At 70.0% G+C, this 112,967-nt stretch carries 98 protein-coding genes (2 of these 98 running past the window's edge); 39 read left to right on the forward strand and 59 right to left on the reverse strand.

All coding sequences use genetic code 11. The features are described 5' to 3' along the window. Positions 1-732 carry the 5' portion of a tripartite tricarboxylate transporter substrate binding protein gene (locus ACWTPI_RS29465; RefSeq protein WP_029043672.1) on the reverse strand. Its footprint begins 249 nt before the window's first position, so only the first 732 of its 981 coding nucleotides appear in the window; its start codon is at positions 730-732; its stop codon lies beyond the left edge, outside the window. A gap of 117 nt (positions 733-849) precedes the next feature. On the opposite strand from ACWTPI_RS29465, the gene ACWTPI_RS29470 reads away from it, so the two are divergent. Together ACWTPI_RS29470 and ACWTPI_RS29475 are read left to right on the forward strand one after the other, a co-directional pair. Beyond that, positions 850-1,770, forward strand: coding sequence for a LysR family transcriptional regulator (locus ACWTPI_RS29470; protein ID WP_454733512.1), 921 nt, complete (start codon positions 850-852; stop codon positions 1,768-1,770). A 120-nt stretch (positions 1,771-1,890) separates the two neighbouring features. Beyond that, a complete protein-coding gene (locus ACWTPI_RS29475) occupies positions 1,891-3,147 on the forward strand; it encodes a cation:proton antiporter (RefSeq protein ID WP_059411421.1) in 1,257 nt (418 codons plus the stop codon). Between the two features lie 129 nt (positions 3,148-3,276). Here ACWTPI_RS29475 and ACWTPI_RS29480 read toward each other — a convergent pair whose 3' ends face one another. Both ACWTPI_RS29480 and ACWTPI_RS29485 read right to left on the reverse strand, forming a co-directional pair. Then, positions 3,277-4,284, reverse strand: a complete 1,008-nt coding sequence (locus ACWTPI_RS29480; RefSeq protein ID WP_020203250.1) for a sulfate ABC transporter substrate-binding protein — start codon at positions 4,282-4,284, stop codon at positions 3,277-3,279. 120 nt (positions 4,285-4,404) lie between these two features. Further along, positions 4,405-4,944 carry a carboxymuconolactone decarboxylase family protein gene (locus tag ACWTPI_RS29485; protein ID WP_454733513.1) on the reverse strand — a complete coding sequence of 180 codons (540 nt, stop codon included), beginning with the start codon at positions 4,942-4,944 and terminating at the stop codon, positions 4,405-4,407. Positions 4,945-5,089: 145 nt separating this feature from the next. On the opposite strand from ACWTPI_RS29485, the gene ACWTPI_RS29490 reads away from it, so the two are divergent. Further along, on the forward strand, positions 5,090-6,055 hold the full coding sequence (locus ACWTPI_RS29490; RefSeq protein ID WP_454733514.1) for a cupin domain-containing protein: 966 nt from the start codon (positions 5,090-5,092) through the stop codon (positions 6,053-6,055). Between the two features lie 7 nt (positions 6,056-6,062). On the opposite strand, the gene ACWTPI_RS29495 is transcribed toward ACWTPI_RS29490, so the two are convergent. From ACWTPI_RS29495 to ACWTPI_RS29520, 6 genes are all read right to left on the reverse strand, one after another. Beyond that, a complete protein-coding gene (locus ACWTPI_RS29495; RefSeq protein WP_454733515.1) occupies positions 6,063-7,019 on the reverse strand; it encodes a 2-dehydropantoate 2-reductase in 957 nt (318 codons plus the stop codon). 87 nt (positions 7,020-7,106) lie between these two features. After that, positions 7,107-7,640 carry a winged helix-turn-helix transcriptional regulator gene (locus ACWTPI_RS29500; protein WP_454733516.1) on the reverse strand — a complete coding sequence of 178 codons (534 nt, stop codon included), beginning with the start codon at positions 7,638-7,640 and terminating at the stop codon, positions 7,107-7,109. Between the two features lie 88 nt (positions 7,641-7,728). Next, a complete protein-coding gene (locus tag ACWTPI_RS29505; RefSeq protein ID WP_454733517.1) occupies positions 7,729-7,908 on the reverse strand; it encodes a hypothetical protein in 180 nt (59 codons plus the stop codon). Positions 7,909-7,942: 34 nt separating this feature from the next. Then, positions 7,943-9,487, reverse strand: coding sequence for a DHA2 family efflux MFS transporter permease subunit (locus ACWTPI_RS29510; RefSeq protein ID WP_454734035.1), 1,545 nt, complete (start codon positions 9,485-9,487; stop codon positions 7,943-7,945). Between the two features lie 110 nt (positions 9,488-9,597). After that, positions 9,598-10,707: an HlyD family secretion protein gene (locus tag ACWTPI_RS29515; protein ID WP_059411416.1), complete on the reverse strand. Its 1,110-nt coding sequence runs from the start codon at positions 10,705-10,707 to the stop codon at positions 9,598-9,600. Positions 10,708-10,730: 23 nt separating this feature from the next. After that, positions 10,731-11,279, reverse strand: a complete 549-nt coding sequence (locus ACWTPI_RS29520) for a winged helix-turn-helix transcriptional regulator (RefSeq protein ID WP_454733518.1) — start codon at positions 11,277-11,279, stop codon at positions 10,731-10,733. Positions 11,280-11,486: 207 nt separating this feature from the next. Here ACWTPI_RS29520 and ACWTPI_RS29525 point away from each other — a divergent pair, with 207 nt between their 5' ends. From ACWTPI_RS29525 to ACWTPI_RS29560, 8 genes are all read left to right on the forward strand, one after another. Then, entirely contained in the window at positions 11,487-12,923 is a 1,437-nt protein-coding gene (locus ACWTPI_RS29525; RefSeq protein WP_454734036.1) for an efflux transporter outer membrane subunit, read from the forward strand. Positions 12,924-13,105: 182 nt separating this feature from the next. Then, positions 13,106-13,861, forward strand: coding sequence for a GntR family transcriptional regulator (locus ACWTPI_RS29530; RefSeq protein ID WP_020203239.1), 756 nt, complete (start codon positions 13,106-13,108; stop codon positions 13,859-13,861). Between the two features lie 60 nt (positions 13,862-13,921). Next, positions 13,922-14,704, forward strand: a complete 783-nt coding sequence (locus ACWTPI_RS29535) for a transporter substrate-binding domain-containing protein (RefSeq protein ID WP_020203238.1) — start codon at positions 13,922-13,924, stop codon at positions 14,702-14,704. A gap of 113 nt (positions 14,705-14,817) precedes the next feature. Next, positions 14,818-15,483, forward strand: a complete 666-nt coding sequence (locus ACWTPI_RS29540) for an amino acid ABC transporter permease (protein WP_020203237.1) — start codon at positions 14,818-14,820, stop codon at positions 15,481-15,483. Further along, positions 15,480-16,136 (forward strand): amino acid ABC transporter permease, encoded by a 657-nt coding sequence (locus tag ACWTPI_RS29545; RefSeq protein ID WP_454733519.1) that lies wholly within the window; start codon positions 15,480-15,482, stop codon positions 16,134-16,136. The genes ACWTPI_RS29540 and ACWTPI_RS29545 overlap by 4 nt, the downstream gene beginning before the upstream one ends. Then, on the forward strand, positions 16,117-16,845 hold the full coding sequence (locus ACWTPI_RS29550) for an amino acid ABC transporter ATP-binding protein (RefSeq protein ID WP_020203235.1): 729 nt from the start codon (positions 16,117-16,119) through the stop codon (positions 16,843-16,845). Before ACWTPI_RS29545 ends, ACWTPI_RS29550 begins: the two co-directional genes overlap by 20 nt. Before the next feature lie 168 nt (positions 16,846-17,013). Next, complete coding sequence (locus ACWTPI_RS29555; protein ID WP_020203234.1) at positions 17,014-17,265, forward strand: DUF1488 family protein; 252 nt, start codon at positions 17,014-17,016, stop codon at positions 17,263-17,265. A gap of 49 nt (positions 17,266-17,314) precedes the next feature. Further along, entirely contained in the window at positions 17,315-18,607 is a 1,293-nt protein-coding gene (locus ACWTPI_RS29560) for an NRAMP family divalent metal transporter (protein ID WP_454734037.1), read from the forward strand. Positions 18,608-18,640: 33 nt separating this feature from the next. Here the strand turns inward: ACWTPI_RS29560 and ACWTPI_RS29565 are convergent, their stop codons facing one another. Further along, positions 18,641-19,564 (reverse strand): LysR family transcriptional regulator, encoded by a 924-nt coding sequence (locus ACWTPI_RS29565; RefSeq protein WP_020203232.1) that lies wholly within the window; start codon positions 19,562-19,564, stop codon positions 18,641-18,643. A 109-nt stretch (positions 19,565-19,673) separates the two neighbouring features. On the opposite strand from ACWTPI_RS29565, the gene ACWTPI_RS29570 reads away from it, so the two are divergent. Continuing rightward, the gene (locus ACWTPI_RS29570) at positions 19,674-20,417 is read left to right on the forward strand and encodes an SDR family oxidoreductase (RefSeq protein ID WP_020203231.1); all 744 of its coding nucleotides are present in this window, start codon (positions 19,674-19,676) and stop codon (positions 20,415-20,417) included. Between the two features lie 171 nt (positions 20,418-20,588). On the opposite strand, the gene ACWTPI_RS29575 is transcribed toward ACWTPI_RS29570, so the two are convergent. Then, on the reverse strand, positions 20,589-21,107 hold the full coding sequence (locus tag ACWTPI_RS29575) for a hypothetical protein (RefSeq protein WP_059411837.1): 519 nt from the start codon (positions 21,105-21,107) through the stop codon (positions 20,589-20,591). Between ACWTPI_RS29575 and ACWTPI_RS29580 the strand changes: the two genes are divergently transcribed. The 3 genes from ACWTPI_RS29580 to ACWTPI_RS29590 are packed head-to-tail and all read left to right on the forward strand — an operon-like array spanning position 21,106 to position 22,131. After that, positions 21,106-21,486, forward strand: coding sequence for a hypothetical protein (locus tag ACWTPI_RS29580; protein ID WP_454733520.1), 381 nt, complete (start codon positions 21,106-21,108; stop codon positions 21,484-21,486). The genes ACWTPI_RS29575 and ACWTPI_RS29580 overlap by 2 nt on opposite strands. A 5-nt stretch (positions 21,487-21,491) precedes the next feature. Further along, on the forward strand, positions 21,492-21,755 hold the full coding sequence (locus ACWTPI_RS29585) for an antitoxin of toxin-antitoxin stability system (RefSeq protein ID WP_454733521.1): 264 nt from the start codon (positions 21,492-21,494) through the stop codon (positions 21,753-21,755). Further along, a complete protein-coding gene (locus ACWTPI_RS29590; protein ID WP_029043667.1) occupies positions 21,748-22,131 on the forward strand; it encodes a type II toxin-antitoxin system PemK/MazF family toxin in 384 nt (127 codons plus the stop codon). The genes ACWTPI_RS29585 and ACWTPI_RS29590 overlap by 8 nt, the downstream gene beginning before the upstream one ends. 20 nt (positions 22,132-22,151) lie before the next feature. Here ACWTPI_RS29590 and ACWTPI_RS29595 read toward each other — a convergent pair whose 3' ends face one another. The 3 genes from ACWTPI_RS29595 to ACWTPI_RS29605 all read right to left on the reverse strand — a co-directional run bounded on the left by ACWTPI_RS29595 (position 22,152) and on the right by ACWTPI_RS29605 (position 25,199). After that, positions 22,152-22,958: a GntR family transcriptional regulator gene (locus ACWTPI_RS29595; RefSeq protein ID WP_454733522.1), complete on the reverse strand. Its 807-nt coding sequence runs from the start codon at positions 22,956-22,958 to the stop codon at positions 22,152-22,154. Positions 22,959-23,228: 270 nt separating this feature from the next. Next, positions 23,229-23,771 (reverse strand): flavin reductase family protein, encoded by a 543-nt coding sequence (locus ACWTPI_RS29600; protein ID WP_029043665.1) that lies wholly within the window; start codon positions 23,769-23,771, stop codon positions 23,229-23,231. Positions 23,772-23,882: 111 nt separating this feature from the next. Further along, on the reverse strand, positions 23,883-25,199 hold the full coding sequence (locus ACWTPI_RS29605; RefSeq protein ID WP_454733523.1) for a hypothetical protein: 1,317 nt from the start codon (positions 25,197-25,199) through the stop codon (positions 23,883-23,885). A 365-nt stretch (positions 25,200-25,564) separates the two neighbouring features. Here ACWTPI_RS29605 and ACWTPI_RS29610 point away from each other — a divergent pair, with 365 nt between their 5' ends. Then, the gene (locus ACWTPI_RS29610; protein ID WP_454733524.1) at positions 25,565-26,116 is read left to right on the forward strand and encodes a hemerythrin domain-containing protein; all 552 of its coding nucleotides are present in this window, start codon (positions 25,565-25,567) and stop codon (positions 26,114-26,116) included. Between the two features lie 227 nt (positions 26,117-26,343). After that, positions 26,344-27,024 (forward strand): Crp/Fnr family transcriptional regulator, encoded by a 681-nt coding sequence (locus ACWTPI_RS29615; protein WP_020203223.1) that lies wholly within the window; start codon positions 26,344-26,346, stop codon positions 27,022-27,024. A gap of 192 nt (positions 27,025-27,216) precedes the next feature. Here the strand turns inward: ACWTPI_RS29615 and ACWTPI_RS29620 are convergent, their stop codons facing one another. The 17 genes from ACWTPI_RS29620 to ytfE form a co-directional block, all read right to left on the reverse strand. Next, the gene (locus tag ACWTPI_RS29620; RefSeq protein ID WP_454733525.1) at positions 27,217-28,359 is read right to left on the reverse strand and encodes a hypothetical protein; all 1,143 of its coding nucleotides are present in this window, start codon (positions 28,357-28,359) and stop codon (positions 27,217-27,219) included. After that, a complete protein-coding gene (locus ACWTPI_RS29625; RefSeq protein ID WP_020203221.1) occupies positions 28,353-28,706 on the reverse strand; it encodes a metal-sulfur cluster assembly factor in 354 nt (117 codons plus the stop codon). Before ACWTPI_RS29625 ends, ACWTPI_RS29620 begins: the two co-directional genes overlap by 7 nt. Positions 28,707-28,818: 112 nt before the next feature. Continuing rightward, positions 28,819-29,526, reverse strand: a complete 708-nt coding sequence (locus ACWTPI_RS29630) for an anaerobic ribonucleoside-triphosphate reductase activating protein (RefSeq protein ID WP_454733526.1) — start codon at positions 29,524-29,526, stop codon at positions 28,819-28,821. Beyond that, positions 29,510-29,713, reverse strand: a complete 204-nt coding sequence (gene nrdD, locus ACWTPI_RS29635; protein ID WP_454733527.1) for an anaerobic ribonucleoside-triphosphate reductase — start codon at positions 29,711-29,713, stop codon at positions 29,510-29,512. Before nrdD ends, ACWTPI_RS29630 begins: the two co-directional genes overlap by 17 nt. Positions 29,714-29,819: 106 nt before the next feature. Further along, complete coding sequence (locus tag ACWTPI_RS29640) at positions 29,820-31,859, reverse strand: ribonucleoside triphosphate reductase (RefSeq protein ID WP_454733528.1); 2,040 nt, start codon at positions 31,857-31,859, stop codon at positions 29,820-29,822. Positions 31,860-31,914: 55 nt separating this feature from the next. Beyond that, a complete protein-coding gene (cobA, locus tag ACWTPI_RS29645; protein ID WP_454733529.1) occupies positions 31,915-32,682 on the reverse strand; it encodes a uroporphyrinogen-III C-methyltransferase in 768 nt (255 codons plus the stop codon). A gap of 10 nt (positions 32,683-32,692) precedes the next feature. After that, on the reverse strand, positions 32,693-34,177 hold the full coding sequence (locus tag ACWTPI_RS29650; RefSeq protein WP_454734038.1) for a cytochrome D1 domain-containing protein: 1,485 nt from the start codon (positions 34,175-34,177) through the stop codon (positions 32,693-32,695). Positions 34,178-34,254: 77 nt separating this feature from the next. After that, positions 34,255-35,418 carry a heme d1 biosynthesis radical SAM protein NirJ gene (gene nirJ, locus ACWTPI_RS29655; RefSeq protein ID WP_059411407.1) on the reverse strand — a complete coding sequence of 388 codons (1,164 nt, stop codon included), beginning with the start codon at positions 35,416-35,418 and terminating at the stop codon, positions 34,255-34,257. Between the two features lie 2 nt (positions 35,419-35,420). After that, complete coding sequence (ahbB, locus tag ACWTPI_RS29660; RefSeq protein WP_043366638.1) at positions 35,421-35,876, reverse strand: siroheme decarboxylase subunit beta; 456 nt, start codon at positions 35,874-35,876, stop codon at positions 35,421-35,423. 99 nt (positions 35,877-35,975) lie between these two features. Then, a complete protein-coding gene (locus tag ACWTPI_RS29665) occupies positions 35,976-36,464 on the reverse strand; it encodes an Lrp/AsnC family transcriptional regulator (protein ID WP_454733530.1) in 489 nt (162 codons plus the stop codon). Next, entirely contained in the window at positions 36,461-37,444 is a 984-nt protein-coding gene (gene ahbB, locus ACWTPI_RS29670) for a siroheme decarboxylase subunit beta (RefSeq protein ID WP_454733531.1), read from the reverse strand. The genes ACWTPI_RS29665 and ahbB (ACWTPI_RS29670) overlap by 4 nt, the downstream gene beginning before the upstream one ends. 13 nt (positions 37,445-37,457) lie before the next feature. Then, on the reverse strand, positions 37,458-38,708 hold the full coding sequence (locus tag ACWTPI_RS29675; RefSeq protein WP_454733532.1) for a cytochrome D1 domain-containing protein: 1,251 nt from the start codon (positions 38,706-38,708) through the stop codon (positions 37,458-37,460). Further along, positions 38,648-39,013, reverse strand: coding sequence for a c-type cytochrome (locus ACWTPI_RS29680; protein WP_454733533.1), 366 nt, complete (start codon positions 39,011-39,013; stop codon positions 38,648-38,650). The genes ACWTPI_RS29675 and ACWTPI_RS29680 overlap by 61 nt, the downstream gene beginning before the upstream one ends. Further along, complete coding sequence (locus ACWTPI_RS29685; protein ID WP_020203209.1) at positions 38,995-39,300, reverse strand: c-type cytochrome; 306 nt, start codon at positions 39,298-39,300, stop codon at positions 38,995-38,997. The genes ACWTPI_RS29680 and ACWTPI_RS29685 overlap by 19 nt, the downstream gene beginning before the upstream one ends. Positions 39,301-39,324: 24 nt before the next feature. Next, positions 39,325-40,977 (reverse strand): cytochrome D1 domain-containing protein, encoded by a 1,653-nt coding sequence (locus ACWTPI_RS29690; protein ID WP_454733534.1) that lies wholly within the window; start codon positions 40,975-40,977, stop codon positions 39,325-39,327. 263 nt (positions 40,978-41,240) lie between these two features. Beyond that, positions 41,241-43,526, reverse strand: a complete 2,286-nt coding sequence (locus tag ACWTPI_RS29695) for a nitric-oxide reductase large subunit (RefSeq protein WP_454733535.1) — start codon at positions 43,524-43,526, stop codon at positions 41,241-41,243. A 124-nt stretch (positions 43,527-43,650) separates the two neighbouring features. Further along, positions 43,651-44,331 carry an iron-sulfur cluster repair protein YtfE gene (ytfE, locus tag ACWTPI_RS29700; RefSeq protein ID WP_454733536.1) on the reverse strand — a complete coding sequence of 227 codons (681 nt, stop codon included), beginning with the start codon at positions 44,329-44,331 and terminating at the stop codon, positions 43,651-43,653. Between the two features lie 149 nt (positions 44,332-44,480). Here ytfE and norR point away from each other — a divergent pair, with 149 nt between their 5' ends. From norR to ACWTPI_RS29750, 10 genes are all read left to right on the forward strand, one after another. Beyond that, a complete protein-coding gene (norR, locus tag ACWTPI_RS29705; protein WP_059411402.1) occupies positions 44,481-46,040 on the forward strand; it encodes a nitric oxide reductase transcriptional regulator NorR in 1,560 nt (519 codons plus the stop codon). Positions 46,041-46,225: 185 nt separating this feature from the next. Beyond that, entirely contained in the window at positions 46,226-47,536 is a 1,311-nt protein-coding gene (locus ACWTPI_RS29710) for an MFS transporter (protein ID WP_156173764.1), read from the forward strand. Positions 47,537-47,603: 67 nt separating this feature from the next. Continuing rightward, positions 47,604-48,998 carry a NarK family nitrate/nitrite MFS transporter gene (locus tag ACWTPI_RS29715; RefSeq protein WP_454733537.1) on the forward strand — a complete coding sequence of 465 codons (1,395 nt, stop codon included), beginning with the start codon at positions 47,604-47,606 and terminating at the stop codon, positions 48,996-48,998. A gap of 182 nt (positions 48,999-49,180) precedes the next feature. Continuing rightward, positions 49,181-52,921 carry a nitrate reductase subunit alpha gene (locus ACWTPI_RS29720; protein ID WP_454733538.1) on the forward strand — a complete coding sequence of 1,247 codons (3,741 nt, stop codon included), beginning with the start codon at positions 49,181-49,183 and terminating at the stop codon, positions 52,919-52,921. Continuing rightward, positions 52,918-54,468 carry a nitrate reductase subunit beta gene (gene narH / locus ACWTPI_RS29725; protein WP_059411399.1) on the forward strand — a complete coding sequence of 517 codons (1,551 nt, stop codon included), beginning with the start codon at positions 52,918-52,920 and terminating at the stop codon, positions 54,466-54,468. The genes ACWTPI_RS29720 and narH (ACWTPI_RS29725) overlap by 4 nt, the downstream gene beginning before the upstream one ends. A gap of 83 nt (positions 54,469-54,551) precedes the next feature. Continuing rightward, entirely contained in the window at positions 54,552-55,220 is a 669-nt protein-coding gene (gene narJ, locus ACWTPI_RS29730) for a nitrate reductase molybdenum cofactor assembly chaperone (protein WP_020206255.1), read from the forward strand. 10 nt (positions 55,221-55,230) lie between these two features. After that, complete coding sequence (narI, locus tag ACWTPI_RS29735) at positions 55,231-55,914, forward strand: respiratory nitrate reductase subunit gamma (protein WP_454733539.1); 684 nt, start codon at positions 55,231-55,233, stop codon at positions 55,912-55,914. A gap of 48 nt (positions 55,915-55,962) precedes the next feature. After that, positions 55,963-56,706 carry a peptidylprolyl isomerase gene (locus ACWTPI_RS29740; RefSeq protein ID WP_454733540.1) on the forward strand — a complete coding sequence of 248 codons (744 nt, stop codon included), beginning with the start codon at positions 55,963-55,965 and terminating at the stop codon, positions 56,704-56,706. 181 nt (positions 56,707-56,887) lie between these two features. After that, the gene (gene mobB, locus ACWTPI_RS29745; protein WP_454733541.1) at positions 56,888-57,454 is read left to right on the forward strand and encodes a molybdopterin-guanine dinucleotide biosynthesis protein B; all 567 of its coding nucleotides are present in this window, start codon (positions 56,888-56,890) and stop codon (positions 57,452-57,454) included. 41 nt (positions 57,455-57,495) lie between these two features. Next, positions 57,496-57,927, forward strand: a complete 432-nt coding sequence (locus tag ACWTPI_RS29750) for a putative zinc-binding protein (RefSeq protein ID WP_059411396.1) — start codon at positions 57,496-57,498, stop codon at positions 57,925-57,927. 50 nt (positions 57,928-57,977) lie between these two features. Here the strand turns inward: ACWTPI_RS29750 and ubiT are convergent, their stop codons facing one another. From ubiT to ubiU, 3 genes are all read right to left on the reverse strand, one after another. Further along, positions 57,978-58,433, reverse strand: coding sequence for a ubiquinone anaerobic biosynthesis accessory factor UbiT (ubiT, locus tag ACWTPI_RS29755; protein ID WP_059411395.1), 456 nt, complete (start codon positions 58,431-58,433; stop codon positions 57,978-57,980). Continuing rightward, positions 58,430-59,350, reverse strand: a complete 921-nt coding sequence (locus tag ACWTPI_RS29760; RefSeq protein WP_155888359.1) for a U32 family peptidase — start codon at positions 59,348-59,350, stop codon at positions 58,430-58,432. The genes ubiT and ACWTPI_RS29760 overlap by 4 nt, the downstream gene beginning before the upstream one ends. Before the next feature lie 74 nt (positions 59,351-59,424). Beyond that, a complete protein-coding gene (ubiU, locus tag ACWTPI_RS29765) occupies positions 59,425-60,462 on the reverse strand; it encodes a ubiquinone anaerobic biosynthesis protein UbiU (RefSeq protein WP_020206262.1) in 1,038 nt (345 codons plus the stop codon). Between the two features lie 332 nt (positions 60,463-60,794). Here ubiU and ACWTPI_RS29770 point away from each other — a divergent pair, with 332 nt between their 5' ends. Next, positions 60,795-61,994: an NAD(P)H-dependent flavin oxidoreductase gene (locus tag ACWTPI_RS29770; RefSeq protein WP_454733542.1), complete on the forward strand. Its 1,200-nt coding sequence runs from the start codon at positions 60,795-60,797 to the stop codon at positions 61,992-61,994. Between the two features lie 67 nt (positions 61,995-62,061). Then, entirely contained in the window at positions 62,062-62,844 is a 783-nt protein-coding gene (gene fabI, locus ACWTPI_RS29775) for an enoyl-ACP reductase FabI (protein ID WP_020206264.1), read from the forward strand. 43 nt (positions 62,845-62,887) lie between these two features. On the opposite strand, the gene ACWTPI_RS29780 is transcribed toward fabI, so the two are convergent. Continuing rightward, complete coding sequence (locus ACWTPI_RS29780) at positions 62,888-63,622, reverse strand: Crp/Fnr family transcriptional regulator (RefSeq protein WP_020206265.1); 735 nt, start codon at positions 63,620-63,622, stop codon at positions 62,888-62,890. 293 nt (positions 63,623-63,915) lie between these two features. Between ACWTPI_RS29780 and ACWTPI_RS29785 the strand changes: the two genes are divergently transcribed. The 3 genes from ACWTPI_RS29785 to moaA are packed head-to-tail and all read left to right on the forward strand — an operon-like array spanning position 63,916 to position 67,731. Further along, on the forward strand, positions 63,916-65,931 hold the full coding sequence (locus ACWTPI_RS29785) for a type IV pili methyl-accepting chemotaxis transducer N-terminal domain-containing protein (protein ID WP_370552797.1): 2,016 nt from the start codon (positions 63,916-63,918) through the stop codon (positions 65,929-65,931). Positions 65,932-65,936: 5 nt separating this feature from the next. Then, positions 65,937-66,599 (forward strand): response regulator, encoded by a 663-nt coding sequence (locus ACWTPI_RS29790; protein ID WP_059411393.1) that lies wholly within the window; start codon positions 65,937-65,939, stop codon positions 66,597-66,599. Between the two features lie 7 nt (positions 66,600-66,606). Then, a complete protein-coding gene (gene moaA / locus ACWTPI_RS29795; RefSeq protein ID WP_454733543.1) occupies positions 66,607-67,731 on the forward strand; it encodes a GTP 3',8-cyclase MoaA in 1,125 nt (374 codons plus the stop codon). A 44-nt stretch (positions 67,732-67,775) separates the two neighbouring features. On the opposite strand, the gene ACWTPI_RS29800 is transcribed toward moaA, so the two are convergent. The 9 genes from ACWTPI_RS29800 to ACWTPI_RS29840 all read right to left on the reverse strand — a co-directional run bounded on the left by ACWTPI_RS29800 (position 67,776) and on the right by ACWTPI_RS29840 (position 80,972). After that, positions 67,776-68,591, reverse strand: coding sequence for a peptidylprolyl isomerase (locus ACWTPI_RS29800; RefSeq protein ID WP_454733544.1), 816 nt, complete (start codon positions 68,589-68,591; stop codon positions 67,776-67,778). Positions 68,592-68,601: 10 nt separating this feature from the next. Further along, positions 68,602-69,348 (reverse strand): respiratory nitrate reductase subunit gamma, encoded by a 747-nt coding sequence (gene narI / locus ACWTPI_RS29805; RefSeq protein ID WP_020206500.1) that lies wholly within the window; start codon positions 69,346-69,348, stop codon positions 68,602-68,604. After that, a complete protein-coding gene (gene narJ / locus ACWTPI_RS29810) occupies positions 69,345-70,025 on the reverse strand; it encodes a nitrate reductase molybdenum cofactor assembly chaperone (RefSeq protein ID WP_454733545.1) in 681 nt (226 codons plus the stop codon). The genes narI (ACWTPI_RS29805) and narJ (ACWTPI_RS29810) overlap by 4 nt, the downstream gene beginning before the upstream one ends. Positions 70,026-70,036: 11 nt before the next feature. Further along, positions 70,037-71,560 (reverse strand): nitrate reductase subunit beta, encoded by a 1,524-nt coding sequence (gene narH / locus ACWTPI_RS29815; RefSeq protein ID WP_454733546.1) that lies wholly within the window; start codon positions 71,558-71,560, stop codon positions 70,037-70,039. 17 nt (positions 71,561-71,577) lie between these two features. Beyond that, positions 71,578-75,393 (reverse strand): nitrate reductase subunit alpha, encoded by a 3,816-nt coding sequence (locus ACWTPI_RS29820; protein ID WP_454733547.1) that lies wholly within the window; start codon positions 75,391-75,393, stop codon positions 71,578-71,580. A gap of 40 nt (positions 75,394-75,433) precedes the next feature. Then, positions 75,434-76,885, reverse strand: a complete 1,452-nt coding sequence (locus tag ACWTPI_RS29825) for a NarK family nitrate/nitrite MFS transporter (protein WP_020206495.1) — start codon at positions 76,883-76,885, stop codon at positions 75,434-75,436. Between the two features lie 18 nt (positions 76,886-76,903). Next, positions 76,904-78,184, reverse strand: coding sequence for an MFS transporter (locus tag ACWTPI_RS29830; RefSeq protein WP_020206494.1), 1,281 nt, complete (start codon positions 78,182-78,184; stop codon positions 76,904-76,906). 157 nt (positions 78,185-78,341) lie between these two features. Beyond that, positions 78,342-79,043: a response regulator gene (locus tag ACWTPI_RS29835; protein WP_454733548.1), complete on the reverse strand. Its 702-nt coding sequence runs from the start codon at positions 79,041-79,043 to the stop codon at positions 78,342-78,344. A gap of 12 nt (positions 79,044-79,055) precedes the next feature. After that, positions 79,056-80,972, reverse strand: coding sequence for a type IV pili methyl-accepting chemotaxis transducer N-terminal domain-containing protein (locus ACWTPI_RS29840; RefSeq protein ID WP_059412594.1), 1,917 nt, complete (start codon positions 80,970-80,972; stop codon positions 79,056-79,058). Between the two features lie 589 nt (positions 80,973-81,561). Here ACWTPI_RS29840 and ACWTPI_RS29845 point away from each other — a divergent pair. Beyond that, positions 81,562-82,314 carry a substrate-binding periplasmic protein gene (locus ACWTPI_RS29845; RefSeq protein WP_196812954.1) on the forward strand — a complete coding sequence of 251 codons (753 nt, stop codon included), beginning with the start codon at positions 81,562-81,564 and terminating at the stop codon, positions 82,312-82,314. Between the two features lie 84 nt (positions 82,315-82,398). Next, entirely contained in the window at positions 82,399-83,730 is a 1,332-nt protein-coding gene (locus ACWTPI_RS29850; RefSeq protein ID WP_454733549.1) for a GGDEF domain-containing protein, read from the forward strand. A 206-nt stretch (positions 83,731-83,936) separates the two neighbouring features. Here ACWTPI_RS29850 and ACWTPI_RS29855 read toward each other — a convergent pair whose 3' ends face one another. From ACWTPI_RS29855 to ACWTPI_RS29915, 13 genes are all read right to left on the reverse strand, one after another. Further along, positions 83,937-85,142, reverse strand: a complete 1,206-nt coding sequence (locus ACWTPI_RS29855; RefSeq protein ID WP_454733550.1) for an iron-containing alcohol dehydrogenase — start codon at positions 85,140-85,142, stop codon at positions 83,937-83,939. After that, positions 85,139-86,773 carry a GMC family oxidoreductase gene (locus tag ACWTPI_RS29860; protein ID WP_454733551.1) on the reverse strand — a complete coding sequence of 545 codons (1,635 nt, stop codon included), beginning with the start codon at positions 86,771-86,773 and terminating at the stop codon, positions 85,139-85,141. The genes ACWTPI_RS29855 and ACWTPI_RS29860 overlap by 4 nt, the downstream gene beginning before the upstream one ends. Further along, a complete protein-coding gene (locus ACWTPI_RS29865) occupies positions 86,770-87,570 on the reverse strand; it encodes a shikimate dehydrogenase family protein (RefSeq protein WP_454733552.1) in 801 nt (266 codons plus the stop codon). The genes ACWTPI_RS29860 and ACWTPI_RS29865 overlap by 4 nt, the downstream gene beginning before the upstream one ends. Before the next feature lie 144 nt (positions 87,571-87,714). Continuing rightward, the gene (locus tag ACWTPI_RS29870; protein WP_020203742.1) at positions 87,715-88,497 is read right to left on the reverse strand and encodes an enoyl-CoA hydratase; all 783 of its coding nucleotides are present in this window, start codon (positions 88,495-88,497) and stop codon (positions 87,715-87,717) included. Positions 88,498-88,510: 13 nt separating this feature from the next. Beyond that, positions 88,511-89,707 (reverse strand): CaiB/BaiF CoA transferase family protein, encoded by a 1,197-nt coding sequence (locus ACWTPI_RS29875; RefSeq protein WP_029043762.1) that lies wholly within the window; start codon positions 89,705-89,707, stop codon positions 88,511-88,513. A 113-nt stretch (positions 89,708-89,820) separates the two neighbouring features. Then, positions 89,821-90,474, reverse strand: a complete 654-nt coding sequence (locus ACWTPI_RS29880; protein WP_020203740.1) for a GntR family transcriptional regulator — start codon at positions 90,472-90,474, stop codon at positions 89,821-89,823. A gap of 210 nt (positions 90,475-90,684) precedes the next feature. Next, positions 90,685-92,187: an aldehyde dehydrogenase family protein gene (locus ACWTPI_RS29885; RefSeq protein WP_231586506.1), complete on the reverse strand. Its 1,503-nt coding sequence runs from the start codon at positions 92,185-92,187 to the stop codon at positions 90,685-90,687. A 2-nt stretch (positions 92,188-92,189) separates the two neighbouring features. Continuing rightward, complete coding sequence (locus ACWTPI_RS29890) at positions 92,190-93,239, reverse strand: branched-chain amino acid ABC transporter permease (protein WP_454733553.1); 1,050 nt, start codon at positions 93,237-93,239, stop codon at positions 92,190-92,192. Beyond that, entirely contained in the window at positions 93,236-94,117 is an 882-nt protein-coding gene (locus tag ACWTPI_RS29895) for a branched-chain amino acid ABC transporter permease (RefSeq protein WP_020203737.1), read from the reverse strand. Before ACWTPI_RS29895 ends, ACWTPI_RS29890 begins: the two co-directional genes overlap by 4 nt. A gap of 33 nt (positions 94,118-94,150) precedes the next feature. Then, positions 94,151-94,861 (reverse strand): ABC transporter ATP-binding protein, encoded by a 711-nt coding sequence (locus ACWTPI_RS29900; protein WP_020203736.1) that lies wholly within the window; start codon positions 94,859-94,861, stop codon positions 94,151-94,153. Further along, positions 94,848-95,681 (reverse strand): ABC transporter ATP-binding protein, encoded by an 834-nt coding sequence (locus ACWTPI_RS29905; protein WP_082079592.1) that lies wholly within the window; start codon positions 95,679-95,681, stop codon positions 94,848-94,850. The genes ACWTPI_RS29900 and ACWTPI_RS29905 overlap by 14 nt, the downstream gene beginning before the upstream one ends. Next, entirely contained in the window at positions 95,678-96,625 is a 948-nt protein-coding gene (locus ACWTPI_RS29910; protein ID WP_020203734.1) for an NAD(P)-dependent oxidoreductase, read from the reverse strand. The genes ACWTPI_RS29905 and ACWTPI_RS29910 overlap by 4 nt, the downstream gene beginning before the upstream one ends. A gap of 51 nt (positions 96,626-96,676) precedes the next feature. Beyond that, positions 96,677-97,921: an ABC transporter substrate-binding protein gene (locus tag ACWTPI_RS29915; RefSeq protein ID WP_020203733.1), complete on the reverse strand. Its 1,245-nt coding sequence runs from the start codon at positions 97,919-97,921 to the stop codon at positions 96,677-96,679. Positions 97,922-98,209: 288 nt separating this feature from the next. On the opposite strand from ACWTPI_RS29915, the gene ACWTPI_RS29920 reads away from it, so the two are divergent. Then, positions 98,210-98,722, forward strand: a complete 513-nt coding sequence (locus tag ACWTPI_RS29920; RefSeq protein ID WP_454733554.1) for an acyl-CoA thioesterase — start codon at positions 98,210-98,212, stop codon at positions 98,720-98,722. Between the two features lie 365 nt (positions 98,723-99,087). Here ACWTPI_RS29920 and ACWTPI_RS29925 read toward each other — a convergent pair whose 3' ends face one another. Further along, entirely contained in the window at positions 99,088-100,005 is a 918-nt protein-coding gene (locus tag ACWTPI_RS29925; protein ID WP_454733555.1) for a LysR family transcriptional regulator, read from the reverse strand. 163 nt (positions 100,006-100,168) lie between these two features. On the opposite strand from ACWTPI_RS29925, the gene ACWTPI_RS29930 reads away from it, so the two are divergent. Continuing rightward, a complete protein-coding gene (locus ACWTPI_RS29930; protein WP_454733556.1) occupies positions 100,169-101,251 on the forward strand; it encodes an alkene reductase in 1,083 nt (360 codons plus the stop codon). Positions 101,252-101,439: 188 nt separating this feature from the next. On the opposite strand, the gene ACWTPI_RS29935 is transcribed toward ACWTPI_RS29930, so the two are convergent. Further along, a complete protein-coding gene (locus ACWTPI_RS29935) occupies positions 101,440-103,299 on the reverse strand; it encodes a sigma 54-interacting transcriptional regulator (protein WP_454733557.1) in 1,860 nt (619 codons plus the stop codon). A gap of 418 nt (positions 103,300-103,717) precedes the next feature. Between ACWTPI_RS29935 and ACWTPI_RS29940 the strand changes: the two genes are divergently transcribed. The 3 genes from ACWTPI_RS29940 to ACWTPI_RS29950 all read left to right on the forward strand — a co-directional run. Next, on the forward strand, positions 103,718-104,839 hold the full coding sequence (locus tag ACWTPI_RS29940) for an isocitrate/isopropylmalate dehydrogenase family protein (protein WP_454733558.1): 1,122 nt from the start codon (positions 103,718-103,720) through the stop codon (positions 104,837-104,839). Then, positions 104,836-106,227: a GntT/GntP/DsdX family permease gene (locus ACWTPI_RS29945; protein ID WP_059412584.1), complete on the forward strand. Its 1,392-nt coding sequence runs from the start codon at positions 104,836-104,838 to the stop codon at positions 106,225-106,227. The genes ACWTPI_RS29940 and ACWTPI_RS29945 overlap by 4 nt, the downstream gene beginning before the upstream one ends. A gap of 547 nt (positions 106,228-106,774) precedes the next feature. Then, a protein-coding gene (locus ACWTPI_RS29950) for an autotransporter-associated beta strand repeat-containing protein (protein WP_454740532.1) crosses the window boundary here: on the forward strand, positions 106,775-112,967 show its 5' portion. The gene runs 2,360 nt beyond the window's last position; 6,193 of the gene's 8,553 nt are visible here — the first part of the coding sequence; its start codon is at positions 106,775-106,777; the stop codon falls past the right edge of the window.

A 112,967-nucleotide genomic window follows, 5' to 3' on the forward strand; every position in this document is an offset into this window, starting at 1 on the left:
CTCTTCGCGCGAGGTCGGCACGTCCGGCAGCAGCGGCGTGCGCTGGTCGCTCGCCACCGCGATGGCGCGCAGCGTGCCGGCGCGGATATGCGTGATGACTTCGAGCGGGTTGATCGGCATGAAGGAGATGCGCTCGCCGAGCAGGTCGGTGATGGCCGGCGCGCCGCCCTTGTAGGGCACGTGCAGCACGTCGATGCGGGCCGCTTCCTTGAACAGCTCGCCGGCGAGATGGCCGGAGCTGCCGTTGCCGGCCGAGGCGTAGCTGAGCTTGCCGGGCTGGGACCTGGCCTGGGCCACCAGGCCCTTGAGCGAGGTGATGCCGGACTTGGCCGGCACCACCAGCACCAGCGAGGCCTGCCCGATGCGCGCCACCGGCGTGAAGTCGCGCGCCGGGTCGAACGGCAGCTTGGCGAACAGCGCGGCGTTGGTGGCCAGGCTGTTGGAGGCCATCATGATGGTGTAGCCGTCCGGCTGGGCCTTGGCCACCATGTCCAGACCGATGTTGGTGCTGGCGCCGGGGCGGTTGTCGACGATGACCGGCTGCTTGAGCAGCACGCTCATCTTCTGGCCGACCGAGCGCGCGACGATGTCCACCGCGCCGCCCGCCGCGTAGGGCACCACCAGCCGGATGGGCCTGGCGGGATAGGTTTCGGCGGCGGCGGCACTGGTGGCGACGGCGCCCAGCGACAGCGCGGTGGCCAGCAAGCCGGCGAGGTAGGATCGACGCAGCATTCTTGTCTCCTGTGGGTCGGTTGAAATCGTTTGCACGCATTCTGGGCACCCGTTGTGATAGTGTCCAATACGTTTTCAAGCCGCTTGTTATTCCGGGGCGATATAACCAACCCACCTATGGACTTCCGTCAACTCCGCTATTTCGTCGCCGTGGCCGAAGCGCTGAGCTTCAGCGAGGCCGCGCGCAAGCTGCACATCAGCCAGCCGCCGCTGAGCACCCAGATCAAGGCGCTGGAGGACGAGCTGGGCAGCCCCCTGCTCGACCGCTCGCGCCACCACGTGGCGCTCACGCCCGCCGGCACGCTGTTCCTGGACAAGGCGCGCGCGGCGCTGGGCAACCTGGAGCAGGCGCGCGAGGTGGTCAAGCAGGTGGCCGCCGGCGAGGCCGGCGAGATCCGCGTGGCCTTCACCGCTTCCGTGCCGATGCAGGACGCCTTCCCGCGCGCGGTGCAGCGCTTCCGCCTCGGCCATCCGCGCGCCACGCTGGAGCTGGTGCACATGTCCACCGGGCAGCAGTTGCAGGGGCTGGAGAAGGGCGAGATCGACATCGGCTTCCTGCGTCCGTCGCCGCAGTTCTACCCGCCGCCCAGCATCACCGTGCACGAGGTGCTGGCGGACCGGCTGGTCGCCGTGCTGCCCGCCGCGCACGCGGCGGCGCAGCCGCAGGCGGCGAACGAGGCGGCGGACGAGGCGGCCGGGCTGGACCTCGGCACGCTGTCCGCCCAGCCCTTCCTGCTGTTTCCGCGCGGGCTGGGCTGCGGGCTGTTCGACCACGTGACTACGCTGTGCAACCGCGCCGGCTTCGCGCCGCGCATCGCGCAGGAGGCGCGCGAGGCCACCACCATCATCGGCCTGGTGGCCAGCGGCGCCGGGGTCTCGGTGCTGCCGGAGATCTACGCGCGCACCGGCATCCCGGGCGTGGCGTACCGCGCGCTGGCCGGCCCGGACGCGGGCAGCCGGGTGCTGGTGGCGCACCGCGCGGGCGCGCTGTCGCCGATCATGCGCCGGTTCCTGGCATTCTTCGACGTGGGCGCCTGACCCCGGCGCGCGCCGGGCGCTGCCACGATCCTGTCAACGATGTGGCATAGAATACACATGGCGCGTCCGCGCGCGATCCCATCCATCTCGCAACGCCTGTAAGGCAGGAGACCCCCTCGCATGACTGTATTCCAAGGGACCGGCGCCCTTTTCACCCTCATCGCCATCTTCGGCGTCATCAACTACCGCTTCATCAAGCTGCCCGACACGCTGGGCATCACCGCCGTCGGGCTGGTGACTTGCCTGAGCGTCTCCGTGCTCGGCTTCAATCATCCCGAAATGGTCGCCCAGGCCCGCAAGCTGGTGGCCCAGATCGATTTCTCCGACGTGGTCTTCCACGGCCTGCTCAGCCTGCTGCTGTTCGCCGGCGCGCTCCACGTCGACCTCTCGCGCATGCGCCGCCAGCGCCGCGCGGTGCTGCTGCTGGCCACCGTGGGCGTGGTGATCTCCACCGCCGCCGTGGGCGCCGGCTTCTATTACGTGGCGCAGTGGCTCGGCCACCCCATCAGCCTGCTGTGGTGCCTGGTGTTCGGCGCCCTGATCTCCCCCACCGACCCGATCGCCGTGCTGAGCGTGCTCAAGAGCGCGGGCGCGCCGGAAAGCCTGGAAACCAAGATCGCCGGCGAGTCGCTGTTCAACGACGGCACCGCGGTGGTGGCCTTCCTCACGCTGGTGGGCCTGGCCACCGGCGCCACCGAATTCTCCGCCGCGCACGTGGCCACGGCGCTGGTGCGCGAAGTGCTGGGCGCGCTGGTGCTGGGCGCGGCGCTCGGCTACGGCGCCTCGCTGCTGCTGCGCGGCATCGAGAGCTATCCGGTGGAGATCCTCATCACGCTGGCGCTGGCCACCGGCGGCTACAGCCTGGCCGAGCTGGTGCACGTGTCCGCGCCGCTGGCGGTGGTCATCATGGGGCTGGTGATCGGCAACCACGGCGCCGCCACCTCGATGTCCGAGAAGACGCGCGAGCACCTGTTCAACTTCTGGGGCCTGTTCGACGAGCTGCTCAACCTGGTGCTGTTCGGCCTGATCGGGCTGGAGATCATCGCGTTGTCGCTGCACCTGCATATCGTCTGGCTGGGGCTGGCGGCGATTCCCGTGGTGCTGATCGCGCGCGCCATCAGCGTGGCGATTCCGCTGCTGGCGCTGCAGAACTTCCGCCGGCTCAACCCGCACTCGGCCACCATCATGACCTGGGGCGGGCTGCGCGGCGGCATCTCGATCGCGCTGGCGCTGTCGCTGCCGGAGTTCCACGGGCGCGAGATGCTGATCGGCGTGACCTACCTGGTGGTGGTGTTCAGCCTGCTGATCCAGGCCACCACGCTGGGCAAGCTGGTCAAGCACCTGAATGCGCGCAACGGGTTGAATGCGCCGCGGTAGCGGGGGAATGCGGGGTCGGGCGGGGCGCGGCGGCTTTGCTTCGTAGCGCCGCCGGCCCTCTCCCCCGTCCCGTCTCCCGCAAGCGGGAGAGGGGAGAAAACCCCGTTGATATTCGGGGCGTCGGGCGGCTTACTGCCGGCCCTGGTAGATCTTGTCGAACTCGCCGCCGTCGGCGAAGTGCCGGCTTTGCGCCTGCGCCCAGCTGCCGAACACGTCATTGACCGTAAACAACGTGATCGGGCGGAACTGCGCCGCGTGCGCCTTGAGCACCGCCGGCGCGCGCGGCCGGTAGAACTGGCTGGCGATCACCTCCTGGCCGGCGTCGGACCACAGGTACTGCAGGTAGGCCGTGGCCACCTTGCGCGTGCCGCGCTTGTCCACCACCTTGTCGACCACCGCCACCGGCGCCTCGGCGATGATCGACTGGCTCGGGTAGACCACCTCGAAGCTGTCGCCGAGTTCCTTGCGGATCTGGTGCACCTCGCTCTCGAAGGTGGCCAGCACGTCGCCGAGCTGGCGCTGCGTGAAGCTGGTGGTGGCGCCGCGCCCGCCGGTGTCGAGCACCGGCACGTTGCGGAACAGCCGCGTCACCGCCTCGCGCGCCTGCGCTTCGCCGCCGCCCTTGCGGATCGCCGCGCCCCACGCCGCGAGGTAGGTATAGCGGCCGTTGCCCGAGGTCTTGGGATTGGGCACGATCACCTGCACGCCGGCGCGGCCGAGGTCGTCCCAGTCGAGGATGCGCTTGGGATTGCCCTTGCGCACCAGGAACACGATGGTGGAGTAGTACGGCGCGGCGTTGTCGGGCAGGCGCTTCTTCCAGTCCGGCGCCACCACGCCGCGCTGCACCAGGATGTCGATGTCGGTCTCCTGGTTCATCGTCACCACGTCCGCGTCCAGCCCGTCCGCCACCGAGCGCGCCTGCTTGCTTGAGCCGCCGTGCGACTGGTTGACCACCACGGTCTCGCCGGTGGCCTGTTTCCAGCTGGCGATGAAGCCGGGGTTGATGTCGCGGTACAGCTCGCGGGTGACGTCGTAGCCGGCGTTGAGAATGGCCGTGTCGGCCTGCGCTGCAAGCGGGGAAAGCGCGGCGGCCGCCAGCAGGCTGGCGGCGAGAAGGCGAGGCAGGATCGTTGGCATGGCGGGCGGACGAGTGGAAGGATCCACCATTCTCCACAGCGGCGGGCCGCGGTGAAACGAAGCATTCCGCATGTCGATAGCCGCCCGGGACGGGAGGGCCGCCGACCCTCCCCGCCCCGCTCACGCCACCTTGGGGAAATCCACCACCGTGTCGTTGACGCGGTTGAACATGTTGGTGAACAGGATCGCGCTCACCGCCTGGATGCTCTCGACGATCTGGCGGTCGGTATAGCCGGCGGCGCGCACGGCGTCCACCGCGCCCGCGGGCAGCGTGCCGCTGGTCTTGACCAGGGTCAGCGCGAAGCGGACCAGCGCGTCGATCTTGCCGTCCTCGGCATAGGCGCCGGCGCGCAGCTCGCGGGTCTGCTCGGCGCTGTAGCCGGCCATCTTGCCGGTCAGGGTGTGCGCGGCCACGCAATAGTCACAGGCCGAGGCTTCGCTGACGGCGAGGTTGATGGCCTCCACTTCGCGCGCGCTCAGCGTGGAATTCTTCTGCAGCAGCGCGCCGGTCTGCAGCACGTTGGCCAGCACGGCCGGCGCGTTGCTGCCGATGGTCAGGTAGGCATTGGGAACCTTGCCGACGGCCTTCTTGATGGCGGCGAACAGTTCGGCGGTCTGGCCGGTGGCTTCGGCGGCGGCGATGGTGTGAAGACGGGACATGATGGACTCCTTTGCGGGTTGGTTGATGGACCGCGCGGCGTTCGTGCGCGCTGCATCCATGACCCGAAGTCTAGGCGCCGAAATCGTCCTTTACCGCATATAATCGTCGCATTATCTTGCCTTATCGTCTCAACCGTACCCGATCATGGACAGCCTGACGGAACTGGTCCGCATGCTCGCGCCTGCCGGCACCGTGGACCTGCACTGCCACTTCGCCGGCATCTGGCGCGTGGAGAACGCGGCCGCGCCGCCGGGGCACCTGCCGTACCACATCATCCTGGGCGGGCAGGCGCACGCGCAGGTGGGCGGCGAGGCGCTGCAGCTGGATGCCGGCGACGTGCTGCTGTTCCCGCACGGCAACGCGCACACGCTGCGCAGCCTGCGTGCCGGTGCCGGTGCCGATGCTGCCGCCACGGCCGCGCCGCAGGCCCGCTTCAACGGCCTGCTGACCGAGCTGTCGATCCCCGGCGACGATGCGGGGCTGGACATGCTGTGCGGCACCTTCGTGCTGGGCCTGCCGGGCACCATGCTGCTGCGCCACCTGCCGCCGGTGCTGCGCATCGCCACCGCGCAGCGCGCCGACTGCGCGTGGCTGGCGGCCCTGATCGGCATGATGCGCAACGAGGCGCGGGCGCCCGAGCCGGGCGCGGCGGCGGTGATCGGGCAGTTGTCGACGGCGCTGCTGACCTTGCTGCTGCGCGCGCTGATCGCGCAGGGCGGCGCGAGCCACAGCCTGCTGGCCCTGATGGCCGACGCGCGCCTGGCGCGCGCCGTGGACGCGGTGCTCGCGGCGCCGGCCGAGCCGTGGTCGGTGGCGTCGCTGGCGCAGGTGTGCAACGTGTCGCGCGCCACCTTCGCGCGGCGCTTCGCTCAGCTCAGCGGCGAGACGCCGCTGCAGTTCGTCACCACCTTGCGCATGGAAATGGCGGCGCGCCTGCTGACGCTGGACCGCGCGTCGGCGGCCAGCATCGGCGAGCAATGCGGCTATGCCTCGGAGGCGGCCTTCGGGCGCGCGTTCAAGGCATATTTCGGCGTGGGGCCGGGCGCGTTCCGGCTGGCCGCGCGCGCGCGGCGCGCGGCCGCCGCCGCGCAGGCCGCGGCGGCTGGCTAGGCGGCCTTCAGCCGGCGGCGCGGCGGGCCTGCTGGGCCTCGTAGACCTGCAGATGCGCGTAGGCGGTGCGCACCAGCGGCACCGCGTGCCCGAGGCGCACGGCGCGGTCGGCCATGTCGCCGACGATGTCGCGCGCCTCCAGGCGTGGCGCGCCCTGGGCGATGTCGCGCATCATCGAGGCGGCCCAGGCCGAGCCGGCGTCCAGCAGCCGCTCGTGCATCGCCTTGCCCACCGCCTCGGGCAGCGCGTGGCCCGACAGGCGCGCGACCGCGGCGCATTCGTCCATCGCCTGCCGCATCAGCGCGCGGCCGTCGTCGGTGCGCACGATCTCGCCCACGGTGCCGCGCATCAGGCAGGTCATCAGCGCGCCGGAGGCGATCATCACCCACTTGTTCCACAGCGCCTGGTCCACGTCCGCCGACAGCTCGCGCGTGCCGGGCGTGGCGGCCGCCAGTTCGTGGAACGCGCGCGCCAGCGGCTGCGCCGCCTCGGCGCGCGCGCCGACCACAAGGCGGTCGCCGGGGCCCTGGTGGATCACGGTGCCGGACGCATCCAGCGTGGTGGCGATGTAGGAGACGCCGCCCAGCACGCGCGCGCGGCCGTAGCGCGCGTCCAGCGTCTCGTAGGCGCGCAGGCCGTTGACCAGCGGCAGGATGGCCGCGGCCTTGCCGCCATCGCCGCCCCCGCCGTCCAGCGCCGGATCGAGCGCCTGCATGGCGCTGTCGAGGTCATAGGTCTTGCAGGCCAGCAGCACGAGGTCGTAGCCGGGCCGCACCCCGGCGGCCTGCACCGTCTTCACCGGGGTGCGGATGTCGCCCAGCTCGCTGCGCACCACGAGGCCGTCGCGGGCCAGGATTTCGGCGCGCCGCGGCCGCACCAGGAATGTGACATCCGCGCCCGCCTGCATCAGCCGGCCGCCGTAGTAGCCGCCCATCGCGCCCGCGCCCAGGACCAGAATCTTCATGACGTCTCCCGCCTCGATGAAATAAGTGAAACCAGCAAAATGCACGGCAGGCCGGGCGGGCGCCGCGCCTGTCCGCCGCGGAGCCTGCTAGGCCTGCCCTGCCACATCGTCCGGCGCCGGCCCGGCGCCCGACAAGAACCCTTGCGCGGCGGCAAGCCGCCTGCGCGTGCCCTCCGCCGCCGCCGGCCCGGGCGCCAGCGTGTACCGCGCGAAATCGAGGCGCTCGCCGGTGCCGGCATCCACCAGCACCGGCTCGGCCACCCTGCCGGTGGCCTTGTCGACCACTTCCACGCTCGCCCCTTCCGGCGCGAAATGCTTGTTGCCCCAGGTCAGCATGGCCAGCAGCACCGGCAGGAAATCGCGCCCCACCGGCGTCAGCACGTATTCGTAGCGCGGCGGCTTCTCCGAGTACTGGCACCGCGCCAGCAGCCCCTCCTCCACCAGCGCGGTGAGCCGGCGCGTGAGCATGTTGGGGGCGATGTCCAGGTTCTTCTGGAAGTCGTCGAAGCGGCGCGTGCCGTAGAACGCCTCGCGCATCAGCAGCATGCTCCACCACTCGCCGACCCGTTCCAGCCCGCGGGCGATGGGGCATTGCATGTTCCTGAAGGTCTTTCTCTGCATGGTCGGCGGCTCCGTTCGGCATCACGATACTTTCACCATGATAGCCAAACCGCCGGCCACGCCCGCCCATGCCGCCTTCCTGTCTCTTTCATGTCTCCTTCATGTCGCCTGCCGGCCGCGCGCCGGGCCGCGGCGGCACGCGGCAGTACATGTTGTCGGCGCGGGCGCAGGCCAGGCTGCTGCCGGGCGGCGCCTCGGTGGCGGCGCCGGCCGCCCCCGCGGCCAGCAGCGCCGCGCCGGCCAGCGCGGCCAGATGGCGAACGAGCATGGTTGTCCTCCACGGCGGCAAGGCCGGCCCGGGTTCAGTGCGCATCGGCCGAGGGCGCCTTCGGCGGCGCCACCTTGCGCATCAGCGGCACCATCGCGGTGGCGATGACGAAGCAGGCCATGATGGCGACGAAGACGTCGCCGAAGCTCTGCGTCTGCGCCTCGCGGTAGGCCAGCGTCCAGAGCTGCCTGACGGCGGCCGACTGCGCGCCGGCCGGGTCGAAGCCCCAGGCGGCCATGCTGCTGCCGGCCGACTGCAGCAGCGCGGCCATCGCCTCGTTGCCGGCGTTGAGATGCTCGGCCAGCCGCAGGAAATGCAGGTTGGTGCGGTCGTTGAGGATGGTGGCGCACACCGCGATGCCGATCGCGCCGCCCAGGTTGCGCATCAGGTTGAACAGCCCCGAGGCCAGCTTGAGCCGCTCCGGCGGCAGCGCGCCCAGCGTCAGCGTGACCACCGGCGCCACCGCGAACTGCTGCGCCATGCCGCGGAAGGCCTGCGGCAGCATCAGCTGCTCCGCGCCCCAGTCGCTGGTGATGGGCCCGAACTGCCACATCGAGAACGCGAAGCAGGCCAGCCCGACCATCAGCAGCCAGCGCAGGTCCACGCGGTTGGCGAAAAACGCGTAGAGCGGGATCGACATGACCTGGAAGACGCCGGTGGAAAACACCGCCAGCCCGATCTGCAAAGCGCTGAAGCCGCGCACGTGGCCGAGGAACAGCGGCGTGAGGTAGATGGTGGCGAAGATGCCCACGCCGGCGATGAACGAGAAGAAGCAGCCGAGCGCGAAGTTGCGGTCCTTGAGCGCGCGCAGGTCCACCACCGGGTTGGCGTAGGTCAGGCTGCGCCACACGAAACCGACGCTGGCCAGCGCGGCGATCCAGGCCGTGGCGCGGATGGTGTCGTCGCCGAACCAGTCCCAGCGCGGGCCTTCTTCCAGCGTGTATTCGAGGCAGCCGAGGAACAGCGCCATCAGCGTCATGCCGAGGTAGTCGGCGCCGCGCACCAGCGACCAGTTGGGCCGGTCCACGCGCACGTACATCGGCACCGCGACCATGACGAAGATGCCCGGCACCAGGTTGATGAAGAACAGCCAGTGCCACGAGAAGTGGTCCGTGATCCAGCCGCCCACGGTGGGCCCGAGCGTGGGCGCCAGCGAGGCCAGCCCGCCGATGGTGGCCGCGGCGATCACGCGCTGCTTGCCGCCGAAGAACATGAACGCGGTGGTGAACACCAGCGGGATCATCGAGCCGCCCAGGAAGCCCTGCATGGCGCGGAAGGCGATCATGCTCTGGATGTTCCAGGCGATGCCGCACAGCAGGCTGGTCAGCGTGAAGCCGGCCGCCGACGCCGCGAACAGCCAGCGCGTGGACATCACGCGCGCGAGCCAGCCCGACAGCGGAATGACGATGATCTCCGCGATCAGGTAGCTGGTCTGCACCCACACGGTCTCGTCGGTGCCGGCCGAGAGCCCGCCGCCGATGTCGCGCAGCGAGGCCGAGACGATCTGGATGTCGAGCAGCGCGATGAACATGCCCACGCACATGGTGGCGAAGGCGAACACCTTGGCGCCGGTGGTCATCGACGCTGGCGAGAAGTCCGGCAAACCCGCGGGCGGGCGGACCGGCGCGGGCTGCCCGGCAGCGGTGCCGGATTGTGCGCCGGATTGCGTGCCCGCCAGCGCGGCGCCGCTCATTGCCGCACCTGCGCGTCGGCGCGGGCGTCGATCTCGGCCACCACGGACAGGCCCGGGCGCAGCTGCGCGAGCCTGGCGTCGTTCTCGTCGAGCATGATGCGCACCGGCACGCGCTGCACGATCTTGGTGAAGTTGCCGGTGGCGTTCTCGGGCGGCAGCACGCTGAACTGCGCGCCGGTGGCCGGCGCCAGGCTGGTCACGCGGCCGCGGAAGACCTGGCCGGGCAGCACGTCGGCCTCCACCGTGGCGCGCATGCCGGGCCGCAGGCGCGCGAGCTGGCCTTCCTTGAAGTTGGCGTCGACCCACAGTCCGTGCGTGGGCACCAGCGACAGCAACTGCGTGCCGCTGGCGGCGTAGGCGCCCACGCGCGCGCGCCGGTTGCCGACGATGCCGTCGATGGGCGCGCGCAGCTCGGTGTAGCCGACATTCAGGCGCGCGATGTCGCGCTCGGCAATGGCCTGCGCCAGCGCGGCCTGGGCCTGCAGCTTCTGCGTGGCGATCACGTCGATCTGGCGCTGCGCGGCCAGCAGGCTGGCCTGCGCGCGCTGCGTGTTGGCCAGCGACTGCTTGTAGTCGGCATCGGCCTTCTGCGAGCTCTGCACCGACACCGCCGACTTGGCCGCCAGGCTCTGGTAGCGGGCCTGGTCGTCGCGGGCGCGCACGGTATCGGCATCCACCGCCGTCACCGCGGCGCGGGCCTGGCCGATCACGGCATCCTGCAGCGCGCGCGTGGCGTCCAGGTTGACCAGCAGCGCCTGCTGCGCGGCCACCGCGCCTTCGGCCTTGGCCAGCGCGGCGCGGTAGTCGCGGTCGTCGATGCGGGCCAGCAGGTCGCCGGCACGCACCTGCTGGTTGTCCGTCACCAGCACCTCGGCCAGGTAGCCGGCCACCTTGGGCGCGACCACCGTGACCTCGCCGCCGACATACGCATCGTCCGTGCTTTCCTGGAAGCGGCCGTGGGTCCACCAGTGCTGGCCGTAGAGCGCCAGGCCGACGCCGGCGGCGACCAGCGCGCCGGCCAGCACGAGGCGCTTGCGGCTGACGCGGGGTTTCGCTGCGGGGATGGGATCGGAGCCGGCCCGGTCGGCGGCGATTTCACTAGTCATGACGCTTCCTCTTCAATGCGGATTCAGGCGGCGCCCGCGGTCAGCGGGTCGCCAGGGATGGGGGCGCCGCTGGCGGCGTTGGCGCACGCGCCGTCCGACCTCGCCAGGCGGGCGCGCATGCGCTCGCTGGCGGCCGGCCCGGCCGCGACGAAATGGTCGGCTTCGGTGATCGGCCGCCCGGTGGCGGCATCGACCAGCACCGGCGTGACGGTGGCGCCGGTATGGCGGTCCACCAGCACCACGCGCTCGCCCTCGGGCGCGTAGTGCCGGTTGCCCCACGCCAGCAGCGCCAGCATCACGGGCCGGAAATCGCGGCCGCGCGGGGTCAGCAGGTATTCGGAGCGCGGCGGCTTGTCGCAATACTGGCGGCGCTCCAGCAGCCCTTCGCCGACCAGCATCTCGAGCCGGCGCGACAGCATGTTGGGCGCGATGCCGAGCTGCTTCTGGAAGTCGTCGAAGCGGCGCGTGCCGTAGAACGCCTCGCGCAGGATCAGGACGCTCCACGACTCTCCCACCCGCGCCAGGCTGCGGGCGATGGGGCACGGGGCTGTGTCGAGCGGCGTTTTCCGCATGTTCCCTACCTCCGAAAATCATGTTGCTATCAAGATGAAAGTTAGTATAGAGTTGTAAATATCATCATGCAAGTAACTTGTTGAACGATTTTCGCGAGGCGGCGACGGCGCCGCTTCCCGGACTTCCGCAAAAGGAGATGGACAATGGATCGGACCCCGCCCCGCATCGGGCGCAAGCCAGGCCGGAAACCGGTACGCACGGGCGCCATGCGCCATGCCGCGCGCGCGGCAGGCGCGCTCGCCGCCCTCGGGCTGGCGGCCTGCGCCGCGGTCGGGCCCGACTACCGGCAGCCCGCGCTGGAGACGGCCGCCGCCTACCCGCATGCCGAGGTGCTGGCCGCGCGCGCCGCAACGCTGCCCGCGCCGCCGCTGGACAACTGGTGGACCGGCTTCGACGATCCCGCGCTGACCCGCATCGTGCGGCGCGCGCTGGACCAGAACCTGGACCTGGCCGCGTCGCTGGCGCGCGTGCAGCAGGCCCGCGCGGCGGCCGCCGAAGCCGGCGCGCAGCTGCTGCCGCAGGGCAGCCTGTCGGCGCAGGCGGTCAAGGAGCGCCAGTCGCTGGGCAGCCCGATCGGCCGCATCGCCAGCCAGTTCCCCGGCTACAACCGCAATCCCGCGCTCTATGACGCGGGCGCCGGCGCGAGCTGGGAGATCGACCTGTTCGGCGGCCTGCGGCGCGGCGCCGAGGCGGCCGACGCCGAAGCCCAGGCCGCGCAGGCCGAGCAGCTCGGCGTGCGCGTGTCGGTGGCGGCCGAAGCCGCCGACGCCTATTTCCGCGTGCGCGGCGCGCAGCAGCGCATCGCCATCGCGCAGGAACAGGTGCAGACCAACGCCCGCCTGCTCGACCTCGTGAAGCTGCGCCTCGACGACGGCCTGTCGTCCAGCCGCGAAGTCGCGCAGGCCGAGGCGCTGGTGGCGCAGGCGCGCGTCACCATCCCGCCGCTGCGCATCGAGCTGCAGACCCAGTTGAACCGGCTCGACGTGCTGATGGGCGCGCAGCCCGGCACCTACGCCGCCGAACTGGCCCGGCCGGCGGCCAAGCCCAGCCTCGCCGTGCCCGCCATCTCCGTGGCCCAGGGCCCGGCCGACCTGCTGCGCCGCCGCCCCGACGTGATCGCCGCCGAGCGCCGGCTGGCCGCCAGCAACGCGCGCATCGGCGCGGCCACCGCCGAGTACTACCCCAAGCTGTCGCTGTCCGCGCTGCTCGGCTTCGAGAGCTTCAGCACCGGCAAATTGTTCTCGGCGGGCTCGTTCCAGCCGGTCGGCGTGGCCGGCCTGCGCTGGCGCCTGTTCGACTTTGGCCGGGTCGATGCCGAAGTCGCGCAGGCGCGCGGCGCCAATGCCGAGGCGCTGGCCAACTACCGCAAGGCCATGCTGCGCGCCACCGAGGACGTGGAGAACGCCGTCGTCACCCTCACCGAACTCGAAGCGCAGGGCAAGGAGCTGAACACCGAGATCGACGCCCACGAACGCGCGCGCGGCGCCTCCGAGGACGCCTACAAGGGCGGCGCCGTGAGCCTGTTCGAAGTGCTGGACGAAGAGCGCCAGCTGCTGGCCGCGCGCGACCAGCAGGCGCGCGTGCATGCCGACAACGCGCGCGCGGCGGTGGCGACGTTCCGGGCGCTGGGAGGCGGCTGGTAAGCCCGCCGGGCCGCCACACCAAGCTGGCGGCCCGCACCATCGGCGTGCACGCGGCCCGGCGCGCGGCGCCGCCGGCGCCCAACTGGTGCACGTCCGCATGACGCCGATGCCATTTTTGCGTACAAAACCTGTGCGCGCTGCTTGTATATCAGGCTGGCATACCTATTGCGTTACAGCGTGGCATGACTTTGCCCACGCCCGACCTTTCCGACAACGCCGCCCTGCCGCCGGCGCTCCAAGCCGGCGCTGACGACGGCCGCGCCGCGTCCTCGGCCGAGATCGCCGAGCGCATCACGCAATCGATCCTGGCCCAGCGCCTGGCCCCCGGCACGCGCCTGGGCGAGCAGGCGCTGGCCGGGCTGTTCGGCGTGAGCCGCACGCTGGTGCGCGAGGCGCTCACGCGGCTGGCCGCGCGCGGCATCGTCACGGTGTCGTCGCGGCGCGGCTGGTTCGTGATCGAGCCGTCGCGCCAGGAAGCCCGCCAGGCCTTTGCCGCGCGGCGCGCCATCGAACTCGGGCTGCTGCGCTACGCGCCGCCGCTCACCGCCCAGGCCATCGGCCGGCTGCAGGAACACGTGGCGCAGGAAGAGCGCGCGCTGGCGGCCGACGACGCCGCGCTGCGCAGCTACCTGCTGGGCGACTTCCACGTGTGCCTGGGCGAATGCGCGGGCAACGTGCTGCTGGCCGACACGCTGCGCGACCTGACCGCGCGCACCACGCTGATCGCCATGCGCTACCAGTCCAGCCACCAGGCCCACGCCTCGTGCGCCGACCATGCGCAGATCGTGGCGGCGCTGGCGCGCGGCGACACCGAGCAGGCCATCGCGCTGATGGACGCCCATCTCGGCGACGTCGAAGCCGGCCTGAGCGCGGCCACGCCCGACGACCGCCCCGACCCGCTGCGCCAGGCATTGCGCCCGCTCGGTCGCGGCAACTGAGCGCCCCGGACCCGTTTCCCCTTCACCCCAACCCAAACGGCAAGCTAGCAAGGACCCCCAATGAAGCTCTCCAGACTCCTCCTCGGCCTCGGCGCCACCGCGCTCGCCTTCACCATGCACGCCGCCAGCGCCGAAGCGCTCGACGACGTGGTCAAGGCCGGCGTGCTCAAGGTTGCGGTGCCGCAGGACTTCCCGCCGTTCGGCTCGGTCAGCGCCGACATGAAGCCGCAAGGCCTGGACATCGACGTGGCCGCGCTGATCGCCAAAAAGATGGGCGTCAAGCTGGAACTGGTGCCGGTGACGAGCACCAACCGCGTGCCCTACCTGCAGACAAAGAAGGTGGACCTGGTGATCTCCAGCATGGGCAAGAACCCCGAGCGCGAGAAGGCCATCGACTTCAGCGAGGCCTATGCGCCCTTCTACAACGGCGTGTTCGGCCCGGCCGACCAGAAAGTCGCCAGCGCGGCCGAGCTGGCCGGCAAGACCGTGGGCGTGACGCGCGGCGCGGTGGAGGACCTGGAACTGAGCAAGATCGCCCCGCCCACCGCCACCATCAAGCGCTACGAGGACAACAACGGCACCATCAGCGCCTTCCTCTCCGGCCAGGTGCAGCTGGTGGCCACGGGCAACGTGGTGGCCGCGGCCATCCTGGCCAGGAACCCGCCCAAGAAGCCGGAGCCGAAATTCCTCATCAAGAACTCGCCGTGCTTCATCGGCCTGAACAAGGGCGAGCCCAAGCTGCAGGCCAAGGTCAACGCCATCCTGGCCGAGGTCAAGAAGGACGGCGAGCTCAACGCGCTGACCGTGAAGTGGCTCGGCATGCCGCTGCCCTCCACGCTCTGATGCCTCGATGCCTCGATGCCTTGATGCTCTGAAGTCCTGAAGTCCCGCCGCCCCGGACGCACCGGGGCGGCCGGTCACGCCCGCGCTCGCCGGGCGCCCACCTACGGCACCGCATGTCCTATCAATTCGACTTTCTCTCGGCCTTCGACTATGCCGGCGTGTTCGCGCACGGCATCGCCGTCACCGCCGAACTCACCGCCGTGGGCGGCGTGCTCGGGGTGGCCCTGGGCATCGCCTGCGCCTGGGCGCGCACGCAGGGGCCGGCCTGGCTGGCCGCCGTCGCCGGCGGCTACGTGGAGCTGATCCGCAATACGCCGTTCCTGATCCAGCTGTTCTTCATCTTCTTCGGCCTGCCCAGCGCGGGCGTGCACCTGGGCGAGATGACCGCCGCCATCCTGGCGATGGTCATCAACCTCGGCGCCTACAGCGCGGAGATCGTGCGCGCCGGCATCGCCGCGGTGCCGCGCGGCCAGTTCGAAGCGGGCGCCAGCCTGGCGCTGGCGCCGTTCCAGGTGTTCCGCCACGTGGTGCTGCTGCCGGCGCTGCGCAAGATCTGGCCGGCGCTGTCCAGCCAGGTGGTGATCGTCATGCTGGGCTCGGCGGTGTGCTCGCAGATCGCCGCCGAAGACCTGACCTTCGCCGCCAATTTCGTGCAGGGCCGCAACTTCCGCGCGTTCGAGGTCTACCTGCTGACCACCGGCATCTACCTGCTGCTCGCCATCGGCCTGCGCCAGGCGCTGCGCGGCATCGGCGGCCTGCTGTTCCGGAGAGCCCGATGACCGATTTCTCGACGTGGGACATCCTGCGCAACCTGCTGCTGGCCGCGCGCTGGACCGTGGTGCTGTCGCTGGTGGCCTTCATCGGCGGCGCCGCCACCGGCCTCGTGGTGCTGTTCATGCGCATCAGCCGGCGCGCGGCGGCGCGGCGCGCGGCCTGGGCCTTCATCGAAATCTTCCAGGGCACGCCGCTGCTGATGCAGTTGTTCCTGGCCTTCTTCGGGCTGGCGCTGTTCGGCGTGGAGATTCCCGCGTGGCTGGCCGCCGGCCTGGCGCTGTCGCTGTGGTCGGGCGCCTACCTGGCCGAGATCTGGCGCGGCTGCGTGGAGGCCATCCCCAAGGGGCAGTGGGAAGCCGCGGGCTGCCTGTCGCTGGGCCATGTGCAGCAGATGCGCCACGTGATCCTGCCGCAGGCGCTGCGCATCGCCATCGCGCCCACCGTGGGCTTTGTCGTGCAGATCATCAAGGGCACCGCGCTGGCGTCGATCATCGGCTTCGTCGAGCTGTCCAAGGCCGGCACCGTGATCACCAACGCCACCTTCAGCCCCTTCACCGTCTACGCGCTGGTCGCGCTGATCTATTTCGCGCTGTGCTGGCCCCTGTCCCGCTACAGCCGCCACCTGGAAAGGAAGCTCAATGTCGCTCATCGCCATTGAAAACGTGAAGAAGCGCTTCGGCGCCAACGAAGTGCTCAAGGGCATCGACCTCAAGATCGAAGCCGGCGAGGTGGTCGCCATCATCGGCAAGAGCGGCTCGGGCAAGAGCACGCTGCTACGCTGCATCAACGGCCTGGAAAGCATCGACGAAGGCAACATCACGGTGGCCGGCGCCAAGCTCGGCAGCACCGAGCTGGAGCTGCGCGCGCTGCGCCGCAAGGTCGGCATGATCTTCCAGCAGTTCAACCTGTTCCCGCACCTGAGCGCCGGGCGCAACGTCATGCTCGCGCCCACCGTGGCCGCCGGCGTGAGCGAGGCCGAGGCCCGCACCCGCGCGCGCGAATGCCTGGCCAAGGTGGCGCTGGCGGAGAAATTCGACAGCTATCCCGACCAGCTCTCCGGCGGCCAGCAGCAGCGCGTGGCCATCGCGCGCGCGCTGGCGATGCAGCCCCGCGCGCTGCTGTGCGACGAGATCACCTCGGCGCTGGACCCGGAACTGGTGATGGAAGTGCTCAACGTGGTGCGCCAGCTGGCCAGCGAAGGCATGACGCTGCTGATGGTCACGCACGAGATGCGCTTCGCGCGCGAGGTGTGCAACCGCGTGGTGTTCATGCACCAGGGCCGCGTGCACGAGGTGGGCGCGCCGGAAGACCTGTTCACGAAGCCGGCCACGCCGGAGCTGCAGCAGTTCCTGGGGATGGCGGCCTGACACGGCATCGGCATCCGGCCAGCGTATGATTGGGGCGTGGCTCAATCCGGGCCCATACCGATCGACGAGACGCCCATCATCCGCTTTTGCGCACCGGCCCGCACGGAACGTCCGCGCGCCGCCGGCAAGCACCGGCCGGAACAGGTGTCCGGCCAACCGAGGCGCAACATGGCACTCAGCTTTCCCAACCCGAGCCGCAGCTACGACGCGGCCAAGCACTGCGTGTGGTTCTGGGGCTACGACAACGCGCGCGAAGTCACGTTTCTCGTCAACGATGCCGTGCTCGCCCATCTCGACCCGGCGATGGGCCCGGCCGAGCCCGAGGTGCTGGCCGCCTTCGACCGGCACCGCGAGCAGATCCTGGAGCTGGCCAGGACCCGCTACGCGGCCAGCCGCCAGAACATGTACCTGCTTTCCTGACACAGCAGCCATGCCGCCAGGCCACGAAGGGCAGACGATGGTGCCGGACATGGAAACCACCGCCACGCAGACGGAACCCGCCGGCAATACGGCCGGATACTGGCTCAGGAAGCTCGGCCCGGGACTGATCACGGGCGCCGCCGACGACGACCCGAGCGGCATCGCCACCTATTCGCAGGCGGGCGCGCAGTTCGGCTTCAACATGCTGTGGACCGTGCTCTTCACCTATCCGCTGATGGTCGGCATCCAGGTGGTCAGCGCGCGCATCGGGCGGGTGAGCGGCCACGGGCTGGCCACCAACATCCGGCGGCACTATCCGGCGTGGCTGCTGTACAGCGTGGTCGGGCTGGTGATGGTGGCCAACACCATCAACATCGGCGCGGACGTGTCGGCGATGGGCGAGGCGCTCCGGCTCATCGCCGGCGGCCCGGCGCAGCTCTACGCCGTGGTGTTCGGCGTGATCTCGCTGCTGCTGCAGGTCTTCATTCCCTACCGGCGCTACGTCCGCATCCTGAAATGGCTCACGCTCGCGCTGCTGGCATACGTGGCCACCGCCTTCGTGGTGCAGATCCCGTGGTCCCAGGTGCTGGCGAAGATGCTGGCGCCGCGCATGTCGTGGAAGCCCGAGTACGTCACCACCGTGGTGGCCGTCTTCGGCACCACCATCAGCCCCTACCTGTTCTTCTGGCAGGCCTCGCAGGAAGTGGAAGACCAGTTGGCCGACGAGCGCGCCAGGCCGCTGATCCACGCGCCCGCGCAGGCCGACGCCAACCTGCGGCGCATCAAGATCGACACCGGCATCGGCATGGGCTTCTCCAACCTGGTGGCCTTCTTCATCATCCTGACCACGGCCGTCACGCTCAACCTGCATGGCGTGACCGACATCCAGACCTCGGCGCAGGCCGCCACGGCGCTGCGCCCGATCGCCGGGGACTTCGCCTTCGTGCTGTTCAGCGCCGGCATCATCGGCACCGGCCTGCTGGCGATTCCGGTGCTGGGCGGCTCGTCCGCCTACGCCGCGGCGGGCGCCTTCCGCTGGCGCAACAGCCTGGAACGCGCGCCGATGCAGGCCAAGCGCTTCTACGGCATCATCGCCGTCTCCACCCTGGTCGGCATCGGGCTGGGCTTCACCGAGATCGACCCGATCAAGGCGCTCTACTGGAGCGCGGTGATCAACGGCGTGGTCTCCGTGCCCATCATGGCCCTGATGATGCTGATGGCCGCGCGCGCCGACATCATGGGCCAGTTCGTCATCAGCCGGCGGCTGAAGGTGCTGGGCTGGCTGGCCACGCTGATGATGGCGGCGGCCGTGGGCGCCATGTTCGTGACCATGCGCGCGTAGCGCTGTCGGGCGGGTGGGCTGGACCGCAAACCCTCAGCGGCCGTCGAAACGCGCGGCCAGCCGCTTCCTGCGGAACGCCTCGACCACGAACGCCACGAACGCCCGCGTCCTGGGCGGCAGCAGCTTCTTGTTCGGGTAGTACAGCGACACCGGCCCGTGCTCGGCGTACCAGCCCGGCAGCAGCCGCACCAGCGCCCCGCTCTCCAGCCAGCGCGCGGCATGCTGCATCGGCAGCACGGCCACGCCGAGCCCCAGCATGGCGGCGTGGGCCATCGCCTCGGGGTCGTCGAAGATCACGCGCGTGCGGCCCGCGGCCGGCGCTTCCTCGCCGACCTGGTTGCGCAGCGTCCAGGCGCGCACGCGGCCGGTGACGATGGAGCGGCGCTCGATCGCGTCGAGCCCGGCCAGCGCGGCCGGGTGCGCCGGCATGCCGCGCCCGGCCATGTAGGCGGGCGCCGCCACCACCACCATGTAGGTGGTCGCCAGCTCGCGCGCCACCAGGCCCTCGGTCAGTTCGATGCCGCCGCCGATGGCCGCATCGAAGCCGCCGCCGATCAGGTCCACCGGGCGGTTGTCGAAATGCCAGTCCGGCACGATGGCAGGATAGCGCGCCAGGAACTCCGCCAGCAGCGGCACCAGGTATTCGGTGCCGAACGCCACCGCCACGCTCACCTTGAGCACGCCGGCGGGCTTGCCGCCGTCCTGCGAGACGCTGGCGAAGGCGTCGCGCAGCGCGCCGTAGGGGTCTCCCACCCGGTGCAGGAACTGCTCGCCGCCGGCGGTCAGCGTCAGGCTGCGCGTGCTGCGCTGGAACAGGCGCAGGCCCAGGCTGGCCTCCAGCCGCGCCACGTTCTTGCTGACCGCGGCGGGCGTCACGCCGAGCCGGCGCGCGGCGGCGGAGAAGCTGCCGGTCTCGGCGCTCTGGATGAAGGATTCGAGCAGGTTGAGCGCTTCCATGCGGCCAGCTTATACCAATGGTTGAAGCAGATGATCCAGATTACGGTCTACCGGAGCCGATGTCCAGTGACCATACTTCGCTCACCTCCACTCACCCAGGAACCTCATCATGTCTGCATCCCTCTCCGGCAAGGTCGCCTTCGTCACCGGCGGCGCGCGCGGCATCGGCGCGGCGGTCGTGCGCCGGCTGGCGCGCGACGGCGCCACCGTCGCCTTCACCTATCACAGCTCCGCGGCCGGCGCCAACGAGCTGGCCGCCAGCATCGAAGCCGCGGGCGGCAGCGCCATCGCGGTCAAGGCCGACGTGGCCGACCCCGCCTCGCTCGACGGCGCCATCAACGCGGTGGCGCACCGCCTGGGCAAGATCGACATCCTCGTCAACAACGCCGGCGTGCTGCGCATGGGGCCGGTGGACAGCTTCTCGCTGGAAGACTTCGACGAGACGCTCAACGTGAACGTGCGCGCGGTGTTCGTCGCCGCCAAGGCCGTGCTGCCGCACATGGGCAACGGCGGGCGCATCATCAACATCGGCAGCTGCAACGCCGAGCGCATGCCGTTCGCCGGCGGCAGCGCCTACGCCATGAGCAAGTCCGCGCTGCAGGGCCTCGTGCAGGGCATGGCGCGCGACCTCGGTCCGCGCGGCATCACGGTCAACAACGTGCAGCCCGGCCCGACCAACACCGACATGAACCCGGAGACCGGCGACTTCGCCAACCTGATGCATGGCCTGATGGCGCTGCAGCGCCACGCCAGCACCGACGAGATCGCCGGCATGGTGGCCTACGTGGCCAGCCCCGAAGCCGGCTTCGTGACCGGCGCCAGCCTGACCATCGACGGCGGCTTCAACGCCTGAACGGTCGCGGCCGCGCGCCGCGCGCCGCGCGCGCGGCATGTCATTTCATGCCGTGCGTCGTCTCGCCCTCCCTTTGAACGGGGGGGGATCGGGCGCCCGAAGTCCTCGCTCCACGGCCCGCCCCCGGCCCCTCGCTCCGGTGCGGGCGCGGGGCGAGGCCGGCAGCCCGCGTCACTTGCTGCGGCCGCGGTCGCCGCCGAGCGCATCGATGATGATCATGGTGCGGTCGAGCACGCCGCGGTCATCGAAGTAGGCGCTGAAGTGGGCCGGCTGGTAGCCGCTCGCATAGAGCCGGTACGACCACGCCTCGCGCTTCATGAGCGGGTAGTACTGCACCGGCTCGCGCGGCAGGCCGAAACGCTGCGCCACGTCCTGCTTGGTCCAGACGCCGGGCCGGGCTTCGTAGATCTCCTTCTCGGTCAGCATCTGGCGAAAGCTCGCCAGGTTCCCGCCGGCGTCGAAATCCGCCGCGTAGACCTCATGCCCGAGCGGCTGCTTCGAGTAGATCCAGCGGCTGGTGCCGCCGTCGAGCCGATAGGTTTCCGTGGGCGCGCCGAACGCCTGGCGCACGGTGCTCTCCGGGCTGCCGATCAGCTTCTGCGCGGTCTGCGCGGGTTCGAGCGATGCGCAGGCGCACAGCGCGGCGGCCGCCGCGCCCATGCCCAGCCATCCAGGTAAGCGATATGCCATGACCATTCCCCCAGTGTCGGCGCGGATGCGTGCGCCGGGCCTGATCGGTAAACACGCCAGCCCGGCGGAATATTCCATGCGCGGCGCCGCCGTCGCGCCGAATTTTGAGAATTCGCCGCATTGCCTTGCGCCGGCGGCAAGCCACAATCGAACACACCGCCATCGCGCCGGGGTTTCCGGCGGCGGGCGGATACGAGGCCGATGCGGGGCGGATGAGCGGCGGATGGGCGGCGGATGGGCGACAAATGCGCGACGGATTCGCCGGAAGCCCTTCCCGTCCCCCAGTGACAACACATCCTGTTGTAATACCATCGGTAATACAAAATCGCACGTAAAAAAGGAATACAATGGCGTCTATTCGAGTAACCATGCCAAGTGACCGCGATGACCCTGGCCGCCTCCGCTCAGCCCGCCCAGACCACCCAGACCACCCTTTCCTTCCGCACGACGCAGGAGTTCGCCATGCAGACACGTGAATTTGCCCGCCGCGCCGGCATGTCCAGCTCGGACTACGTCCGCGAGGCCGTGCGCGAGAAAAACGAGCGCGCGATGGCCGAGCGCATGGCCTTCCTGTCGCGCCGGTTGTCGGCCCGCTCGCTGGCGGAAAACGAATCCATGGACGACAGCCTGGAGGACGGGCTTGCCTAGGCCACAACACCGGCGCGGGGAGGTCTGGGTGATCGACCTGTCCCCGCAAACCCACAAGGAGGAACCGGGCAAGGCAGGGCGCCCGGCCCTCGTCATCCAGACCGACATCCTGAACCAGGCCGGCCACCCGACCACCATCGTCCTGCCCGGCACCACCGACATCTACGAGGACGCCGGCGGCGACGGCTTTCCGCTGCGCGTGCGCGCGGGCAAGTTCGCCAAGCCGGGCGAGCCGCCCCGGGAAACCGACCTGCTGGTCGATCAGGTCCGCGCCGTGTCGAACCACCGCTTCGTCGGCAACGCGCCGATCGGGCGGGTCAGCGAGGCGCACCTCAAGCGCGTGGAAGAAGCGCTGCTGCTGCTCACCGGGCGCTAGCGCCGGCTGGGCGGCAACGGTCAGCTCCAGCCCAGCGTGAACGGCAGCAGCAAGGCGTTGACGATCAGCAGGCCATAGAAGATCGCCATGACCGCGGAGATGGCCCGGCGCCGTCCGTGGCCCGGTGCCGCGTCCCGGCCGCGCCGGCGCTGCCACGCATAGACCGCGCCCATGCCGAACGCGGCGACGCCGCCCAGCAAGGCCGGCGAAACCGGGACGCCCGAATCCGGCGGGGACGCGGCGGGCGCCACGGCGGTCCCGCCCGGCGAGGCATCCGAGGTGTCCGAAACATCCAGGACATCCGGCGTGCCGGCCTCCGCCGGCGCCAGCGCCGGTCCGGCCGGCCGCGCGCTGTCCCGCATCGCGGGCAACGGCGCCGGCGATGCCCTTTCCGCCACGGCGGGCACAGGCGCCGGCTTTGGCGGAACGCGCGCCGCGACGCTGGCGGCGGGCTGCGCCGAAGGCGGCACGGGAAACCCCGCGGAAGAGGATGCGGAAGGCGATACGGACGATCGCGCGGATGGCAGCCCGGATGGCGGCGCGGATGGCAGCCCGGAACGGAAGCGGCCCGCATCGCGCCAGCGCCACCATTCGTGATACAGGCTCTCGAGGCACGATGCGGATTCACAGGCATCGCGCCGGGCGCGCCACGCGTCGACATCCGCATCGCGGATCGCGCCGGCGCGCAGCAGCCGCTGCTGCTCGGCGTGGATGCGTTCATAGCGGCTCGTCAGCGCCGCGCTGCCGCACCACGGGCGCTGGTTGCGCGGGCGCTCGCCCGTCACCAGCGAGCAGCGCATCCCGCTGCCGGGATCGTCGCAGCGCACCGATCCCTCGGCCGGCGCGGGCCCGCAGCCGGCGTCGGCTGCCCGTGCTCCGCCGGCGGCACACAGGCCCAAGGCAACGAGCGCGGCCAGGTGTCCTATGACCCTGTTCATCGTTGGTCCCCATCAAAGCGGCCACGCCGGCCTCAGAGAATCAACGTAGTCGATGGCCACGGGGGTGTGCAAGGGCATGGCGAACGGGGCGCGGGAGCATGCACTTTCGCCGGCGCCGCGGCGGCGCAATGCGCGTCCGCCTGCGCTTGCGCGGGTGCGCTACACGCCCGGCGGCAGCTTGGAGGCCATCATCTCCCGCCGGTCGAACTTGCGCCCGTCGACGATGAACGTGCCGTCGCCGACGGCGTGGACCATGCGCTGCTCCTTGCGCTCGGGATCGATCCACGCGGCGACGGCCTCCAGCACGACGATGTCGTGCTTCTTCACGATGTCGATGACCTTGCACTCGATGTTGGCGAAGCACTCCCGGATCAGCGGCGCCTTGACGACCTTGCCCGGCACCGGCGTGAGCCTGAACCGGGCGAACTTGTCCGTGTCCGCGCCGGAGCACGTGCCGATGCCGACCACCGTGTCCAGCATGTCCACCGTCGGAATGGCGATGACGCATTCCTCATGCTTGCGCAGCGCCGCGTAGGAGTAGTTCCACGCACCCGTGGTCAGCGCGAACACCGGCGTGAAGTCCATCACCATCGTCCACGAGATGGTCATGATGTTGTCCTTCTGCCCGTCATGGGTCGTCACCAGGACGACCGGGCCGGACTCCATCAGGGTAAAGACCTTGCTCATTTCCATTTGACGCATCGAAGGCACCTCGCGATGGTTGGCAATGCACGGCGCGGCGGATGCAGGCAAGCGCACCAGCCGGCCACTGACTCATGCTACGCAATCGCGCCCGGCCCGGCTTGCCCTGCGTCAACCTCTTGGGTCATGCCCATCGTGCCCGGCCGCGCGCCGGGGCGGCAGCCCGCCCGCGGCCATCACGCGGCGAAACACCCGCACCGCGCACAGCAGCTGCAGCCCGAGCCAGGCGTTGGCGAGCGCGAACGCCATGCCGCCGGCCAGGGCCAGCCAGCGCGGCGCCAGCGGCAGCGCCAGCAGCAGGACGTAGGCGAGCAGCAGCAGGCGGGCCTGCCAATGCTGCCGCGCGGGCGCAATGATCGCCTGCATGGCCGGCACCCGCGCCGGCAGCGGCAGGCCGCGGCGCAAGTGCAGCCAGATCACGAACGGCACGATCTTGCCCGTCATGGCCGTGACCGGCAGCACCCCGCATCCGACCAGCACCGCCGTGCCGATCCACCAGGGCAGCGCGGCCACCCCGTGCAACAGCGGGGCCGCCATCGCCAGCGCCGCCGCCGCGAGCGCGCTCAGGCAGGCCGCGACCCAGAGCCGCCAGCCGGGGTCATGCCGGCGCCGCGCCCGCAGCATGCCGCGCAGCCCGAGCAGGGCCAGCAGCGCCAGCAGCAGCAGGAGCGGCAGCGCGCCCACCTCCGCCAGCGCCGGCAGGTCGACCGCCACCCCGCTGTAGCCCAGCAACAGCAGCCAGATTCCCCACGGCAGGAAGGACGCCACCACGGCGGGCAGCCGCGGCGCCTGCCAGAACATCGGCACCACCGTGGCGGCGACGCCGGCGACCAGCGCGGCCAGCCAGCCCACCAGGCCCCAGGCGACGTGCAGTTGCAGCAGCGTCCGCAGCGGCAGTTGCCACTGCCCGCCGAGCACGCCGGCCAGCGCCGCGCCGGTGGCCACGGTCACGATCAGCGGCGCGCCCGCGCGCGCCAGCGTGCGCGTGGTGGCATCCGCCGCGGCCACGCGCGCGCCGGCCCGCAGCAAGGCCAGCCCGACCAGGCCCAGGAACGGCGCCCCGAGCAGGATCGCCGCGCGGAAACCGGGCAGCCAGCCGGCCACGAACCCGCTGGCCAGCCCCAGCGCGGCGCCCCCGCCCAGCAGCGCGGCCAGCGGCGCCAGCGCGGCGGTGCCGGGCACCCGCACCCCGGCGATCACCGGCATCATCTGGAACAGCGCGCCCACCATGACGGGCGCCAGCATGCCCAGCGCGAGCAGATGCACCACCGCCAGCGCGACCGGCGCGAACCGCGACGGCAGCCCGTCCGGCGGGCCGAATGCCAGCAGCAGTCCCGCGGCGGCGCCAAGCCACGGTGCCGGCAGCAGGCAGCCGAGGACCACGGCGGGCCGCGGCGCGTTCTCGTATCTCAGGCGCGCGGGCTTCATGGGTGCTCCGGGAACCGGCCCGGGGTGTGGCCCGGGGTGTGGCCGGGCACGGCGGGACACAAGGAAAAGCATGGCGGGCAAAGCGGCGGTTTCGGCATCGGATCAGTCCCCCGCCCGAAGCGGGAAGCAAGGCGCGGGGCAGGCGAACAGGCAAACCAGCAAGGCGCGGACGGCCCCGCGCCGTCCATCCCACCGCACGCATGCTAGCCGCCGGGCCGCGGCGCCGGCTTGATCGCGGTGAAGGACCGCGCCTGCGGATTGTGCCTGCGGCAGCCGGCCCGCCGCATTCCCGCGCCTGCTTGCTCCATCTCAACCGGCGGGTTCCGCTTTCGGCCATACTTTCGGCCATACTCCACGCAGACCAGATGCAAACCACGGCCGCCTGCCTCAACCGGGACTCCACCATGCTTTCCACCACCACCAGCCTGCCCGGCTTCGAGTCGCCGATCGAACTGCTGCTGGCCTGCCACGACAAGGTGCGGCGCTTCGCCGGCCTGTGCCCCAGGCTGGCCCGGCACGTGGCGCTGCACGGCGCGGACGAAGAGGCGCGCAGCGCGGCCGCCGGCGCGTTGCGTTACTTCCAGGTCGCCGCGCCGCTGCACCACATGGACGAGGAGGAAGACCTGTTTCCGGCGCTGCGGGAACTGGGCGACGCCGCGCTCGACGCCCGCATCGGCGAGATCGCCGCCGAGCACGGGCATCTCGGCGCATTGTGGCGCGCCGTGCAGCCGTGGCTGGAAGCGGTCTCGCAAGGGACCGCGCAGGCCGCCCCGCCGGAGCTCGACCCGTTCGCCACCGGCTATCCCGCGCATGCCTTGCGCGAGGAGCGCGAAATCTATCCCGCCGCCGACAAGCTGCCGCATGACCGGCTCGCCGAGATCGGCCGGCGCATGGCGCGGCGAAGAGGCGCGCGCTAGCGCCACGCGCGGCACAGGCGGCACGCGCGCGCCACGTCACATCCGGCCGCGGCCTGCGCGCCGGGGCGATGCAACTTGACCCACCACAAAATCCGGCGGGCCGCCGCGTGGAATCCTATGCGCTGCGAGCCGGTCGCCGCGCACGCCCTGTGCCGCTGCCGCGTGCCCCGCCATGACGGCCCGCGCCGACAGACCGACCGGTGCCACCACCGTCACCGAGACAAAGCATGCGCCACAAACTCAATCTCGACGGGCTGCTGGGCAGCCTGCCGCTTTTCCGCAACCTCGATGCCGGCCAGCTAAGCGAGTTGGCCGGCTCCTGCCGCGAGGTCAGGGTCCCCAGGCATGGCCACGTGTTCCGGCGCGGCGACGCGGCGCCGGGCCTCTACGTCGTCGCGGTCGGCCAGATCAAGCTCGCGCTGCCGTCGCTGCACGGCAACCCCGAGAAGGTCGTGGAGTTCTTCGGCCCCGGCCAGGCCTTCGGCGAGGCCGTCATGTTCCTTGACCGGCCCTACCTCGTGGATGCCCAGGCGCTGGAAGACACGCTGCTCATCCTGCTCGGCAAGAAGGACATCTTCGCCGCCATCGACCGCGATCCGTCCTTCGCGCGCCGCATGCTCGCCGGCCTGTCGATGCGCCTGCATTCGCTGGTGCAGGACATCGAGACGGTCAACCTGCAGAACGCGCAGCAGCGCGTGATCGGCTACCTGCTGAACCGCCCGCGCGAGGGCAACCTGACCCGCTTCGCCGTCAACAAGAACCTGATCGCCTCCAAGCTGGGGCTGTCGCCGGCCACGCTCTCGCGCGCGCTGCAGCGCCTCAGCGAAGCCGCCCTCATCAGCGTGGCCGGCCCCGAGGTCGTGATCCACGACGTGCAGGCGCTGCAGCTGCGGTTCGCCGCGGGCTAGGCGCGGAGCAGCGCGAGTCAGCCGCGCCACCTGCCATCGGCTTGTCCGCCGACAAGGCGGCCGGCGCGGGCACGCGGCAAGATCATGGTGAGGTTGCCGGGGTGCGGGGGCTTGCCCGGCGGCCTCGATGTAGTGGTACTGCTGGAAGCCTGCCCGATGATGTCCTAGGCATCGCGGGCAGGCTCTTTTTTTTCAGGATCGCCGCGCAAGCGCCGCCGCGCGGGTCCGCCACGCGCGCGCCGCGGCGGCCGTGACGGCGATGAACAGCAGCATGGCCGCCACGTTGCCGAGCGCCGCCGCGGCCTTGACCGCCGGCAGCCGGTGCCCGAAGGCCAGCCGCGCGGCCAGGGACAGGTGCAGCACCGCCAGCGGCGCGTAGAAGCCGTTGCCGAACGCCAGCCGGATGCGCGTGATGGCCGGCAGGATGACCGGCGCATGCGCCATCACCATGCTGACGATGAACCCCAGCCCCGGCGCGTGGAGCGCCGCGTCGCGCCACGGCAGCCCGGCCGCGGTGGCGGCCCATGCCGCCCCGGCCACCAGCAGCCAGCCGTAGCCGAGCAGCAGGCAGACCGCCATGTAGCGGCTCAGTCCGTGGCTGCGCACCGTGCGGCGCGCGATGTCGAACACCGCCAGCCAGATGGCGAGGCAGGCCAGCGCCACGCCATAGACGCAGCCGCCCAGCGTGCCCGCGCGCCCGTCCAGCGCCGAGCCGGCGGCGCCCAGCGCGAGCGCGGCCAGAATGGCGAGCAAGGCGCCCTGCGCGCCGCGCCGCCGGCGCATCAGGCGCGTCATCTCAAGCCGCTCGGCGGCAACCGTGACCACCAGGAACAGGAAGCACCAGGCGTTGACCGAGGCCAGCGCGCGCCCCGAGGCCAGCGCCGCGGTGCCGGCCAGCCACGCCAGCGCGGCCGCCAGCAGCAAGGCGGTGTGCGCGGCCGGCTGGCGCCGCAGCACGGCCACGCTGACGCCGGCGAACGCCAGCGCGCCGCCGGCCATGAGCCACGCGCCGGCCGCGGGAAACCCCGCCACCAGCAGCAGCGCGCCCAGCCCCGACGCCAGCGGCGCGGCGAAGGCCGCGGGCCGGCCCAGCGCCACCGCACGCTCGATGCCGATCACGGTGCCGAAGAAGCCGCCGGTCATCAGCGCGCCGTGGAACGCGAACGCCTGCCACGGCAGCGCGGCGGCGCCGGCGCCGGGCAGCGCCACGCCGGCGCGCAGCAGGCCGCCGAGCAGGCCCGCGAGCAAGGCGAGGACGGCCGGCGCCAGCACCGCGACGCGCGGCCACGCGCCGCGCCGGCGTTCGCGCGCGCGGCGCGGCGGCGCCCTCACCATCCCATCACGCGCCTGGCCGCCGCGCTCATGCGCTCGGGCGACCATGCCGGCTCCCAGCACAGTTCCAGCTCGATCGCATAGCCCAGCGGCATGGTGTCTTCGAGCTCGAACTGCACGTCGTCCAGAATCATGTCCGCCACCGGGCACGCGGCCGAGGTCATGGTCATCGTGACCTTCACCACGCCCTCCGAGACCGCCACCGCGTAGACCAGGCCCACGTCGAGGATATTCAGCGCCAGCTCGGGGTCCACCACGCGGCGCAGCGCCTCCGTGATGGGCGCGAGCCATTCCTGCGGGCCCTGGTAGTCAAAACCGCCTGTCGCATTCCATGCTTGTTCCAACGGCATGCCTGCCTCCTCCCGGATTACTGTGATGCACGCTTTCATCGTAGTACGGCCACGTCCTCCGCCTGGCCCGTACCCACGCATCGATTGACATGGCGCAAGCGCGCGCCGCGCTTCACGCCTCGCGCAGCGTGAAATGGCTGAAGCGCGCCGCCAGCCGGTCGACGTCGGCGCGGCCCAGCGCCGCGCCCGCGCCGCCGCGGCACGCCTGCAACGCCCAGTGCGTCACGCCGAGCGCGGCCAGCCGTGCGGCCAGCGCGTGCAGCTCGGCGACGTCGAACAGGCCGTGATGCCAGGTGGTGCGGCACTCGCCCGCCACGCCGCTGGCCAGCCAGCGGCGCAGCGATTCCCAGGCCCGCCCGCCGCTGCCGGGCACCCGCGTGATGGCGTCGTAGCGGTGCTCGGGCGCCTTGATGTCGAGGCCGACCCAGTCGAGCGCCGGCAGCACCGCCGCCAGGCGCCCGGGATACATGCCAGCGGTGTGCAGCGCGGCCTCGAAGCCGCGCGCCCGCACCGCCGCGATGGCGCCCGGCAGCGCCGCCTGCAAGGTCGGCTCGCCGCCGGAAAACACCACGCCGTCGAGCAGGCCGCGCCGGGTCTCCAGGAAGCCCAGCACCTGCGCCCAGGCCATGCCGGCGGGCGCGCCGGCATCGAGCAGCGCCGGGTTGTGGCAATAGCCGCAGCGCCACGGGCAGCCCTGGCAGAACACCACGGCGGACAGGCGGCCCGGGAAGTCGATGGTCGTCAGCGCCGTCATGCCGCCGACACGCAATGCGGCGGCGGCGGTGCCGGTGGCGGCGGCCGCGTCAGGCGGCAGCCGCATGGGGCTCCGCGAAGAACCTGCGCTCGCGGTGCTCGCCCTGCTTGCCGGCGTTGAAGCTGGCCACCGGCCGGTGGTAGCCCATCACCCGGGTCCAGACCTCGCAGGGCTGGCGCTCCTCGTCGCGCAGCGCAACGTCGGCCGGCGGGGTGGAGAGGGAGGTGGCGGATTGTCGTGCGTGGTCGGTCATGATGCGTGCTCCGGGTTGAAAAAAGGTTGGGGGAAAAGTCGGGAAAAAACGCGGGGGATGCCGCCATCATTGCGGCGTCCATGCCCCCGGCCGTGCGGCCAGCCGGCTAGGCGGCAAGCGCGTCCCGCTTGCGCGCGAGGATCTCTTCGTCGCAGCGCGGACAGAACGGATGCTCGCCGGCAAGGTAGCCGTGCGTGGGGCAGATCGAGAACGTCGGCGTCACCGTGATGTACGGCAGGCGGAAGCGCGTCAGCGCGCGCCGCACCAGCTCGCGGCAGGCCGCGCCGCTGGACAGGCGCTCGCCCATGTACAGGTGCAGCACGGTGCCGCCGGTGTAGCGCGACTGCAGGGGCTGCTGCCGCGCCAGCGCCTCGAACGGGTCGTCGGTCCAGCCGACCGGCAGCTGCGACGAATTGGTGTAGTAAGGCTGCGCCGCGCTGCCGGCCTGGAGGATGCCGGGCCAGCGCTTGCGGTCCTCGCGCGCGAAGCGGTACGTCGCGCCTTCGGCCGGCGTGGCCTCGAGGTTGTAGAGATGGCCGGTTTCCTGCTGGAAGGCCACGATGCGCTCGCGCACGTGGTCGAGCAGGCGCAGCGCGAAGGCCTCGCCCCACGCCGAGGTGATGTCGTGCCGGTCCGCGGTGAAGTTGCGGATCATCTCGTTGATGCCGTTCACGCCCAGCGTCGAGAAATGATTGCGCAGGGTGCCGAGGTAGCGCCTGGTGTAGGGGAACAGGCCCTGGTCCATCAGTTGCTGGATCCGCTTGCGCTTGTTCTCCAGGCTCTGCTTGCCCAGTTCGAGCAGGCGGTCCAGCGCGCGCAGCAGCGCCGCTTCGTCGCCGGCGTGCAGATGGCCCAGGCGCGCGCAGTTGACCGTCACCACGCCGACGCTGCCGGTCTGCTCGGCGCTGCCGAACAGGCCGTTGCCGCGCTTGAGCAGCTCGCGCAGGTCGAGCTGCAGGCGGCAGCACATGGAGCGCACCATGTTCGGCTCCAGCTCCGAGTTGATGAAGTTCTGGAAATACGGCAGCCCGTACCTGGCCGTCATCTCGAACAGCCGCGCGGCGTTCTCCGATTCCCACGGGAAGTCGCGCGTGATGTTGTAGGTCGGGATCGGGAAGGTGAACACCCTGCCCTTGGCGTCGCCCGCCGTCATCACCTCGATGTAGGCGCGGTTGATGAGGTCCATCTCCTGCTGCAGCTCGCCATAGGCGAACGGCATCTCGCGCCCGCCGATGACCGGCACCTGCTCGCGCAGGTCATCCGGGCAGGTCCAGTCGAAGGTGAGGTTGGTGAACGGCGTCTGCGTGCCCCAGCGCGAAGGCACGTTGAGGTTGTAGATCAGCTCCTGGACGCACTGCCGCACCTCGGCGTAGGACATGGCATCCTTGCGCACGAAGGGCGCCATGTAGGTGTCGAACGACGAGAACGCCTGCGCGCCGGCCCACTCGTTCTGCAGCGTGCCGAGGAAATTGACGATCTGCCCCACCGCCGACGACATGTGGTTGGGCGGCCCCGCCTCCACCTTGCCCGGCACGCCGTTGAACCCCTCGTGCAGCAGCGTGCGCAGCGACCAGCCGGCGCAGTAGCCGCTCAGCATGTCGAGATCGTGGATGTGGATGTCGCCGTTGCGGTGGGCCTCGCCGATCTCCGGCGCGTAGACGTGGGACAGCCAGTAGTTGGCCGTGACCTTGCCGGCCACGTTGAGGATCAGCCCGCCCAGCGAATAACCCTGGTTGGCATTGGCGTTCACGCGCCAGTCGGCCTTGCTCAGGTATTCGTTGATCGAGGCCGCCACGTCGACCAGGGTCTTGCGGTCCTCGCGCAGCCTGGCGTGCCGGCCGCGATAGGCGATGAACGCGCGCGCGGTGTCGCAGTAGTCGGCGGCGATCAGCACCTGCTCGGCCACGTCCTGGATCTGCTCGACGTCCGGCGCCCGGCCCTGGCAGCGGTGCGCCAGCACCCGGCATACCTGCGCGGCGAGGCTGCCCGCCTGCGCGTCGCCGAACTCGCCGGCCGCGGCGCCGGCGCGGCGCAGCGCGGACCGGATCCGCTCGACGGCGAAGGCGGCTCTTTCGCCGTTGCGCTTGACGACCTCGCCGGGCAGGCCCGCGGCGGCTACGGCGGCTTCTTCGGTACGGTGCTCCATCTCTTCTCCCGGCAACATTCATACTAGATATGGGCCACAGCGTACCGGTGAAACACTATATGTTGATTGACCGCGGGCAAGCGTATGGCATGTCCGGGAGCGCCCGCGCCGCCACGCCGCCGATCAGGACCACCGCCGGGCTGGCCAGCCCCGCCGCGAGCGCTTCGCCAAGCGTGGCCAGCGTGCCGGCCCAGCGGCGCTCGCCCGGGTTGCTGGCGTGCATGACCACGGCCGCCGGCATGCCGGGCCGCATGCCCGCGGCCAGCAGGGCGTCGCGGATCGCGCACAGGCGCCCCATGCCCATGTAGATGACCAGCGTGGTGCCGCCGGCGGCCAGCGCGCGCCAGTCGGGCCGCCCGTCGCCGCTGGTGTGCGCGGTGACGAAGGTCACGCCGTGGCAGTGGGCGCGATGCGTCAGCGCGATGCCCAGCGCCTGCGCGGCGGCCATGCCGCTGCTGACGCCGTTGACCACCTCCACCGCGATGCCGTGCGCGCGCAGGAATTCGGCCTCTTCGCCGCCGCGCCCGAACAGCAGCGGATCGCCGCCCTTGACGCGGGCCACGTCGCGGCCGGCCAGCGCGTGCGCCAGCGTCAGCGCCTGGATGCTGGCCTGGCTCGCCGAGCAGCGCCCGCCGCGCTTGCCCACCGATATGATGCGCGTGTCCGGCGCGGCGTAGCGGCGCATGCCGGGCGACACCAGGTCGTCCATCAGCCATACCTGGACCTGGCCGAGCACCCGCGCGGCCTTGACCGTGGCCAGTTCCGGATCGCCGGGCCCCGCGCCCACCAGCCATACCTTGCCCGGCTTCAGTTGCCTGTCCATCTCATGCTCCTCAATGACTGGTCCCCGACGAGCGGGTGGTCTTGTTGAAGACGTTGTACTTGCCGACCGGCTTGTCCATCGGAATGCGCGCGACCTCGCGCAGCGTGGCCGCGTCGTAGGCCACGATGGCGCCGTCCTGCTCCATCACGCTCACCAGCGCGTAGCGGCCGTCCCGCGTGAACTCCACGTGGGCGGCGGTGCGGCCCGGGCTGGGCGTGACGCTGGCCACCACCCGCAGGCTGTCCTTGTCGATCACCTGCAGCGTGTCGCGGCGCGGGCTCATCATGGCGTCGGTCCAGGCATACGGCGTGTTCTCGTGGCTGCGCAGGAAGAAGCCCGGCCCGTTGGTGGCGATCTCGGCGACGGTCTGCCAGCTCTGCATGTCGATCACGCTGATGCGGCCCTGCTTCAGGTTGGGCGAGGCCATCACCTCGCGCCCGCGGCGCACCCACGTGATGCCGCTGCCCAGGTGCGGCATGCCGCTCAGGGCCAGGTCGGCCACCTTGCGCCCCTGCGCCAGGTCGATCACCTGGCCATGCCCGTTGCGCGAGGCGCCCAGTATGTGCAAGTAGCGCTGGTCGAAGAAGAAGTCGTCGAGCACTTCGTCGAGCGCGATCACGCGCGGCGTGAAATCGCGGCCCGGCGGCGCGGCGGCGGGCGCGGCGCCATACGGGATCTCCCACACCTCCGGGATGTCGCGCAGGGCGACGATGAAGCTCGCGCGCGGCGCGGCGTCGTACACCGCCGACACGCGCGAGGCCGTGCCGTCGGCGCCGCGCACGTCGTACACGCGCGCCGGCGCCAAGTCCTCGGCATGCAGCAGCACCAGCGTCCGCGGCAGCGTGTTGCCGGCCAGCACCCATTTGCCGTCGTCGCTGACGGCGAGGTTGCGGGTGTTGAGCCCGACCCGGATCTCGGCGGCGAGCGTCAGGTTCCACAGGTCGAACTTGCTGACCCAGCCGTCGCGGCTGGCGAGGAACACGTAGCGTCCGTCGTGGCTGAACTTGGGGCCGCCGTGCAGCGCGAAGCGGCTGCGAAAGCGGTAGATGCGCTCGAGCTTGTCGCCGTCGAGCACGCTGACGTGATGGCTGCCGGCCTCCACCACCAGGAACAGGTTGGCCGGGTCGGCGCTGAACACGGGGCGCGCGGGCAGGCTGCCGGCGGGGTGATGGACCACGCGCGAGGCCGCCATGTCGGCCGCGCTCCAGTCCGGCGCCGCCGCCGGCGCGGCGCGCAGCCACGCGGCCAGCGCGTCGATGCCGGCGGCATCGAGCTGGCCGGCGAAACCCGCCATCTGGGTCGCGGGGCGGCCGTCGCGCAATACCGCCGCCAGTTCCTGCGGCCGCAGGCGCTCCAGGCTCTCCGGCAGCAGCGCCGGGCCCATGCCGCCCAGGCGCGCGGCGCCGTGGCAGGCCGCGCAGTGCTGGCCGTAGAACGCGGCGGCATCCAGCGGCGCCGGCGTTTCCTGCGCCGCCGCCACGGCGGCACGGGGCATGGCAAGCAACACGCCCAGCAGCAAGGCAGACAGCACGGCGGCCAGCGCCCGCCAGCGCGGCAACCACATGGCGGTGTTCATGCCGGCACCTCCGCGGCCAGCGGCGCCATGATCTCCGCCTCGGTCAGGTAGCAGCCCGGGTCCTCGGCCCAGGCGTTCGCGCTCACGGCATGGGCGCGCGCGCGGGTGTTGCCGTTGCAGATGGCGCGCTGCGCGCAGACCGCGCAGCGGCCCTGCAGCGGGCGCGGCCGGGCGGCCAGCCCGGCCATCAGCGGATGGCTGCGGTCGGCCCAGATCGCGCCGAACGGGCGCTCGCGCACGTTGCCCAGCGTCACCGTCCACCACATGGTGTCGGGGTGGACGTTGCCGAGATTGTCGATGTTGGCCACGTTCACGCCGGTGGCGTTGCCGCCCCAGTCCACCAGGCGCTGCCGCATGTCGGCCACGCGGGCGGGCTGGCGCCGCGCGATCCAGTGCAGCAGGTAGACGCCGTCGGCATCGTTGTTGCCGGTGACGAAATCGCCCGCGCGGCCCTGCCGCGCGCGCTCCCACACATGCGCGAACAGCCAGTCCAGCGCGGCGCGGGTGTGGGCATGGCGGGCGTTGTCGCGCTGGTGGCCGCGCGCGCGGCCCGCGTAGTTGAAGTGGGACAGGTAGAACTTGTCGATGCCCTCGGCCTCCGTCAGCGCCACCAGCGCGGGCAGCTCCGCCGCGTTGGCCTCGGTCAGCGTCATGCGCACGCCCACGCGCAGGCCGGCCGCGCGCGCCGCGCGCAGCCCCGCCAGCGCCCGCGCGAAGGCGCCGTCGCTGCGCCGGAAGCGGTCGTGGGTGGCTTCGAGCCCGTCCAGGCTCACGCCCACGTAGCCGAAGCCCGCATCGGCCAGCCGCGCCGCGTGCGCGCGATCGAGCAAGGTGCCGTTGGACGACAGCGACAAGTGAAAGCCCAGCGCCCGCGCGCGCCGCGCCAGCGGGTACAGATCGGGCCGCAGCAGCGGCTCGCCGCCCGACAGGATCAGCGCCGGCACGCGCGCCTGCCGCAGTTGCGCCAGCACGGCGAGGGCCTCCGCCGTGGTCAGCTCGCCCTTGAAGTCGGTATCGGCCGAGGTCGAGTAGCAGTGCCTGCAGTTGAGGTTGCAGCGCCGCACCAGGTTCCAGATCACCACCGGGCCGGCGGGCGGGCGCGGGGCCGGCACCGGGCCGCCGTCGCGCAGGGCTTCCATGAATCGGGACAGGCGGAACATGTTCAGTCTCCTGGCGGCAGGCGCAGCCCGGTTTTCTTGAGGATGCGGGTCGACCACAGCACGTCGCGCTCCCGGCAGGCGTCGCCCAGCAGCGCGCCGATCTGCGCCACCAGCGGCATGGCCTGCTCGCGCGTGCGGGCGTGGATCATGGCGAACAGGTTGTAGGGCCAGCGCGGCAGCCGCCGCGGGCGCTGGTAGCAGTGGCTGACGAACGGCAGCGCGCCGACCATCCGGCCGAGCGCCTCGACGTGCTCGTCGGCCACGTCCCACACCGTCATGCCGTTGGCGCGCCAGCCCAGCGCATAGTGGTTGGGGACCGCGCCCAGCCGGCGCATCAGGCCGCGCGCCTGCATCGCCGCGAAGCGCGCGATGACCTCCTGCTCGCCGATGCCGAGCGCGGCGCCCAGCGCCGCATAGGGCGCGGCCACCAGCGGCAGCCCGGCCTGCGTGGCGCGCATCAGCGCGCGGTCGATGGCGTCGGGCCAGGCGGCATCCGCCGCATCCGCGGCAGGCGCCGGGTCCGGCGACGAAGTGGAAGGCTTGGGGTACATGAATGTCTATGCCTGCAAATGGAGATGGACGTGGAACTCCCGCTCCTTGGGAAACGCCAGCACCTCCACCCCGGCGCTGGCTGCGATGCGCGCGAGCGTGTGCGCCACCGCGCCGGGGTGCGCGACCGCCAGCACGAACCACAGGTTGAAGTGATGGGTGCGCGCGTAGTGATGGGCCACCTCCGGGTGCGCGTTGATGGCCGCGATCACGGCTTCCAGGCGCGCGGCGGGCGCGTGGCACGCGCACAGCACGAATCGCCCGCCGGCCCGCTCGATCTGGTACAGCGGGCCGAAGCGCGTCAGCACCCCGCGCGCCAGCATCGCCCGCAGGCGCGCCAGCAGCGTGGCCTCGTCGGTGCCGAGCGCGGCGGCGGCGTCGGCATACGGACGCGGCGTGAGCGGAAAGCTGCCCTGCAGGGCGTTGACGATGCGGCGGTCGAGCGCGTCCAGCGCGGCCGGCGCGGTCTCGATGGACCGGGGTCGGGCGGCGCTCATGGGCTTGCCGGCGCGCCGGCGTAGCGCGTGCCGCGCTGCTTGTAGCACTGGCTGCCGAGCAGCACCGCGCGCGGCGCGGCGGCCAGTCCGCACTGCTGGTCGAACAGCGCCAGCGCGGCATGCAGCTCGTCCTCGCTGCGCGCGTGGACCATGACGAACAGGTTGTAAGGCCAGTGCGGCGGCCGCCGCGGGCGGCGGTAGCACAAGCTGACCACGCCGAGCCGCGCCAGGCGCTGGCCCAGCGCGTCGACGCGGCCGTCCGGCACGTCCCACACGCACATCGCGTTGCTGTCGTAGCCGAAGCGCCGGTGATGGAGGATGGCGCCGAAGCGGCGGATGACGCCGCAGGCATGCCACTGCGACAACCGCGTCAGCACGCGGTCCAGCGGCAGGCCGCATTGCCGCGCCAGCGCGTGATAGGGGCGCGGCGTCAGCGGCAGGCCCGCTTCCAGCGCCGCCACCAGGCGCCAGTCGTCGTCGTTCAGTTGCTGCCGGGATGGCATCCTGACGGCCGGCCATGCCGGCCGGGCGGCCGCGCCGCGCAGCGGGAAACCCAGGTCGATGTGGTATTCGCGCTCGAGCGGCAGGTCCAGCGGCCGCTGGCCGGTTTCGGCGGCGATCGCCGCCAGCGTCGCGTCGAGCGTGGCGCGGTGCCGCGCCCCGGCGACGAACCACAGGTTGTAGGCGTGCCCGTGGCGCGCGTAGTTGTGGCTGACCGCGGCATTGGCGCTGACGCGCGCGGCCACGCGGTCCAGCCAGGCGGGCTCCACCTTCAGCGCGGCGAGCGTGCTCACGCCGATGGTGTTGGGCGCGAAGACCGCGCCGATGCGGCTCACGCGCCCGGCGCCCAGGTCGCGCGCCAGCAGGCCGAGCACGGCCTGCTCGCTCAGGCCGTGCGCCTGGGCCACGCACTGGAAGGGCCGCGGCTGCAGCGGGAAATCGCGCTGGATATCGTCGTAGAGTCGGCGTTCGTCGTACATGGTCGGTGTGGGTCTACATGCCGAAGCGCTGCGCGCGCACGGTGAAGAAAATGCCGCTCGGGTTGTCGGCCGGCAGCGTGGCGAGACGGGCGAAGCTCGCGGTGTCGTAGACCTCGACGCGGTCTTCGTCGCGGCATGACAGCCATACCGCCTCGCCCTTGGGCGTGAACTCCATGTGCAGCACGCCCCGGCACGGCTTGAGGGTGCGCACCACCTGGCGCGTGGCGGTGTCGATCACCTGCACCGTGTCGTTGTCGGGAAAGGCGAAATTGACCCAGACCTGCCGCCCGTCCGGCCGCGCCATCACGAAGACCGGCTGGCCGGCCAGCGCGACGCGGCCGCTCTCCCGCCAGCCGCGCGCGGCGTCGGCCACCAGCACTTCGTGGCGGCCCACCGCCGGCAGCCAGGCCTCGCCCTGCGCCATCGCCCAGCCGCGCAGGTGCGGCATCTTGTAGACGGGCAGGCGCGTTTCGCCGCGGCCGTAGCCCGCCAGCACCTTGCGCGACGCCGGCGGGTCCTGCCACAGGTCCACCAGCGCGAGCCCGTCCTCGCCGAACAGGCCGGCGACGTACCAGCGGCCATCGGGCGTGACCAGCCCGTCGTAGGGCTCGCGGCCGGCGTCGAGCCGGGTGATGCGCGGATGCCGCGGATCGGTGGCGTCGATGATCCAGATCTCGCCGGACTCGAACAGGCTGGCGGCCAGGCGGCGCCCGGGCAGGTCGGCCAGGCCGACCACCTTGGAGCGGCGGCCGTCGCGGCCGATCGCCGGGATGTCGGCCAGCGGCTCCAGCGTGGCGGCATCGAACAGGCGGATGCCGCCGGGCGCGTAGTTCTGCGCCGCGACCACGCTGCCGTCCTGCAGGATGGCGCCGCCGATGCTGTTGCCGGCCTGCATCACGCGATGCGTCACGCGCGCGCGCAGCAGGTCCACGCGCGACAGGCCGCCATCGCGGCCGAAGACATAGGCATAGCGCCCATCGCGCGAGAACACCACGCTGGCGTGCGACAGGTCGCCGAGCCCGGCCACGGTGGCCAGGCGCGTCATGCCGGTGGTCTCCACCACCTGCACGCGGCCGGCGGCGCGCTCGATCACCACGCCCAGGTCGCCGGTGCCGCGCGCGGTCTCGCCCATGCCGCCCATGCCGCCCATGCAGCCGGACAAACCGGACAAGCCCGCGGCCAGCGCGAGCGCGGCGGCCAGCCTCAGCGGGCCGGGGAATCTACGGCGGGCGGCGCGCCCGCCTGAAGTCGTTCGATCAGCCATGCTGCCTCGTCTTGCGTCATGAAGGGTTGCCAGGGCGGCATCGCGGTGCCGGGGCGGCCTTGCAGCACGGTCGCCACCAGCGCGTCGCGCGGCTTGCCGGCCAGCGCCGCCGCGCCGAGCGGCGGCCCCAGGCCGCCGCGCAGGGTCATGCCGTGGCAGGCGCCGCAGTCGTCGCGCAGCCAGCGCGCGAGTTGCGCCTGCCGCGCCGGCGCCGGATCGGCGGCGGTGGCAACACCCGCCGCCGCGCACGCCAGCGCCAGCGCCAGCGAGCGCGCCGCGGCCCGGCCTACAGGCTCAGCACCCATCTGGCGAGCGCGCCGGCTTCCGCCTCGCTCACGCGGTTGGCCGGCATCGGGATCGGTCCCCACTTGCCGCTGCTGCCCTCGAGGATCGACCGGACCATCTGCTTCTCGCCGTCCGGGCTGCCCTTGTACTTCGCGGCCACGTCCTTGAAGGCGGGCCCGATCAGCTTCTTGTCGGTGCTGTGGCAGGCCAGGCAGGCCTTGCTCGCGGCCAGCTCGGCGCTGGCGTGCGCGGCCGCCGGCAGGAAGGCGGCGACCAGCGCCGCGGCGATGACGTTGCTTGCATGCATGAGATGGCTCCGGCGCGGCGCGCCTCAGTAGATGTCGTGCTGCGTGTTGAAGGCATTGAACTTGCCGGTCGGCGTGATCAGGCGCGGGTCCTTGATCACGGTCTTGAGCGTGCGCGTCTTGTCGTCGACCACCACCAGCGCGGACTCGCCGTCCTTGGTGCCCCACACCGAGAACCAGACCTCGTCGCCGGCCTGGTTGTACTCGGCCTGCACCACGCGCTTGGCGCCTTCGCCCTTGAGCTGCGCCCACTGCGCGATCGGCAGCACCTTGTAGCCGTCCTCCAGCCTGCGGGTGTCGAACACCGCGACCGACTGGCTGAGCTTGGGATCGGGATTGAGCGGCGTGTCCACCCACAGGTTGCGCGACTTCGGATGCGTCTTGATGAACAGCGAGCCACCGCCCTGCCCCTTCACGGTCTGCACGACCTTCCACGCCTGCGCCTTGTGGCCCACCGGATCGGTCCCGAGCAGGCTGACGGTCTCGTCGCCGAGATGGCTGGTGGCCCACACCGGGCCGTACTTCGGATGGACGAAGTTGGCGCCGCGCCCCGGGTGGGGCGTCTTGCCCACGTCGACCAGCGCGGCCAGCTTGTCTTCCTTGGTGTCGACCACGGCGATCTTGTTGGAGGCGTTGGCCGCCACCATGAAGTAGCGCCCGCTGGCATCGAAGCCGCCGTCGTGCAGGAACTTGGCCGAGTCGATGGTGGTGGTCTTCAGGTTGTTCAGGTCGGCGTAGTTGACCATCATGATCTTGCCGGTTTCCTTGGCCGTGATCACGAACTCGGGATGGAAGTGGCTGGCCACGATCGAGGCCACGCGCGGCTCGGGATGGTATTCGTTGTCCACCGTCATGCCGCGCGTCGACACCACCTTGAGCGGCTTGAGGGTGTCGCCCTCCATGATCACGTACTGCGGCGGCCAGTAGGTCCCGGCCACCGCGTACTTGTCCTCGTAGCCCCTGTACTTGGAGGTCTCCACCGAGCGCGCCTCGAGCCCGACCTTGACCTCGGCGACGATGTCCGGCCTGGGCAGCCACAGGTCGATCAGGTCGACCTTGGCGTCGCGCCCGATCACGTACAGGTAGCGGCCCGAGGCCGACATGCGCGAGATGTGCACGGCATAGCCGGTCTTGACGATGGTGATGATCTGCTTGCTGTCGCCGTCGATCAGCGCGACCTCGCCCGCGTCGCGCAGCGTCACGGAGAACAGGTTGTCGAGGTTGTAGGCGTTCATCTTGCGCGTCGGGCGCCGCGCCACCGGCACCACGTCCTTGCGGCTTTTCTCGATGTCGGCCAGCGAGAATTCGGGCGGCGTGGGCGGGTCCAGCTGAATGTAGCGCGCCATCAGGTCCACCTCGGCATCCGACAGGTCGCCCGAGGTGCCCCAGTTGGGCATGCCCGCGGGGCTGCCGTACTTGATGAAGGTCTTCAGGTATTCGGTGCCGCGCGCGCGCGTGATGTCCGGCGTCAGCGGCTTGCCGGTCGCGCCCTTGCGCAGCACGCCGTGGCAGCCGGCGCAACGTTCGAAATAGATCTGGCGCGCCTGGTCGAATTCGGCCGGCGTCAGCGTGACCGCGGCGGCCGGCGGCGATGCCGCCGTGTCCGCGTGGGTGAGCCCGAGCCAGAGGGAAAGTGGCAGCGCCGCAAGTGCGGGGAACATCCAGGATTTCGCTTTCATATGCTCTTCTTCGGCGAGTTGGGGAAACCGCTGGGTCCTGGTTGCGCGATAGCGCGCGGCAAGGAACCTTACGCGCATCATGTCGGAGAAATCCTGGCGCGCGCTTGATAGCTGTCAAGCAGTCGGCAAGCCGCGGGCACGATCGGCGCGCGCGTGCGCATGCGTCGAATGCCCCGCGCCGGCGGCGCGCGTAAACGCACTGCAGCCGCCGGGGCGGATGCCCGGGCGGCTGCCATGCTGCTAGCGCGATGCGGTCGATGCGCTCAGCGCGGCGCGGGCTCCAGGCTGCTTTCCGGCGCGCCCAGCGCCGGCGCCTTGCCGGCCAGGCCGAGCACGACCTGCAATGCCATCGCCAGCGCGCCGACGATGAACACCACGTCGCCGAAGGTGCGCACCCAGCGCAGCGTCTGCAGGATCGGCTGCTGCATGAAGGCCTCGCTGCGCGCGTACCACAAGCCCTCGCTGGCGCTGGCGTGGAACTGGATGATGCCGATCGGCAGCAGGCTGGTGCCGATCATCAGCACCAGGCCCGCGTTGAGCCCCCAGAACGCGGTCTTCATCAGGCCGGGGTTCAGCGCATGGGCGGGCCGCACGTAGCGCAGCACCAGCAGCGTGAAGCCCAGCGCGAGGAAGCCGTAGACGCCGAACAGCGCGGCATGGGCATGCACCGGCGTGGTGTTGAGGCCCTGCACGTAGTACAGCGAGATCGGCGGGTTGATCATGAAGCCGAACACGCCGGCGCCGAGCATGTTCCAGAACGCCACCGCGACGAAGCACATCAGCGGCCATTTCAGGTTGGCCATCCACGGCGCGCGCTCCTTGAGGCGCCAGTTCTCCCACGCTTCATGGCCCAGCACGATCAGCGGCACCACTTCGAGCGCGCTGAAGCTCGCGCCCACCGCCATCACCGGCGTGGTGGTGCCGGCGAAGTAGAGATGGTGGAAGGTGCCGGGCAGCCCGCCCAGCATGAACAGCGACGCCGATGCCAGGCTGGCCGCGGTCGCCATCGGGCGCGACACCAGCCCGAGCGTGGAGAAGATGAAGGCCAGCGCCGTGGTGGCGAACACCTCGAAGAAGCCCTCGACCCACAGATGCACGACCCACCAGCGCCAGTACTCCATCACCGACAGGTTGGTGCGCTCGCCGTAGAACAGGCCCGCGCCGTAGAACAGGCCGATGGCCACGACCGAAGACGTGAGCAGGGCCAGCAGGTTCTTGTCGCCGCCGCGCGCGCGCAGCGCCGGCGCGATGCCGCGCAGCATCAGCACCAGCCAGAACAGGATGCCGGCGAACTTGCCGATCTGCCACAGGCGGCCCAGGTCGACGTACTCGTAGCCCTGGTGCCCGAGCCAGAAGTTGAGGTTCTCCGGCATGATCTGCGCGATCGCCAGGTAGTTGCCGGTAAACGATCCGGCCACGACCACCACCAGCGCCCAGAACAGTACGTCCACGCCGAGCTTCTGGTATTTCGGGTCCTTGCCGCCGTTGATGAGCGGCGCCAGGAACAGGCCCGCGGCGAGAAAGCCGGTGGCGATCCAGAACAGCGCGCTCTGGATGTGCCAGGTGCGCATCAGCGTGTACGGGAACCACTTCGACAATTCGAATCCATAGAACTTCTGCCCCTCCACGGTGTAGTGGGCCGTCAGTCCGCCGATCAGCACCTGGAACACGAACAGCGCCACCACCAGGAACAGGTACTTGCCCAGCGCGCGCTGCGACGGCGTGAGCGCGAAGGTGGTGAGCGGGTCGCGCGCGGCCACCGGCGGCGGCGCGGCTTCATGGCCGCGCAGGAACGACCACGCCCAGACCAGGAAGCCCACGCCCGCCAGCAGCACCACCACGCTGGCGATGGACCAGATGATGTTCTCGCTGGTGGGCTGGTTGCCGATCAGCGGCTCGTGCGGCCAGTTGTTGGTGTAGGTGGCGCTCAGACCCGGGCGCTCGGTGGCGGCGGCCCACGCGGTCCAGAAGAAGAAGTGCGTCAGCTTGGCGCGGCGCGCGGCGCTGGGCAGCGTGTTCTCCTTCATGGCGAAGCTCTCGCGGCTCTTGCGCAGCGCCGGCGCGTCGGAGAACAGGCTGTCGTAGTACGCGCCGGTGGCGGCGATGGCCTGCGCGCGCCGCGCGGAGACGGTCAGCACGCCGCTGTCCGGGTCGGCGCGGTTGCCGCGGTACTCGGCGCGCAACTGCTCGCGCAGCGCGGCCTGGGTCGGCCCGTCGAGCGCGGCGTAGGCGCGGCCGTAGCCATCCTGCGCGGCCAGGTCGAGCCACGCGGTCAGCTCGCGGTGCAGCCAGTCGGCGGTCCAGTCCGGCGCCTGGTAGGCGCCGTGGCCCCAGATCGAGCCGAGCTGCATGCCGCCGACCGACTGCCACGCGGTCTGCCCGTCGAGGATGTCGTCCTTGCTGAACAGGGCCTTGCCGTCGGCGCTGACGACCTGCTGCGGCACCGGCGGCGCCTTGCGGTAGACCTCGGTGCCGTAATAGCCCAGCAGCGAAAAAGTGACCGCCAGTACGGCGATCAGGGTGAACCAGAGTTTCTTGTACTGTCCCATGATGGGGTCTCGCGGTTGTCCGCGCGCTTGCCGCGCGCGCTGCTCGTGTGTGCTGCTTGTCTGTGCTGCTTGTGTGCGTCTCGTGCGTGCTGCGCGTGCGTGCCCGCGCGCGCCAGCGGCGCGATCAGGCGTGGGCCGGCGCGGCGTGCTCGGCGTTGTCGAACAGGATGTTGTTCTCCAGATGGATGTGTTCCATCAGGTCTTCGCGGAACGTGCGCAGCCCCAGGTACAGGGCCCGCCACGTATTGCACGCGGCGCGCGGCAGCGTGATGTCGTCGGTCAGCGCGCCGAGCTGCTGCAGCGCCTGCCCGTGCTCGTCGTGCTCCATGCGCATGACCGCGATGGGGCCGCTGGCGAGCCGGCCCGGCGCGCGGGCCAGCAGCGGGAACAGGATCTGCTCCTCCTTCTGCATGTGGCTTTCCAGCTCCTGGTGCATGACGGCGAGATGATCCGCGAGGCCGCGCGGGCAGTCGGCGCGGTCGCCATGCACCTGCTCCACGCGGCGCGCCAGGCGGATCAGCTCGGGCAGCTGCTGGCGGTGCACCTCGTGGTAACGCGCGATGATGTGGGCGATCAGGTCGACCGCGTCGGCGGCGCTCCAGTCGGTGCCGTCGCGCCGGGCCTGCGCCTGCAGCGACAGCAGGCGCGTCTCGATGGCGCGCGCGTCGAGGCCCGCGGCCTGCGCGGCCTCGCCCAGGCTCTGCTTGCCGCCGCAGCAGAAATCGAGCTGGTAGTCGTGGAACACCCGGGTGGCGCCCGGAATCCGGCGGGCCAGCTCGCCCAGCGATTGATCGGTCATGCTCATGATGTCCTCCTGTGTGGGATGTGCATCACTCACATAGCGAAAGCCGTGCCGGAAAATTAATGCAATAAAATCAATGCCTTGATTTTTTGACGGTATGATTCACCACGACCCGGCAACGGTAATAAGAACCCATAAGGGTTGAATTGACCATGATGGAAAACCTCCTGCTCACCGATCTGGTCGCGGACCTGCCCCAGGCCGTGCGCCTGCAGCGGCTGGTCGGCAGCCTGCGCGCCCATTTCCGCTGCGGCGCCGTGGCGCTGCTGCAGCTCGAAGAAGACCAGCTGCGGCCGGTGGCCATCGACGGACTGGTCCGCGACGCCCTCGGGCGCCGCTTCGCGGTGGGCCTGCACCCGCGCCTGGCCGCCATCCTGGCCCGCCGCGGCGTGACCTGCTTCCACCACGACAGCGTGCTGCCCGATCCCTACGACGGGCTGATCGACGAGCGCGTCGGCGAGCCGCTGCCGGTGCACGACTGCATGGGAACGAGCCTGCACGTAGAGGGCCAGCCGTGGGGCGTGCTGACGCTCGACGCGCTGACGGTCGGCACCTTCGGCGACGAGGCGCAGGCCGACCTGCGGCGGCTGACGGTGGTGGTCGAGGCCGCGATCCGCACCACGCGGCTGGAAGCCGAGATCCGCGCGCTGCGGCTCACGCGCGGCGACGCCCCGCCCGGCGACGCGGCCCGCGACGACGGCGAGATCATCGGCCAGAGCGAGGCCATCGCCCGCCTGCTGCACGAGCTCACGGTGGTGGCCGACTCGGAACTGCCGGTGCTGCTGCTGGGCGAGACCGGCGTGGGCAAGGAGCTGTTCGCGCACCGGCTGCACCGGCTCTCGCGCCGGCGCGCGCAGCCGCTGATCCACGTCAACTGCGCCGCGCTGCCCGAGTCGCTGGCCGAGAGCGAGCTGTTCGGCCACGCCAGGGGCGCGTTCTCGGGCGCGCTGGGCGACCGGCCCGGCCGCTTCGAGGCGGCCGACGGCGGCACGCTGTTTCTCGACGAGGTGGGCGAGCTGCCGCTCTCGATCCAGGCCAAGCTGCTGCGCACGCTGCAGAACGGCGAGATCCAGCGCCTGGGCTCGGACCGGCCCCGCCGCGTCGACGTGCGCATCATCGCCGCCACCAACCGCAGCCTGCGCGACCACGTGCGCGACGGCTCGTTCCGCGCCGACCTCTATCACCGCCTGTCGGTCTACCCGATCCCGATCCCGCCGCTGCGCGAGCGCGGCAACGACGTGCTGCTGCTGGCCGGCCGCATGCTGGAGCGCAACCGCGCCCGGCTCGGCCTGCGCAGCCTGCGCCTGTCCGGCGCCGCCGAGGCCGCGCTGCGCCGCTATCCGTGGCCAGGCAACGTGCGCGAGCTGGAGCACGTCATCAGCCGCGCCGCGCTCAAGACCGTCAGCCGCGGCGCCAGCCGCAACGACATCGTGACGCTCGAGGCGGAACTGCTCGACCTCGACGCGCTGGAGCCGGCCGCGGCCACCGCCGCGCCACCGGCCGCCCCCACCCTGGCCCCCTCCCCGACCGCCACCCTGCGCGAAGCGGTGGACCAGTGCCAGCGGCACTGCATCGGGCAGGCGCTGGCCGCCCAGGGCGGCAACTGGGCGCAGGCGGCCCGCCACCTCGGCGTGGACGCCAGCAACCTGCACAAGCTCGCGCGCCGGCTCGGCATCAAGCCGGACGGCGGGACGGGCCACGCACCGGACTGAAACCCGGCTGAAGACCGGCGCCAGCCGGGCCGGCGGCCCGGCCGCCCCGCCTCCGCCGCCGCCTCGCATTCCCCATTGGAACTAGCTCCACCGGCACCCGCACATGTGCTGCCGGCGAATGGTCAACCGTGCACGCGCTCTCTACGCTGGGAGCCGATCGTCATTGTCGACACAGGAGCATGGTCATGCCCACTCAGCCTCTCCCGCGCGAGCCCGTGCCGCGCGGCGCCTATGCGGTGCTGGTGTCCAGCACCTTCGCCTTCACCATCTGCTTCGCCATCTGGATGATGTTCGCGGTGCTGGGCATCCCCATCAAGCAGCAGCTCGGCCTGTCCGAGACCGAATTCGGCCTGCTGGCCGCCACCCCCGTGCTGAGCGGCTCGCTGGTGCGCGTGCCGCTGGGCATCTGGACCGACCGCTACGGCGGGCGCATCGTCTTCTTCGTGCTGATGCTGGCCACGGTGATCCCGATCTGGATGATCTCGCATGCCACCACGCTGCCGCAGCTGCTGGTGCTGGGCCTGTTCGTGGGCCTGGCCGGCGGCTCGTTCTCGGTGGGCACGCCCTACGTGGCGCGCTGGTTCCCGCGCTCGCGCCAGGGCCTGGCGATGGGCATCTTCGGCGCCGGCAACTCCGGCTCGGCGCTGACCAAGTTCGTGGCGCCGGCGCTGATCGTCGCCGCCGGCGGGAGCTGGACCGTGGTGCCGCGCGTGTACGCGGTCGCCATGCTGGTCACGGCGGTGCTGTTCTGGATCTTCTCGTCCAGCGATCCCGCCCACCGCGTGCCGTCCTCGGCCAGCCTGCGCGCGCAGTTCGCCATGCTGCGCGACCCGCGCGTATGGCGCTATTCGCAGTACTACTCGGTGGTGTTCGGCGGCTATGTCGGCCTGTCGCTGTGGATGACCAAGTACTACATCGGCGAATACGGCTTCGACATCAAGATCGCCGCGCTGCTGGCGGCCTGCTTCTCGCTGCCGGGCGGCGTGCTGCGCGCCATCGGCGGCTGGATCTCCGACCGCTACGGCGCGCACCGCACCACGTGGTGGGTGATGTGGGTGTGCTGGGTGGCGTTCTTCGTGCTCAGCTATCCGCAGACCGACTTCATCATCCACACCGCGCGCGGCCCGCAGGCGTTCCACATCGGCCTGTCGGCGCTGCCGTTCACGGTGCTGCTGTTCGTCGTCGGCATCGCGATGGCGGTGGGCAAGGCCTCGGTGTTCAAGTTCATCGCCAACGACTTCGGCCACAACCTCGGCGCCGTCTCCGGCGTGGTGGGGCTGGCCGGCGGCCTGGGCGGCTTCATCCTGCCGGTGCTGTTCGGCCTGCTGGCGGACCTCAGCGGCGTGCGCAGCAGTTGTTTCATGCTGCTGTACGGCACGGTCTGCGTGAGCCTGGTGTGGATGCACTACAGCCAGCGCGGCGGCCCCGACGCGGCCGCCGCCACCACCACCGCCACCACCGCGCGCGTGCCCGCGGCGCAGCCGGCCTCGGCATGAGCGCGCCCGCGGCCCGCCCGCGCCGCCTTCCGCATTCCTCTTCTTCGTTCCGACCCACAGGACAGTCATGTCAAGTTCCGTATTAACCCGCTGGGAGCCAGAAAGCACCGCTTTCTGGCGCGCCCAGGGCGAGCGCATCGCCTACCGCAACCTGTGCATCTCGATCGCCGCGCTGATGCTCGCCTTCGCCATCTGGATGCTGTGGAGCGTGGTGGCGGTCAACCTCGACCGCGCCGGCTTCCGCTTCACCAAGAACCAGCTGTTCTGGCTCACCGCGCTGCCCGCGCTGTCGGGCGCCACGCTGCGCATCTTCTATGCGTTCCTGGTGCCGATCTTCGGCGGCCGGCGCTTCACGGCGATCTCCACCGCCACGCTGCTGGTGCCGGCGCTGGGCATGGGCTTCGCGCTGCGCGACCCCACCACGAGCTATCCCACGCTGCTGGTGCTGGCGCTGCTGTGCGGCTTCGGCGGCGCCAACTTCAGCTCGTCGATGTCCAACATCAGCTTCTTCTTTCCCAAGGCCAAGAAGGGCCTGGCGACCGGGCTCAATGCCGGCATCGGCAACCTGGGCGTGTCGGTGGTGCAGTTCCTCACCCCGCTGGTGGTCTCGGTGGGGCTGTTCGGCGCGCTCGGCGGCGACGCCCAGACCTACCAGGCCGGCGAGGTCGGCAAGAGCCTGTGGCTGCAGAACGCCGGCTTCATCTGGGTGCCGTTCATCGTGGTGGCCACGCTGGCGGCCTGGTTCGGCATGAACGACATCGCCGACGCGCGCGCCTCGTTCGCCGACCAGGCGGTGATCTTCAAGCGCAAGCACAACTGGCTGATGTGCTGGCTGTACGTGGGCACCTTCGGCTCGTTCATCGGCTTCTCGGCCGGCTTCGCGCTGCTCACCAAGTCGCAGTTCCCCGGCGTCAACCCCACCGCCTACGCCTTCCTCGGGCCGCTGGTGGGCGCGCTGATGCGCCCGGTCGGCGGCTGGGTGTCGGACAAGCTCGGCGGGGCCCGGGTCACGCTGTGGTGCTTCGCGGCGATGATCGCCGCCGTGCTCGGCGTGCTGGCCGCGCTGCCGCACGGCTGGGCGGGCGGCGCCGGCGGCAGCTTCCCCCTGTTCCTGGCCGCGTTCGTGGTGCTGTTCGCGCTGACCGGCATCGGCAACGGCTCGACCTTCCGCATGATCCCGGTGATCTTCATGACCGAGCGCCAGCGCGCCGCGCGCGGCAAGGACGAGGCCGCGCAGCGGCAGGCGCTGCTGGACGCCGGCAAGGAATCGGCCGCGGTGCTGGGCTTTTCCGGCGCCATCGGCGCCTATGGCGGCTTCTTCATTCCCAAGAGCTTCGGCACCTCGCTGGAGCTGACCGGCTCGGCCGACGCCGCGCTGTACTGCTTCGTCGCGTTCTACCTGAGCTGCATGCTGGTGACGTGGTGGCACTACGCGCGCAAGAACGCGCCGATGCCCTGCTGACGCTCCCGCCCGCCCTGCCGGCCTAGTTCTTCCGAACTAGGCGGCGGCGGCCGGACTAGCCCGAGCGCATCGCGCCCTACTCCTCCACCAGCGAATGGGCAGCGCCGCGCCCTGCCCATAAGCTGTGCACATCCCTGGACCGCTTCCCCAACGGTCAGCAAAAGCCCTCGCGGAGAACAACAATGAGTCATTTCCTGGATCGACTGAAATTCATGTCGCGCGTCAAGTCCACCTTCGCGGACGGGCACGGCGCCGTGGTGGACGAAGACCGCCGGTGGGAGAACGGATACCGCAACCGCTGGCAGCACGACAAGATCGTGCGCTCCACCCACGGCGTGAACTGCACCGGCTCGTGCTCGTGGAAGGTGTACGTCAAGAACGGACTGATCACCTGGGAGACGCAGCAGACCGACTATCCGCGCACCCGCCCGGACCTGCCCAACCACGAGCCGCGCGGCTGCCCGCGCGGCGCCTCGTACAGCTGGTACGTCTATTCCGCGCAGCGCGTGAAATACCCGATGATCCGCGGGCGCCTGATGGAGATGTGGCGCGAAGCCCGCAAGACCCTCGACCCGGTGGCCGCCTGGGCCTCGATCAGCCAGGACCCGGTCAAGGCGCGGCGCTACAAGAGCGTGCGCGGCCAGGGCGGCTTCGTGCGCGCCGACTGGGACACCGCCACCGAGATCATCGCCGCGGCCAACGCCTTCACCATCAAGCGCTTCGGCCCGGACCGCGTGGTCGGCTTCTCGCCGATTCCCGCCATGTCGATGGTGTCCTACGCCGCCGGCGCGCGCTACCTGAGCCTGCTGGGCGGGGTCTGCCTGTCGTTCTACGACTGGTACTGCGACCTGCCGCCGGCCAGCCCGCAGGTCTGGGGCGAGCAGACCGACGTGCCGGAATCGGCCGACTGGTACAACGCCACCTACCTGATGGTGTGGGGCTCCAACGTGCCGCAGACGCGCACCCCTGACGCGCACTTCTACACCGAGGTCCGCTACAAGGGCACCAAGACTGTGGCGGTGTCGTCCGACTTCGGCGAGATGGTCAAGTTCGGCGACATCTGGCTGGCCCCCAAGCAGGGCACGGACGCCGCGCTGGCGATGGCGATGGGCCACGTGGTGCTCAAGGAATTCCACCTGAACGGCCGCTCCGCCTACTTCCGCGACTACCTCAAGCAGTACACCGACATGCCGATGCTGGTGCTGCTGCGCGACAACGGCGGCACGCTGGTGCCCGACCACTTCCTGCGCGCCTCCCACCTGGCCGGCGCGCGCGGCGAGGCCAACAACCCGGAATGGAAGACGCTGGTGATCGACGCCGCCAGCGGCGACTTCGCCGTGCCCAACGGCACCATCGGCTTCCGCTGGGGCGAGGCCGCGCACAACGGCGGCGAGAAAGTGGGCCGCTGGAACCTGGAGATGAAGGACGGCGGCAGCGGCCGCGCGCTCGACCCGCTGCTCTCGCTGATGGCCACCGGGCACGAGGTGGCCGAAGTCGGCTTCCCGTATTTCGGCGCCGAGCACGACGCGCTGCTCAAGCGCCGCGTGCCGGCCCGGCGCATCACGCTGGCCGACGGCAGCAGCGCGCTGGTGGCCACCGTCTATGACCTGCAGATGGCCAACTACGGCGTGGACCAGGGCCTCGGCGGCGACAACGTGGCCACCTCGTTCGACGACGACGTGCCTTACACGCCGGCCTGGCAGGAAAAGCACACCACCGTGCCGCGCCACCTGGTGATCCAGGTCGCGCGCGAGTTCGCCGACAACGCCGACCGCACCCAGGGCAAGAGCATGGTGATCGTCGGCGCCGCGCTCAACCACTGGTACCACAACGACATGATCTACCGCGGCATCATCAACCTGCTGATGATGTGCGGCTGCGTGGGCAAGAGCGGCGGCGGCTGGGCGCACTACGTGGGCCAGGAAAAGCTGCGCCCGCAGTTCGGCTGGGCGCCGCTGGCCTTCGGCCTGGACTGGTCGCGCCCGCCGCGCCAGATGAACGGCACCTCGTTCTTCTACAGCCACACCAGCCAGTGGCGCCACGAGAAGCTCGCCGTGGACGAGATCCTCGCCCCGACCGCCGACAAGGCCCGCTACCAGAACCTTTCGCTGCTGGACCTCAACGCCCGCTCGGAGCGCATGGGCTGGCTTCCTTCGGCGCCGCAGCTGAGCAGCAACCCGCTCGACGTCGCCGACGCGGCCGAAGCCGCCGGCCAGGACCCGGTCGCCTACACCGTGGCGCAGCTCAAGTCCGGCGGCCTGCAGTTCGCCTGCGACGACCCCGACAACCCGGCCAACTTCCCGCGCAACATGTTCGTCTGGCGCTCGAACATCCTCGGCAGCTCGGGCAAGGGGCACGAGTATTTCCTCAAGTACCTGCTCGGCACCCAGAACGCGCTGTTCGGCGACGAAGCCAACGCCATCACGCCGAGCGAGGTCACGGTGCGCCCGGCCGCCGAGGGTAAGCTCGACCTGCTGACCGTGCTCGACTTCCGCATGAGCACCACCTGCCTGTACGGCGATGTGGTGCTGCCCACCGCGACCTGGTACGAGAAGGACGACCTCAACACCAGCGACATGCACCCGTTCATTCATCCGCTCTCGGAGGCGGTGCAGCCGCTGTGGGAAAGCCGCACGGACTGGGAGATCTACAAGGCCATCGCGAAGAAGTTCAGCGAGATCGGCGGCGCCCACCTGGGCACCCGCACCGACCTGGTGTGCACGCCGCTGCTGCACGACACCCCGGGCGAGCTGGCCCAGCCGTTCGAGCCGAAGGACTGGAAGCGCGGCGAGTGCGAGCTGATTCCCGGCAAGACCGCGCCGTCGATGACGGTGGTCGAGCGCAACTATGCCGACATCTACAAGAAGTTCACCTCGATCGGGCCGCTGCTCGACAAGCTCGGCAACGGCGGCAAGGGCATCAACTGGGATACCCGCCACGAAGTCGGCGAGATCGGCGCGCTCAGCAAGACCGTGGACGAGCCCGGCGTGAGCCAGGGCCGCCCGCGGCTGGACACCGCCATCGACGCCGCCGAGATGATCCTGACCTTCGCGCCGGAGACCAACGGGCACGTCGCGGTGAAGGCGTGGGAGGCGCTGTCGCGCATCACCGGGCGCGAGCACGCGCACCTGGCCAACGGGCGCGAGCACGACAAGATCCGCTTCCGCGACGTGCAGGTGCAGCCGCGCAAGATCATCTCCGCGCCCACCTGGTCCGGGCTGGAATCGGAAGAGGTCAGCTACAACGCCGGCTACACCAACGTGCACGAGCTGATCCCCTGGCGCACCCTGACCGGCCGCCAGCAGTTCTACCAGGACCACCGCTGGATGCTGGACTTCGGCGAAGGCAGCTGCGTCTACAAGCCGGCCATCGACACCAAGACCACCGCGCCGATGCTCGGCGCCCGGCCCAACGGCAACCCGGAGCTGGTGCTGAACTGGATCACGCCGCACCAGAAGTGGGGCATCCACTCCACCTACTCGGACAACCTGCGCATGCTGACGCTGTCGCGCGGCGGGCCGCACGTGTGGATCTCGGAGAGCGAGGCCAAGGCCAGCGGCATCCGCGACAACGACTGGGTGGAAGTCTTCAACGTCAACGGCACGCTGACCGCGCGCGTGGTGGTGTCGCAGCGCGTGCCCAAGGGCATGTGCCTGATGTACCACGCCCAGGAAAAGATCGTGAACGTGCCCGGCGCCGAGACCAGCGGCATGCGCGGCGGCATCCACAACTCCGTGACCCGCACCGTCACCAAGCCCACCCACATGATCGGCGGCTACGCGCAGCTGGCCTACGGTTTCAACTACTACGGCACCGTCGGCAGCAACCGCGACGAGTTCGTGATCCTGCGCAAGATGAACAAGGTCGACTGGCTGGAAGGCCCGCTGGTGGAACAACAAGCGAAGGAAGGAGCCGCGCAATGAAAATCCGTGCCCAGGTAGCCATGGTCCTCAACCTGGACAAATGCATCGGCTGCCATACCTGCTCGATTACCTGCAAGAACGTCTGGACCAGCCGCGACGGCGTGGAGTACGCGTGGTTCAACAACGTCGAGACCAAGCCCGGCATCGGCTATCCCAAGGAATGGGAGAACCAGGACAAGTGGCTCGGCGGCTGGACGCGCAACGCCGCCGGCAAGCTCGAGCCGCGCCAGGGCAGCCGGCTCGGCATCCTGGCCAAGCTGTTCACCAACCCCAACCTGCCGCAGATCGACGAATACTACGAGCCGTTCACCTACGACTACGAGCACCTGCAGAAGGCGCCGCTGGTGCAGACGCCGCCCACCGCGCGCCCGGTCTCGGTGCTGACCGGCAAGAAGATGGAAAAGATCGAATGGGGCCCGAACTGGGAGGACGACCTCGGCGGCGAGTTCGGCGCGCGCAGCAAGGACAAGCTGTTCGACGACGTGCAGAAGGAGATGTACTCGACCTTCGAGAACACCTTCATGATGTACCTGCCGCGCCTGTGCGAGCACTGCCTGAACCCGGCCTGCGTGGCCTCGTGCCCGTCCGGCTCGATCTACAAGCGCGAGGACGACGGCATCGTGCTGGTCGACCAGGACAAGTGCCGCGGCTGGCGCATGTGCATCTCCGGCTGCCCGTACAAGAAGATCTACTACAACTGGCAGAGCGGCAAGGCCGAGAAATGCCTGTTCTGCTATCCGCGCATCGAGGCCGGCCAGCCCACCGTGTGCGCGGAGACCTGCGTCGGGCGCATCCGCTACCTGGGCGTGATGCTGTACGACGCCGACCGCATCCAGGACGCCGCCGCGGTGGAGAACCCGCAGGATCTCTACCAGTCGCAACTGGACATCTTCCTCGACCCGCACGACCCGGCGGTCCAGGCCGAGGCGCTGCGCCAGGGCATCGCGCAGAGCTGGCTGGACGCCGCGTGCAAGTCGCCCGTGTACAAGATGGCGTGCGAATGGAAGGTGGCCTTCCCGCTGCACCCCGAGTACCGCACGCTGCCGATGGTGTGGTACATCCCGCCGCTGTCGCCGATCCAGTCCGCCGCCGCGGCGGGCCACATGGGCATGGACGGCGTGATCCCGGACGTGAAGAGCCTGCGCATCCCGGTCAAGTACCTGGCCAACCTGCTGACCGCGGGCGAAGTGGCGCCGGTGCTCAAGGCGCTCGAGCGGATGCTGGCCATGCGCGCCTACAAGCGCTCGGAAGTGGTCGACGGCGCGCAGGACCTGGCCGTGCTGCAGCAGGTCGGCCTCACGCCGGCACAGGTGGAGGACATGTACCAGATCATGGCGATCGCCAACTACGAGGACCGCTTCGTGATCCCGTCCTCGCACAAGGAGATGGTGGAGGACAGCTTCAACGACAAAGCCAGCTGCGGCTTCACCTTCGGCAACGGCTGCTCGGGCGGTACCTCGGACGGCTCGCTGTTCGGCAAGAAGCCGCAAGGCAGCGTGGTGTTCGCCGACATGCCGAAATCGCGCAAGAAAGCCGTGGCGACGTGACCGGCGCCCTGTAACCGGCGCCCTGTCACCGACGCCCGACCCCGCGCACCCTTTTGCCATCCCTACCGAACCGGAGCCTTCCCATGCCGCTCTACCCCATCCTCAGCGCGCTGCTGTGCTACCCCGAGCAGGATCTGCTCGACGCCCTGCCCGAGATCGACGCCGCGCTGGCCGAATGGCCGCAGGCGCAAGCCACGCTGGCGCCGCTGTGCGACCTGCTCAAGACCAACACGCTGATCGAGCTGCAGGAGAACTACGTCGCCACCTTCGACCGCAATCCGGCCCACTCGCTGCACCTGTTCGAGCACGTGCACGGCGAGAGCCGCGACCGCGGCCAGGCGATGGTCGACCTGCTCGACGAATACCGCCGCGAGGGCTTCGAGCCGGTGACGGCGGAGCTGCCCGACTACGTGCCGCTGTTCGTGGAGTTCCTCGGCGTGCTGGCCGCCGGCGGCAGGGAGGACCACGCCGAGCAGTTGCTGGGCGACGCCATCCACGTGCTCGCCGCGGTCGGCGAGCGCCTGGCGCGCGACGAAAGCCCGTATGCCACGGCGTTCGCCGTGCTGCGCACGCTCACCGACGTGCAGCCGCAGCCGCGCACCGAGCCGCCGGTGCGCAGCATGGACGAAGCGCTGGAGACCTTCGGCCCCGGCGCCGACGGCGTGGAGCCGCTGCTCGCGCCGCGCCCGGCGGGCGACCAGCCCGTGCATTTCTACGCCCGCGGCACCGCGCCGCTGTCCACCGCACGCTGAGGCCACGACCATGAACCTGCTCAACCAGTTCCTCTACGGCATCTACCCCTACATCGCGCTGGTCGTGTTCCTGTTCGGCAGCCTGGCGCGCTTCGAGCGCGAACAGTACGGCTGGAAGAGCGACAGCTCGCAGCTGCTGTACCGGGGCAACCTGCGCGTCGGCAGCATCCTGTTCCACGTCGGCATCATCGGGCTGTTCTTCGGCCACCTCGTGGGCCTGCTCACGCCGGTGGCGGTATGGGACGCGCTGGGCGTCTCGCACAGCTTCAAGCAGGGCGTGGCGATGGCCGCCGGCGGCGTGATGGGCACCATGTGCCTGTCCGGCCTGCTGATCCTGCTGCACCGCCGCTTCACCAACGCGCGCGTGTCCGCGGTCACGCGCACCGGCGACAAGGTGCTGCTGCTGTGGATCCTCGTGACGCTGCTGCTGGGCCTGTCCACCATCTTCGAATCGTCGCGCCACATGGACGGCCACATGATGGTGCTGCTGATGACCTGGGCGCAGCACATCGTCACCCTGCGCGGCGACGCCGCCGGCTACATCGCGGGCGCGCCGCTGCTGTTCAAGGCCCACCTGTTCATGGGGATCTCGCTGTTCGCCATCTTCCCGTTCACGCGGCTGGTGCACGTGTGGAGCGGGTTCGGCTCGGTCGGCTACCTGGGCCGCGCCTGGCAGCTGGTGCGCAGCCGCTGACCGTCCCCGATCATCGCCCCCCGATCACCGCCCCAAGAGGAGAAAACCATGCCCATCCTGGTCAACGGCGTCGAGCTGGAAGACGCCGACATCGAACGCGAACTGGCCCAGCACGCCGGCACGCGCGAGCCCGCCCGCCATGCGGTGGTGGCCCTGGTGCTGCGCCACCTGGTGCGCGCGCAGGCCCAGCGGCTCGGGCTGCACGGCGACGACGAGGCGCTGACGCAGGCGCTGCTCGAGCGCGAGGTCGGCCTGCCCGAGCCGGACGAAGCCAGCTGCCGCCGCCACTACGACAGCCACCACGAGCGCTTCCGCGACGGCGAGTGGGTCGACGCCGCGCACATCCTGTTCCAGGTCACGCCGCGCGTGCCGCTCGACGCGCTGCGCGAGACCGCCGCGGCCACGCTGGCGCAGGCGCTGGCCGATCCGGCGGCGTTCGCCGGGCTGGCCAGGGCGCGCTCCAACTGCCCCAGCGGCGGCGCCGGCGGCGGCCTGGGCCGCGTGTCGCGCGGCGAGACCGTGCCCGAGTTCGAGCGCGCCATCTTCGCCGCGCGCCAGCCCGGCGTGCTGCCGCGGCTGGTCGAGACCCGCCACGGCCTGCACGTGGTGCGGGTGATCGCGCGCTGCGACGGCGTGCAGCTGCCGTTCGACGCGGTGCGGCAGCCGATCGCGCGCGCGCTCGCCGCGGCGGCGCGCGACCGCGCCTGGAAGCAGTACGCCAGCCTGCTCATCGGCGGCGCGCATATCGAGGGCATCGACCTCGGCGGCGCCGCGACACCGCTGGTCCAGTAAGAAGTCGTTTCAAAAAGATCCTGGCGTCGTTGCGCGGCACGGCAAGTACTGGTTGTACCGTCCGCGGCCGCGGGTCCAGCCAGGACCGCTTCGCTGCATCTTGAAACAACGTCCAGACCATCACCAACGCGCGCCGGCGGCAGCGGCGGTCCGCGCGGACACCACGCATGGGAGCGCAGTCATGCAACCCGCCATCATCGGCATCGCAGGCACCTCGGGCAGCGGCAAGACCACGCTGATCACGGCCATGCTCGCCTGGTTCCGCCTTCACGGCCTGACCGTCAACGTCATCAAGCACAGCCACCATCCGCTCGAGCTGGAGCCGCCGGGCAAGGACAGCGCGCGCTTTCGCCAGGCCGGCGCCGGCGAGGTGCTGGTGGCCTCGCCGTTCCGCTTCGCCATCGTGCACGAGCTCGACGGCGCGCCCGAGCCGACCCTGCGCGAGCAGGTGGCGCGGCTGGCGCCGGCCGACCTGACGCTGGTGGAAGGCTTTCGCAGCGAGGACATCCCGCGCCTGGAGGTCTACCGGCCCGCGCACGGGCGCGCGCCGTACTACCCCGGCGATCCGTCCATCGTCGCGGTGGCCAGCGACGCGCCGCTCGACGCCGGCCTGCCCTGCCTGCCGCTCGGCCAGCCCGCCCAGGTGGCGCGCTTCATCCTCGGGCTGTGCGGCCTGGACGCCGCGGTGCCGCGCGATGCGTCGCCCGCGAACGGCGCGCGGCACGGTCCGCCGGCGGCCGCGTCCTGATCGCCGTCCGCCGTCCCGCCCATCCCGTCCGGAGGTTTCCCATGCCCAACGCCGACACCGCCACGCTGCCCCTCGTCTACGCCTGCTCGGGCTGCTCCAGCGTGGCGCAGCTCGCCAACACCTTTGCCATCCGGCTCGACCGCGGCGGGCAGGCCGAGATGTCCTGCATCAGCGGGGTCGGCGGCGGCGTCGCCGCGCTGGTCCGGGTGGCGCGCTCGGGCCGCCCGATCCTGGCCCTGGACGGCTGCCCGCTGGCCTGCGTGAAAGCCTGCCTGGCCGGCGCCGGCGTCGCGCCGGACCGGCACCTCGTGCTCAACCGCCTGGGCGCCACCAAGCGCCAGCACGGCGAATGCACCGAAACGGAAGCGGACGCGGCGTGGCAGGCGGTGACGTCGGCGTTGTCGTCGCTCGCGGCACCCGCGGACGCGCCGCCGGCCGAGGCCGGCGCGATGCGCGAGCAGCGCCCGGCCTAGCGACCGCCGACCGCCGCGCGCCCGCAGCGGGGCGCGCGGCAAGGCCCGCGTCAGCGGCCCGGCTGCGACGCCACCGCGCCCGGCGCCAGCTGCCGGGCCAGCCCGGCCAGCCATTCCGGCCGGTCCACCGTGTCGAGCCAATACTTGACCTCCAGCCCGAGCGCGGTATCGCCGCCGATGGACAGGCGCCGCTGGAAGAACAGCGTGTCGGTATCGGCCTCCCCGCCCAGCAGGCGCAGGTAGTCCGCGGCGTTGGCGCGCAAGGTCAGCGCCGGCGCGCTGCCGTCGAACGGGCCCGCGGCAAAGCGGCCGTCCACGCAGCGGAACCGTATCTGCAGGCCGAGATCGTCCACCGCCAGCAGGAAGCCGTGGCCGTCGAGCGCGGCCGGCGGCCGCAGCCAGCCGCGCCGCCGCGCGAGTTCGAGCGCCGCCACCGCGGGCAGGGACTGCGCCGGCGCCGGCAGCGCGCGGTGCAGGCGCGCCAGGAGGGCTTTCGGGGCGATCATGCGCGCGCCTCCTGCCAGGTAATGCCGGCCTTGCCGTCCCAGTAGCCATTGCTGGGCGCGGCGCCCGCCGGCCAGTGGCCGGTGCCGGCCACGGCAGCCTCCCCCGCGCGCAGCGCCGCCAGCGCCGCCACCACGTCCAGCGTGGCGCTGGCATGCGGGCTGACGCGCACGAAGTCGATGCCCATCGCCGCCATCGCCGGCACCTCGGCGCACAGGTCGAGGCAGCTGGCGGACTGGATCTGCACCCCGTTGAGCGTGAAGAACGGCTGGCCCTCGCCGGTCGAGGCCACCAGCCCGTCCGGGTAGTCCAGGCAGCGGAACTCGCAGTTGTCCTTGCGCAGGCGGTGATGGCGCGCGGTGAAGCAGCGCGCCGAGAACGCCAGCGGCATACGCCCCCACACCAGCACTTCCAGCCCCATGCCGGCCGGGCGCGCGGCCGCCAGCGCGGCCAGCGCGGTGCGGTCCATTTCCAGCGGCGGCACGCAGGCCACGGCGCCGAGCCCGCCCAGCCACGCCAGCGTGTCCGCGTGGTAGGCGTTCAGATGCGGACCGCCGACGAAGGGCCGCCCCTGCATGCGGTTGACCGCGCCCAGGTCGTTGGCCTCGACCAGGTATTCGTCCTGCTCGCAGACGCGCTGCATGCAGGCGATGTCGCTGTCGGACTCGACCAGCACGGGCGTCGACAGCACCACCTCCTTGCCGGCGTCGCGCAGCATCCGCGCGATCTCCAGCCAGTGGGCGTGGCGCAGCTCGTGGCGGCGCGTGCAGACGGTCTCGCCCAGGTAGACGCGCCCGACCGCCGTGTCGGCGACGTCGGCATAGAACTGCATGACCTTGGAGCGCGGCCAGTAGTACAGCAGCGGGCCGAGCGCGATGCCGAAGCTGGGCGCCGCGGGCTCGATCATCGATGGATTCATGGGTAGTCCGGTTCCGGAAGAAAGAGGTTCAGAAGAAAGTCAGAAGAGGCGCGGCGCGGGAAACCCGGCCGGCGTCAGCGCCACGGCCGGTCGTAGGCGCCCTGCGTCACCTGGTCGCCCTCGGCGTGGCGGCCGAGCACGCCCTGCCATTCCTGGCGCGCGGCGAAGCGGGCCGGATCGGCGCAGGCGGCGTCGATGGCGGCGCGCAGCACGCCGACCACGTCGCCGACGTAGCGCGGGCTGCGCTGGCGGCCTTCGATCTTGATCGCGGCGATGCCCATGCCGATCAGCGCCGGCAGCAGCGACAGCGCGTTGAGGCTGGTCGGCTCCTCCAGCACGTAGCCGCGCTCGCCCTCCACCTCGAAGCGCCCCTTGCACAGGGTCGGGTAGCCGGCGGGCTCGCCCGGCGCGTAGCTGTCGATCAGGATGCCCGACAGCCGCGCGTGCATGGTGCCCTCGCGCTCCTCCCAGCGCACCGCATGCGCGGGCGAGCACACCCCCTTGTTGTTGGGCGAGTCGCCGGTCGCGTAGGACGACAGCAGGCAGCGGCCCTCGGCCATCACGCACAGGCTGCCGAAGCCGAACACCTCCAGCTCCGCGTCGGTCTGCCGCGCCAGCTTGCCGATCTGCGCCAGCGACAGCACGCGCGGCAGCACCACGCGGTGGATGCCGAAGCGCCGGCGCATCAGCTCGATGGCGTCGGCGTGCGTGGCCGAGCCCTGCACCGACAGGTGCAGGCGCAGCTGCGGATGGCGCTCGCGGGCATAACCCATGAGGCCGGGATCGGCCATGATGACGGCGTCCGCGCCGAGTTCGGCGGCGGCGTCGATGGCGCGGTGCCAGTTGGCCACCGCGCCCATCTGGGCGAAGGTGTTGATGGCGAACAGGACTTCCGCGCCGCGCGCGTGGGCCTCCGCCACGCCGGCCCGGATGTCGGCCTCGGTGAAGTTCAGCCCGCCGAAGTTGCGCGCGTTGGTGGCGTCGCGCAGGCCGAGGTAGACGGCGTCGGCGCCGTGCTGCAGGGCCGCGCGCAGCGCCGCCAGCGAGCCGGCGGGCGCGACCAGTTGCGGGCGGCGGCCCGGGCCTGAAGTACCTGGTGTGTCTGGTGTCATGGATCTGCTCGATGAGGTTCGCGGCGCGCGCGGGCGCGATGGTCCGCGAAGGCCCGCGATGGCCCGCGATGGTCGTCAGGGCCCCGCGCGCGCCTGTGAGCCATGATCCTAGCCAAATGCGGCGCCCGGCCAATTGTCCGGGAGCAAGAGCCTGTGCCGCGGCGCGCGCGCGGGCTTGACGGCCATCCGCCAGGCGGCATAGGCCATTGGTAGCGCGCGGCCCGCCAATTGATCCAGCGCAAAAACCCGGCGGCGCGTCCATGCAACCCTTGGTGTCTTCCCGCGCCGCGCGGCACCGCCGCCGGCGGGCGGGAAGTCTTACCGAGGGCGATATGCAAGAGCATTGGCTGAAGCTGGCGGGCCGCAGGCTGGTCCCGGTGGTACAGGGCGGCATGGGCATCGGCGTCTCCGCGCACCGGCTGGCCGGCGCCGTGGCGAGCCAGAACGGCATGGGCACCATCGCCAGCATCGACCTGCGCCACCATCATCCCGACCTGCTGGCCGACACCGCCCGGTCGCGCGACAAGTCCCGCATCGAGGCCGCCAACCTGGTCGCGCTCGACCGCGAGATCCAGGGCGCGCGGCGGCTCGCGGGCGGGCGCGGCGCGATCGCGGTCAACGTCATGAAGGCGGTCGGCTCGCATGCCGCGCTGGTCCGGCAGGCCTGCGAGAGCGGCGCCGACGCCATCGTGATGGGCGCGGGCCTGCCGCTCGACCTGCCCGAACTCGCGGCCAGCCGCCCGGACATCGCGCTGATCCCCATCCTGTCGGACGCGCGCGGCATCGGCCTGGTGCTGCGCAAGTGGATGAAGAAGAACCGGCTGCCGGACGCCATCGTCGTCGAGCATCCGGCCCACGCCGGCGGCCACCTGGGCGCCGCGCGCATCGAGGATCTCGGCGAGCCGCGCTTTTCCTTCGCGCGCGTGCTGGCCGACTGCCGCGAACTGTTCGCCACGCTGGGCCTGGCCTGGGGCAGCGTGCCGCTGATCCTCGCGGGCGGGATCAACAGCCACGCCAAGGTGCGCCACTGGCTCGGCGAGGGCGCCGCCGCGGTGCAGCTGGGCACGGCCTTCGCCGTCACCGAGGAAGGCGACGCGCACCCGGACTTCAAGGCGGTGCTGGCCGGCGCCCGCCCCGATCAGTTGTGCGAATTCACCAGCGTGGCCGGCCTGCCGGCGCGCGCCGTGCTGACGCCGTGGCTCAAGCGCTACCTGTCGCGCGAAGCCGCGCTGCGCACCCGCGCCAAGGTGCGCGACTGCCTGGAGGGCTTCGATTGCCTGCAGGCGTGCGGCCTGCGCGACGGCATCGGCCGCATCGGCCAGTTCTGCATCGACCTCAAGCTGGCCCAGGCCATGCGCGGCGACGTGGAGCGCGGCCTGTTCTTCCGCGGCAGGGGCGCGCTGCCGTTCGGCGACGCCATCCGCCCGGTGCGCGAGCTGATGCGCTACCTGCTCACCGGCGAAATGCCCGCCGGCTTTACCGCGCCCGCCGCGCCCGCCATGCCGGCGGCGCCGGCCGGCCAGGCCCTGTAGCGGCCCGGCCAGTTCATCCATCCGGGTGCCGGCGCACCGCATGCCGGCCCCGCGCACCAGGAGCATCATGGGATTCCTCGACAACAAGCGCATCCTCGTCACCGGCGTGCTGTCGCCCCGCTCGATCGCCTACGGCATTGCCGCGGCCTGCCGGCGCGAAGGCGCCGAGCTGGCCTTTTCCTACGCCGGCGAACGGTTCCGGCAGCGCATCCAGGACATCGCCGGCGAGTTCGGCAGCGAGCTGGTGTTCGAATGCGACGTCGCCAGCGACGCCGCGATCGACGGCATGCTGGCGGCGCTGGCCGCGCGCTGGGGCACGCTGGACGGGCTGGTGCACGCCATCGGCTTCGCCCCGCGCGAGGCGATCTCGGGCGGCTTCCTCGACGGCCTCTCGCGCGAGAGCTTCCGCATCGCGCACGACATCTCCGCATACAGCTTTCCCGCGCTGGCCAAGGCCGCGCTGCCGCTGCTGTCGCCGCGGGCCTCGCTGCTGACCCTGTCGTACATCGGCGCGCAGCGCGCGATGCCGCACTACAACGTGATGGGGCCGGCAAAGGCGTCGCTGGAAGCCAGCGTGCGCTATCTCGCCGCCGCGCTCGGCGCGCGCGGCACGCGCGTCAACGCCATCTCCGCGGGGCCGATCCGCACGCTGGCCGCGGCCGGCATCAAGGACTTCGGGCTGATCCTGGAGTACGTGGAGCGGACCGCCGCCCTGCGCCGCAACGTGGACATCGGCGAAGTCGGCAACGTGGCGGCCTTCCTGCTGTCGGACCTCGCCAGCGGCATGACCGGGCAGGTGACCTACGTCGACGCGGGCTTCAAGGCGATGGCCTGCCCGCCGGGCGAATAGCGCCGCACAGAGCGCCCAGCGGCGCCGCCCACGCCGGCAGGCGTCACCCCGCCGCGCGGGAACGCAGGCGCAGCCCGTCCACGTCCAGCAGATGGATCTTGCCGCGCTCGAGCCGCAGCAGCCGCTCGCCGGCCAGCGTGCGCATCGCGCGCGACAGCGTCTCCGGCGACAGCCCCAGCTTGGACGCGATCACGCGCTGCGTGCACGCCAGCCAGGTCCGCCCGCTCTCGCCCGCCTGCTGCAGCAGGAACTCCGCGACCCGCTGCAGCGCGCAGCGCAGGCTCACCCCCTCGATGTCCCGCATCAGCGTGACCAGCCGCGCCGACAGGTTCCTGAGCAGGCGCGCCGACAGCTCCGGCGCGCGCGCGATCGCGCGCTGCATGGCGGCGGTGTCGATGCGGATCACGGCGCTGCGCGCCAGCGCCCGGCATTCCACCAGATAGGGCGCGTCGAGGAACATCACCGCCTCGCCGAACACCGCGCCGGGGCCGAACACCTCGATGGCCTTCTCGCGCCCGGGCATCACCGGCAGGGCGAGCTTGACCATGCCCTCCGCCACGATATGCAGGCCCTTGCACGGCTCGCCGCGCCCGAACAGCACGCCGCCCTTGGGCAGGCGGCACGAGCGCGCGGCCAGCGCGAGCTCGTCCAGCAGGGCCGGCTCGAGGCCGCGGAACAGCGGCAGCCGCGCGAGGCGGGCGGCCTCGGGCGCGTGGTCCGCGCCGGCGGCGGCGCCGAGCCCGTGCCAGTGCAGCGGGCTGGTGAACTGATTCAGCATGGTTTCCTCTCCGGATTGCCTTTGCGCGATGCCAGATGCCGGCCGGGCGGCCGGTCTTCGCGTGGGACGCGGACCGCACTCCCGTGCCTTCCTGGCCGGATTCTGGCACACTCCGGGCACGAAAAATTTATGTCACTGTGTGATATTTTCACAAAGTCGGACAGCCATCACCGCGCACGCATGCGTTCTTGATCTGGCGCAAATCGCCACCCGTTCCAGCCGTCAAAATGCGACTAGCCCCGACTGCGCCCATCCCTATTCCATATCGCAAACCACCCGCCCGGGGCCGCCACATGGTAGACCGCACGCCCCCCGATTCCTTCGCTCCCGCCGTGGAGCCGCCCATCCCCGCGCCGTCCGGCGAGCCCGCCATGCCGGGCCTGCGCCACCGCCTGTCGACGCGCATCGTCTCGCTCTCGCTGGGCGCGCTGCTGATCGTGCTGACCATGATTTCCGGCACGCTGTGGCTGTCCTGGCAGCTCGAAGGCGCGGGTGCCGCCATCAACGACGCCGGCAGCCTGCGCATGCGCGCCAACCGCGTCGCCATCGAGCTGGCCAGGGCGCGCGCCGGCGAAAACCATCGCCTCGACGCCGAGATCGGCGGCATGGACGACACCCTGGCGCGCCTGCACCACGGCGACCCGGCGCGCCCGCTGTTCCTGCCCAGCGCGCCGGCCATCCACGCGCAGCTCGAGCGGGTCACGCTCGACTGGAACCGCCGCATCAAGCCCGACGCCCTCGCCGACCTCGGCGCCGCGCCGGGACAGGCCAGCGCCTACCTGCCCGCGCTGTCCTCCTTCGTCGACCAGATCAACCTGCTGGTCAACATGATCGAGCAGGAAAACACCACCAAGACCACCCTGCTGCGGCTGTCGCAGGCCGGGCTGGCGGCGATGGCGTGCATGGGCACGGTGGCCGTCATCTACCTGCTCTACATCTGGATCATCCTGCCGGTGCTGCGCCTGCAGGACGGCCTGCAGCGCATGGCCGCGCGCGAGTTCTCGCTGCGCCTGCCGGTGGAGACGCGCGACGAGTTCGGCATGCTGGCCGGCGGCTTCAACCGGATGGCCGCCGAACTGCAGGGGCTGTACCAGGACCTGGAGGCGCGCGTGTCGCAGAAGACCGCGGAGCTGGCGCGGCACAACCGCGACCTCACCGCGCTCTACGACATGGCCGCCTTCCTCAACATGCCGAACGGCGCCGAGGCGCTCTGCCGCGGTTTCCTGCAGCGCGTGATGAAGCAGTTCGACGCCGACGGCGGCAGCGTGCGCATGATCGACGCCGAGCACAACCAGCTCCACCTGCTGGTGTCGGCCGGCCTCTCCGCGGAGCTCGAGGAGGCCGAGCACTGCATGCAGGCGGATGCGTGCTTCTGCGGCGAGGCCGCGAGCGAATCGGTGGTGCTGATCGAAGACCTCGGCAAGGGCGCGGCGCTGTCCGCCCGCCAGTTCACGCCCGGCACGCGCTTTCGCTGCGCCGGCGAGGGCCTGCCGGGGCTGGCCGTGTTCCGCATCGAGACCCAGCGCGCGGTGCTCGGCACGTTCTCCCTCCACTTCCGCCATCCGCTGCAGCTGCCCGCCTCCGACGTGCGCCTGCTGGAGACGTTCGGGCAGCACATCGGCGTGGCGCTCGACCACCTGCACCTGTCGGAGACCGCGCGCCAGCTCGCGGTGGTGGAGGAGCGCAACCTCGTCGCGCAGGGCCTGCACGACAGCATCGCCCAGGGCCTGAACTACCTGAACCTGCAGGTGCAGCTGCTGCAGGACGCGGTCGCGCGCGGCGACGTGGACGAGACCCGCGCGCTGGTGCCGCTGCTGCGCTGCGGCGTCGAGGAAAGCTACCAGGACGTGCGCGAGCTCCTGCTCAACTTCCGCAGCAAGCTCGGGCACGGCGAGCTGCGGCAGGCGGTGGAAGACACGGTGGCGCGCTTCCGGCGCCAGAGCAGCACCGAGCTGGCGCTGGTGTTCAACGACGCCCAGGGCGGGCCGCCCCTGCAGCCGGAGCAGCAGTTGCAGGTGCTGTTCATCCTGCAGGAGGCCCTTTCCAATATCCGCAAGCACGCGCGCGCCGCCCACGCCAGCGTGATCGTGCGCAACGGCCGCGCGTTCAGCATGGTGGTGGAAGACGACGGCGAGGGCTTCGACCCCATGACGCCGGCCGGCGACGACCAGGCCCACGTGGGCCTGCACATCATGCGCGAGCGCGCCGCGCGGCTGGCCGCCAGCCTGCGCATCGTGGCTGCGCCGGGCACCGGCACGCGCGTGGAACTCGTGCTGCCGCGCCAGGGCCCGGCCCAACCTCTTGAGTGAATACCATGACCATCCGCATCCTCCTGATAGACGACCACACCCTGTTCCGCTCGGGCGTGCGCGCGCTGCTCGCGCGCCAGACCGATTTCGAGATCGTCGACGAAGCGGCCGACGGCGTGGAAGGCGTCAAGCGGGCCAAGCAGCACCGGCCCGACGTGATCCTGCTGGACCTGAACATGCCGGGCCTGTCCGGGCTCGAAACCCTGAAATTCCTGGTGGAGGACCTGCCCGGCTGCGCCGTGGTCATGCTCACCGTGTCCGAGGAAGCCGAGGAGCTGGCCGCGGCGCTGCGCAGCGGCGCGCAGGGCTACCTGCTCAAGAACATCGAGGCGGAGACCCTGACCAGCGCCATCCGCCGCGCCGCGGCCGGCGAGGCGGTGATCTCGCCCGGCATGACGGAAAAGCTGGTCGCGCAGTTCCGCGCGCCCGCCCCGCAGCCCGCGGCGGCGGCCAGCGCCGGCGACAAGGCCCGCCTGACCTCGCGCGAGCACGAGATCGTGCGCGGCCTGGCGCGCGGCGAAAGCAACAAGGAGATCGCGCGCGAGCTGGGCGTGGCGGAAAGCACGGTCAAGATCCACGTGCAGAACATCCTCAAGAAGCTCAACCTGACCAGCCGCGTCCAGATCGCGGTCTACGCGGTCGAGCGCGGGCTGACCACGCCCGGCTGACCCGGCCATGACCGAAACCGTCATCCCCATCTTCGACCTGCGCGACCATCGCTACCGCTCGATGATGCCCGTCATCCCGGACGTGCTCGCCGCGCCCTCGGGACTGGTTGCCGACACCCGCGGCAGGCCGCTGCACGACCTGCGCATCTCCGTCACCGACCGCTGCAACTTCCGCTGCGTCTACTGCATGCCCAAGGAAGTCTTCGACAAGGACTACACCTTCCTGCCCCACTCCGCGCTGCTCAGCTTCGAGGAAATCGAGCGCGCCGCCCGCCTCTTCGTCGCGCATGGCGTCGAGAAGATCCGCTTGACCGGCGGCGAGCCGCTGCTGCGCAAGAACATCGAGAAACTCGTCGAGATGCTCGCCCGCATCGAGACCCCCGCCGGCAAGCCGCTCGACCTCACCCTCACCACCAACGCCTCCCTGCTCGCGCGCAAGGCCCGCGCCCTGCGCGACGCCGGCCTGACCCGCGTGAGCGTGAGCCTCGACGCCATCGACGACGCCACCTTCCGCCGCATGAACGACGTCGACTTCGCCGTGGCCGACGTGCTCGACGGCATCGAGACCGCCCAGGCCGCCGGCCTGGCGCCGATCAAGGTCAACATGGTGGTCAAGCGCGGCACCAACGACGCCGAGATCGTGCCGATGGCGGCGCATTTCCGCGGCAGCGGCATCATCGTGCGCTTCATCGAGTTCATGGACGTGGGCGCCAGCAACCACTGGCGCATGGACGAGGTGCTGCCCTCGGCCGAGGTGGTGCGCCGCATCCACGAAGCCTTCCCGCTCGACGCCGTGGCCGCCAACTACAGCGGCGAGACCGCCGAGCGCTGGCGCTACCGCGACGGCGCCGGCGAGATCGGCGTGATCTCCAGCGTGACGCGCGCGTTCTGCGGCGACTGCAGCCGCATCCGGCTGTCGACCGAAGGCAAGCTCTACCTGTGCCTGTTCGCCACCGAGGGCCACGACCTGCGCGCGCTGCTGCGCGGCCCGCATAGCGACCTGGAGATCGCCAGCGCCATCGCGCGGGTCTGGCAGGCCCGCACCGACCACTACTCGGAGCAGCGCGGCGACCCCGCCGTGCGGCACGCGCGCGCCGACAGCAAGATCGAGATGTCCTATATCGGTGGCTGAGGAGCGGCGGCTGAGGAGCGGCGGTTGAGGACGACCCGGATGCCCTATTGCACGAGCGGCGTGTCGGCCGCGTCGAGGTCCACCCCTTCGATCACGGCCTGGCCCGCCAGCAGCCGCAGGTACTGGCGCAGCGCCGTGACGTAGGCCTGCTGGCGCATCCGCAGCGCCACCGCGGCGCGCACCGCCTCGAACGGCTGCGCCTCGCCGCGCTCGCGCGCGCGCACTTCCACCACGTGCAGGCCGAAGCGGCTGTGCACCAGCCGCGGCAGCACGCCCACTTCCTGGTGCCCGAACAGCTCGCGCGCGAACTCCGGCGCGCAGTCGCCCGCTTCCAGCCAGCCCAGCTCGCCGCCCTCGGCGCCGCTCGGGCAGTTCGAGAACTCGCCGGCGGCCTTGGCGAAGTACTCGCCGGCCAGCTCCGGGTCCGCGTGGCAGCGCACCTCCACCAGCATGCGCTCGGCGCGCTGGCGCAGCGCGTTGACGTCCATGCCGGGCGTCACCGCGAACAGGATGTGGCGCGCCAGCACGCGCTCGCCGCGGCTGTAGGCGGCGGGGTTGGCGGCGTGGTGGCGCCGGCACGCTTCCTCGCCGGGCTCGGGCACCTGCAGGGCGGTTTCCAGCAGGGCCTCGATCGCGGCGCTGGCCGCCTCGCTGACCACGCCGTCGACGGTGCCGGCGTCGGCCGCGTCGAGCAGCCCGGCGCGCCGGGCCGCCTGGCACAGCAGTTCGGTGCAGGCGCGCTGGCGCAGCGTCTCGGGCGCGAGCGCTTCGCCGCGCGCGTGCAGGGCCTGGCCGTTCACCGACGCGACGGGGGCGACGGGGGCGACGGGGGCGAATGCCGTGGATGTGTGCCCGGTCATGGCGCGCTCCTCAATGCGATTGCCCGGGCTGCGCGCGCCGGGTGCCGCGTTCCTGTCCGGCCGGCAGGTTCAGGCGCCGGCTGCGCACCACCTGATAGGGGCGGAACAGATAGGCCACCGAGGCGAAGCCGCTCCAGACATGGACCAGCCGGGTGAAGGGAAAGACCAGGAACACCGTCATGCCCAGCACCATGTGGAGCTTGAACACCCAGCCCACGCCCTGCATCAGCTCCGCCGTGCCGCCGCGCAGCGTCACGACGCGCTGCGCCCATTCGGCCAGCACCAGCATCATGCTGCCGTCCAGGTGCTGGCCGGACAGCGGTATGGTGCCCAGCCCCAGCGCCAGCTGCACCCACAGCAGCCAGAGGATGGCGATGTCGCCGGGCCGCGAGGTGGCGCGGATGCGCGCGTCGCCCAGGCGGCGATGCAGCAGCAGGCTCACGCCGACGAAGCCGAGCACGCCGGCCACGCCGCCGGACACCATCGCCAGCAGCTGCTTGGCGCCGGCGCTGATGAAATGGCCGTAGACCGCGTGCGGCGTGAGCATGCCGAACAGGTGCCCGAAGAACAGGAACAGCACGCCGACGTGGAACAGGTTGCTGGCCCAGCGCAGTTGCCCGGCGCGCAGCATCTGCGAGGAATCGCTTTTCCACGTGTACTGGTCGCGGTCGAAGCGGATCAGGCTGCCGACCAGGAACACGGCCAGGCAGATGTACGGATACAGGCTGAAGAAGAAGGTGTCGAGGGCGGCAGTCATGATCGCGCTCCGGTGGCGGGTCCGTCGCGGCGGACGAAATGGATGGGCTGCGGCGCGCCGGGCTTGTCCTGGCCGCGCGTGGCGCAGCCGTCGAAGGCGGGCGGCTCGGCCCAGGCTTCGTCGAGCGGCTCCTCGGGCGGCAGGCGCACCGGCTCGACGCGCTCGCCGGCCAGCTCCAGCACGGCGGCGATGGCCGCCCGGTACGGGCTGTGGCGCTGCGCCAGCGCGGCGTGCACGGCGTTGAGGATGTGCGCCATCTCGGCCAGGAACGCGCGCGCGGTGGGCGCGAGCTGGGTGGCGGCGAACTCCAGCACCACCGGCAGGTAGTCGGGCAGCTCGCCCGGGCCCAGCGCCAGGCCGGCGGCCTCGTACATCCGCAGCAGGTCCACCAGCGCCTGGCCGCGCTCGCGCGAATCGCCGTGCACGTGCTCGAACAGGTGCAGCGCGGTGGCGCGGCCGCGGTCGAAGGTGTCGACGTAGCCCGCTTCCAGCTCGTAGGGGTCGCGCTGGCGCATGCCGTCCACCAGCGCCAGCAGGCCGTCGCGCCCGTCGTCGCCGAGCGCGCGGCTGCGCGCGATGCAGTCGCGCAGCGGCGCCAGCGACGCGCGCAGCTCGTCTCCGGGGTAGGCCAGCAGGCGTGCCAGCGCCAGGCAGATCCGCGCATCGAATGGTTTCATGGCCGCGTCTCCTACAGGGTTGCCTTGATCGGAATGGTGCGCCGCTTCTTGCCGCCGAACAGGCTGGTCTCGCTGGTGCCGTCCGAGCAGCCGTTGCCGAACGAGAAGCCGCAGCCGCCGCGCAGGTCGAAGGCGTCCTCGGCGTACTCGCGGTGCGCCGTGGGAATGACGAAGCGGTCCTCGTAGTTGGCGATGGCCATCACCTGGTACATCTGCTCGACCTGCGCCACGCTCAGCCCGGCCTGCTGCAGCGCCGCCAGGTTCTGGCGCCCTTCCACGTGCTTGTCGCGCTGGTACGCGCGCATGGCCAGCAGCCGCTCGAGCGCGCGCACCACCGGCGTGGTGTCGCCCGCGGTGAGCAGGTTGGCGAGGTACTTGACCGGGATGCGCAGCTGCTTCACGTCGGGAATCTCGCCGTTGATGCCGACCTCGCCCGCGTTGGCCGCGGCCGTGATCGGCGACAGCGGCGGCACGTACCAGACCATCGGCAGCGTGCGGTACTCCGGGTGCAGCGGCAGCGCGACCTTCCAGTCCACCGCCATGCGGTAGACCGGGCTGCGGCGCGCACCCTCCATCCACGACTCGGGCACGCCGTCCGCGCGCGCCTGCTCGATGACCTCGGGGTCGTCCGGGTCGAGGAAGATGTCGAGCTGCGCCTCGTAGAGATCGCGGTCGTGCTCCACGCTGGCCGCCGCCTCGATGCGGTCCGCGTCGTAGAGCAGCACGCCGAGATAGCGGATGCGGCCCACGCAGGTCTCCGAGCACACCGTGGGCTGGCCGGCCTCGATGCGCGGATAGCAGAAGATGCATTTCTCGGCCTTGCCGCTCTGCCAGTTGTAGTAGATCTTCTTGTACGGGCAGCCGGACACGCACATGCGCCAGCCGCGGCACTTGTCCTGGTCGATCAGCACGATGCCGTCCTCTTCCCGCTTGTAGATCGACCCCGACGGGCAGGACGCCACGCAGGCCGGGTTCAGGCAGTGCTCGCACAGGCGCGGCAGGTACATCATGAAGGTGTTCTCGAACTGCCCGTAGATCTCCTTCTGGATGTCGTCGAAGTTGCGGTCCTTCGAGCGCTTGGCGAACTCGCCGCCGAGGATCTCCTCCCAGTTCGGCCCCCACTCGATCTTCTCCATGCGCTTGCCGGTGATCAGGCTGCGCGGCCGCGCGGTCGGCGCCGTGACGGATTCGGGTGCCGACTGCAGGTGGTCGTAGTCGAAGGTGAAGGGCTCGTAGTAGTCGTCGATCTGCGGCAGGTTGGGATTGGAGAAGATGCGCATCAGCAGCTTCCACCTGCCGCCCTGGCGCGGCTCGATGCTGCCGTCCGCCTTGCGCACCCAGCCGCCGTTCCAGCGCGCCTGGTCCTCCCATTCCTTGGGATAGCCGATGCCGGGCTTGGTCTCCACGTTGTTGAACCACGCATACTCCATGCCGGAGCGGTTGGTCCAGACGTTCTTGCAGGTCACGGAGCAGGTATGGCAGCCGATGCATTTGTCCAGGTTGAGGACCATGCCGATCTGGGCGCGGACTTTCATCGTCGCTCTCCTCGTTCTCAGGCGATGCCGGGGGCGCCGGCGCGGGCGGGCTCGTCGAGCCAGTCGACGCGGTCCATCTTGCGCACCAGCACGAACTCGTCGCGGTTGGTGCCGATGGTCCCGTAGTAGTTGAAGCCGTAGCTGTACTGCGCGTAGCCGCCGATCATGTGGGTCGGCTTGAGCACCACGCGCGTGACCGAGTTGTGGATGCCGCCGCGCAGCCCGGTGATCTCCGAGCCGGGCGTGTTGATGATCTTCTCCTGCGCGTGGTACATCATCACCATGCCGGGCTTGACGCGCTGGCTCACCACCGCGCGCGCGGCGATGGCGCCGTTGGCGTTGAACAGCTCGACCCAGTCGTTGTCGACGATGCCGGCGCGCACCGCGTCGTCCTCGGACAGCCAGACCACCGGCCCGCCGCGGTTGAGCGTGAGCATGATCAGGTTGTCGGTGTAGGTCGAGTGGATGCCCCACTTCTGGTGCGGGGTGATGAAGTTCAGCGCGATCTCCGGGTGGCCGTTGGGCTTTCGGCCGCGCATCTCGTCGACGTTCTTGAGGTTGATCGGCGGCCGGTAGCTGACGAACCCCTCGCCGAAATCGCGCATCCACGGATGGTCCTGGTAGAACTGCTGGCGCCCGCTCAGCGTGCGCCACGGGATCAGCTCGTGCACGTTGGTGTAGCCCGCGTTGTAGCTCACCTTCTCGCTCTCCAGCCCGCTCCAGGTCGGCGACGAGATGATCTTGCGCGGCTGCGCCTGGATGTCGCGGAAGCGGATCTTCTCGTCCTCGCGGTGCAGCGCCAGGTGCGCATGCTCGCGCCCGGTGATGCGGCCCAGCGCCTCCCATGCCTTGACCGCGACATGGCCGTTGGTCTCGGGCGCCAGCATCATCACCACCTCGGCGGCGTCGATGTCGGTGTCGATGCGCGGCAGGCCCTGCGTGGCGCCGGGCTCGTCGACCGTGCCGTTGAGCTCGCCCAGCGCCCGCACCTCGCTTTCCGTGTTCCAGCCGATGCCCTTGCCGCCGTTGCCGATGCGGGTCATCAGCGGCCCCAGCGCGGTGAAGCGCCGGTAGGTGTTGGGATAGTCGCGCTCCACCACGCTGATCTGCGGCGCGGTCTGGCCGGGCAGCAGCTCGCATTCGCCCTTCTTCCAGTCATGCACGCCGAACGGCTGCGCCAGCTCGGCGGGCGTGTCGTGCATGAGCGGGGTGAGCATCACGTCCTTCTCCACGCCGAGGTGGCCCGCGCAGACCTCGCTGAAGACCCGGGCCAGGCCCTTGTAGATCTCCCAGTCGCTGCGCGCCTGCCAGGCCGGGTCGACCGCGGTGGAAAGCGGATGGATGAACGGGTGCATGTCGCTGGTGTTGAGGTCGTTCTTCTCGTACCAGGTGGCGGTCGGCAGCACCACGTCGGAGTACATGCAGGTGGTGCTCATGCGGAAGTCGAGCGTGACCAGCAGGTCGAGCTTGCCCTCGGGCGCCTGCTCGTGCCAGCGCACTTCCTCGGGATGGGCATGGTCGGGCCCCAGGTCGCGGCCCTGCACGCCGTGGCTGGTGCCGAGCAGGTGCTTGAGGAAATATTCGTGCCCCTTGCCGGACGAGCCCAGCAGGTTGGAGCGCCACACGAACATGTTGCGCGGCCAGTTGGCCGGTTGGTCGGGGTCCTCGCAGCTCATCTTCAGCGTGCCGTCCTTGAGCGACTGGACCACGTAGTCGCGCGTGTCCAGCCCGCGCTGCTGCGCGTCGCGGTGCACCTGCAGCGGATTGGTCTGCAGTTGCGGCGCCGACGGCAGCCAGCCCATGCGCTCGGCGCGCACGTTGTAGTCGATCATCGAGCCGCCGTGGCGGGCCGGGTCGGCCAGCGGCGAGAGGATCTCGCCCACGCCGAGCTTCTCGTAGCGCCACTGGTCCGTGTGGGCGTAGAAAAAGCTGGTGGAGTTCATCTGGCGCGGCGGCCGGATCCAGTCCAGCGCGAACGCCAGCGCGGTCCAGCCGGTCTGCGGGCGCAGCTTTTCCTGGCCCACGTAGTGCGCCCAGCCGCCGCCGCTCTGGCCGATGCAGCCGCACAGCATCAGCATGTTGATGATGCCGCGGTAGTTCATGTCGCAGTGATACCAGTGGTTCATGGCCGCGCCGATGATGACCATCGACTTGCCGCGGGTCTTGTCGGCGTTCTCGGCGAACTGCCGCGCCACCGCGATGACCTGCTGGCGCGGCACGCCGGTGATGCGCTCCTGCCAGGCCGGGGTGTAGGGCGCATCGTCGTCGTAGCCGCCGGTGGCGGCCGTGCCCGGCTGCTCGCCCGGCAGCCCGCGCGCCACGCCGTAGTTGGCCGCGAGCAGGTCGAACACCGTGGCCACCAGCGTCCCGCCCTGCCCGCCTTCCTGCCCGCCATCCTCGCGCAATGCCAGCCGCACCGCCGGCACGCGCCGCGCGATCACGTCGCCGGCGGTCTTGCTGGCGGTGAAGTTGGGCGTGTCGATGCCGCCGAAATACGGAAAGCCCACGTCGACGACCTCGTGCGGCTGCGCGCCGTCCTCCAGCACCGACAGCTTGAGCCTGACCGCCTCGCCGTGGCGCGCCTCCTTGTCCTCCAGGTTCCAGCGGCCGGCGTCGGGCCTGCCGTCCGGGCCCCAGCGAAAGCCGATCGAGCCGTGCGGCAGCGCGACCCGGCCCTGGTCGTCGAAGCCGACCGTCTTCCATTCGGGATGGTTCTGCTGCGCCAGGCCGTCGGCGAAGTCGCTCGCGCGCACGTAGCGGTCCGGCACCAGGATCGTGCCGCCGCCGGGCAGCGTGCGCGCCTTGAGCGCGACCAGCATGGGCAGGTCCGTGTAGCGGCGCGCGTAGTCGTCGAAGTAGGCGCTGCGCCGCGCGAAATAGAACTCCTTGAGGATGACGTGGCCCATCGCCATCGCCAGCGCCGCGTCGGTGCCCTGCTTCGGGTGCAGCCACAGGTCGGCCAGCTTGGAGACCTCGGCGTAGTCCGGCGTCACCGCCACCACCTTGGCGCCCTTGTAGCGCACCTCGGTGAAGAAATGCGCGTCCGGCGTGCGCGTCTGCGGCACGTTGGAGCCCCAGGCGATCAGGAAGGTGGCGTTGTACCAGTCGGCGCTCTCCGGCACGTCGGTCTGCTCGCCCCAGGTCTGCGGGCTGGCCGGCGGCAGGTCGCAGTACCAGTCGTAGAAGCTCATGCTGACTCCGCCGATCAGGCTCAGGTAGCGGCTGCCCGCGGCGTAGCTGACCATGCTCATGGCCGGGATCGGCGAGAAGCCGATCACGCGGTCGGGGCCGTGCCGCCGGATGGTGTATACGTTGGCCGCGGCGATCAGCTCGTTGACCTCGTCCCAGGTGCTGCGCACGAAGCCGCCCAGGCCGCGCTGCTGCTGGTACTCGCGGCGGGCCGCGTCGTCCTCGACCACGGCGGCCCAGGCGTCCACCGCGCTGCTGGCCACCGCGCGCGCGGCGCGCCAGTGCTTGAGCAGCCGCCCGCGCACCATCGGGTACTTGACGCGGTTGGCGCTGTACAGGTACCAGGAATAGCTCGCGCCGCGCGCGCAGCCGCGCGGCTCGTGGTTGGGCAGGTCGGCGCGCGTGCGCGGGTAGTCGGTCTGCTGGGTCTCCCAGGTCACGATGCCGCCCTTGACGTAGATCTTCCACGAGCACGAGCCGGTGCAGTTGGTGCCGTGGGTGGAGCGCACGATCTTGTCGTGCTGCCAGCGGTTGCGGTAGGCGTCCTCCCAGGTGCGGTCCTCGCCGGTGGTCTGGCCGTGGCCGTCGGAGAAACGCTCGCGCGTCTGGCTGAAATAGGTCAGGCGGTCGAGGAAATGGCTCATGGCGGGGCTCCGGTCTCGGTTGTGCGGATCGCGCGCGTGCTCAGCACGGCATCTCGGCGCCGCGGCGCCCGTAGTACCACCAGGTGATCGCCACGCACAGCAGGTAGAACACGACGAACACCCACAGCGCCGCCTCCGGCCCGCCGGTCGCGGCGATGGCGGTGCCGTAGCTCTTGGGGATGAAGAAGCCGCCGTAGGCGCCCAGCGCCCCGGCGAAGCCCAGCGCCGCCGCCCCTTCGGTATTGCCTTCCTTGATGGCGCGGGCCTGCGCCTCCTCGCCGGCGCCGTCCACCTCGCGCAGCTTCTGGTTGAGGAAGATCACCGGGATCATGCGGAAGGTCGAGCCGTTGCCGATGCCGGTGGTCAGGAACAGCACCAGGAACATCAGGAAGAAGCCGGTGAAGCTGCCCTGCGCCGGGCCCGCGGCGAGCGCGTAGCCGCCCGCGCCCTTGGGCAGGAAATACAGCACCCCCACCACCGCCAGCGCCATCACGGCGAAGTTCCACAGCGTCACCGAGGCGCCGCCGAGCCGGTCGGCCAGCCAGCCGCCCACCGGGCGGATCAGCGCGCCGAGCAGCGGCCCCAGCCACGCGTAGGCCAGCGGGTTGATGTCGGGGAACTGGCTCTTGATCAGCAGCGGAAAGCCCGCCGCGAAGCCGATGAACGAACCGAAGGTGCCGAGGTAGAGCACGCACATCAGCCAGTTGTGCTTGCGCCGGAAGATGGCCGCCTGCGCGGCGAACGACGCGCGCGCGTCGGCAATGTCGTTCATGAAGAACCACGCCGCCAGCGAGGCCAGCGCGATCCACGGAATCCAGATGTAGGCGGCGTTCTGCGCCCACACCTGGCTGGCCTGGCCGCTCTTGCCGACGATGGTCTGCGGGTCGCCGCCGAAGATGCCGAGGATGCCCACCGTCACCACCAGCGGGCTCAGGAACTGCACCACCGAGACGCCGAGGTTTCCCAGCCCCGCGTTCACGCCGAGCGCCGAGCCCTTGTGCTCCTTGGGAAAGAAGAAGCTGATGTTGGCCATGCTGGAACTGAAGTTGCCGCCGCCCAGCCCGCACAGCAGCGCCAGCAGCAACATGGTCGGGTAGCTGGTGGACGGGTCCTGCACCGCGATGCCGATGCCGATGGCGGGCACCAGCAGCGACGCGGTGGAGATCGCGGTCCAGCGGCGCCCGCCGAACAGCGGCACCATAAAGGAATAGAAGATGCGCAGCGTGGCGCCCGACAGCGCGGGCGCGGCCGCCAGCCAGAACAGCTGGTTGGTCGAGTAGCGGAAGCCGAGCTGCGGCAGGTTGACCGCCACCACGCTCCACAACTGCCAGATCGCGAACGCCAGGAACAGCGCCGGCACCGAGATCCACAGGTTCAGCTTGGCGATCGCCTCGCCCTCGCGCTCCCAGAAGGCCCGGTCCTCGGGCGTCCAGATGGTCAGCACGCGGCCGCCGCCGGCGGGCTTCGGGGTGTCTGCTGCGGTTCGGATCATTGCCGTCTCCTGGCGCGCTCAGGGCCGCGCCGCCATGCCCGCGCGCGCGCCGTGCGGGCCCATCATCTCGGTGCGGCGCACCTCGGTGAAGTACATCCAGATCAGGGATACCCACACCACGCCGTACATCAGCATGAAGGCGCTCGAGCGCACCCCGGTGACGTCGACCAGCACGCCGAACAGGATGGGCAGCACGAAGCCGCCCAGCCCGCCGGCCAGGCCGACGATGCCGCTGATGGCGCCGATGTTGTCCGGGTAGTCGTCGCTGATGTACTTGAACACGCTCGCCTTGCCGAACGCGAAGGCGATGCCCAGCACCGCCAGCAGCGCGGTGAAGGCATAGACGTTCAGGCCCAGCCGGAAGCTGCGGGCGCCGTCCACCGCGGCCACCGTGAATTCCGTGCGCGGGTAGCTCAGCAGGAACAGGCAGACCCAGCACACCCACAGCACCCACCACGTCACGCCGTGCGCGCCGTAGCGGTCGGCGAGCCAGCCGCCCGCCGCGCGCAGGACGCCGCCAGGCAGCGAGAAGCAGGCCGCCAGCAGCGCCGCGGCGGACAGCCCCAGGCCGTACTCGCCCACGTAGTACTGCACCATCCACAGGCTCAGCGCGACGTAGCCGCCGAAGACGATCGAGTAATACTGGCAATACTTGAGCACGCGCGGGTCCCGCAGCGCGCGCAACTGCTCCCGCAGGGAGGCGCCGCCGCCGGCGACGTGGGCCGGGTCGTGCGCGCTCAGCAGCCAGAACAGCAGCGCCGTGCCGAGCAGGATGGCCGCGTAGGCGCGCGGCACCATCGCCCAGCCGAAGCTCATCACCAGCGCCGGCGCGATGAACTTGTTGACCGCCGCGCCCGAGTTGCCGGCGCCGAACACGCCCATCGCGAAACCCTGCCGGCTTTTCGGGAACCAGCGCGCGACGTACGGCGTGCCGACCGAGAACGAGCCGCCGGCCAGGCCGACGAACAATCCGGCCAGCAGGAAATGCCAGTATTGCGTGGCGTAGGACATCAGCCACACCGGCGGCACGCAGGCCAGCATCAGCACGAAAAAGACCACGCGCCCGCCAAAGCGGTCGGTCATGAAGCCGAGCGGCACGCGCACCAGCGAGCCGGTCAGCACCGGCACCGCGGTCAGCAGGCCGAACTCGGTGGCGTTCAGCCCGAGGGTCTTGCGGATCGGGATGCCGATGACGCCGAACATCATCCAGACCATGAAGCACACGGTGAAGGCCAGCGTGCTTGCCGCCAGCACGCGGATGGCCGGTGCCGCGACCCGGTCCCGTTGCGATAGCGCCATGCCGCCCCCCCCCTGTCTTTCGCCGGATTTCAATCTAGGCGCCGGCGGCGCGGCGCGACATAGGTCTGCCGGGCAGCCCGGCATGTCCGGAAGGAGTAGGGATGCGGCGCGCGCGGGGCCCCGGCCATAGTTCGAAAGAACTATGGCCAGGACACGATCAGGCGCTGTCGTGCCCGGCCAGGAAGACCGCCGCCTGCACCCGCGAACTCAGGTTGAGCTTGCGCAGGATGTGCTGGACGTGGATCTTCACCGTCGTCTCGGCGATGTCCAGCTGGCGCGCGATGGCCTTGTTGCTGGCGCCGCAGGCGATGCGGCGCAGGATGTCCAGCTCGCGCGGCGACAGCGCGGCCAGCAGGCCGGCGCGCGGATCGCCGGCGGGATCCTCGGGCCGGCCCGCGGGCGCGGCGCCGGCCGGACCGGCGTGCACGGCCTGGAACGCGGCGGCCAGCTTGGCCGTCATCTCCGGGCTGATGGCCGACTGCCCCCGCCAGGTCTGGTGGATGGCCGCCACCAGCGCGGCGCCCTCGATGTTCTTGAGCACGTAGCCGTCGGCGCCCGCCTTGAGCGCCGCGCCGAGGTCGCGCTCGTCCTCGCTGACCGTCAGCATCAGCACGCGCGCCTGCGGCGCGGCCTCGCGCAGCCCGGGCAGCGCGTCGATCCCCGTCACGCCGGGCAGGTGGTTGTCGAGCAGGATCACGTCCGGCTGCAGCGCCTGGGCGCGGTGCTGGGCCTCGCCGGCGTCGCCGGCCTCGCCGACCACGCGCAGCGCCGGCTCCTGCGCCAGCAGCGCGATCAGCCCGCGGCGGAACAAGGTATGGTCGTCGACGACCAGCAGGCGGACCGGACCGGTGGCGGGCATCGGTGTCTCCCCTCAGTGGCCCGGCGCGGCCTCGGCCACGCGCGCGGGCCGGGACGGCGCCTCGCGCGGCGCCAGCCGGCGCGGCAGCGTCAGCATCACGCGCGTGCCCCGGCCGCTGTCCGAGTCCAGCGTCACGGTGGCGCCGATGCGCTGCGCGCGCTCGTGCATGATGCGCAGGCCCACGTGCAGCCGCGAGGCATCCGGCGGGCGCGCGGCGTCGAAGCCGCAGCCGTCGTCGCGCACCTCGAAGCGCCACGCCTCGGCCTGCCGCACCGCCACCCAGACCTGGGTGGCGCGCGCGTGCTTGCGGATGTTGGACAACGCCTCCTGGATCACGTGCAGCACCTGGACCTGCACGTCCGGCATCAGGGCCACGTCGCGCCCCTCGACGCGCAGGTGCGTGCGCAGGCCGGTCTGGTGCTCGAACTTCTGCAGCGTGGTGCGCAGCGCGGGCTCGATGTCCTCGTGGTTGGTGCGCGTGCGGAAATGCACCAGCAGCTCGCGCACGTCGCCGTAGGTCTCGCGCACGCCGGTCTCGATCTCGCCGAGCACCCGGTCGGACGCCGCCGCGTCGCCGCGGCCCAGCGCGCCGCGCATCAGCTCCACCTGGATGCGCAGGAAGACCAGCGACTGGGCGATCGAATCGTGCAGCTCCTGCGCCAGCAGCCCCCGCTCCTCCGCCACCGCGGCCTCCTTCTCGAGCGCGCCCGCGCGCAGCCCCTCCATCGCGCTGGCGAGATGGGCGGCGAGCGCTTCGAGCAGGGAATGGTCCTCCGCCGTCAGCACGGTCTCCTCGATGAAGAACAGGTCGATCTCGCCCAGCACCCGCTGCTGCAGCTTCACCGGCAGCGACACCAGGGTCCGGTAGCCGGCGCGCGCGCAGCGGATCGACGCATCGTCGGGCCGCGCCCCCACGGCGATGACCCGCAGTTGCGCGGTGGCGCCGTCCTGCCCGCAATGGCAGGCGCCCGCGTGCAGGCAGCGCTCCTGCTCGAGCAGGTCGCGCGGCAGGCAGTCGCCGGCCAGCAGCAGGTAGCGCTGATTGGCCGCGTCGGACCAGCGGATCGCCACCGCGTCGGCATGGGCGATGGTGCGCAGGCGGCGCGCGAACCCCTGGCCGAGCTCGTCGAGCGTCGCCGCCTGCGCCATCTGCCGGCTCATCTCGTACATGGCCGCCAGCCGCATGCGCTCGCGCTCGAGCCGCGCGGTCTTCTCGCCGACGCGCCGCTCCAGGTCGCCGTACAGCGCCTCCAGGTTGGCCGCCATGTGGTTGAAGCCCTCCGCCAGCTCGCCGAACTCGTCCCGGGACGTCACCGCCACGCGCACGCCGAGATCGGCCGCCTCGACGCGCTGCAGGCCGCGCCGCAGCCGCATCAGCGGCTCGACCACGATCAGGTAGCTGGCATAGAACAGCATCACCGCGCTGGCGATGGACAAGGCCACCATCGCCAGCTGGAACATGTGCAGCCGCGCCGTCCAGCGCGACAACTGCGACTCGATGTCGGACACCAGCGCATCGACGGCATCCGCGAAGCGGTCGATGTCCGCCATCGGGACCGGCGCGCCGCCGAGCCAGCGCGCGCGCAGCGGCGCCCAGATCTTGCGCACGCTGGCGAACTGCGCGCGCGTCTGGGCATTCCACGGCACCACCAGCGGGCGCGACGGATCGCCGCTGGCCAGCAGCTCCAGGCTCTGCTCGGGCTGGCGCAGCTGGGAGGCCAGGGCGGCGGCCGGCGTGCCGCGCTCCACCGCCAGCGCGATCCGGTAGCCCTGCATGCGCATGCGCCCCGCTTCGTTGACCGCCGCCGCGCCGCCCTCGATCTGCCACGTGACCCAGAGCGTCAGGCCGATCGACGTCAGCGCAAGCACCAGCGCCACGGCGCCGATCGCCAGCAGTTTGGTCAGCAGACTCCATCTCGGCCGGTCCATCGCGAGACTCCAGGTTGCGCGTGGCTCTGCTGCCGGGGGACGGGCAGGCGGCACGCTGCATGGCAGGATCTCCCGCCGCGGCCGTGGGGGAGCGCGGCGGCCATGCCAACGAAGCGGCACCCGGGCGCGCGCGCATCGTCACAGCTTGCGCAAGGCGCCGCCCGGGGCGGCAGGCATGTTTCCTGATCGAAGAGAGTATATGCAAGGCCACGTGCCGGGGCCCGACTTATCTCGCGGGAGGCGCGGGCGGCGCCGGCCGTGCCGCCCGCGCGCGGCAAGCGGCGCATCAGGCGCCCCGGCCGGGGCGCCGCCCGACGCCGGCCGGCCACGCGCCTGACGGTTCCCTCCAATGGCCCTAGAAGTTGTTTCAAAATGAAGCGAAGCGGTCCTGGCTAGGCGCGCGGCCGCAGACAGTACAACCAGTACTTGCCGTGCCGCGCAACGACGCCAGGATCTTTTTGAAACGACTTCTAAATTATTGCGCCGGATTGCCGTTATGGTCGCAGGGGCTCACACTGCCACGGCTCGCGGATCACCGCGCGGGCCGCGCGGGAACCGGGCCTTTGTCTCCTCACCAGCACCCGCCGCCATGCATGTCTTCCGCCCTTGCCGGCTCATCCTCGCCGCCTGCGCGTTGTGGGGAGCCACTTCCGCCGTGGCGCAGACCGCCATCGTGCTGTACTCCGAGGCCGGCCAGCGCCCCCAGTCCTACGAAGAAAACGGCATGCCCAAGGGGGCCTATATCGAGAACCTGAACCGCGTGCTCAAGCGGCTTCCCGAATACAAGGTGCAGATCCGGTTCGCGTCGTGGGCGCGCTGCGTCGAAGAAGCCAGGAACGGCAACAGCGCCGGCGTGATCGGCGTGTACTATCGCCCCAGGGAGCGGCCGTTCCTGAACCACTCCAGGCCGTTCTACACCGAAGACGTCGCGGTGCACTGCAACCGCGATTCGGTCGAGGGCCGCACGTTCAACACCTATCCCGACGACTTCGCCGGCCTGAAATTCGGCAACCAGCGCGGTTATCTCGCGCCCGGCAAGCGCTTCTTCCAGTTCGTCGGCGAGGGCAGGATCGAGCTCGTCGAGGGGCATGAATTCCACGATCTCGTCAAGAAGATGCTGGTGCAGGAGATAGACTGCGTGGTCAACCCCAGCGTCGTCATCAACGAGGCGCTGGTCACGCTCGAGGCCCAGGGCATTCCGGAGCGCATGCGCTACAAGTCCCGGCGTGTCATGACCATCAAGGGCGAGACCGTCCATATCGGCTTCAGCAAGAAATACGAAGAGTCGCACCCGGAGCTGGCCAGGTTCCGCCAGTTGTTCGACAAGGCCGCGGACGAATAGAATAGCCGGCTCCCCGATTTACCCGAGATCGCGCATTACATGCCACTGCTGCCACCGGTTCGGTCGATCCGGAACAGGATGATCGTGCTGTTCATCGTTGCCACTACGACAACGCTGGGCGCGTTCGCCGTGCACCGCCAGTGGCTGCTGCGGCAGGACCTCGAGCAGCGTTTCGAGCGCACGCGCGCGGAAGTGCTGGAAGGGCTCCGGCAAAGCCTGGCGGCGCCGACCTGGGCGCTCAACGTGGGCATCCTGCGCACCGGCCTCGAATCCACGCTGATACACCCCGAAGTCACCGAAGCCTGCGTGTTCTCGCCCGACCGCCAGGAGGTCTACGCGGAAGTCCACCGCGCCGCCGTCCCCGGCCGCGCCGCAGCATCAGGCACGCTACCCTGCGCCACGGACAACGGCCACGACGTGCTCGCCAACGTCACGATCTACCCGCCCGACGACATCGATCCGGAACGCCGCAAGCAGGCCATCGGCCACGCCGTGATCCGCTTCACCCGCGACAACATGCACCAGACCCTGCACGCGGCGATGGCCCAGGGCGTGACCGAGGTCGCCGCCATCGACGTGGCGCTGGTGCTGCTGCTGACCTTCGGCCTGCGGATGGTCTTCGGCCCGCTCGAACACCTGCGCGGCGCCCTGTTCGAGCTCGCCTCCAGCCACGGCGACCATCTCGACGAACTCGACCAGCTCGGCCGCACCGAGTTCGACAGCGTCATCGACGGCTTCAACCTCGTGCTGCGCCGGCTCAAGCTCATCATCGCCCAGCGCACGGAAGCCGAGCGGCGCGCGCGCGCCGCCATCCAGTCCAGCCACCACGCCTTCGCGCAGATCCAGGCCACCCAGGCCGAGCTGGTCGAGAAAAACCGCCAGCTCGAAGTGCTCTCCAAGACCGACCAGCTGACCGGCGTGTTCAACCGCCGCCACCTCAACGAAACGCTCGGCAGCGCGCTGGCATGCGCGCGCGGCGACGGCAGCCCGTTTTCGATCATCCTGATCGACGTGGACCGTTTCAAGTCCGTCAACGACACCCACGGCCACCAGGCCGGCGACCAGGTGCTGGTCGAGATGGCCGGCCGCATCCTCGAAACCAAGCGGGCCACCGATACCCTCGGCCGCTGGGGCGGCGAGGAATTCCTGCTGATCTGCGCCGGCACCGGCCTGCGCGACGCCGTGCTGTTCGCCCAGGCGCTGCGCCACGCGCTGTCGGAGCGCGACTTCTCCGTGACGGGGCGCATGACCGCCAGCCTGGGCGTGGCCTGCGTGCAGGACGGGGACACCATCCACGGCCTGATCTCGCGCGCCGACGAAGCGCTGTACCGCAGCAAGCGGCGCGGGCGGAACCGGGTGGAGTACGCGGGCGACGACCCGCCGGCGACGCCCGGCGAAGCGCCGCGCGGGCACTAGCCGGATGGCCCTCCTTCTCCCGCTGGAGGGCCATCCTGACCTCCATCAGTTGGCGGAGCTTCGCCTCCACCGCCTTCTGCCCGTCGGCGGACATGTGCTTCCCGTCGTCACAATATGCGCCGGACTTCTCCCTCGCTGGGTATCAAGCGCATCGGAATATCAAACCGGGAAAAGACGTCGTTTTTTGTCGTCTTCTCCGCGCCCGGCTACAGCGCCAGCTCAAGAATCTCCAGCACGTCCGCCTCCCGCGCGATCGGACGCGGATTGGCCAGCACCGGCGCGTAACCGAGCGACCGGCGCGCGATCTCCCGCAAGTCGCCGCGGCCGATGCCCAGGTCCCGCAGCCTGCCGGGCAACCCGAGGGATGCGACCAGCTCCGCGATCAGCATGGCCGCCGGGACGTCCGGGCGTCCCACGGCGGCGGACAGTTGTTGCTGGCGTGCCGCGTTGACGCTGGCGTTCCAGCGCAGCACCGCGGGCAGCATCGCGCATGAGGTGTGGCCATGCGCCACGTCGAACGTGGCGCCGATCGCGTAGCCGATGCCGTGGCTGGCGCCCGATCCGGCGCCGGTGGACAAGGCCGAGATCGCCTGCCACATGCCGAGCTGCGACCGCGCCCGCGGGCCGCCGCGGTCGGGATGGCTCCTGATCGCGCGCAGCCCGTCGTGGAGCAGGCGCCATCCCTGCAAGGCATGGAGGTCCGTCACGGGATTCGCGCTCGGGGAACAGAATGCCTCCACGGCGTGATCGACCGAGCGCATGCCTGTCGACAGGAGGAGATCGACGGGCGTCATGCGCGTGGCGGCGGGGTCCAGGATCGCCGTTCGCGCCACCAGGAGTTCATGCCTGAAGATCTGCTTGGCCTTGGTGGCCAGTTCGGTCACGCCGGCCACGGCGGTGAATTCGGCGCCCGACAGCGTGGTCGACACCGAGACCATGCGCACGGGATTGGCGGGCGGCGAGATGGCGGTTGCATCGAGCAGGGCATCCACGGCGGCGACATCGCGCACGTCCATCCATTGGCACATCAGGGCGGCCTTGCAGCCGTCGATGACGGAGCCGCCGCCCACCGCGACGAGCAGGTCGGCGCGGGCGCGCCGCATCGCTTCCGCGATCTCCAGCACATCCTCGCGCGGGGTGTGCCCGCGCATGGTCGCGATGGTGCCGACGTGCCGTCTCCCGAGCTCGCGCTCGACCTGCTGCAGCGGCCCGTCGGCCATGCGCGCGAGGGACCGGCCCGATGCGACCAGGACCCGCCCGGCGCCGCAGCGCTCCGCCTCGGCCAGCACCGCGCGCCCCGCCGGCATCGCGAAGACCACGCGCCCGGGCAGGGCATTCTGATAGACGAAGGGGACGCGCCCGAGATCGTCGTCCTGCTCTTGCGCCGTCACCGGCGGCGGTTGCGGGGTCATATAGTTTCCCGCCGCTGGCCGGCGTCGGCCAGGATGAGATCCGCGCCCTTCTCCGCCACCATCATCACGGCGCCCTGGATGTTCCCGGAGACCATCTTCGGCATGACGGACGCGTCGACGACGCGCAGGCCCGCCAGCCCTCGCACCGACAGGCGCAAATCGACCACGGCGGCGGCGTCGCTCCCCATGCGGCAAGTGCCGAGCGGGTGGTAGATGGTCTGGCCGTTGTCGCGCGCGAAGTCGAGCCAGGCCTCGTCGCTGGCGCACGCGTCTCCCGGGCTGAGTTCCTGCACGACGTACGGCCGCATGGCGCTTCGCGACACGATCCGGCGCGCGACCTTCATGGCGCCGACCATGCAGTCGCGGTCGACCTGCGCGTCGAGGAAGTTGGGGCGGATCGACGGCGACGCGAGCGGATCGAGCGACTTCATGTGAATGCTGCCGACCGATTCGGGCCGAAGCTGCGTCACGCCGATGGTCATGCCGGGCGCGCGGTCGAGGATGCGCCTGGACGCATCGGCGTAGCTCGCGTGCACGAAGAAATACTGGGCGTCGGGCGTGGCCACGTCCGGACGCGATTTCACGAAGCCGTTCACCAGGCCCGTTCCGAGCGTCAGGATGCCGGTCCTGCGCGTGAAGTATTCCGCCACGGCCAGCCCGAGGCGCCATCCGCGCGACATCTCGTTCAGCGTGACCGTGTTGCGCACGCGCCAGTTCATGCGCGTGGCGAAGTGATCGACGTAGTTCTCGCCGACGCCCGGCAACGCGTGCCTGACCGGAATTCCCATCCGTTGCAGCAGCGCGGGCTGGCCGACGCCGGACAGCTCCAGGAGCTGCGGCGACTGGATCGCGCCGGCGCAGAGGATGACCTCGCGCGCGGCGCGCGTGGTGGTCTCCACGCCGCCGCGCCGCCACGTCACGCCGGTGCAGCGCGCGCCCTCGATTTCGATCCTGGTGACGAGGGCGTCCGTCACCACCCGCAGGTTGGGCCGGTCGAGCGCCGGCCGCAGATACCCTTCGTAGGCGCTCCAGCGCCGGCCCGCCGATTGCACGACCTGGTAGTAGCCGACGCCTTCCTGGCTCTCGCCGTTGTAGTCTTCGTTGTAGGCCCAGCCGTCCTCGCGGGCGGCATCGATGAACGCCTGCGCGATCGGGTAGCGCTCGCGCACCTGCGCGAGCTTCATCGGACCATCGTGCCCGCGCGCCGGGCCGCCCCGCGGATAGTTCTCGATCTTGCGGAAATAGGGCTCCACGTCGCGCCAGCCCCAGCCGTGCGCGCCGCCGGCCGCCCACGCATCGTAGTCGGCGCTCTGGCCGCGCACGTAGATCATGCCGTTGATCAGCGAGGAACCGCCCAGGCCCTTGCCGCGCGGCACCGAGATCACCCGGTTGCGGGTGCCCGGCTCCGCCTCGGTCTGGAAGCGCCAGTTGTACTGCTGGTCGACGAGGAGCTTGCTGAAGCCCGCCGGAATGCCGATCCAGCGGCTCGCGGGCTCGCCGCCGGCCTCGAGCATGAGCACGCGATGGCGGCCGGAGGCGCTCAGGCGGTTCGCCAGGATGCAGCCTGCCGTGCCGCCGCCGACGATGACGTAGTCCCAGCCCTCCTCGCGGGCAAGCGCGCCTTCGCTCATGGGGCCGCCTGCAGCATGAAGTCCGCCATCATCTCGATCTGGCTCACGAGCATGGGCTTGCCATGGTGGATGCGGCAGCCCCGCTTGCGGGCGGCCGCGAGCAGCGCCGTCTCGGCCGGCTTCATGATGACTTCGGCCACCACCTGGTCCGGGGTCAGCCGTTCGGCGTCGAGCGGCAGCGCGTCGTCGGGCCGCATGCCGAGCGACGTGCAGTTGATCACCAGGTCATGTCCCGACGGGTCGCGGGTGCCGACCGCGATGGCGATGGCCGGAAACGCCACGCGCAGGCGCGCGGCCAGCGCCTGCGCCTTGGCCGCGTCGCGGTTGGCGATCGTGATCGCGGCGGCGCCGGCGTCGCCGAGCGCGTACGTGATGGCCGTCGACGCGCCGCCGGCGCCCGCCACGTAGACGCGCATCCCGGCGGGATCGAGGTCGTTGCCGCGCAGTCCGCCGACGAAGCCCAGGCCGTCCAGGATCCCACCCCGCAGCCGCCCGTCGGGCAGGCGCCTGACGATGTTGACCGCGCCCACGCGGGCGGCCTCCGGCGTGAGTTCGTCGCACAGGGCGACGAACGCGTTCTTGTGCGGCACCGTGACGATGAACCCTTCGAGGTTCGACATCTGCCGCAGGCCGTCGGCCACCTTTGCCAGGCCCGCGACGGGCACCTGCATGGGCACCAGGGCCGCGTCGATGCCGCGCGCGGCCATCAGGCGGTTGATCTCCTGCGGCGCGAGGACCTGCTGGATGGGATCGCCGATGGTGGCCATCAGACGCGTGGTGCCGGTGATCTCGTTCATCTTGTCTCGGGTGGAATGGCAGATTGGGAGATTGGGAATGCGCACGGCGACGCCCGGGGCATCGGCCGTCCGCCGCGCCTCGCGCAAGACAGGTCCCGTCTCAGGCGCCCGGCATGTCGGAGCGCGCCTGCGCGGCCAGCGCCCTCAGGCGCCCTGGAACCGCGGCTTGCGCTTCTCCATGAAGGCGGCCGCGCCCTCCCGGTAATCGGCGCTCGCGAAGCAGGCCGCGATGGCGGCCTCGGCCGCGGCGACGTCGCGATCGCCGGGATCGTGGATGAGCTCGTTGACCGTCCGCTTGAGCGCCCGCAGCGTGAGCGGCGCGTTCTCGACCACGGCGGCGCACCATTCGTCGAACATCGCATCGAACGTCTCGCGCGGCGCCACCTGGCTCACGAAGCCCATGCGCAGCGCCTCCTGCGCGCCGAAGACGCGCGCGGAGAAGAACATGTCGAAGGTATTGGCCACGCCGACCACGGTCATGAACCGGCGCACGCCCACCACGCTGTAGCCCAGGCCCATGCGTCCGGCCGGCATGCGAAAGCGCGCGTCGTCGCGGCAGAAGCGCAGGTCGCACGCGGCGGCAAGGCCGAGGCCGCCGCCCATGCAGATGCCGCGGATCCTGGCGACGACCGGCTTGCTGCATTTCACCGGCGCGAGGTAGGCCTGCTCCACGGCCGCGTTGTAGGCCGCCTGCACCGCGGGGTCCGCCTGCGACGCGCCGAACTGCGAGATGTCGGCGCCGGAGACGAACGCGCTGTCGCCGTCGCCCTCCAGCACGATCAGCCGGATCTCGGGGTCGGCGTCGAGCGCGTCTAGCGCTTCCGGCAGGGCAAGCCACATGTCCCGCGACATCGCGTTGTACTTGCTCGGATTGGAGAACACGATGCGGCCGATGGCCGCCTCGCGCTTCACGATCAGTTCAGGCATGGCTCGTTCTTCCTCAGATAACCAGTTGTTCGCGGAGACCGGCGATCTCCGCAGCGTCGAAATCGCATTCCGCGAGAATCTCGGCGGTATGCTCGCCCCAGGCGGGTGCCGCGGCCACGATGGTAGCCGGCGTGCGCGACAGCGTCACCGGCTGGCTGATCACCTTGATCGGCTCGCCCTTGCCGGTGCGCGTATCGACCACCACGGCGAGATGCTGCACCTGCTCGTCCTCGAGCATCTCCGGCACGTCGTAGACCGGACCGGCCGGCACGCCCGCGTCGTTCAGCAGCGCGACCCAGTGCTGCACGCCGTGCGCGCCGAAGACTTCGTTGAGCCGGCTGTTCAGGCGCGCGCGGTGCTTCACGCGCAGGGGCTCGGTGGCGAATTCCGCGTCGGCGATCCATTCGGGATGCCCGATGACCTTGCACAGCCGCATCCACGTCCCCTGCCCGGCGGCGCCCAGGTTGAGCAGCCCGTCGGCCGCGTTGAACACGCCCATCGGCGCGCTCGTCGGATGGTCGTTGCCCGCGGGCCGCGGGATGTCGCCCTCGTTCAGGAAGCGCGCGACCTGGAAGTCCATCATCGCGATCTGCGAGTGCAGCAGCGACGCCTGCACCCATTGCCCCTCGCCGGACTGGTCGCGCTCGCGCAGCGCGATGAGGATGCCGATGGCGGTGTAGAGGCCCGTGCTCGAATCGGCGACGGCGATGCCGGCGCGCAGCGGCCCGGTCTCGGGATAGCCCGTCACCGACATGAGCCCGCCCATGCCCTGCACGATCTGGTCGAAGCCCGGCCGCGCCGCGTACGGCCCGTCCTGCCCGAATCCCGAGATGCTCGCCAGGATGATGCGCGGGTTGATGGCGCGCAGGGATGCGTAGTCGACGCCGAGGCGCGTCTTCACGTCCGGCCGCCAGTTCTCCACGACGACGTCGGCGGTCCTGACCATGCGCTTGAGGATGGCGAGGCCCTCGGGCTTCTTGAGGTTCAGCGTCATCGACCGCTTGTTGCGGTTGAGGTTCTGGAAGTCCCCGCCGAGGCGGTTGACGGCGAATATGTCTTCGTTCGGATCGACGCCGGCCGGCGGCTCGATGCGAACCACGTCGGCACCGAAATCGGCCAGCATCCGCACGCACGTGGGACCGGCGCGAACCCGGGAGAGGTCAAGTACCTTGATGCCCTGAAGGGCCGAGGATGCGCAGATGCGGGACATTCGTACTCCAGATGTATTTATGTTCGCGCAAAGCCCATTCATGCAAATGGGCACAAGCGAGCCTGGCAGGCCGTTCAAGGCTCGCGAAACTCAGGAGGTGGTGAAGAAGGATCTCAGCGCAGCATGTCCTTCGGTAGCGATTGCAGCAGGTTGATCAGCGTCGCGCCCTCGGGACGCAGATGCGCCCTCATGAGGCGCACCGCCGTCTCGCCATCGCGCTCCTGGATCGCTTTCGCGATCTGGCCATGCTCGAGGTGCGCGTGCATGGCGTCACCCACCGCACCGAACGAATGGGAGCGGTAGGCGACCGTGCGGGTGCGCATGCGCAGGATCTCCTGGCGCAGGAACGTATTGCGCGAGCCGGCATAGAGCACCTCGTGGAACGCCATGTTGGCCTGCTGCCATCCGACCTGGTCGTCGGCCTCGGCGGCGGCTTCGCCGGCGAGATGGGCGTCCATCAGGGCTTGCCGCTCCGGCCGCGTCATGCGCTCGCACGCATAACCCGCGCAGAGCCCTTCCAGGTCGGACAGCAGCTCCCAGACGGAGACCAGCTGCTGCACGTCCATCTTCGAGACGATCGAGCCGCCGCGGGAAATGCTGCTGACGAGACCTTCGGACTTGAGCCGCACCAGCGCCTCGCGCACGGGGGTGCGGGAGACGCCGAACTGCGTCATCAGGCTCTCCTCGTCGATCGAATCGCCGGGCAACAGCATGCGCTGGCTGATCTGCGACTCGACCGCTCTGTAGATCTGGTCGCTCGTCGTCATGGCACTTGCCTGTATCGGAGGGTTCCCGCGAAGCGCGGGCGCTCAAGGGCGCGGGAACCGAAGCGGCATGCCTGCCGGTCGCCGGCACGCCAGGCCCTCGCGTGCGCTCGGAACGCGGGGCATGGGTGTGCGGGGTGGAAAAGCTCGGAAGTGTCTCTCACTGTGGATGGGTCGGAAAAAATCGCTCGAAGTCGTCGGGAAGCAGCCGGGTCAGATCGTCAGGTTGACCGTCACGGTCTTGAGCCGCGAGAAGCCTTCGGTCAGGGAAGACAGCGACTGCTCCTTGCCCTGGCCGCTCTGCTTGAAGCCGCCGTAGGGCTGGCCGAACAGCTGGCCCTTGCCCTGGTTGACCTGCACCCAGCCCGAGTCTATCTCATGGGCCATGCGGATCGCACGCGCCGTGTTGTTCGAGAACACGTAGCCGGCCAGCCCGTAGTGGCTGTCGTTGGCCATCTTCAGCACCTGCGCGTCGTCCTTCCAGGGAATCACGACGAGCACCGGCCCGAAGATCTCCTCCTTGGCCAGGCGCCACGCATTCGAGCTGCCGCCGAACAGCGTCGGCACGGTGAAGTACCCTTCGGCCAGCGGGCCGGAGGTCGGCGGCAGGCCGCCGGTCAGCAGCTTCACGTCCGGGTTCTTCAGCCCCTCCTCGATGTAGCTGCACACGCGCCCGTACTGCTTGCTGCTGATGAGGCTGCCCATGTCGGTCGCCTCGTCCAGCGGGTTGCCGATCTTGTAGCTGTTCATGAGCTTGACCAGCTTCTCCAGGAACGAATCGTAGATGGACTCGTGGAGGAACAGGCGCGAACCGGCGGTGCACGACTGGCTCTGGCGCGTGAAGCGCATGGCCGTGCCCACGTTCTGCACGACCCACTCTTCGTCCGCGTCGTCGCACACGATAGTCGGGCTCTTGCCGCCCAGCTCCAGCGAGACCGGGCCGATGCGCTCCGCCGCCGCGGCCATGATGCTCTTGCCGACCCCGGTGGAGCCGGTGAAGGACATCTTGTGGATGCGCGGATGCGACGCCAGCGCCGCGCCGCACTCCGCGCCGAGCCCGGTGACGACGTTGAGCACGCCCGGCGGGAGGAAGCGCTGGCAGATCTCCGCGAGGAACAGGCCCGCGAAGGGCGCATCCTCCGCGAGCTTGAGCACCATCGTGTTGCCGGCCACCAGCGCCGGCGCGATCTTGATCGAGCACAGCACCGCGGGCGCGTTCCACGGCACGATCGCGCCGACGATCCCGAGCGGCTCGCGGCGCGTGTAGCTGAGGATGTCGTCGCCGAGCGGCAGCATCTCGCCCTTGAGCTCGCTGGCCAGGCCACCGAAATAGCGGAAGGCGTCGACGCACAGCTGCGCCTCGGGCCGTGCCTGCGTGCGCAGCGCGTTGCCGGTCTCGTGCGCGATGATCCGCGCGAAGTCCTCCAGTTGCGCTTCGAGCGCGTCGGCGATCTTCTGCATCGCGCGGCCGCGCTGCGACGGCGTCACCTTCTTCCATGCGGTGAACGCGCGCTCGGCGGCCTGCACCGCGCGCTCGACGTCTTCCGCCCCGGCGCGCGGGATCTCGGCGATGACGCGCTTGTTGGCGGGACACTCGACCGGCAGCGCGCGGCCGTCGGCGCTGCCCACCCACTCGCCGTTGAGCAGTTGCATGACGGGGCCGAGCCGGACCGAGGGTTCGGCCTGGCTTTGCAGACCATGAAATTCGTTGGACACGATCACTCCTGTGGATTGGGGCGGCTGGAGGACGGGACGCCCTGGGTTGATGGATGCTTGCTGGCCTCGCGCCGCGCATCGAGCAGCTTGATCAGCGAGCCGGTGATGCCGCGCGGCATCAGGAACATGCAGACGATCAGGATGCCGCCGTACACCGCGCCGGCGAGCGCCTGGCTGATGTCCGACGCATAGGACGGCACGAACTGCAGGAACAGGCCCGCCACCACCGCGCCGCTGATGGTGCCCAGGCCGCCCACGACGATCGACGCCAGGAAACCGATCGACAGCATGAGGGTGAACGAATCGGGGCCGATGAAGCCGATCGTGTAGGCCGCGAGCGCGCCGCCGACGCCGCCGAGCATCGATCCCGTGCCGAACACGACGACCTTGAGGTGGTTCACGTCCACGCCCATCGACGAGGCCGCCAGCTCGCCCCCGCGGATGCCGGCGAGCGCCCGCCCGGTGCTGCCGGCGACGAAGTTGCGCACCGCCCAGAAGATCACGATGGCGAACAGCAGCACGAAGTAGTAGAGCCACGCGTCCTGGCCCAGCGTGAACCATGCGGGCGGGTCCGGCTTGTCGAAGGTCAGGCCGGCGGCCCCGCCGGTGTACGACTTGAAATGCTTGACCAGCGGCACGACCGACACCGCGAGGATCAGCGTGATGAGCGCCAGGTACAGGCCGCGCAGGCGCTTGGCCGGGAATCCCGCGAGATAGCCGGCGCCGAAGCAGACGAGCGCGGCGATGCACACGGAAAGCGGCGGATTCACGCCCAGCAGCGTATGCGTGAGGATGGCCGTGTACGCGCCCAGCGCGAAGAACATGTTGTGGCCCAGCGAGACCTGGCCCACGTAGCCGGTGATCAGGTTCAGGCCCAGCGCCGCGATCGCATAGGTGAGCACGCCGGTGAACTGGAACGTGCGGTAGCCGGGGAAGACCAGCGGCACCAGGAACAGCAGCGCCGCGAACGCGAGCCAGCCGAGGGTCGACGTCCTGCGCACGGGCCGGGGGCCGGCCACGGCCGGCGCGGGGAGAATGCTCACCTTGTTCATACGCGCACCATCACGGTACTGCCGAAGAGACCTTCGGGCTTGACGATCAGAACCGCCACGATCAGCAGCAGCGGCAGGAGGATCTGCAGGTCGGCGCCCAGCCACGGCAGGTAGGCCATGGACAGGGACTGGGAGATGCCGACCACGGCGCCGCCGACCACGGCGCCGCGATAGCTCGTGAGGCCGCCGACCACGGCCGCCGCGAACGCATAGATGATGATCGAGCCCATCATGTTCGGGTCGATCGTGACGCGCGGCGCGACCAGCAATCCCGAGACCGCGCCCAGCACGGCCGCGAGGCCCCAGCCGATGGCCATCATCGCGGTGAAGGGAATCCCGACGAGCTTGGCCGAGGAGCCGTTGGAGGCGGCGGCGCGCAGCGCCATGCCCAGCCGCGTCTTCTGGAACAGCAGGAACATGCCCACGGAGATCGCCACCAGCACGGCGACCGTGCCGAGCAGCTCGACACTGACGCGGAACGAGCCGATCGAGAAATACTTCTCGGGGAAAGGCGAGTCGAGCGGCATCTGCATGAAGCCCCAGGTCGCGCCGCTGAGGCTGTTGAACGCGAGGAAGAGGCCCAGCGTGACGATGATGATGGTGAGCTCGTCCTTGTTCTGCACCGGCCGCACGAAGATCAGGTAGGTTGCCATGCCCACGAACAGCGAGACGACGATCGCCACCACGATCGCCCAGCCCAGGGGCAGGCCCCAGGCCACGCACTGCCAGGCGACGTAGGCCGACACCGTGGCCATCTCGCCCTGCGCGAAATTGGCGATGTTGGTGGTGCGATAGATCAGCACCAGCGCGAGGCCCAGCGACGCGTAGATCGCCCCGTCGCCGATGCCGTTGATGATCTGCTGGAGGAAATACTGCATGTGTGTCCCTCTCGTTGGCGTCTCGTTAGTGTCTCAGTGACCCAGGTAGGCGGCACGGATGCTGTCGTTGGCGGCGACCTCCGCCGCGCTGCCCGACAGCACCACCCGGCCGATCTCGAGGACGTAGGCGCGATGCGCGATCTCGAGCGCGAGATTGGCATTCTGCTCGACGATCAGCATCGAGGTGCCGAGCGTCCGGTTGACCGTCTGCAGCGCGGCGAACAGGTGGTCGATGATGACCGGCGCGAGGCCCAGCGACGGCTCGTCGAGCAGCATCACGCGCGGCTTGAGCATCAGCGCCCGGCTCACCGCCAGCATCTGCTGCTCGCCGCCGGACAGGCTGCCCGCCTTCTGCTTGTGGCGCTCGCGCAGGCGCGGGAAGAGCGTATACATCTGCTCGATGTCGGCGTCGATGCCGCCCTTGTCCTTGCGGCGGTAGGCGCCGACCTGCAGGTTGTCCTCCACGGTCAGGTCGGCGAACGTCCCGCGCCCCTCCATCGCGTGCGCGACGCCCATGCGCGCGATGCGGTCCGGCCCCATGCCCTTGAGCGGCTTGCCGTCGAGCAGCACCTGGCCTTCGCGCTTGATCATGCCGCTGATCGACTTGAGCGTGGTGGTCTTGCCGGCGCCGTTGGCGCCGAGCAGCACCACGATACTGCCCTCGGGCACCGCCAGGTCGACCCCGTGCAGCACCGCCGTCCTGCCGTAGCCCGCGGCCAGGCCCTTGATCTCAAGAACGTCCACGCTTCTTCCCCAGGTAGGCTTCGATCACGCGCGGGTCGGACTTCACGGCCTGCGGCTTGCCCTCGGCGATCTTGTTGCCGAAATCGAGCACCACGATGTCGTCGGAGATGTTCATCACCATGCCCATGTGGTGCTCGACCAGCAGGATGGTCACGTCGAAGTCCTGCCGCACGCGCAGCAGGGTCTGCGCGAGCTCGTCCACCTCGGAATGCGAGAGCCCGCCCGCGGGCTCGTCGAGCATCAGGAACGACGGGTTGGCGGCCAGCGCGCGCGCCAGTTCGATGCGCTTGAGCGTCGGATAAGGCAGGCTGTCGACGCGCTCGTCGTGAAGATGGTCCAGCCCCAGCCGTTCCAGCAGCAGCATGGCGTCGCGCCGCAGCGCGATCTCCTCGGCGCGCCGCGACACCGGCACGCACGGCGCCATGAACAGGCGGGTGCGGCCGTGGTGGTAGCCGCCCAGCATGACGTTTTCAAGCACCGTCAGGCTGTTGATCAGCGCGAGGTTCTGGAACGTGCGGGCGATGCCCCGCCTGGCCATGTCCTTGGACTTCAGCCCCGTGATGTCCTCGCCGTCGAACAGGATGCGCCCCGACGACGGGTTGTAGAGGCGGCTGACGCAGTTGAACAGGCTGGTCTTGCCCGCGCCGTTCGGACCGATCAGGCCGCAGATCACGTTCCGGCGAACCTCGAACGTCAGCTCGTTGATCGCGACGATGCCGCCGAACCGCAGCGACAGCTTGTCGATCGCGAGCTTCGGCGAAGCCGTCGCCGGCAACGCCTCGACGGTCTCCGGCGGCAGCGCCATCAACACGGCGCTCATGCCCGGACGGCCTCGCCCGGCTTCGGCTGCCGGGGCGCGCTGCCCAGCCCGAGCTCCTGCTGCGCCTGCTGCGCCATGACCGACATGTCGGCACCCGGCGCGGCCGCGCGCAGCGACTGCGCGCACGAGGCCGCCACGCTGCGCGAGACCGTGCCCTTCGCGCCCATCGCGTCGTAGAGCGACATCGCCACGCGCACGTCCTTTTCGAGCAGCTGCATGGTGAAGCCGCAGGCGAACTTGCGGTCGACGATCTGGGGCTGCCAGTGCGTCATGGACACCCAGTTCTGGCCGCTCGAGGCGTTGACGACCTTGAGCATGGTCGCCGGGTCCAGCCCGAACTTCTCGCCGACCGCGAAGGCCTCGCTGTTGACCGCGAGCGCGGTGGCCGACATCAGGTTGTTCAGCGCCTTGACCGCGTGGCCGGCGCCGACCCTGCCGACGTGGAACACGTTCGGCCCCATCTTCAGCAGCAGCGGGCGGGCCGCTTCGTAGTCGGCGGCGTCGCCGCCCACCATGATCGCGAGCGTGCCCTTCTCCGCGCCGATGGCGCCGCCCGAGACCGGCGCGTCGATGAAGCGCAGGCCGCGGCGCTTCGCCTCTTCGGCGTTCGCGACCGAGTTGGTCGGCGCCGACGAGCTCATGTCGATGATCAGGGCGCCCGGCTTGAGCGCGTCGAACAGGCCCTTGCCGCCCTCGCCGCGCAGGACGGCGTCGACCACCTGGCTGGTGGGCAGCATCAGGATCACCGCGTCCGCCGCGGCCATGTCCGCCACCGTCGCCACCCTGCCGCCGACCGCTTCGGCCGCCGCCGCGGCCGCGGCCGCGTTGGCGTCGCTGACCAGCAGCGTGGCCGAGCCCTTGAGATGCCGGACCATGCGGTGGCCCATCGTGCCGAGACCGATGAAGCCGACCGTGGCGAACGCGTGTTCTTTCACTTGTGTCATTTCAAATCGCTCCTCTGTGCTGCGCTGTGCTGTGCTGTCTTGGGGTTGGGATCAGTTCGACTTGGCGCGCGGTTCCCACGCGGGCGTGCGGCCCTCGTAGTTGAGAACGCCGCCGACCGGCACGAACTTCACGCCGTCGAACTGGGCGATCTGCACGGACTCGATCGGGTAGCCGTCGGCCGTCCCCTTGGTGTTCAGCCTGATGCCTTCGAGCAGGATCGGCACCTTGACGTTGTCCAGGCTGCGGATGGACGCCATGAAGGCGTCGCGCGTCGGCGTCTTCATCCGCTCCAGCACGGCCTTCGTGGCCATGCAGTCGTACCAGCCCATCGTCGCGTTCTGGTCCGCCACGTTCGCGCCCGGCGCGTACTGCTTGAGCTTGGTGAGGTAGGTCTTCATGTCCTCGTCGTTCGCGAACGCCGGGTTGGTCGCGTCCTTGATGTAGAGGCCGCTGTAGATGCCCTTGGAGATGTCGGCGCCGGCGGGCACCAGCGTGCCGCCGATGCTGGCGCCCACGTTCCAGACGATGTGCACCGGCTTCCAGTTGATGGCGGCGGTCTGCTTGATGGCCTGCACGACGAACTTCGGCGTGGTCGCCTCGACGAAGACGTCGGCACCCGACTCCTTCAGGCGGCTGATCTTCGCATTGATGGTCGGCTCGCTGTAGCTGTGCTCCTCGTGGGCCACGATGTTCAGGCCGAGCGCCTTGGCGGTCTTGACGAAGGTGTCGGCGAAGAAGGGGCCGCCGCTGTCGTCGTTGATCAGCGCGATCTTGGCGTTCGGCCACTTCTGCTTGATGAACTCCGCGTACATGGCCGCCTCGGTGTTGTACGAGAGATAGCCGAGCATGGTCCAGGGGAACTTCTCGACCTCCGCCCTCGCGCCGAACATCGGGCCGCCCGAGCCGATGAAGGCCTGCGGTATCTTCTCGGCGTTGTAGTACGAGCGCGTTCCGAGGTTGGCGCCGGTACCGTTGTTGCCGATCACGGCGAAGACCTTCGACTGCTCCACGAAGCGGCGCGCGTTCTGCAGCGCGCGGGCCGGCTCCATGGCGTCGTCGAGCGTCTCGATCTTGATCTTGCGCGTCTTGCCGTCGCCGACCTTGACGCCGCCCTGCTCGGCGTTGAGGTAATCGAAGCAGCCCTTGACCCCCACGCCGATGGCGCCGTAGGCGGCATTGGGGCCGGACTGCGCCACGGAGACCCCGAACACGATCTCGGAGTCGGAGATGCCCGCGTCGGCCGCGCGCGCCGCGGCCGACCAGGCAATGAGCGCGGACGCCACCGCGCAGAACATGAGGCGACGGCCCGAAGGGCTTCGACAAGGGCTCCGACCATAGATCATTCGCTGTCTCCTAGTTGTTGTGTTGAGAGTTCCGCCCTCAATCGGCCGGCGCTGCGACGTGTGTGGTTGGTCATCGCCAAGTCTTTTTACACGTCACCTCCGTATATTTATAGAATCTATCTGAATTCAGAAAAGCGCCTTAGGGATATTCCCGTAGCTGCACCGCCGCAAAATTCCGGCGCCGGCGGACGGCCGGGGCGCTGGAACCGACATCGGCAGCACAACCAGGAGGCAGGATCGATGGCAAATGAAAACGGGGCCGACGCGGCACCGGCAACGCAGGCGCCCGCGCTGACGTCCAACGCCGTGAGCGATGCGCTGCGCGCGCGCTTCGGCGTCGAGGGCGAATGGTCGTTCGGGATCACCTTCCGCGCGCGATGGAGCGAAACCGATGCCTACCAGCACGTCAGCAACCGCACGCACTTCGTCTGGTTCGAGGAAACCCGCAACCGCTACCTGGAAGCCGCCGGCTATCCCCTGACCGGGCCGGACACGCCCGGGCCGGTCATCCGCGAGACGACCTGCACCTACGAGCAGCCCATCTCGCTTGGCGACGAAGTGCTCGTGACCTGCCGCACCCCGTGGGTCGGCCGAACGAGCCTGCGGATGGACTACGCGGTGTGGCACGATGGCCTGGCCGCGACCGCGCATACCATCGTGGTCTGGTATCGCAACACCACCCGGGAACGTTTGCCGGTGCCGCCGGCACTGATTGCCTACATGGAAAAACTCGACGGCACGACGCGGCGCTGAGGCCGCGTATGCGCATCCGCTGGGCGAGAGCGCGTCCGCACATTCCCGACAGGATGCGGCTTGACGCGCCGATGTGGAAAAAAGCACATCGGGAGCCACGTCGCGCCGCGCCGGCAAGATCCCCGGGGCCGCGAGCGACCCGCCGGCCGCCGGGCGGCCCCGCTCATTTTCCGCTCATTGTCATGAACCACACTGCCGTTGTGGAGGCAGCGCGCGCCGGTGCGATCAAGGCCCGGTCGCCGGTCCGCCGCCTTCCCGATACGCTCTGGAGACCATCATGGCCAAGATTGCCCGGCTGCTCGAGAGGCTTCACGTCACCCGCCGCTTCGCGGAAAGCTACGGACAACCGGCGATGACCCCGCGCCTCACTTTGCCGCTTTGCGAAGCATGATTTCACGAGCGACTTCGGTGACCAGTTCACGCAACCACTGGTGCGCAGCATCATGGCGGTAGCGGACATGCCACGCCATATCCACCGGGAATGTCCCCAGGTCCACTGGCGCGGCCAGTATCTTCAGCCGGGCATCGCTTGCGAGATGGCGACAGATCAGCGCAGGTAGCGTCGCGCAATAGTCTGTCGCGGCAACAAGTTCCGGAACCGCCATGAAGTGCGTGACGGATATCGCTACCTCACGGCGAAGGCCCTGGCGCTGAAGCGTCTGGAACAGCCCCGCGCGCAGGCGGCCGGGTGGCAGCACATTGACGTGCTTGAGCTGCTCGTACTGTTGCCTGGACATTCGCTTGTGTACAGTCGGATGATCGGCGCGCACCACGCAGGCGATGCCGTCTTCCATCAGGGGCTGCACCACGAGGTTGTCAGGCGGGTCGACAATGCGGCCCAGCACCATCGCGGTAGCGCCGGAACCCACGCCGGTCTCGGCCAGGTCCGTGCCAAACGGCACCAGCCGCAGCCGAATTCCCGGTGCCCGCTCGCTCAACCGCGTGACGATTCCAGGCAACAGCACGAACTCGACGTAACTGCTCGGCGCCAGTATGAACAGACGCTCCGCCTGCTTCGGGTCGAAGCCCTGCTGGCCCAGTACCAGCTCGTCGAGCTGGCCGATCGCGGCGGCGATGCCGGGCGCCAGCGCTTCGGCTTTCTCCGTTGGCTGCATGCCGTACCGTTCGCGAATGAACAGGGGGTCCTGCAACAAATCCCGCAGTCTCGCCAGGGCATTGGACAGCGCCGGTTGCGTCATCCCCAGCCGCTCGGCCGCACGCGTGACGCTTCGCTCCTCCATGAGCGTCAGGAATACGGGCAAGAGATTCAGGTCGTAGCGCATCCAGATATATTGTCAGGAAAATATCTGGAATCCAATAAATAAATTGGATGAATGAAAAGGCAGTGCACATACTCCATTGCACAGAGAGGTTGCCTCCCCTGCCTGACAGACAGGCGGCAGCACTCTTTCCACACTGCATCCGCACACAGCCACTGGAGTCGCCATGTCTTCCGAATCGCTTTTTACCCCCTTCCGCCTGGGCGCCATCGACGTCCGCAACCGCATCGCCATGGCGCCGCTGACCCGGTCGCGCGCAGGCATGGACGGTGTCCAGACGCCGCTGGCCGTCGACTACTACGGACAGCGAGCGTCGGCGGGCCTGATCATCACCGAGGCAACCAACATCTCGCGCCAGGGCCGTGGCTACGCTTACACGCCCGGCATCTACACCGATGCGCATGTGGATGCCTGGGCACCCGTGACCGACGCGGTCCATGCGGCGGGCGGCCGCATCGTGATGCAGTTGTGGCATGTGGGCCGCATGTCGCATGCCAGCTTGCAGGAAGACGGCGCCGCGCCGGTAGCGCCGTCCGCCATCCAGGCTGGCGGCAACGTCTTTACCGAAGCCGGACACCTGCCGCCGTCGATGCCGCGGGCACTTGCCACCGAGGAGATCGCCGGCATCGTGGAAGACTATCGAAGCGCCGCGCGCCGCGCGAAGGCCGCCGGGTTCGATGGCGTGGAAGTACACGCAGCCAACGGCTACCTGCTGGAGCAATTCCTGCGCGACAGCACAAACCACCGCGAAGACCGCTACGGCGGCTCCATTGAAAACCGCGCACGCCTGTCGCTGGAAGTGGTGGAAGCTGTCGCCGGGGTCTGGGGCGCCGATCGCGTCGGGCTTCGCCTCTCCCCCTTCTCGACCGCGGTAGGGGACACGCCGCTGGACAGCACGCCGATGGAAACGCACGGCTACCTGGCTCGCCGGCTCGGCGAGATGGGACTGGCATACCTCCATGCCGTCGAGGGGCAGTTGCACGGCGGCAACGGCGCCGCAACGTTCGACGTGCAAGCCCTGCGCGCCGCCTTCGGCGGCGCCTACATTGCCAACAATGGATACGACCGGCACCGCGCCCTGAACGCCACCGCTTCCGGTCACGCGGACATGATCGCCTTCGGCAAGCCCTTCATCGGAAATCCCGACCTCGTTGAGCGGCTGCGGTCGGACGTGCCGCTGCATGAGGCACCGGCGGCTACCTTCTTTGGCGGCGGCGCCGAGGGGTACACCGAACTGGTCCGAGCCTAGGGCTGGCACGAGACTGGCCGGTGGGGGCTGATTGCCTCGGCCGGCCAGTGGAAAAGTCCAGATTTGAGCCACAACGCATCCGCCCCGAACAGAGGTCACCGGAAACGCCCCGGCCGCCCCAGCGGCCGCAGCCTGCCAGCACGCCGGCGAGAGCTGGCCGGCCGGCGCGTGCCAGCTCCGCCTGACGCCTATTTTTCCTCAATGCGGTAATTCTTCAGCCACCGCCACAGCGTCGATCGGTCGACGCCGAGCAGCGCGGCCGCATCCGCGTACTTGCCCCCGCTGCGCTCGAGCGCGTCCTTGATGCGCCGGACCTTGCGGCTCTCGTCGGGATTGCGCCGACCTGCCTTCATCATCGATTCGATCGCCGCGCGGCCGATGCGCTGCTGTTTCGCCGTGATTACCAGACGCGCGATGACATTCTGGAGCTGCCGCACGTTGCCAGGCCATGCGAACGCTTCGAGACTGCGGATAGCGGCCGCTTCGATCGACAACTGGCGCTGCTGCTCTTTCGCGTAGCGTTCGAGGAAAACGTCGACGAAGCGCGCGACATCGCCGCGCCGCTCGCGCAAGGGCGGCAGCGTCAACGACAGCACGTTCAGGCGATAGAAAAGATCTTCGCGAAAGGTCTTTTGCGCGACCAGTTCGTCGAGATTCTGGTTCGTCGCGGCGACGATCCGCACGTTGACGGGAATGTTGCGCTCGCTTCCCAGGCGGCGGATGGTCTTTTCCTGCAGGAAACGCAGCAGCCGGCCCTGATTCGCATAGTCCATCTCGCCGATTTCATCGAGAAACACCGTGCCGTTATGCGCGACTTCGAACAATCCCGGCTTGCCTTCGCGGCTTGCGCCGGTGAATGCGCCGCCGACATAGCCAAACAGCTCGCTTTCGAGAATCTGCGCCGGCAACGCCGCGCAATTGATCGCGACGAACGGGCCGTCGGCATGACGCGATGCATTATGGATACTCTGCGCGAATGCCTCCTTCCCGGTGCCGGTTTCTCCGAGAATCAGCACGCTGAACGGCGACTTCGCATAATCCTTCGCAACTTCGATGGCGTCCGTGATCGCTTCGCTCGCGCCGATGATCTGGTCGAACGTGAAATGGGCAACGTGGCCTTGCGCGTAAGTCTTCTTGCGGATCGCCACCTCCATTTTCTCGATCCGCGCGGTTTCCTGAAACGTCGCGATCGCGCCGATGGGACGGTCGTCGAAAACGATGGGCGCCTTGCCGCACACGAGCCGCGTGCCGTTCATGTCGATGATCTGATCGGCTTCGCGCTGATCGATTCTTATCGAGGCATCGAGTTGCAGCGCGGGCCATACCTGATCGATTTTCGCGCCGATCGCCGACGCGCGGCGAATGCCGGTGAGCTTTTCGGCGGCGAGATTGAAACTGGTGATATTGCCTTCGGCGTCGGTGGTGACGATGCCTTCGTACGCATTGTCGAAGATCGTATTGATCAGGATATTGCGCTCGCGCACCTGAACCATCGCCGACTGAATCTGCCGGGCCTGCTGTGCCGCCAGCAGAATCGCTTCCCTGCCCATCGGAATCAGGCTCGCGGCGATATTCGCTTCCAGCGCGCGCTTGACGCTGACGCCGCCGCCGATGATGCCGTCGTTGCCGTCGTCACGCGCGGCCCGCACGGCATTCGCGGCCTCGTCGCTGTGCGTGATCAGATATTTGCGCAATTCGACGCCGAGCAACTGGCCAAGCCAGTCGAGGTCGTAAATCATCGAGGCGAAACAGACGACACCGATTTTCGTCCCGTGCGGCTTCATGCTTTCCACCGCGCGAATCAGATCGGAAATGGTGATGGGCACGTCGACGATCGGCGCCGCGATTCTCGAATCCTTGAGCGTGCGTGCGGTTTCCGCCCGGGCAATGATGATCTCGGCGCCCTCTTCGATCAGATCATTCGCGATCGGCCCCGCTTCCGTCATCAGTCCGACGCGAATGCGGATGTCGCGATGCGCCGCGAGCGCATCCTTCGCGACCTCATGCATTGCGTCGTTCGGCACGATGAAGCCGATATTCGCGGTCACATCCGGTCTCCTTGTTTATTTTTAGGGTCTGCGCCAGCGACGCAGTATGCAACACGATGCAACGCTGTGCAACGCGAATGCAACACCACGCGATGGCGGCTGCAACGCCGGCGGGCCGGCAGCCCCCGTCACACCGTGAAATCGCCCCTGGCAGATTTCTTGCTGTAATGAAGCCATCGACGAACCCGGCCCGAACAGGCGGAATCGACGACATATAAAAAAGCATATTGGAGACCTCGTGAAGCATTGCCATCCCTGTCCCATACCTCGCGCGATCTTCTATCGCACGTAGCGCCAATTCGAATCGCAATCGCTCTGCATCGACGCGTCAAGACGCGATCGGCTGGGTTCGTGCGCGCGCGCTTATTGCCCCAACAGGCAAATTCAACCTGCCATCAGTTAAAGGAAAAGAAACAGCATGACTTATCAGATTGCCGTACTTCGTGGAGATGGAATCGGCCCCGAAATCACCGACGAGGCAACCAAGGTGCTCGACGCCGTGCAATCGGTTCAGCCCGGCCTCAAGATGGCGCTGACGCCGTACGACGCGGGCGCGGAGCACTACACGCAAACCGGCGAAGCGCTGCCCGCCGCGACCTTCGAAGCCGTCAAGGCCGCCGACGCGATTCTGCTCGGCGCGATGGGCTTGCCCGAAGTGCGCATGCCCGACGGCACCGAGGTGCAAGGCCGCATCATCATCCGCCTGCGCAAAGGCCTCGGCCTCTACGCGGGCGTGCGCCCGATCAAGCTGTACCCGGGCGTCACGCCCACGGTGGGCAGCAGCGGCCCCGTCGATTTCGTCATCGTGCGCGAGAGCACCGAAGGCCTGTTCGCGTCGTTCGACGGCGGCATGGAGATCCACGATGAAGTCGTCGGCGACACGATGCTGATCAGCCGCGCCGGCACCGAGCGCGTGAGCCGCTTCGCGTTCCGCACCGCGCAGGAACGCGCGGCGAAGCGAAGCGACGGCAAGGCGCTCGTTACCTGCGTCGACAAGGCGAACATCTTCCGTTCGCTCGCGTTCTTCCGCAAGGTCTTCACCGAAGTCGCCGAGCGCGAGTATCCGACGATCGAGCGCAACTACGCGCTCATCGATGCGCTGTCGCTCGCGATCATCCAGAACCCGTCGGCGTATGACGTGCTGGTGATGGAGAACATGTTCGGCGACATCCTCTCCGATCTCGCGGCCGCGCTGAACGGCGGCCTCGGCATGGCGCCGTCGGGCGACATCGGAGACCGCCACGGCCTGTTCCAGCCTTCGCACGGCTCCGCGCCGACCATCGCCGGCAAGGGCGTCGCCAATCCGCTCGCGACCATCCTGTCGGCGAAGATGATGCTCGAGTGGCTCGGTTCGCGCCACGGCGACGAACTCGCCACGCAGGGCGCCGAACTGATCGAGCGCGCGGTGTGCGAAGTGACCGCGAGCGGCCTCGTGACGCCGGATCTCGGCGGCAAGGCGCGCACCGAGGAGATCGGCGATGCGGTTGCGGATGCCGTGCGGCGCCTGAGCCGCTCTGGCCACGCAGGCAGCGCATCATGATGCCCGGCGCCGCGCTGGACGCATCGGGCCAATGGGCCGCGACCTCGCTGATCGCCGCGGTGGTGGTCGGCATCGCGGTCGTCATCGCGCTGATCAGTCTGTTGAAAGTGCATCCGTTCATCGCGCTGATCGCCGGATCGGCGACGGTCGGCCTGATGGCGGGCATGGGCGCATCGGAGACGACCAACGTGTTTCTGAAGTCGTTCGGCGGCACGGTGTCGTCGACCGGTATTCTCATCGCGTTGGGCGCGATGCTCGGCAAGCTGCTTGCGGACAGCGGCGGCGCCCACGTCATCGTCGAAACCATCATCGGCCGCGTGGCGCTCGCGGCGTTGCCGTGGGCGCTGTGCCTGGTCGCGTTCCTGCTGAGCCTGCCGCTTTTCTTCGAGGTCGCGGTGGTGCTGATCATGCCGATCGTGCTGCTGATCGCGAAGCAGTCAGGACAGTCGACCATTCGCCTCGGTGTGCCCGCGCTGGCGTCGATTTCGCTGCTCAACGGTTTTCTGCTGCCGCATCCGGGTCCGCTCACCGCGGTCGCCGGGCTGCATGCGGATTTCGGCACGACGCTGCTGCTCGGCTTCGTCATCGCGATTCCGACGGTGATCATCGGCGGCCCGCTGCTCGGCAATTTCCTGGACCGGCACATGCGCTCGCCCGAGCCGCCCGCCGATCTCGTGCCGGCCTCGATGCCGATGGGCGGCCTGTCGGCCGCGACCCGCCGCCCGCGCTTCGGCTGGGCGCTCGCGACGATCCTGCTGCCGGTGCTGCTGATGATCGTGAAGACGCTCGTCGATCTGATGTTCGACAAGCACAGCGGCATGCGCGCGATCGGCGACGCGGTCGGCCAGCCGATGATCGCCCTGCTCGCCGGCCTCGTGATGGCGCATTTCACGCTCGGCGCCGGCGGCGGCCTGAACTTCCGTCAGATCAGCGAAAGCACCGGCCGCGGCCTGCCGGCGATCGCGAGCATCGTGTTCATCGTCGGCGCGGGCGGCGGATTCGGCGGCGTGCTGGTCGCCTCGGGCGTGTCGAAGCAGCTCGGCATCCTGATCGATCAGCTCGGCCTGCCGGTCTACCTGCTCGGCTGGCTGATCACGGCGCTCGTGCGGATCGCGGTCGGCTCCGGGACCGTGTCGATCGTCACCGCCGTCGGCCTGCTCGCGCCGGTCACGCATGCCGCGACGCCGCTGCAGTCCGCGCTGATCGCACTGTCGATCGGCGCCGGCTCGCGCTTTTTCTCCCACGTCAACGACGCCGGTTTCTGGCTCGTCAAGGAGTACATGGGCTTCTCGGTGAAAGAGACGTTCAAGGTATGGACGCTGCTCGACTGCGTGATATCGGTCGTCGCGCTGGTCGGCGTCATGATCGTCGACGTGGTCGCGAGATAGATCGACAGCACGAGCCGGTCACGCCTGACTAGGCACCGCGGCGGCGATCACCAGTGGCGCCGCCGCGCCGGCCACGAAGGCGAGCGTGCGGATTACCGGCGGGACCGGGCGTGCGCGATCCTGGCGCCGACCCACGCTGACGGTGCTCGGCGCGCGGGCCGCCAAGGCGCGCCGGGAAAGCGAACGGAATGACGCCGGGCCACGGACCGGAAACGTGCTCATGCATCCCATCAGGCATATTTAAATGCCGCCATATGGCTAATTCGCCGTATTCAAGTAATTTGTTAATTACCTGCTAGAATGATTTTCGACTCATCGTGCAAAAAAGGGCTTTCCCCGGTTCTTTTGCGAACTGGGATTAGCCCACTTCGCCGGAAAGAAGTGCGGTAGTCTCCCCCCGTTTGCTTCCACCGCATGTCGTTCTTTCCTCCCCGCGCCGCGGCCCGTTCGCGGCGCTCTATTGCCAGGACGACAGCGGATGCATTGCTCGCCACGACATATCGCGGCATGGGTGCGGATACTGATACTCGTGCCCGTGGGCGCCGCCGTGCCGCCTCCGGTATTCGCGGCATGCACGACCGCCGGCAACCTGACCACGTGCAGCGTCACGACGAACCTCGGGACCGCGCCGATCGGCAACGGCTCGGCGGGCCCGGATAACCGGACGGTCACGGTCACGGCGAACGGTTCGCTCATCGCGGGCGATGCCAGCGCGGTGAGCCTGCGCGACGGCGCCATCGTCACGCTGGAGGACAACGCCCTTATCACCAGTGCCGGCCGCACCGGCACAGGGCTATGGGGCGCAGGCAAGAACACCATCGAATTCCGCTCCAACGGGGTGCTCACGGTCGGCAATGGCGCCTCGGTGACCGCGACCGGCACGAGCACGAATGCCGAGGCCGTCAACCTGATCGGCTCGGGCAATACGGTCATCAACCACGGCACCATCTCCGCGATCAACTCGGCCGCCATCTGGTTCGAGGACACCGTCATCGGCGCGGCGAACACCATCGACAACTACGGCATCGTCCGCACGGGCAACGGGTCGGACCAGAGCATCATCTCCAACGTCATCGGCAGCCAGCGCAACGGCGACGTGCACTTCACCAACCGGACCGGCGCGGTGGTCTACGGCGGATTGTCGTTCGCCAACGGCAACGACGTGCTCACGCTGTTCCCCTCCTCCGTCGTCACTGGCGGGTTCAATGGCGGCGGCGGCACGAATACCCTCACGCTCACGGGCGAGGCGGGATCGAGCGACACGCTGAGCGGCAATATCAGCAATTTCCAGACGCTGACCAAGACGGGGCTCGGCACGTGGACGCTGCAGGGCTCGGTGGGCAGCAACAGCGGTAATACGGCGCTGTCCGTGCTGGTGCAGCAAGGCACGCTGGCGCTGTCCGGGGACAACACCAATTTCAACGGCTCGGTACTGGTGGATGCAGCCGGCATTCTGGAGGCGCGTGCGCAAAGCCTGCCGCCCAGCGTGACCGACAACGGCCTGGTGCGCTTCGTCCAGCCGGACAACGGCACCTATGCCGGCGTGATCGGCGGCAGCGGCTCGGTGGCGAAAACAGGCGCGGGCGTGCTGACGCTCTCGGGCGCCAACAGCTACCAGGCCGGCACCCTGATCCAGGGCGGCACCGTCGCCATCGGCGCGGACAACCGGCTGGGCGCCGCCGCCGGCGCGGTGACGCTCGACGGCGGCGCGCTGGAACTCACCTCCAGCTTCGACCTGTCGGCATCGCGCGCGATCACCGTGACGGCCAACAACGGCACCATCCAGGCCGATGCCGGCGTGTCCAGCACCGTCAGCCAGGCGATCACCGGCGCCGGCGCACTGACCAAGGCGGGGGCGGGACTGCTGGTACTCGCGAATGACAACAGCTACGCCGGAGGCACCACCATCGGCGGCGGCACGCTGCAACTGGGCAACGGCGGCACCACCGGCAGCATCGTCGGCAACGTGGCCAACGACGGCACGCTGGTCTTCAACCGCTCCGGCCCGATCACCTTCGACGGCACCATCTCCGGCACCGGCTCCGTGGCGCAGGCCGGCGCCGGCGTCACCACCCTCACCGGCAACAACACCTACACCGGCACCACCACGGTCTCCAGCGGCTGGCTCTACGTCGACGGCAACCAGAGCGCGGCCACCGGCGCCACCACCGTGGCCAGCGGCACGCGGCTCGCCGGCAACGGCATCGTCGGCGGCAGCGTGACCATCGCCGACGGCGCCACCCTCGCGCCCGGCGCCGTGCCGCAGACCCCCGGCACGCTGACCATCAACGGCAACCTCAGCCTGAACCCCACCTCCAACCTGTTCTACAACATGGTTCAGGCCAACGTCGCCGGCGGCCAGCGCAACGACCTGACCGTGGTCGGCGGCAATCTCGTGCTCGATGGCGTCATCAACGTGGTGGACCAGGGCCAGACCCTCGGGCCGGGCGTCTACCGCATCATCGACTACAGCGGCACGCTGACCAACAATGGCCTGACGATCGGCTCCTACATGACGGCACCGGCCACGCCGCAGGACACGCCGACCGTCGTCGCGCCGCTGACGAACTTCAGCGTCCAGACCTCCATCGCCGGGCAGGTCAACCTGATCAACACCAGCGGGCTGACGCTCAACTACTGGGATGGCGACCTCGGCCCCAAGAACAACGGCGTCATCAATGGCGGCTCCGGCACCTGGCGCGTGGCCGGGCCGGCCTCGACCTTCAACTGGACGAATCCGGACGGCACGATCAACGCGCCGTGGGCCAACGGAGAGTTCGCCATCTTCATGGCCACGCCCGGCACCGTGACGGTCAACAGCGACCAGGGGGCGGTCGTCAGCCGGGGCATGCAGTTTGCCAGTGACGGGTACACGGTGAACGGCGACCCGATTACGCTGCAGAATCCCGCCGAGGGCAACATCACTTATATCCGCGTCGGCGACGGCACCTCGGCCAGCGCGTCGATGACCGCGACGATCGATGCCAACCTCACCGGCACCGCGGCGCTGATCAAGGAAGACCTCGGCACGCTGGTGCTCAACGGGACCAACAGCTACACCAGCGGCACGGGCGTGTTCGGCGGCACGCTGCAGATCTCCAGGGACGAGAACCTGGGCCAGGCAACGGGCGCCGTGGCCATCGTCAACGGCTCGACGCTGCGCACCACCGGCACCTTCGCCACCAACCGCCTGGTCATCCTCGGCAGCAGCGGCAACGGCCCCAGCAGCGGCACCATCGAGACCGCCGCCGGCACCACGCTGACCCTCAACGGCGCGATCCAGGAAGATCCCTCGATCCCAGCCGCGCTGCAAAAGGCTGGCGCCGGCACGCTGGTCCTGACCAGCAACAGCAATAACTACAGCGCCGGCACCACCATCGCCGCCGGCACGCTGCAACTCGGCAACGGCGGCACCACCGGCAGCATCGTCGGCAACGTGACCGACAACGGCACGCTGGCCTTCAACCGCTCGGATACCGTGACCTTCGGCGGCATCGTCTCCGGCAGCGGCACGCTCAGCCAGATCGGCGCCGGCACCACGGTGCTGACCAGCGACAACACCTACGCGGGCGGCACCACCATCACCGCCGGCACATTGCAGCTGGGCAACGGCGGCACCACCGGCAGCATCGTCGGCAACGTGGCCAACGACGGCGCGCTGGTCTTCAACCGCTCCGGCCCGATCACCTTCGACGGCACCATCTCCGGCACCGGCTCCGTGGCACAGGCCAGCACCGGCGTCACCACCCTCACCGGCAACAACACCTACACCGGCACCACCACGGTCTCCAGCGGCTGGCTCTACGTCGACGGCAACCAGAGCGCGGCCACCGGCACCACCACCGTGGCCAGCGGCGCGCGGCTCGCCGGCAACGGCATCGTCGGCGGCAGCGTGACCATCGCCGACGGCGCCACCCTCGCGCCCGGCGCCGTGCCGCAGACCCCCGGCACGCTGACCATCAACGGCAACCTCAACCTGAACCCCACCTCCAACCTGTTCTACAACATGGTTCAGGCCAACGTCGCCGGCGGCCAGCGCAACGACCTGACCGTGGTCGGCGGCAATCTCGTGCTCGATGGCGTCATCAACGTGGTGGACCAGGGCCAGACCCTCGGGCCGGGCGTCTACCGCATCATCGACTACAGCGGCACGCTGACCAACAACGGCCTGACGATCGGCTCCTACATGACGGCGCCGGCCACGCCGCAGGACACGCCGACCGTCGTCGCGCCGCTGACGAACTTCAGCGTCCAGACCTCCATCGCCGGGCAGGTCAACCTGATCAACACCAGCGGGCTGACGCTCAACTACTGGGATGGCGACCTCGGCCCCAAGAACAACGGCGTCATCAATGGCGGCTCCGGCACCTGGCGCGTGGCCGGGCCGGCCTCGACCTTCAACTGGACGAATCCGGACGGCACGATCAACGCGCCGTGGGCCAACGGAGAGTTCGCCATCTTCATGGCCACGCCCGGCACCGTGACGGTCAACAGCGACCAGGGGGCGGTCGTCAGCCGGGGCATGCAGTTTGCCAGTGACGGGTACACGGTGAACGGCGACCCGATTACGCTGCAGAATCCCGCCGAGGGCAACATCACTTATATCCGCGTCGGCGACGGCACCTCGGCCAGCACGTCGATGACCGCGACGATCGATGCCAACCTCACCGGCACCGCGGCGCTGATCAAGGAAGACCTCGGCACGCTGGTGCTCAACGGAACCAACAGCTACACCAGCGGCACCGGTGTGTTCGGCGGCGCGCTGCAGATCTCCAGGGACGAGAACCTGGGGCAGGCAACGGGCGCCGTGGCCATCGTCAATGGCTCGACGCTGCGCACCACCGGCACCTTCGCCACCAACCGCCTGGTCATCCTCGGCAGCAGCGGCAACGGCCCCAGCAGCGGCACCATCGAGACCGCCGCCGGCACCACGCTGACCCTCAACGGCGCGATCCAGGAAGATCCCTCGATCCCAGCCGCGCTGCAGAAGGCCGGCGCCGGCACGCTGGTCCTGACCAGCAACAGCAATAACTACAGCGCCGGCACCACTATCGCTGCCGGCACGCTGCAACTCGGCAACGGCGGCACCACCGGCAGCATCCTCGGCAACGTGACCAACAACGGCACGCTGGCCTTCAACCGCTCGGATACCGTGACCTTCGGCGGCATCGTCTCCGGCAGCGGCGCGCTCAGCCAGATCGGCGCCGGCACCACGGTGCTGACCAGCGACAACACCTACGCGGGCGGCACCACCATCACCGCCGGCACATTGCAGCTGGGCAACGGCGGCACTACCGGCAGCATCGTCGGCAACGTGGCCAACGACGGCGCCCTCGCTTTCAACCGCTCGGATACCATGACGTTCGACGGTATCGTCTCCGGCGGCGGCGTGGTCAACCAGATTGGCGCCGGCACCACGGTGCTGACCAACACCAACATCTACACGGGCGGCACCACCATCAGCGCCGGCACATTGCAGTTGGGCAACGGCGGCACCACCGGCAGCATCATCGGCAACGTGGCCAACGACGGCGCCCTCGCTTTCAACCGCTCGGATACCATGACGTTCGACGGTATCGTCTCCGGCGGCGGCGTGGTCAACCAGATTGGCGCCGGCACCACGGTGCTGACCAACACCAACATCTACACGGGCGGCACCACCATCAGCGCCGGCGCGCTGCAACTGGGGGCCGGCGCCGGTGCCGGCGGCGCCACCGGCAGCATCGTCGGCGACGTCAACAACAACGGCGTGCTGATCTTCAACCGCTCGAACGACCTGACCTTCGGCGGGCGGATCCTCGGCAGCGGTTCCGTGGTCCAGCAGGGCGCGGGCACGACCGTCCTCACCGGCGGCAGCACCTACAGCGGCGGCACCACGATCAGCGCGGGCACGCTACAGCTCGGCAACGGCGGCAACGCCGGCAGCATCGTGGGCAACATCGTCAACAACGCCACGCTCGCCGTCGAGCACAGCGACGTGCTGCCCATCGTCGGCGACATCTCGGGCACCGGCAACATCATCCAGCGCGGCACCGGCGCGACCGTGCTGCTCGGCACCAACAGCTATAGCGGCCCGACCAACGTCCTCAGCGGCGGGCTCTACGTCGACGGCAACCAGGCCGCCGCGACCGGGCTGACCACGGCCGCCGCCGGCAGCACGCTGGGCGGCTCGGGCATCATCGGCGGCAATGTCGACATCGCCAGCGGCGGCGCCCTCGCGCCCGGCCAGGTCGGCATCGCCCCGGGCACGCTGACCATCAACGGCAACCTCAACCTCAACGGCGGCTCGGCCCTGACCTACGGCTTCGGGCAAGCCAACGTGATCGGCGGGCCCCTCAACGACCTGACCGTGGTGCAGGGCAACCTGACGCTCGCCGGCACCTTGAACGTGGAGACCACCGAAGGCGGCAGCTTCGACCCGGGCATCTACCGCGTCATCAGCTACGCGGGCACGCTGGCCAACAATGGCCTGGCCATCGGCACCATCCCCTCGCCGGATTTCTTCGTGCAGACCACGGTCAACCATCAGGTCAACCTCGTCAACACCGCCGGCATGCTGTTCAACTACTGGGACGGCACCGCGGGCCCCAAGGACAACAGCCTGATCGACGGCGGCGACGGCATCTGGCAGAACGCGACCGGCAACAACAACTGGACCAACGAACTGGCCGTGCCCAACGCAGCCTTCGCCGACCGCGCCTTCGCCATCTTCATGGCGGCGCCGGGCACAGTCACGGTGG

Source organism: Cupriavidus ulmosensis (assembly GCF_977008105.1).

What these genes read in the sequence shown, in the direction of transcription:
- ACWTPI_RS29925 (WP_454733555.1), bottom strand. Translation starts at nt 100,005, where the DNA reads ATGCGCTACGACCTGAATCTCTTGCCCGTATTCCTGACGCTCATGGAG.
- ACWTPI_RS29605 (WP_454733523.1), bottom strand. Translation starts at nt 25,199, where the DNA reads ATGAAGCCCGCGCGCCTGAGATACGAGAACGCGCCGCGGCCCGCCGTG.
- ACWTPI_RS29690 (WP_454733534.1), bottom strand. Translation starts at nt 40,977, where the DNA reads ATGAAAGCGAAATCCTGGATGTTCCCCGCACTTGCGGCGCTGCCACTT.
- ubiT (WP_059411395.1), bottom strand. Translation starts at nt 58,433, where the DNA reads ATGATCGCCCCGAAAGCCCTCCTGGCGCGCCTGCACCGCGCGCTGCCG.
- ACWTPI_RS29890 (WP_454733553.1), bottom strand. Translation starts at nt 93,239, where the DNA reads ATGAACAAGGTGAGCATTCTCCCCGCGCCGGCCGTGGCCGGCCCCCGG.
- ACWTPI_RS29480 (WP_020203250.1), bottom strand. Translation starts at nt 4,284, where the DNA reads ATGCCAACGATCCTGCCTCGCCTTCTCGCCGCCAGCCTGCTGGCGGCC.
- ACWTPI_RS29600 (WP_029043665.1), bottom strand. Translation starts at nt 23,771, where the DNA reads ATGCGTCAAATGGAAATGAGCAAGGTCTTTACCCTGATGGAGTCCGGC.
- ACWTPI_RS29615 (WP_020203223.1), top strand. Translation starts at nt 26,344, where the DNA reads ATGCGCCACAAACTCAATCTCGACGGGCTGCTGGGCAGCCTGCCGCTT.
- ACWTPI_RS29640 (WP_454733528.1), bottom strand. Translation starts at nt 31,859, where the DNA reads ATGGAGCACCGTACCGAAGAAGCCGCCGTAGCCGCCGCGGGCCTGCCC.
- ACWTPI_RS29545 (WP_454733519.1), top strand. Translation starts at nt 15,480, where the DNA reads ATGACCGATTTCTCGACGTGGGACATCCTGCGCAACCTGCTGCTGGCC.
- ACWTPI_RS29920 (WP_454733554.1), top strand. Translation starts at nt 98,210, where the DNA reads ATGGCAAATGAAAACGGGGCCGACGCGGCACCGGCAACGCAGGCGCCC.
- ACWTPI_RS29945 (WP_059412584.1), top strand. Translation starts at nt 104,836, where the DNA reads ATGATGCCCGGCGCCGCGCTGGACGCATCGGGCCAATGGGCCGCGACC.
- ACWTPI_RS29780 (WP_020206265.1), bottom strand. Translation starts at nt 63,622, where the DNA reads ATGCTGAATCAGTTCACCAGCCCGCTGCACTGGCACGGGCTCGGCGCC.
- ACWTPI_RS29820 (WP_454733547.1), bottom strand. Translation starts at nt 75,393, where the DNA reads ATGAGCCATTTCCTCGACCGCCTGACCTATTTCAGCCAGACGCGCGAG.
- ACWTPI_RS29485 (WP_454733513.1), bottom strand. Translation starts at nt 4,944, where the DNA reads ATGTCCCGTCTTCACACCATCGCCGCCGCCGAAGCCACCGGCCAGACC.
- ubiU (WP_020206262.1), bottom strand. Translation starts at nt 60,462, where the DNA reads ATGACACCAGACACACCAGGTACTTCAGGCCCGGGCCGCCGCCCGCAA.
- ACWTPI_RS29680 (WP_454733533.1), bottom strand. Translation starts at nt 39,013, where the DNA reads ATGGGTGCTGAGCCTGTAGGCCGGGCCGCGGCGCGCTCGCTGGCGCTG.
- ACWTPI_RS29915 (WP_020203733.1), bottom strand. Translation starts at nt 97,921, where the DNA reads ATGTTCTGCGCGGTGGCGTCCGCGCTCATTGCCTGGTCGGCCGCGGCG.
- ACWTPI_RS29750 (WP_059411396.1), top strand. Translation starts at nt 57,496, where the DNA reads ATGCCCAACGCCGACACCGCCACGCTGCCCCTCGTCTACGCCTGCTCG.
- ACWTPI_RS29740 (WP_454733540.1), top strand. Translation starts at nt 55,963, where the DNA reads ATGCCCATCCTGGTCAACGGCGTCGAGCTGGAAGACGCCGACATCGAA.
- ACWTPI_RS29495 (WP_454733515.1), bottom strand. Translation starts at nt 7,019, where the DNA reads ATGAAGATTCTGGTCCTGGGCGCGGGCGCGATGGGCGGCTACTACGGC.
- ACWTPI_RS29540 (WP_020203237.1), top strand. Translation starts at nt 14,818, where the DNA reads ATGTCCTATCAATTCGACTTTCTCTCGGCCTTCGACTATGCCGGCGTG.
- ACWTPI_RS29630 (WP_454733526.1), bottom strand. Translation starts at nt 29,526, where the DNA reads ATGCGGCTGCCGCCTGACGCGGCCGCCGCCACCGGCACCGCCGCCGCC.
- ACWTPI_RS29575 (WP_059411837.1), bottom strand. Translation starts at nt 21,107, where the DNA reads ATGGCATATCGCTTACCTGGATGGCTGGGCATGGGCGCGGCGGCCGCC.
- ACWTPI_RS29675 (WP_454733532.1), bottom strand. Translation starts at nt 38,708, where the DNA reads ATGGCTGATCGAACGACTTCAGGCGGGCGCGCCGCCCGCCGTAGATTC.
- ACWTPI_RS29565 (WP_020203232.1), bottom strand. Translation starts at nt 19,564, where the DNA reads ATGGAAGCGCTCAACCTGCTCGAATCCTTCATCCAGAGCGCCGAGACC.
- ytfE (WP_454733536.1), bottom strand. Translation starts at nt 44,331, where the DNA reads ATGAGCATGACCGATCAATCGCTGGGCGAGCTGGCCCGCCGGATTCCG.
- ahbB (WP_454733531.1), bottom strand. Translation starts at nt 37,444, where the DNA reads ATGTACGACGAACGCCGACTCTACGACGATATCCAGCGCGATTTCCCG.
- ACWTPI_RS29490 (WP_454733514.1), top strand. Translation starts at nt 5,090, where the DNA reads ATGGACAGCCTGACGGAACTGGTCCGCATGCTCGCGCCTGCCGGCACC.
- ACWTPI_RS29720 (WP_454733538.1), top strand. Translation starts at nt 49,181, where the DNA reads ATGAGTCATTTCCTGGATCGACTGAAATTCATGTCGCGCGTCAAGTCC.
- mobB (WP_454733541.1), top strand. Translation starts at nt 56,888, where the DNA reads ATGCAACCCGCCATCATCGGCATCGCAGGCACCTCGGGCAGCGGCAAG.
- ACWTPI_RS29555 (WP_020203234.1), top strand. Translation starts at nt 17,014, where the DNA reads ATGGCACTCAGCTTTCCCAACCCGAGCCGCAGCTACGACGCGGCCAAG.
- ACWTPI_RS29685 (WP_020203209.1), bottom strand. Translation starts at nt 39,300, where the DNA reads ATGCATGCAAGCAACGTCATCGCCGCGGCGCTGGTCGCCGCCTTCCTG.
- ACWTPI_RS29715 (WP_454733537.1), top strand. Translation starts at nt 47,604, where the DNA reads ATGTCAAGTTCCGTATTAACCCGCTGGGAGCCAGAAAGCACCGCTTTC.
- ACWTPI_RS29835 (WP_454733548.1), bottom strand. Translation starts at nt 79,043, where the DNA reads ATGCCCGCCACCGGTCCGGTCCGCCTGCTGGTCGTCGACGACCATACC.
- ACWTPI_RS29560 (WP_454734037.1), top strand. Translation starts at nt 17,315, where the DNA reads ATGGAAACCACCGCCACGCAGACGGAACCCGCCGGCAATACGGCCGGA.
- ACWTPI_RS29625 (WP_020203221.1), bottom strand. Translation starts at nt 28,706, where the DNA reads ATGCCGTTGGAACAAGCATGGAATGCGACAGGCGGTTTTGACTACCAG.
- narH (WP_059411399.1), top strand. Translation starts at nt 52,918, where the DNA reads ATGAAAATCCGTGCCCAGGTAGCCATGGTCCTCAACCTGGACAAATGC.
- ACWTPI_RS29905 (WP_082079592.1), bottom strand. Translation starts at nt 95,681, where the DNA reads ATGAGCGCCGTGTTGATGGCGCTGCCGCCGGAGACCGTCGAGGCGTTG.
- ACWTPI_RS29830 (WP_020206494.1), bottom strand. Translation starts at nt 78,184, where the DNA reads ATGGCGCTATCGCAACGGGACCGGGTCGCGGCACCGGCCATCCGCGTG.
- ACWTPI_RS29535 (WP_020203238.1), top strand. Translation starts at nt 13,922, where the DNA reads ATGAAGCTCTCCAGACTCCTCCTCGGCCTCGGCGCCACCGCGCTCGCC.
- ACWTPI_RS29520 (WP_454733518.1), bottom strand. Translation starts at nt 11,279, where the DNA reads ATGCGGAAAACGCCGCTCGACACAGCCCCGTGCCCCATCGCCCGCAGC.
- ACWTPI_RS29500 (WP_454733516.1), bottom strand. Translation starts at nt 7,640, where the DNA reads ATGCAGAGAAAGACCTTCAGGAACATGCAATGCCCCATCGCCCGCGGG.
- ACWTPI_RS29840 (WP_059412594.1), bottom strand. Translation starts at nt 80,972, where the DNA reads ATGGACCGGCCGAGATGGAGTCTGCTGACCAAACTGCTGGCGATCGGC.
- ACWTPI_RS29770 (WP_454733542.1), top strand. Translation starts at nt 60,795, where the DNA reads ATGCAAGAGCATTGGCTGAAGCTGGCGGGCCGCAGGCTGGTCCCGGTG.
- ACWTPI_RS29620 (WP_454733525.1), bottom strand. Translation starts at nt 28,359, where the DNA reads ATGGTGAGGGCGCCGCCGCGCCGCGCGCGCGAACGCCGGCGCGGCGCG.
- ACWTPI_RS29515 (WP_059411416.1), bottom strand. Translation starts at nt 10,707, where the DNA reads ATGACTAGTGAAATCGCCGCCGACCGGGCCGGCTCCGATCCCATCCCC.
- ACWTPI_RS29845 (WP_196812954.1), top strand. Translation starts at nt 81,562, where the DNA reads ATGCATGTCTTCCGCCCTTGCCGGCTCATCCTCGCCGCCTGCGCGTTG.
- ahbB (WP_043366638.1), bottom strand. Translation starts at nt 35,876, where the DNA reads ATGCGCGCCACGCAGGCCGGGCTGCCGCTGGTGGCCGCGCCCTATGCG.
- ACWTPI_RS29585 (WP_454733521.1), top strand. Translation starts at nt 21,492, where the DNA reads ATGACCCTGGCCGCCTCCGCTCAGCCCGCCCAGACCACCCAGACCACC.
- ACWTPI_RS29695 (WP_454733535.1), bottom strand. Translation starts at nt 43,526, where the DNA reads ATGGGACAGTACAAGAAACTCTGGTTCACCCTGATCGCCGTACTGGCG.
- cobA (WP_454733529.1), bottom strand. Translation starts at nt 32,682, where the DNA reads ATGGACAGGCAACTGAAGCCGGGCAAGGTATGGCTGGTGGGCGCGGGG.
- ACWTPI_RS29470 (WP_454733512.1), top strand. Translation starts at nt 850, where the DNA reads ATGGACTTCCGTCAACTCCGCTATTTCGTCGCCGTGGCCGAAGCGCTG.
- narI (WP_020206500.1), bottom strand. Translation starts at nt 69,348, where the DNA reads ATGACTGCCGCCCTCGACACCTTCTTCTTCAGCCTGTATCCGTACATC.
- nrdD (WP_454733527.1), bottom strand. Translation starts at nt 29,713, where the DNA reads ATGACCGACCACGCACGACAATCCGCCACCTCCCTCTCCACCCCGCCG.
- fabI (WP_020206264.1), top strand. Translation starts at nt 62,062, where the DNA reads ATGGGATTCCTCGACAACAAGCGCATCCTCGTCACCGGCGTGCTGTCG.
- ACWTPI_RS29610 (WP_454733524.1), top strand. Translation starts at nt 25,565, where the DNA reads ATGCAAACCACGGCCGCCTGCCTCAACCGGGACTCCACCATGCTTTCC.
- nirJ (WP_059411407.1), bottom strand. Translation starts at nt 35,418, where the DNA reads ATGTTCCGCCTGTCCCGATTCATGGAAGCCCTGCGCGACGGCGGCCCG.
- moaA (WP_454733543.1), top strand. Translation starts at nt 66,607, where the DNA reads ATGACCGAAACCGTCATCCCCATCTTCGACCTGCGCGACCATCGCTAC.
- ACWTPI_RS29530 (WP_020203239.1), top strand. Translation starts at nt 13,106, where the DNA reads ATGACTTTGCCCACGCCCGACCTTTCCGACAACGCCGCCCTGCCGCCG.
- ACWTPI_RS29790 (WP_059411393.1), top strand. Translation starts at nt 65,937, where the DNA reads ATGACCATCCGCATCCTCCTGATAGACGACCACACCCTGTTCCGCTCG.
- ACWTPI_RS29475 (WP_059411421.1), top strand. Translation starts at nt 1,891, where the DNA reads ATGACTGTATTCCAAGGGACCGGCGCCCTTTTCACCCTCATCGCCATC.
- ACWTPI_RS29710 (WP_156173764.1), top strand. Translation starts at nt 46,226, where the DNA reads ATGCCCACTCAGCCTCTCCCGCGCGAGCCCGTGCCGCGCGGCGCCTAT.
- ACWTPI_RS29825 (WP_020206495.1), bottom strand. Translation starts at nt 76,885, where the DNA reads ATGATCCGAACCGCAGCAGACACCCCGAAGCCCGCCGGCGGCGGCCGC.
- ACWTPI_RS29505 (WP_454733517.1), bottom strand. Translation starts at nt 7,908, where the DNA reads ATGCTCGTTCGCCATCTGGCCGCGCTGGCCGGCGCGGCGCTGCTGGCC.
- ACWTPI_RS29895 (WP_020203737.1), bottom strand. Translation starts at nt 94,117, where the DNA reads ATGCAGTATTTCCTCCAGCAGATCATCAACGGCATCGGCGACGGGGCG.
- ACWTPI_RS29650 (WP_454734038.1), bottom strand. Translation starts at nt 34,177, where the DNA reads ATGCCCCGTGCCGCCGTGGCGGCGGCGCAGGAAACGCCGGCGCCGCTG.
- ACWTPI_RS29570 (WP_020203231.1), top strand. Translation starts at nt 19,674, where the DNA reads ATGTCTGCATCCCTCTCCGGCAAGGTCGCCTTCGTCACCGGCGGCGCG.
- ACWTPI_RS29550 (WP_020203235.1), top strand. Translation starts at nt 16,117, where the DNA reads ATGTCGCTCATCGCCATTGAAAACGTGAAGAAGCGCTTCGGCGCCAAC.
- ACWTPI_RS29910 (WP_020203734.1), bottom strand. Translation starts at nt 96,625, where the DNA reads ATGACACAAGTGAAAGAACACGCGTTCGCCACGGTCGGCTTCATCGGT.
- norR (WP_059411402.1), top strand. Translation starts at nt 44,481, where the DNA reads ATGATGGAAAACCTCCTGCTCACCGATCTGGTCGCGGACCTGCCCCAG.
- ACWTPI_RS29860 (WP_454733551.1), bottom strand. Translation starts at nt 86,773, where the DNA reads ATGAGCGAAGGCGCGCTTGCCCGCGAGGAGGGCTGGGACTACGTCATC.
- ACWTPI_RS29525 (WP_454734036.1), top strand. Translation starts at nt 11,487, where the DNA reads ATGCGCCATGCCGCGCGCGCGGCAGGCGCGCTCGCCGCCCTCGGGCTG.
- ACWTPI_RS29875 (WP_029043762.1), bottom strand. Translation starts at nt 89,707, where the DNA reads ATGTCCCGCATCTGCGCATCCTCGGCCCTTCAGGGCATCAAGGTACTT.
- narJ (WP_020206255.1), top strand. Translation starts at nt 54,552, where the DNA reads ATGCCGCTCTACCCCATCCTCAGCGCGCTGCTGTGCTACCCCGAGCAG.
- ACWTPI_RS29865 (WP_454733552.1), bottom strand. Translation starts at nt 87,570, where the DNA reads ATGAACGAGATCACCGGCACCACGCGTCTGATGGCCACCATCGGCGAT.
- ACWTPI_RS29855 (WP_454733550.1), bottom strand. Translation starts at nt 85,142, where the DNA reads ATGACCCCGCAACCGCCGCCGGTGACGGCGCAAGAGCAGGACGACGAT.
- ACWTPI_RS29760 (WP_155888359.1), bottom strand. Translation starts at nt 59,350, where the DNA reads ATGAATCCATCGATGATCGAGCCCGCGGCGCCCAGCTTCGGCATCGCG.
- ACWTPI_RS29665 (WP_454733530.1), bottom strand. Translation starts at nt 36,464, where the DNA reads ATGAGCGCCGCCCGACCCCGGTCCATCGAGACCGCGCCGGCCGCGCTG.
- narH (WP_454733546.1), bottom strand. Translation starts at nt 71,560, where the DNA reads ATGAAAGTCCGCGCCCAGATCGGCATGGTCCTCAACCTGGACAAATGC.
- ACWTPI_RS29940 (WP_454733558.1), top strand. Translation starts at nt 103,718, where the DNA reads ATGACTTATCAGATTGCCGTACTTCGTGGAGATGGAATCGGCCCCGAA.
- ACWTPI_RS29785 (WP_370552797.1), top strand. Translation starts at nt 63,916, where the DNA reads ATGGTAGACCGCACGCCCCCCGATTCCTTCGCTCCCGCCGTGGAGCCG.
- ACWTPI_RS29510 (WP_454734035.1), bottom strand. Translation starts at nt 9,487, where the DNA reads ATGACCACCGGCGCCAAGGTGTTCGCCTTCGCCACCATGTGCGTGGGC.
- ACWTPI_RS29580 (WP_454733520.1), top strand. Translation starts at nt 21,106, where the DNA reads ATGACCATTCCCCCAGTGTCGGCGCGGATGCGTGCGCCGGGCCTGATC.
- narI (WP_454733539.1), top strand. Translation starts at nt 55,231, where the DNA reads ATGAACCTGCTCAACCAGTTCCTCTACGGCATCTACCCCTACATCGCG.
- narJ (WP_454733545.1), bottom strand. Translation starts at nt 70,025, where the DNA reads ATGAAACCATTCGATGCGCGGATCTGCCTGGCGCTGGCACGCCTGCTG.
- ACWTPI_RS29870 (WP_020203742.1), bottom strand. Translation starts at nt 88,497, where the DNA reads ATGCCTGAACTGATCGTGAAGCGCGAGGCGGCCATCGGCCGCATCGTG.
- ACWTPI_RS29800 (WP_454733544.1), bottom strand. Translation starts at nt 68,591, where the DNA reads ATGACCGGGCACACATCCACGGCATTCGCCCCCGTCGCCCCCGTCGCC.
- ACWTPI_RS29880 (WP_020203740.1), bottom strand. Translation starts at nt 90,474, where the DNA reads ATGACGACGAGCGACCAGATCTACAGAGCGGTCGAGTCGCAGATCAGC.
- ACWTPI_RS29930 (WP_454733556.1), top strand. Translation starts at nt 100,169, where the DNA reads ATGTCTTCCGAATCGCTTTTTACCCCCTTCCGCCTGGGCGCCATCGAC.